A 113,521-nucleotide genomic window follows, 5' to 3' on the forward strand; every position below is an offset into this window, starting at 1 on the left:
CCGAACAGGACGGCATGCGGGTCCGGGTGTTCCGTACCGGGCTGCTGCTCGGCAGCGCCGCCTCCGGCGCCTGCGATCCCGACCACCCGCTGTGGCGGCTGCTCGCCGGCGCCTTGGCCGTCGGGGCGCATCCGAGGGACGAGCGTCCGCTGGCCGTGAGCCCGGTCGATCTCGCGGCCCGTGCCATCGCCGAACTCGCCCTCTCCCCGGTGTCGGAGGGCCGCGCCTACCACTTGGTCGGCGAGGACACCGTGACCGCACAGCGACTCTTCGAGCTGCTCGCGGCCGCGGACCGCCCGACGTCCACCGTCACCGAGCGCCAGTGGCAGCGCGACATCGCGCTGCGCGCCCTGGACCACGAGAACGAGACGCTCGACCCGCTCGCCCCGCGCGCCATGGGCCGGTTCGCCCTCGGCGCCACCCGGATCGAGGCCAAGGCCTGGCAGTCCTGGCTATGCCGCGGCGGCCACGACCCCCGGCCCACCGGCGAACTCCTGCTGCGCAGCCTCGATTTCGCCGCGCGGCGCCGCGGCGGCTACGCGGAGCTCCTCGGCCACGTGGCACTGCGCGAAGACGCCCCGCAAGGCACCCTCAGCACGCAAGGAACCCGATGAACGACCGCACGCTGTACGACTGGTTCGCGAGCTCCGTGGACCGTTACCCCGAGGAGCCCGCCCTGGAGGTGAAGGGCCAACCCCTCACCTACCGGCAGCTCGACGAGCGGGCCTGCGCGGTCGCCGCCGCACTCGTCGAGGCGCACGGCAAGCCCCCCGCCAGGGTCGCCCTGCTGGCCTCGCGCAGCCTCACCGCCTTCGCGGGCTATCTCGCCGCGCAGCGCCTCGGTGCCACGGTGACCCCGCTCAACCCGGGCTACCCGGCCCGCCGTAACCGTGCCGTGTGCGAGCTCGCCCGCGCCGACGTCCTCGTGGTGGACGACGCCGGCGCCGCCCAACTGGAGGCAGCTCAGGGGCAGTCGGGGCTCACCGTGGTCCGGCTCGACCACGACACGACGGCCGGGCTGCCGTACGCGCAGGGGATACTGCCGCCGCGTACCGCCACACCCGACGACATCGCGTACGTCCTGTTCACCTCCGGCTCCACGGGGCGGCCAAAGGGCGTACCGATCAAGCACCGCAATCTCGCGCCGTACATCGCCCACAACATCGAACGCTTCGAGGTCGGCCCCGGCTGCCGGGTCTCGCACACCTTTGACCTCACCTTCGACCCGTCGGTCTTCGACCTCTTCGTCACCTGGGGCGGCGGCGCCACCCTCGTCGTGCCGCAGCGCATCGAACTGCTCAAGCCGGTCGAGTACGTAGTCGAACGGTCCCTCACTCATTGGTTCTCGGTGCCTTCGGTGGTGTCCGTGACGGCGGGCCTCGGCAACCTGCCCGCGGGCGAGGCGACCCAGCTGCGCCACGGCATCTTCATCGGTGAGCAGCTGACCGACCGCCAGGCCCGGCTGTGGCGGGCGGCGGCACCCAAGGCGCGGATCGAGAACGTCTACGGCCCCACCGAACTCACCGTGGCCTGCACGGAGTTCAGACTCCCCGAGGACCCGGACGACTGGCCCGACTCGTCCAACGGGACCGTGCCCATCGGCCCCGTCTACGGCTTCCTCGACCATGTCGTCCTCGACGAGTCGGGCCGCCCCGCCGAGGAGGGCGAGCTGTGCATCCGCGGCTCGCAGCGCTTCGACGGCTATCTCGACCCGGCCGACGACGCGGGCCGCTTCCTTTCCTACGACCCGGCCGGCGACCACCCGGCCGAGGTCTACCGGGGCGAGGGCCCGCTCACCCCCGCGCACTACTACCGCACCGGCGACCGCGTCCGCCGGGAGAACGGCACCCTGACGCACCTCGGGCGCCTCGACAACCAGGTGAAGGTGCGCGGCTACCGCATCGAGCTCGGCGAGATCGAGTCCGCGCTGCGCCGCCACCCGGCGCTGGCAGATGCCGTGGTGGTGGCCGTACCGGGCCGCGACGAGACCGAGCTGGTCGGCTGCTACACGGGCGAGCCGGTGAAGCCCACCGACGTCATGCTCTGGCTGCGCAAGCAGGTGCCCGTGCACATGGTGCCGCGCCGCTTCGAGCAGCTGGCCGCCATGCCGCTCAACCCCAACGGGAAGATCGACCGCCCCGCGCTGCGGCAGCGGTTCTCCTAGCACCCGGACTGCGTCACACCCGGTCCGGTTCCGGCCCGGCCCGCAGCCGCCAACCATCCGGTCTCTACGAGAAGTTCAGGAAGTCCGATGTCGCTCCCGATCCCCACGATCCTCCGAGATCTCAAGCCCCCGCCCGGTGTGGTGCGCGTCCTCGCCGCGAGCAATCTGGCCCGGACGGTCGCCAACGGCTTCCTGCTCTCCGTCAGCGTGCTGTTCTTCATCCGCTCCGTGGGCATCCCGGCGGAGCGCGTGGGCCTCGGTCTCACCGTCGCCGCCGTCCTCGCGATGGTGGTGAGCATCCCGGCAGGGCAGCTGTCGGACCGGCTCGGCTCCCGCAACACCTCCGTGGTGTTCGGCGTCGTGCAGGGCGTGGTGGTCTGCGGCTACGCCTTCGTCGGCGGCTTCACCGGCTTCCTGGCCGTCGTCGCCCTTGCCTCGATGACGGACGCCGCGGGGGCGGCCGCCCGTGGCGCACTGATCGCGGAGGCCCTTCCGGCGGCCGAGCGGGTACGCGCCCGCGCTTATCTGCAGTCGGTCATCAACGTCGGGCTCTCGCTCGGCACCCTGCTCGGTGGCGCGGCGCTCGCCGCCCACTCCGCGGCGCTCTACACCGTGCTACTGCTCGGCAGCGGCGCCCTGTTCGTCGTCGCGGGCCTGATGTGCCTGCCGCTGCCGCCCACCAAGGCGGCGGCCGCGGCCAAGGACGGCGTGGACCGGCGGCATGTGCTGCGCGACGTCCCGTACCTGACCGTGGCGGCCCTCAACGCGGTCCTTGTGCTCGGCACCGACGCGCTGCTCACCGTGGCCCTGCCCATCTGGATCGCCCACCGCACCGACGCTCCGGCCTCGCTGTACGCCGGGATCATCTTCATCAACACCGCGATGTGCGTGCTGTTCCAGGTACGGATGAGCAAGGGTGCCGAGGACGTACACGGTGGAACACGCGCCCTCCGCAGATCCGGCATCCTGCTCGCCGTCGCCTGCGCCTGTTTCGCCCTGTCCGCCGGGCAGCCCGCCTGGGTCGCGGCCGTCTGCCTGATCGCCGGCGCCTTCGTCCACGTATGCGGAGAGATGCTGCACTCGGCGGGGTCCTGGGCGCTCTCCTACGACCTGGCTCCCGAAGACGCACACGGGCAGTACCAGGGGCTTTTCAATCTCGCGCAGCGGGTGGGCGCTGCCGTCACTCCGGCCCTCACCACCGCCGTGATCATCGGCTGGGGCTGGCCGGGCTGGCTGCTTTTCGGGGCGGTGGTGCTCGCCGGCGGTCTCGCCTTCCCCGCGGTCGGGGCCTGGGCGGCCCGCACTCGGGCACACCCGCAGCCGGAGCAACGAGCGGCCGAGCCCGCGGGGTCGACCCAGGCCTGACACCTGCTCCCAGGAACGACATCCACCCCGCCTCCCGTCCGCCAGATGGACCGTCAGAGAGACACACATGGACTTCAGCCTGTTCTACTTCGGCAACGACAGCACCGCGCCCGGCGACGGCGGCAGCCGCTACGACCTGGTCCTCGACGGAGCGCGCTTCGCCGATGAGCACGACTTCACCGCCGTATGGACGCCAGAGCGGCACTTCCACCCCTTCGGGGGGCTCTACCCCAACCCCGCGGTGACCGGCGCCGCCATCGCCGCGGCCACAAGACGGGTCGCGGTCCGCGCGGGCAGCGTCGTCGCACCGCTGCACCATCCGCTGCGGATCGCCGAGGAGTGGTCGGTCGTCGACAACATCTCCGGCGGCCGGGTCGGACTCGCCTTCGCCTCGGGCTGGCACGCGACGGACTTCGCGCTGCGCCCGGAGTCGTACGAGAACCGTCGTGAGGTCCTCCTCGACACCGTGCGGCAGGTCCGCGGGCTGTGGCGCGGCGAGGAGGCGGAGGTCGTCGACGGCACCGGCAAGACGCAGCGGGTGCGGTCCTATCCGCGTGCCGTGCAGCGCGAGCTGCCGGTGTGGATCACCAGCGCGGGTGGCATCGAGACCTTCCGCAACGCCGGCACGCTGGGCGCCGGCGTCCTGACGCATCTGCTCGGCCAGGACATCGACGAGCTTGCCACGAAGATCACCGCCTATCGCGAGGCCGTGGCCGCCCGCCCCGACGCCGACGGCTGGCGGGGCCACGTCGTGGTGATGGTCCACACCTATCTGCACGACGACGAGGACACCGCCCGGGACCTGGTCCAAGAGCCACTGCGGGACTACCTGCGCACCTCGGTGGGGCTGCTCCTCGGTTCGGGAGCCCACACCGGTGCGCGGCGCCTCGATCCCGCCAAGCTCCGCGAGAAGGACCTGGACTTCCTGGTGGACCGGGCCTTCGACCGCTATTACGACGACGGCGGGCTGCTCGGCACCGTGCCCAAGGCGGCCCGGGTCGTCGAGCGCCTCAAAGACCTCGGTGTCGACGAGATCGCCTGCCTCATCGACTTCGGGCTGCCCACGAAGGTCGTCCTCGACGGCCTTCCGCAGCTCGACGCGCTGAAGAAGCTGAGCGCATGAGCGGGGCGGGAGAGCTCCTGACCGGAGCGGACGAAATCCTCGACAGCACACAGCGGCCGGCCGCGCCCCCGGCCCTCACGGCAAGGGCCGCGGACCCGGACGCCGGAGCCGCGCGGCGGGCCTTCCGGCAGACGGCGGGCCGGTTCCCCACCGGTGTCACGGTGGTCAGCACCGTCGTCGACGGGCAGCCGCACGGCACTACCGTGAACTCCTTCACCACCGTGTCGATGGACCCGCTGCTGGTCCTCGTCTCGCTGGGCCGCAGCTCCCGGCTGCACGACCACGTCCTGAACGGCTGGCGGTTCGCGGTCACCGTGCTCTCCGACCGGCAGGAGGGCGACGCCCGTTGGTTCGCCGACCCGGCCCGCCCGGTGGGACGCGAGGCCTTCGGCGGACGGCCCTGGAGCGCGGCACCGTACTCCGGCGCACCCGTACTCCTCGATGGTGTCGCCTACTTCGACTGCGCGGTCGAGGACGCTCACCCCGCGGGCGACCACACCCTGCTGCTCGGCCGGGCCGAGTCCTTCGGTGTGCTCTCCGACCGGCCCGCGCTGCTCTTCTCCGACAGCCGATTCGCCCCGCGCAAGGAGCGCCCGTGACCCGTGTCTTCATGTTCCCCGGCCAGGGCGCACAGCACCTCGGCATGGGAAAGGACCTGTTCGACCGCTTCCCCGAGAAGACGGCGCAGGCCGATGACGTCCTCGGCTACTCGATCCGGGAGCTGTGCCTCGACGACCCGGAAGGCAGGCTGGCCCACACGGAGTTCACCCAGCCCGCCGTGTACGTCGTCAACTCCCTTGCATACGCGGCTGCCCTGACCGAAGAAAGCGCCCCGGACGTGGCCATCGGCCACAGCCTGGGCGAGTACAACGCCCTCGCGGCGGCCGGGGTCTTCGGCTTCGCGGACGGGCTGCGGCTTGTGACGGCCAGGGCCCGGGCCATGGCCGCGATCACCGACGGTGGCATGTCCGCCGTGAGCGGCATGGACGAGGCGGTGATCCGACTGCTGCTCCGCCGTGCCGGGCTCGAGTCGGTCGAGGTGGCCAATCTCAACACCGCCGACCAGTCGGTCATTGCCGGACCGCTGGCGAAACTGACGGCGGCGGCCACCCTGCTGCGCGGCTCGGGCGCCCACAGCGTCCGTGAGCTGAACGTGAGCGGCCCCTTCCACACCCGCCATATGACTCCGGCGGCGGCCGCCTTCGCCCCGGTGCTGCGCGCCACCGCCCTCGCCGCCCCGGCGTTCCCCGTCCTCGCCAACCGGACCGCGCGGCCGTACACCGCCGATTCCCTGATCGAGCTGATGCGGGACCAGATCGACCACCCGGTGCTCTGGCAGCGGACCGTCGAACAACTTGACGGCCCCGGCACGGAGTTCAAGGAGATCGGAGTCGGCACGGTCCTCACCCGCTTGCTGCGCGCCATCCGCGGCTCGGCCCACGGCGCGGCCGGGGCCCCCCGCCCCACTTCCCTGCACATCGCCACCGCACCCCGCTCCGCCACGGCCACCGCAGCCGCCGCGGCCACCGCAGACAAGGACAGGGCATGACCGAACTCGCCACCACAGCCGCCTCTGTGATCCGCCCACGCCCGGTCGACGACCCGGAGCTGCGGCTGTTCCTGCTGCACCACGCGGGCGGCTCGCATCTCGCCTACCGGGACTGGGCTCCGCGCTTCCCGGCCTCCTGGGACATCTGCCTTCTGGAGGCGCCCGGCCGCGGATCCCTGAGCCAGCTGCCCGCCCACGTCACCGCCCCGGGGCTGTCCGCCCATTTTCTGGATGCCGTGGCGCCGCGACTGGACGTGCCGTTCGCGCTCTTCGGACACAGCATGGGCGCCCTCATCGCGTACGAGATGACACAGCAGCTCGCCGAACGCTTCCTGCCGGAACCCGCATGGCTCGGCATCTCCTCCTGCGGGGCCCCCTTCGAGCCGGCCGCCGACGCCGGCCCACCCATGTACACCCTGCCGTCACCGCAGCTGCGGGACGCCCTCGCGGCCATGGGCGGACTGCCCCCGGCCATCGTCGAGGACGACGACATCTGGCAGCTGTACGAGCCGCGGCTGCGCGCCGACTTCCAGGTGGTCGGCGGGTGGCATCCCCGCCGGGCGGGCGCGGACCGCATCGCCGTCCCCTGCTCGCTCTTCGGCGGCGAGGACGACGCGGTGGTCACCCCCGGCCACTTGATGGAGTGGGCCGCGGGAGCGGACCAGCTCATCGGGCAGCACCTCTTCGCGGGCGCGCACTTCTACTTCGACGGCATGACCGACGCGGTCGTCGCCCAGATCGTGGAGGAAATCGACACGGCCCTGCCAGGAACGGCCAGTTGGTGAATCAGGGGCTGCCGTCCCGCCGCCCCGCCCCTGTCACTTCGTCAGAAGCCACCAGACCCGGTCGTAGGCGAGGACGTGATAGGCGACGAGAGCGACGAGGAACCAGAGGGCGACGCGGCGGATCTCCAGCTGGTGGAGGGCGGCGACCGCCCCGAAGAACACGGCGAGTTCGAGGAGCAGCCGGAGCGGGCCCGGTGTCTCGAAGTCGGTCTCGCCCGAGCGCGACTCGTCGCCCGACACGGCGAAGGCTCCCCAGGCCCAGCCGACGAAGACGGGCAGGGCGATCACGGTGAGCCGGCGCCATGGTGGTGGTGTCCTGCGCCATGCCCACAGACCGAGGCAGCCCAGCGCGAAGAGTTCGAAGAGGAAGCGGATCAACAGCATGGCCGGGTTGTAGGCCAGAGCGATGGTGGTCAACGTGCACCCCCAGGGTCGGTGACGTGAGGGGAGCATAATTACGCTACGGCCGTTGCGTAAAGGAGGTGGTCCGGTTAAATTCGTTCCCATGACCACCACTGCCCGGCGCGGCCGCCCCCGGGGGGAAGGCACCGACGCCCGCATCCTCGCGGCGGCGCACGAACTGCTCCTGGAGCGCGGGTACGAGGGCTACTCGATCGACGAGGTCGCCCAGCGGGCCAAGGTCGCCAAGACCACGCTCTACCGGCGCTGGCCCACCAAGGACCACCTCATCGTCGCCGTCGTCGCCAAGATCCAGGACGACGTCCCGGTGACGGACACCGGAGACATCCGGCACGACCTCGTCGCGTATCTCGAAGCCATCGCGGCGGGCCTGGACCGCATGCGCCGGGTCGGAGCGTCGGTGGACGGCCCGTCGGCCGGCCTGGTCGCGGAGCTCGTCGCAGCCGCCGCCCGCCATGCGGACGTGGGCCAGGCCGTACGGGCGGTCTTCGCCCGTCGCAACGCAGTGCCGCTCGCACTCCTGGAGACCGCGCGGGCACGCGGCGACCTGAACGCCGACGCCCAACCGGACCTGATCTTCGACGGCTTGGCGGGCGCGGTCTATTACCGCCTGCTGATCACCGGCGAGCCCTTCAGCGGCGACTACGCCTCCCGCCTCGTCGACCAGGCCCTGGCCGGAGCCCTAGCACCGGCCCCGCGCGCCGAACGAAGCTGATCGCTACCGGGGTTCGACTTCATGTCTCACTTCCGAGAGCACTTTCGAATCGTGCCTCACCCGAAGGGTCGGCCGCGCACGGCTGGACGGACGACCAGGTGTGGTCCGCCGCCCGGGTGCGCACGCTGATCGGGCAGAAGTTCCACCTCTTGCAGCGTCTCCGTAGTGATGTTCACGAGTTTGGGCAGTACCGGGCCTTCCTCGCGGGCCGTGAACTTCGCATCGCGATCACGGATGAGGTGTCTGAACTGGCCGGCGTCCTCGCCCAGGATCAGCAGGAGGTTCCTGGCCTGCTGGGTGACCCAGGCGCCGGTGGGGGAACTGGGGCCAAGTCTGCTCAGCGGCACGCCGGGGCGCGGGCGGGAGTCCGGCGGCACGCAGCAGCCGGCGGAACGTGGAGGCACCGACGCGATGACCGAGACGGCGCAGCTCGCCCTGAATTCTGGAGTGCGGTCCTTCGTTGCCTTACACCTCCTGCCGTGCTGACAGGTCTTGCTAGTGGCTCGATCGGAGCGCGCAGTAGACGGAACATTGCCGGGGTTGCCACCCAGAACATGCCGATGATGAGAGCCGTCAGGCAGTACACAGCCTGACCTGTTTCGGGTTTGCCTTCAGGCTTCGCGAGCCACCCCAGGGCCACAGCCTCAACTGAAACAAGCGCGAATACGACCACAAGCCAGGTGATCCCCAAGAAATAGGTACGCACCAACCTCTTGGTACGCCGTCGCGCCTCGGGTAGCAGGGCCTCGAACCGAGCACGCACCGCCTCCACTTGCTCTCATGTCGGCTCACGGGGAAGGGGCTCAAGGGCAAGGCGAAGTTCCTCGGAGTTCGCGGTGAGCGATTCGTTAAGGATCTTGCGGTGTTGGTCCACCTCCACCACGCCCACGAGCACAATCACGGGCGAGACTGCGGCAACCGTCGCAGCGAAGGACTCTGTCATCTGCATGACGTCAGGCTTCCCCCGCTGGACGGCGACGCACGCCAACAGAGGGGGTGGGCATGCCCAACCACTACAGCAACCCGGTCACCAAAGAGGACCGCGATGCTGTCCGCCGCGTCCACGCGCAAGGCCATGGCCGCAACGAGATCGCCCGCCGCGTAGGCCGCCCACAGCGCGCCATCGGCTTTACGAGCAGCTCTAGCAGCCTGCCACGATCTACAGATTCGGCGGCGCCTTCGCCCGTTGGGGTCGGCTGGTGAACCTTACGTGGGCATGGCGGACGTCGCGGTTCAGCCTGGTTCACGGGTACGGATCCCTTCCAGGAACTCATCACGCATCCCGCGGCCTCCTGTGACTGCAGGGGGCCGCATACAAGGCAGCGCTCCTCGACGGCCTCGCCTCACTCTTGCGGTAGTGGGCTCGGCATCTACAAGCCCGACGGCGTCTACACCGCGGCCGAGTAGGGGTCCAGTGGAGCCGTACTTCCGCGTATGACGTCGCACGGCTGCCAACAGGGGTTCAGAACTCCGAATCCAGGTCGTGCACTTGACTGGGGGTCAAGGGGTCGCAGGTTCAAATCCTGTCGTCCCGACGGAAACGTCGCAGGTAGGGGGTCACCTTCGGGTGGCCCCTACTTCGTGTTTGGGAGCGTCTTTGGGAGCGGGGAGCCGCTCTCTGTGCTCCCACGGAGAATCTCTGCCGCCCGGTCTGGTGTGTGAGACAAGGGGGCGCGCTGTGCGCCCCCTTGCCCTAATACTCGTCAAGTGGCCCTGCTAGCGCATCGCCTGCTCGGCTTCGGCCGCAGTGGTCACGCCGGAGAGACCGCCTCGGCGGAGTCCTGTACGGGTACCAAGATGCCGCTTGAACTGCACGGATTGGGAGTGTTCTGGTTGCTCAGTGGTCGGAATAGCTGAAGTCGCCCACGGTCCAGGCGTTGATGTCCTCGATCGCGACGCGGTACATCCCGCCGGTTTCCGGGATCCCCACCGTGACCTGCAGGATCCGGGCGACGTGGAAGTGCAGATGCGTCGGCGGCCCGTTCTTATCCGTGGCTGTATCGAAGATGACGGAGAACTCCCCCAGGTGGGTGGAGTCCGTCAGGACCTCCGCGACACGCTGGCGCCACACTGTTTCGGGAGCCAGCCGACCGGTGATGACAGCGCCACCGGTCACGACGGTCAGGGACATCTGATTGCTCTGCCCGGACTCCACCAGGGCGGCGATGGCAACGAGCAGCTCATCATGCTTCGACATGGGCGAATTGTATTCGCCGACGCTCCAGCTGCTTCAACGGTGGTGCTACCGGGCGAGACGCGCCCTCGCTGGCTTGCCGCCGGAGGCTAGGCGTCGGCGGCCGGGCGAGTGATCGCGGTGGTGCGGGCGAGGCGGTTGGCCATGGGCCAGCGAAGCCTCCGGTGCAGCCATACCGGTCGGGCGCGTCCGAGGAAATCTCGGGCGCTCTGGCGACGCTCATGCCCGGTCCCCGTCTGCTCTGGCCCTGTGGCCCGGCAGGCAGCCCGAGAACCAGGCGATGAACGCCTTGCTCCCACCCTCCGTCACCGTTCGAGGCCGATTGCCTCACTGGCGGGCATCCGGAAATCTATGTCGGCCGAGGTAGACATTGGGCGGTGGTGTGGTTATGGTTTCTCTCGTAACCCAGAGAGACAGCAGGGCCCGGCAGGGATGAACTGCCGGGCAGCAGTACCCGCAAGTGCAGTACTGGTAAGTGCAGTTCGCAGTACCCAGCAGTGAAGGTAAGTGAGCAACACCTCGGTGAAGGCGTCGGCTGCGGGCGCGCGCATCGGGAGGTTCGGCAGTGGGGTTCTAAGCCAGAGCAGATGCAGGAGAGGCGACGGGGCTGGCTGTCGAAGCGTGACGCTTACTCAGGTCGCCAGCAGTACGCACCACCCAGCAGTACGCAGTTCCCGTAGGTAAGTAAGTGGTTCAAGAGGGAAACGGAGGAGCGAGACGCCATCAGGATCGCCCGGACGGCATGACAGGTCCGGGTACCGCAGGACATCGATAGTGAGGTGGTCTCCGGTCAAGCAACCGCGATCCCCGCGATCCCGACGCCTTCCAGGTCGGGTCAGCGGAAACAGAAGGCCGGCGCAGTATCAGGGCCGGCAGATGATGGTGTAGCAGTTTCCTTCGGGGCCCGGGTGCCAGTACGGCACCCGGGCCCCTCCACGCGTTCACGCGTTCCATAGAGAGGTGCAGATGACAGCAGACGACTCGTTCAGCCGTCTCGATGACGACGACTACCCCGCCTACACCATGGGCCGGGCCGCCGAAATACTCGGCACCACCCAGGGCTTCCTGCGTGCCATCGACGACGCCCGCCTGATCACCCCGCTGCGCTCCGCGGGCGGACACCGCCGCTACTCCCGCTACCAACTGCGCATCGCCGCCCGCGCCCGGGAACTCGTCGACCAGGGCACCCCGATCGAGGCTGCCTGCCGCATCGTCATCCTGGAAGACCAGCTCGAGGAAGCCCAGCGGATCAATGCCGAATACCGCCGCACCGCAACCGCAGGCTGAGACCTGAAACTTCTTCAGGATCTTGCGCGACGGAACATCTCCGCTCGCGCGGGATGCGCAACTTCCGGTGCTTCCCAGTCGACTGTGCCTCCAGCCGACTATCAGTCGGCGTTTCCCGCCGAGGTCCGTGCGGCATCAGGGGTCGGGACGGCGCCCGTGTCCTCGGCGACTGCGGCCTTCGCCGGTACCCCGATTCCGAGCTTCTCGAGGATCTTCTTCTCGATCTCGTTGGCGAGGTCGGGGTTGTCCTTGAGGAAGTTACGGGCGTTCTCCTTGCCCTGGCCGAGCTGGTCGCCCTCGTACGTGTACCAGGCGCCTGCCTTGCGGACGAAGCCGTTCTCCACGCCCATGTCGATCAGGCCGCCCTCGCGGCTGATGCCCTGGCCGTAGAGGATGTCGAACTCGGCCTGCTTGAAAGGTGGGGCGACCTTGTTCTTGACGACCTTGACGCGGGTGCGGTTGCCGACCGCGTCAGCACCGTCCTTCAGGGTCTCGATGCGTCGGATGTCGAGCCGCACCGACGCGTAGAACTTCAGCGCACGGCCACCGGTCGTGGTCTCCGGCGAGCCGAACATCACGCCGATCTTCTCGCGCAGCTGGTTGATGAAGATGACCGTCGTCCTCGTCTGGCTGAGCGCGCTGGTGATCTTCCTGAGCGCCTGGCTCATCAGACGGGCCTGCAGACCCATGTGGGAGTCGCCCATCTCGCCCTCGATCTCCGCGCGCGGCACCAGGGCCGCGACGGAGTCGATGACGATCAAGTCGATCGCGCCGGAACGGATCAGGATGTCGGCGATCTCCAGGGCCTGTTCACCGTTGTCCGGCTGGGACAGGATGAGGTTGTCGGTGTCGATGCCGAGCTTCTTGGCGTACTCCGGGTCCAGAGCGTGCTCGGCGTCGATGAACGCCACCGAGCCGCCGGCCTTCTGCGCGTTCGCCACGGCGTGCAACGTCAGCGTCGTCTTACCGGAAGACTCCGGCCCGTATACCTCCACCACACGGCCGCGGGGCAGACCGCCCACACCGAGCGCCACGTCCAGCGCGGTCGATCCGGTGGGGATCACCTCGATGGGCTCATTGGGCCGCTCGCCGAGGCGCATGACCGCACCCCTGCCGAATTTCCGCTCGATCTGTGCGAGCGCGGTGTCCAGCGCCTTTTCGTGATCGGTTCCTGCCATGAGCTTTCACCCGGTCCGATTGTGTGGCACGCCGCACGTCGGAGGACGTGAGCGTCTACTGCCGACAACGGACGTCTCGGAGATCCCAAGAAACGAACATCCGATCGATTTGCGTGTCCAGTGAAAGGTACCAAACTGCGGGGGAGCGGGACGGGACGCGCACCGGACCGCTCCGGACGCAGACCGGCCCGCGGCCCGCGCCTCTGGGACGACGCTTCGGTCTGTGGCGGGTTCGAGTCTCACCCCCGCCACTCCATGAGGCCTCTGAGCTGCCGCGAAGTTCGGCAGGCTGGGGATCGGCCGATAGGAGGCCAGCGGCGCTGTACTTCCGCGTATGGCGTCGTACGGCCGTCAACGGGGATTCAGAACTGCGCATTAGAATCGTGCACTTGACTGGGTGGCAAGGGGACGCAGGTTCAAATTCTGTCGTCCCGACAGAAACGTCGCAGGTAGGGGGCGCCTTCGGGTGGCCCCTAATTCGTGGTTGGGAGCGATTTCTCTTTTTTTGGGTGGCGGGGAGCCGTTTCCGTTGTTCCCTGGGAGCGGGGTGGGCGGCGCGTACGGTGCTCAGATTTCGACCCGTGCCCGTCACAGGTCCAGCGTGAGCCGGCCCTCCTTCGCCCGTGACACGCACACCATGAGCGTGTCGTCGCAGGCCCGTTCCTGTGCGGTGAGCACACTGTCGCGGTGGTCGACCTTTCCGGACAGTACGTCCGTCTCGCAGGTGCCGCAGGTGCCTTCTGTGCAGGAGTAGAGAACCTCGACCCCGGCCCGCTGCAATGTGGCGAGGATTGACTCGTCGGCCGGGACCATCAACGTGCGGCCGGAGCGGGCGAGTTCGACCTCGAAAGGTGTGTTCCCGGCGGTGACGGCCTGTGTCGGGGTGAAGCGTTCGGTGCGTAGGGCCTCGGGGGGCACCAGAGCCTCGATGGAGGTGAGGAGCGACTCCGGGCCGCAGGCGTAGACGAGTTCACCTGGCCGCAGACCGGCCAGGAACTCCGGCAGGTCGAGCGGGCCCTCGCAGAGCCGGATCCTGTCGGCGGGATGGCTGGTCGCCAACTCCTCGGTGAACGCCATTGATTGGCGTGCGCGGCCACCGTAGTACAACGTCCATTCGCCCGCTGCGGCATGCAGCATCGGCAGGATCGGGGTGATGCCGATGCCGCCCGCCACGAACCTGTACGAGGGCGCCGGTTCGAGCCGGAAGTGGTTGCGCGGCCCCCGGGCGTACACCCGGCTGCCGGGCCCCAGCTCACCGTGCACATGGGCGGAACCGCCGCGGCTCTCCCGCTCCCGCAGCACGGCGATCCGCCAGGTGTGGGCGTCACCGCCGCACAGTGAGTACTGCCGCTCAAGGCCGTCGGACAGGACGAGGTCGACATGGGCGCCCGGCTCCCAGGCGGGCAGCGGCGCGCCGTCGGGGCGGCGCAGGAACAGGGACACGACGTCGGCCGCTTCCTGGCGGCGTTCGGTGACGACGAGGTCGACGAGCAACTCGCTCATGAGGTGCGGTCCTCCTCCGTGACAGCGGGGTGGCTGGAGTGGTCGGAGTGGCCGGAGTGGTGGTCGGGGTGGGCTAGCATCCACTCCCACATGGCGACCGGATCCTGGCACGTGTGGCGCGCGCCGCAGTGGCAGGAGCCGTCGAGGAGATCGGTGCCGGGGAGCCACTCGACGCGGAAGACGTCGCCGCTCATCCCGCGGCCAGCTTGGCGAGGATGCGGCGGGCGGCCAGACCGCCGGTGTCGATGTTGATGCTGAGCTCCTGGTAGCCGGCGGGCTCGGTGTCCAGGGAGCGCTGCAGCAGGTTGAGCGCGTCCACGTCCTGCATGACGACCGTGTGGTTGAAGTCCCGCAGGAATTCGGTCACTTCGTGGTCGTCGACGGCGAAGTTCCGGGAGACCGCCCAGAAGTCGTAGACCTTGCCGGGTGCCGACGGCGTGATGGCGTACGTGATCTCCGTGCGGAACTGCGGCGATTCGGCCCCGGACGGACCGGCCCCGGACGGGCTGATGCGGCTGTGCAGGAGGTACAGGCAGGGCGCGTGGTACTCGATGTCCTGCAACCGTTGGATGCGGCCCTCGATCCCGGTGGAGCGGGCATAGAAGGGCGGGCACTCGGCGTCGAGCATGTGCCGTGAGACCCGTACGATCCCGGCGGTCTCGTCGACCTCGGTGGTGATCGGCGTCTCGGCGACCTCCGGGGTGCCGATGTAGCCGCCGTGCAGATACGTCTCGTGGGAGAGGTCCATCAGGTTGTCGACCAGGAGGCCGTAGTCGGCGTCGATCGGCTCCATCCCTTGCACGGTCACCCAGCCGTCCTCGGCCAGGTGCGGGGCCCGCGGAATCCTGTCGGCGTCGGCGAGTTCCGGGTCACCGATCCACACCCACACCATGGCGTCGACCTCGGCGACGGGGTACGAACTCACCCGCGCCGTACGCGGAACGCGTTTCTGCCCCGGCACGTACACGCACGTCCCGATCGTGTCGTAGGTGAACCCGTGGTATCCGCACACGACCCGGTCACCGTCGAGACCGCTCGCCGAGAGCGGGTAGCGGCGGTGCACGCAGCGGTCGGCGAGGACGACCGGTTCCCCCGCCTGCGTGCGGTAGAGGGCGAGCGGTTCTCCGAGGACGGTACGGCCGAGGAGTTCGCGGCCGACCTCGGAGGACCAAGCGGCGACGTACCACTGGTCGCGGGCGAAAGCGGTGTGATCGGTCATGGCAGGCGTCCCTCCTGTTACTGCGCGCAGCGCCATCGCTCCGCGTCGTGGAACAGAGTCGTGACCTGGGGCACACCCTCACAACGCGACTTCCGTCAGGCGGAAGCCGGAGGCTCGGGCGAGACGGGTTGCCAGCCCAGGGCGCGCGAGATGCCGCGTCCGGCCAGCTGGACCGCCGGAATCAGCGCGGGTGTCCGCGCCCCCGTCACCGGTACGACGACCGAGACCGCGGCGACCACGTCCCCGCGTGGTCCGCGCACCGGCGCCGCCACCGACAGCGCGTCGTCGGTGATCTGGCGGTCGCTCACCGCGACCCCGCCGCGCCGCACATCGGCGAGTATGCGCCGCAGTTGGTTCGGATCGGTCACGGTGTACGGCGTGAAGGCGGCCAGGGTGTCGGTGGGGTACCGGGTCTGGAGGTCGAGGCCCCCGTGGGCGAGCAGGACGAGTCCGACTCCGGTGGCGTGCAGGGGCCAGCGCGCGCCGACCTGCGAGTGCACGCCCACCGCGGAACGTCCGGAAAGCCGCTCGATGTAGACGACCTCCAGGCCGTCGCGCACGGCGAGATGGACGTTCTCGTGCGTGGCCTCGTACAGGTCCTCCAGGAAGGGCAGCGCCGCTTGGCGCAGCCCGAGGCCGCGCGGGGCGAGCGCGGCGATCTCCCACAGGCGCAGTCCTACGTGATAGAGCCCGGCGTCGTCCCGTTCCAGGGCGCCCCACCGCGTCAGCGCCCCGACGAGCCGGTGCGCGGTGGCCAGCGGCAGGTCGGCGCGGTGCGCGAGTTGAGTGAGGGTCAGGGCGGGATGTGCCTGGTCGAAGGCGCCCAGGACGTCGAGGAGACGGTCGGTGGCGGAACGGTTCATCGGGCAGCCCTGCCGGAGCGGGGAGCGGCGGCCGCAGGTCGGTGGCCTGACCGGGCTGGACGCCGGTGGGTCGAGCCGCCCACCGTGCCCTCCGTCGTGCAGTCCGCCGTGCAGTTCACAGCGAGCCGGCCCGTCGGACGCCCCTCGTGCCGCAGGACGAGCGGCACCAGCGGGGCGAGCGGCCGGGCGAGTAGCGGGGCGAGCGGCGGGGCGAAGACCAGATGGAGTGGGCGCAGCGACATCCTGAGATCCTGCCCGATGGCGGCCTCCGCCACCGGGCCGACCCTCACGCTCAGCCGCGGCCGGCGGGTGCCTCGGCGCCCCCAAGTCGCCCACTCGCCGCAGGTATCGGCCTGACCGAGCACAGGGCTTGACCGGCGCACGGTCGACAGCATGTCCTACGGTTTCCGGAAGACATCCGGAGCCCTTTCGGATGGCGAGTCGACGGAGGTGAGGGACGTGGCCGGGGAAGGCGCTCAGCGCAAGGCGACCACGCGGAGCCCGGACGGGCCGGCCAAGGTGACGATCACCGAGATCGCGCGGGAGGCCGGGGTCTCGGTCCCGACCGTCTCGCGGGTCGTCAACGGACGGTCCGACGTGTCGCCGGCCACCCGCGCCCGGGTGGAGGATCTGCTGCACCGGCACGGCTACCAGCGCCGCCCGCCGGCGCCCGGCGACCGCGCGGCCCTGCTCGACCTGGTCTTCAACGACCTGGACAGCCCCTGGGCCGTGGAGATCATCCGCGGCGTCGAGGAGGTCGCGCACGAGGCCGAGGTGGGCACCGTGGTCTCCGCGATCCACGACCGGGCGGGCGCCGCACGGCAGTGGATGACCAATCTGCGGGCCCGCGCATCCGACGGCGTCATCCTGGTCACATCCGCCCTCGAACCCGGTCTCCACGACGAACTGCGGCGCCTGGGCGTGCCGTTGGTGGTGATCGACCCGGCGGGCTCGCCGGCGACCGAGGCGCCGACGGTCGGCGCCACCAACTGGGCGGGCGGGATGGCGGCGACCGAGCACCTGCTGGACCTCGGGCACCGGCGGATCGGGTTCATAGAGGGCCCGCCCCGGCTGCTGTGCTCGCGGGCCAGGCTCGACGGGTACCGGGCCGCGCTCGACGCGGCGGGCGTGCCGGTCGACGACGAGCTGATCGTGCCCGGCGACTTCTACCACGCGTCCGGGTTCACCGGCTGCAACCAGCTCCTTGACCTCGCCGACCCGCCCACCGCCGTCTTCGCGTCCAGCGACCAGATGGCGCTCGGCGCGATCGAGGCGCTGCGCCGGCGCGGTCTGCGGGTGCCCGAGGACATGAGCGTCGTCGGCTTCGACGACCTGCCGGAGGTGCGCTGGAGCGCGCCGCCGCTCACCACGGTCCGCCAACCCCTGTCCGACATGGGCAAGTTGGCGGCCCGCGCCGTACTCGACCTCGCGCGCTCCGTCGCACCCGCGTCGCCGCGCGTCGAGTTGGCCACGGAACTCGTGGTCAGGGCCAGTACGGCGGCTCCGCGCGACCTGTAGCGCGACGGGCACCCGGACGGGGGTGTCAACGACCCATTTTGTTAAGGGCGTTGACACCCCCGCCTTGTGTCCGTAACTTCCGTGGCCATCTACCGATAGTTTTCGGATCCCTTCCGGAAGGTGTGCCATGTCAGCCTCCGATCTCTCCCGCCGACGCCTCCTCGGCGCCGCCTCCGCCGCCGGTCTCGGGGCTGCCGCACTCACCGCGTGCGGTGGTTCCGACTCCGGTGGCGGGAAGGACAGTTCCGGCCGGACCGTCGTCGAATGGTGGAACATCCAGACCACGGAGCCGTCGAAGACCGTCTGGCCGGAGCGGGCGAAGGCGTTCGAGGCCAAGAACCCCGATGTACGCATCAAGCTCGTCACGCTGGAGAACGACGCCTACAAGTCGAAGATGACGGCACTGACCAGCTCCGGAAAACTTCCGGACATCTACCACACCTGGGGTGGCGGTGTTCTGCGGCAGCAGATCGATGCGGGCCTCGTCGAGGACCTCACCGCGTCCATCGAGCCTCTGACCGCCACGCTCGTGCCCGCGTCGGTCAAGGCCTACCAGTTCGACAGCAAGACGTACGCGGTGCCGTTCGACATCGGTGCCGTGGGCTTCTGGTACAACAAGGCGCTCTTCAAGAAGGCCGGTATCGACGCCCTGCCCACCACCTGGGACGACTATCTCGACACCGTCCAGAAGCTGAAGAGCGCCGGCATTACGCCCATTGCCCTCGCGGGCAAGGAGAAGTGGCCCGGCATGTACTTCTGGGCGTATCTGTCGATGCGCATCGCCGGGGTCGACGGCATGCAGAAGGCCGCCGACGCCAAGGACTTCACCGGCGACGACTTCGTCAAGGCGGGCGAGCACCTCAAGGAGCTGGTCGCGCTGAAGCCGTTCCAGAAGGGCTTTCTCGGCGCCGCCTACTCCACCCCCAACGGCGAGGCCGCCACCATGGGCAACGGCAAGGCCGCCATGGAACTGATGGGGCAGTGGGCGCCCGTCGTGCAGGCCGACGCGGGCAAGGGCATCGGCAAGGACCTCGGCTTCTTCGGCTTCCCCTCGGTGGCCGGCGGCAAGGGGGCCCGCACGGACGTGTTCGGCGGAGGCGGCGGCTACGCCGTCCGCAAGGGCGCGCCGAAGGCGGCCGTCGACTTCCTGAAGTTCTTCATGACCGCCGAGTCCGACCGCATCCTCGTCTCCAAGGCCGACACGATCCCGGTCGTCAAGGACGCCACCAGCGCCCTGACCGACCCCAATCTCAAGGCTGTCTCCGGCATGCTCGGCAAGTCCACCGGGTTCCAGCTCTACCTCGACCAGGCCTACCCGCCGGCCGTCGGCCAGGAGGTCAACGACTCCGTCGCCGCGCTCATCGCCGGATCCAAGTCGCCCGAGCAGGTGGCCCGTTCGGTGACCCAGGTCGCCAAGAGCCAGTAAGAGACCATGACGTCGACCTACGTAAAGGACGCGCGGCCCGCCGTCGCCAAGGAGCAGCAGCCCGGCCCCGGCAACCGGCGGCCGCGCGCCCGCCGCGTCACGGACTGGCTGACCGCCGTCTCCTTCACCCTGCCCGCCCTGATCCTGTTCGGCGCGCTCGTGCTCGCCCCGATCATGTACGCGCTGTACGTGAGCCTCTTCAACTGGGGTGGCTTCGGTGCCCCTTCGGACTACACCGGATTCGACAACTACAGCCGCCTCGCCAAGGACCCGGTCTTCCTCGGCGACCTGTGGCGCGGCCTGCTCCTCGTCGGCTTCTCGGTCCTCGTCCAGCTGCCGTTCGCGGTCGCCATGGCGGTCCTGCTCAATCAGAAGCTGCGCGGCCGGGCCGTGTACCGGATGCTGTTCTTCGCCCCGTACGTCCTGTCCGAGGTGATCACCGGCGTCCTGTTCTCCATGATCTTCGCGCCGGACGCCGGGCTCGCCGACAAGGTGCTCGGCGCGGTCGGCCTCGACGGACTCGGCGGGCTGTGGTTCGCCGACCAGTCGACGGTCATGCCGACCCTGTTCCTCGTGATGACGTGGAAGTACTTCGGGTTCCACATGATGCTCTACCTGGCAGGCCTTCAGGGCATCCCGGCCGAACTGCACGAGGCCGCCCGCATCGACGGGGCGAGCTCCTGGCAGCGCTTCCGCCACATCACCCTGCCACTGCTCGGACCGACCCTCCGGATCAGCGCGTTCCTGTCGGTCATCGGCGCCATCCAGCTGTTCGACCTGGTGTGGGTGATCTCCCAGGGCGGGCCCGACCACGCCTCGGAGACGATGGCCATCACGCTGTTCCAGTTCGGGTTCAAGCGCTACCAGATCGGCTACGCCAGCGCGATCAGCATCGCGCTCTTCCTCATCAGCCTCGTCTTCGCCCTCGCCTACCAGCGTTTCGTGCTGCGCCGCGACACCGAAGGAGCCCTCACGAACATGCGAGCCACCCGATGACCGCGCCCGACGCGGCGGGCCGCCGTCGCTTCGGCAAGGTGCCCCTGTACGTGATCGTGTGGGTGGTCGGCATCGTCATGGTGACGCCGCTGCTCTACGCCCTCGTGTCCGGCTTCAAATCCACCGACCAGCTGTCCAGCAACCCCTTCGGTCTGCCCTCGCCCTGGGTGACGTCCAACTACACGGACATCCTCGCCTCCGGCTCCTTCTGGCGGATGCTCGGCTCGTCCACCCTGATCGCGATCGGGACGACCGTCCTGACGGTGGGGGCCGCCGCCCTCGCGGCGTTCTCCCTGGCCCGATTCGCGTACCGCGGGCGGGAGTTGCTGTTCACGCTCTTCACGATGGGGCTGATGTTCCCGTTCGCGGTGGCGATCCTGCCGCTGTTCATCCTGTTGCGTACCTTCGGGCTCCTCGACAACCCGTGGGGCGTGATCCTGCCGCAGGCCGCGTTCGGACTGCCCCTCACCATCGTCATCCTGCGCGGCTTCTTCCGCGAGATCCCCGGCGAACTGGAGGAGGCGGCCACACTCGACGGCTGCTCCCCGTTCGGCTTCTTCTGGCGGATCCTGCTGCCGATGGCACGCCCGGCGCTCGGCACCGTATCCGTCCTCGCCGTGGTGACCAGCTGGAACAACTTCCTGCTGCCGCTGCTGGTGTTCAGCAACGAGACCTGGTGGACGATCCCCGTCGGCGTCCAGCAGTTCCAAGGGCAGTACGCCGCCGACATCGCCCGCGTCTTCGCCTACCTCGTCCTCGCCATGGTGCCCGCCCTCGCCTTCTACGCGGTGGCCGAACGGCAGCTGATCGGCGGCATCACGATGGGCGCCACGAAGGGCTGAGCCCGCTCCCCTCCCAAACTGCTTCGTTGACCCCGCACTTGAGGAGTTCCATGGTCAAGCCATGGCAGGACACCACCCTGCCCGCCCACGTCAGGGCGGCGGACCTGCTCGCCCGGATGACCGCCGAGGAGAAGGCCGCCCAACTGTCCAGCGTGTGGATGGGGGCCGACACCGACAGCCCCGAGGTCGCGCCGGGGCAGCACGCGTACGCGGCCGAAAGCCCCGCCCTCGACGCACTCCTGCCGCACGGCCTCGGCCAGCTGACCCGCCCCTTCGGCACTGTCCCGGTCGAGCCGGCGACGGGCGCCGCCAGGCTCGCGGCACTGCAGCGACGGATCCGCGCCGCAAACCGCTTCGGGCTGCCCGCGCTGGCCCACGAGGAGTGCCTGACGGGATTCACCGCCTGGCAGGCGACCATCTTCCCGACACCGCTCGCGTGGGGCGCCACCTTCGATCCGGCCCTGGTCACCGAGATGGCACAGGCGATCGGTACGTCGATGCGCGCGGCCGGCATCCACCAGGGTCTTGCGCCCGTCCTAGACGTCGTACGAGACCCGCGCTGGGGCCGCACCGAGGAGTCCATCGGTGAGGACCCGTACCTGGTGGGCACCATCGGCACCGCGTACGTACGAGGCCTGGAGGCGGCCGGGATCGTCGCCACGCTCAAGCACTTCGCCGGGTACTCGGCCTCCCGCGCGGCCCGCAACCACGCCCCGGCCTCGCTCGGGCCGCGCGAACTCGCCGACGTGATCCTGCCGCCGTTCGAGATGGCGGTACGGGACGGCGGCGCCCGCTCGGTGATGCCCGCCTACAACGACATCGACGGCCTGCCCGCGCACGCCCACACCGGTCTCCTCACCCAACTCCTGCGTGACACATGGGGGTTCACGGGGACTGTGGTCTCCGACTACTTCGGCGTCTCGCTCCTGGAGTCCGCGCAGAGGGTCGCGGACTCCACCGAAGCAGCCGCCGGTCTGGCGCTCGCGGCCGGTGTCGACGTCGAACTGCCCTCCGCCCGCTGCTTCACCGAAGCCGGCCGCCTCCCCGTCGAACTGCTCGACCGGGCCGCGCTGCGGGTCCTGGAGCAGAAGTGCGAACTGGGGCTGCTCGACCCCGACTGGGAACCGGTGACCGCGGAGACCCCCGTCGATCTGAATCCCCCTCATATGCGCGACCTGGCAAGGAGGATGGCGCAGGAGTCGGTCGTCCTGCTCGCCAACGACGCCGGTCTGCTGCCCCTTGCGCGCGGGCTGCGCATCGCCGTTGTCGGACCGCTCGCCGACGAGCAGGCCGCCATGCTCGGCTGCTACACGTTCCCCCGCCATGTGGGAGTCCATCACCCCGAGCTCCCTGCGGGCGTCGAAGTCCCCACTTTCGCCGAGGCCCTGCGCACGGAGCTGACCGGCGCCACCTTCGTCGATGATCCGGCGCGGGCGGATATCTGTCTGGCCGTGGTGGGAGACCGCTCCGGTCTGTTCGGGCGCGGCTCCTCCGGGGAGGGCTGCGACGCGGCGGACCTGGAACTGCCGTACGGACAGGGCGCGTTGCTCGACGATGTGCTCGACTCCGGGACGCCGGTCGTCATCGTCGTGCTCAGCGGCCGCCCCTACGCGCTCGGCCGCTGGGCCGACCGGGCAGCGGCCGTCGTCCAGGCCTTCTTCCCCGGACAGGAGGGCGGCGGCGCGGTCGCCGGCGTGCTGACCGGGCGTGTCGAGCCGTCGGGCCGCCTGCCGGTCGGCGTGCCGTGGACCGCCGGCGGGCAGCCCGCCCCGTATCTCGCACCGCCGCTCGGCCGCCGCAGCGGCGCCAGCAATGTGGACCCCACCGCGCTCTACCCGTTCGGGCACGGCCTGTCCTATACGACGTTCAGCTGGGACGCCCCGCAGTGCGACGCCCCCGAGCTGCCCACCGACGGCGAGACGACCCTGCGCCTCACCGTCCGCAACACCGGCGAACGCCCCGGCACGGAGGTCGTCCAGCTCTATCTCCACGACCCGGTAGGCACCGTAGCCCGCCCCGAGGTCCGGCTCGTCGGCTACGCCCGCGTCCCCCTCGATGCCGGGGCGTCCGCCGAGGTCCATGCCACGTTTCCGGCGGACCTCGCCGCGTACACCGGCGCCGACGGCCGCCGTGTCGTCGAACCCGGTGCGCTCGAACTGCGCGTGGCCGCGTCCAGCGAACGCGTCCACCACACCGTCTCCCTCACCCTGACGGGGCCGGAGCGGGAGGTCGGGCACGGGCGGCGGATGTGGTGCGAGACGCGCGTCGCCCCTTTCGATGCGGGCACCGAAAGGTTCTTGTCGTCTCAAGAAAGGTCGTCTCAAGAAAGCCAGCGGGGCTTCTTGGCGTCTCGCTCGGTGGGCACCGTGTCCTAGGCCGAGGAAGCGGTGCGGAACATCCGGCGCCTCAGCGTTCGGGGGCCAGCAGGGTGCCCGCGACGGCGCCGTTCAGGACCTGGTGGGCCACGTCGGAGAGCTTGAGCCGGCGGTTGCGGGCGTACGTCCGCATGCGGATGAGGGCCTGTTCCGTGCTGCATCCGCGGGAGCTGGAGAGGTATCCCTTGGCCTGCTCGATGACGATCCGCGATTCCAGGGAGCTCTGGAGGTGTGTGATCTGCGCCTGCTGGCGGTGCATCAGCTGCTGGCGGATCACGCAGATGGTGGCGGTGTCCGCCAGCGCCTGGGCCAGTCGCAGCTGGGTGTCGTCCAGGGGGCGTGGCAGGTCGTGGAGGAGGCTCAGGGCGCCGACCACCGTGTCGGTGTCCTGGTAGCGCAGCGGGACCGTCGCGACCGAGGTGAAGCCGAGCAGCAGGGCGCGCGGCGTGAAGCGGGGCCACCGTACGCAGGTGGCTTCGGCGTCCAGCCGGAGTTCGGGGACGTGGGACTGGGAGCGGCAGAGGTCCCGGGACGGACCCTCGTCGCATTCGAGGCCGAACAGCTCCAGTGCGTGGGTGTACTCGTCGGAGGCCACCACCTCCACGACCTGGCCGTGCGGAACGTTCAGCAGGACCCCGGCCGCCGAGACGTCCAGCAGGTCCACGCAGTGTTCGGTCAGTGTGCGCAGGACATCGGTCACGCTCACTTCCCCCGCCAAGGGGGCAGCGAGATCCACGAACGCGGACGCGAGCCGTTCCTCGCGCCGCTTCTCGGACATGGCGGTCATGCCGCCTCTCCCTTCCGTGGGCACCCTCCACGGCATCCTCGTCAACAGTCGCCCCATGTCGGCAACTGGACTGTGTTCATGCTCCGGTTGAGGAATTCACGGAATCCCTTCCACGCTACCGCCAACGGTCGGCGCGCAGGAGACACGCGTTCATCCGATGTGCCGGGGAAACTGGTCGGCGATCGCGGGAGGGAGCTCGGCGAGGCCCAGTAGCCCGGCCACCGTCCTGCCCGTCAGGTCGTGCCATGCGGTGGCACGTCTCAGCATGGCGTGGTCACCGCCGTGCATCAGCACGGTGGCCGCATCGGCGCCCGCGGCGCCGGCCCGAGCCGCGAAGTCCAGGGAGGACCTCGGGTCGGTCGTACGGTCCTGGTCGCCGTGCAGCAGCACCACGCGACGGCCGCGCAGGTGCGCCACCGGCTCCCCGGTGGGGCACCAGGGGGCGAGGCCGACCACTCCCCGCACCAGCGGATCCCCGGCGGCGCTCAGTGCGGCGCGGGCCCCCATCGAATGCCCCACCAGGACGGTCGGTACGTCACCGGTGAGCAGCTCAAGATCACGCAAGGCCCGGCGGGCGTCCCGCGCCGCGTCCTGCCGCTCACCGTTCCAGCCCCGGACGCGATAGCGCACCCGTCCCATCAGCACCGCGCCTTCCGATGTCGACCGACGGATCGCGCCCTCGAAGAGACGCAGGCGCGCGCCCGGCAGATTCCACGGCGGGGGCGACGTGGTCCCGTGTTCCCGGCCGCCGTGCAGCAGAAGCACGGCGGCACGTGGCTTCGCGACCGGTCTGCTCAGCTCGAGCGCCGGGCGGTTGCCATCGCGGAAGGGCACAGGGACTCCTCGGTATGTCAGCGGGCGCTCACAATACGAGGAGGAGGTGGCGGCGGCAGCGTCCGGGCGGAGGAGGCTCACGCCTCGACGTTCCACCGGGATCACCCACCCCCGCCGCCACCTCTGTGCGTCCGGGATCCCTCACAAACCCGTTCGGACACGAGGTATTCGTCGGTGGGCTCGTGCTGGATTGGTGGACGCCGAGAATGCAAGAGCGCCCCCTCGCACGCCCCCCGATCGCGCCCTGAATCACACCCCCAGATGTTCAAGGAACGCGCTCGCCGTGCAGGTCAGAACGCGCTTTCCGCGTCAAGGCGTCGCGAGCTGGGTCTCGCTCACTTGGCTGATTTGGTGCTGTTCGGCGCGACCTCGATTCCGGTGCCCTCCGTGCGCGCCGAGAACCGGCGTGTGTATCCAGCACCTATCAGCGGCCCGGGGATCCACGGCCCCTCTGAGCGGCCAAGGCGTCCTGGAACGCCCGACTCCGGCAGGTCATCTCTTGTCCCGTGTCGCTCATTTCGTACCGCTAAGCGTTCGCCATCTTTTTTCCGCCAGGTTTCACAGAATCCGCACAGACCCCACAGGTGGGCCGCACTATGTGACGCGTCAGAGCGAGACGGACACACACTGCGATGTGTGACCGTGTCGTTGGGGGGCGGGCCGTGGGGTGGAGACATCCCCTCGGCCCGACCGTGGAGGGGACCACGCACCGCATGAATCACACCGCGCGAGCGGCGGCACTCGGCGCCGGCGCTCTGCTTCTCGCGCTCTCGCTGCCCGGCACTCCGGCCGCGGCGGCCGAGCTGCCACGCATCGACCTACGTGTCCTGGTGGTGACCGACGGAGGCCCCGCCACCGCCGCGCTCACCGCCGAACTCGACGGCCAGGGCACGCCGTACACGACCGTCGACCTGCGGCAGAGCGGACGGCCGGTGATCGACGCCGCGTTCCTCGCGGACACCGTCGACGGCAGGGCGCGCGCCAAGTTCCAGGCGGTCGTGCTGCCCAACGACAATCCGTTCGGGGCCGGTTCGGCCGAGATGACCGCCCTGGCCTCCTACGAGCAGACCTATTCCATCCCGCAGGTCGACGCCTACACCTACGCCAGGCCCGAAGCAGGCCTGAAGGCGCCCGAGTTCAGCGGTTCACTCGACGGGGTCCGGGCCCAGGTGACCGCATCGGGCAAGAGCGGCCCCTTCGGATATCTCGCCGGACAGGTGCCCTTCGAAGACAACGCGCCTACCACGAGCGAGAGTTACGGCTTCCTGGCCGAGCCCGCACCCGGCGCCAACTTCACGAGTTACGTGGAGGCGCCGATCCCCGGCGCGTCGGGCCGCGGATCGCTCGTGGGCGAGTACCGCCATGACGGGCGGCGCGAGCTGGTGGTGACCTTCGTCTACAACCAGCACCAGCAGCAGTTCCGGCTCCTCGCCCGCGGCATCGTCGACTGGATGACCCAGGGCGTCCAACTCGGCTCGTCCCGCAACTACTTCGCCGTGCACGTCGACGACGTCTTCGGAGCCGACGACCGCTGGGACAGCGAACTCAACTGCACCCCGGGCGACGTGGACTGCCCGCCGGGCCAGGGCACACCCGACCCGATCCGCATGACCGCGGACGACGCGGCCTACGCGGCCCAGTGGTCCAAGGGCCGCAAGTTCCCCCTCGACATGGCCTACAACGGCGGCGGCAGCGAGCTCTACCGCGAGGAGAACGGCGGCGCGGACCCCCTGGCGGACCGGCTGATCGCCGACCGAGGCGAGCACCGCTGGATCAACCACACGTACAACCACCCCTTCCTCGGCTGCGTCCAGGACGTCAGCACCGTGCCGTGGACCTGCGCGAAGAACGCCGACGGCAGCACGCGCTACGTCTCCCGCACCGAGATCTCCCAGCAGATCTCCGACAACCGCAACTGGGGACAGCGCGCCGGACTCCCGCTCCAGAGCGGCGAGTTGGTGACCGGCGAGCACTCGGGGCTCAAGGTCCTTCCGCAGCAGCCCGACGACAACCCGAACCTCGGCCCGGCCCTGCGGGACAACGGCGTGACCTGGCTCGGCTCGGACAACTCCCGGGACCGGGGACAGCGCCCGGTGGGCCCGGCGCTCACCGTGCCGCGCTTCCCGATGAACGTCTTCTACAACGCGGGCCGCACCAGCGAGCAGATCGACGAGTACAACTGGATCTACACCCGCAAGGCGGACGGCGGCAGCGGCGTCTGTGAGAACTCCTCCGTCGCCACCTGCCTGGAGAGCCCCCTCGACTCCACCACCGGCTACCAGGACCACATCGTGCCGGTGGAGTCGACGATCGCGATGGGCCACGTCCTGGCGAACGACCCCCGGCCGCACTTCATCCACCAGTCGAACCTCGCCGAGGACCGCATCGCCTACCCCGTGCTCGGCTCCATCCTTGACGCGTACGGCGCGCTGTTCGCGGACAACGCCCCCGTGGTCAACCTGCGGATGGCCGACATCGGCGGCGAGCTGCGCTCCCGCGCGGCCTGGGACACGGCCGTCAAGGCGGGCAAGGTCACGGCCTACCGGATCGGCGCCAAGGTGACCGTCCAGGCCCCGTCCGGCGTGGCCGCCCGCGCCACCATGCCCACCGGTACCGCCCAGCAACTCCTCCTGGGCACCGACCCGTTCGGTTCGGCGTACGCGGGGCGAACCTCCGGTTGGGTTTCTCCCGCGCTCCTCCAGAGCCGCGTCACGCTCAACCTGCCGTCCGCCCCCGGAGCGGGCGCTACGGCGGCCGAGCAGCCCGGCGTCACGAAGGCGGCCGGGAAACTGCCCGTCCCACCCGGCGCCACCGCGTACGTGAAGCCCGGCACCGACGGCCACACGCCACGCGCGCTGCCCACCCGGCGCTGACCCACCGGCACCACCCGGTGGCAGGCCGGCCCCTCCCGGCCTGCCACCGGACCCACGACGGGCGCCGCCCACGCCCAACGCCCCGCAAGTCCGCCGCCCACGCCCAACGCCCCGCAGTCCAGGGGGCATCGCACCACCATCCCCCCGCGCCCGTACGTCCCGCACCCCGCCGTTCACGGAACTCGCCCTACCCCGGTCCACCGGGGCGGGCGCCGCCGTCGGCTCCCTCGCGTTCGTATCTCACCCGCGGAGCCCCACCATGCCCGACTCACCCTCGCCCGTGCCGATACCGGCACCCTTCCCCGCACCGTCGTTCCACCCCCCACGGACCCGCGTCACCCTGCTGACCGAAGGCACCTACCCGCACAGCCACGGCGGCGTCAGCGTCTGGTGCGACCAACTCGTCCGCGGCATGCCCGACATCGACTTCGGCGTGCTCGCCGTCACCGGCACCGGCCGCGAGAGCCTCGCCTGGGAGCTGCCGCCGCACGTCGACGAGCCCGTCTGCCTGCCCATGTGGGGCCCGGCCCCCGCCGGACACGCCCCGCGCGGCCGACGCCGGCGCCAACTCCTCGGCTCCTACGAACAGTTCCTCACCGCCCTGCTCGACCCGGCCGCCGAGGACGGCTTCGCCCCCGCGCTCCACGACCTCGCCCGGCATGCCCGGGACGGCGCCCTGGCGCCCATGCTGCGCACCGACCGCGCGGTACACGTCCTGACCTCCGTGTGGAACGCCCCCGGGCGCGCGACCGCCGAGGCGCGGCCGACGCTCCACGACGCGGTCACCGCCACCGGCCTGCTCGAACACGCGCTGCGCCCGCTCGCCGCACGCCCTCCCGAGCGCGGCGTCGCACACGCGGTCAGCGGCGGCATCGCCGCCCTGCCCGGCCTCGTGGGGCGTCAACTCCACGGCGTACCCCTGCTGTTGACCGAGCACGGCGTGTACCTGCGTGAGCGCTACCTCGGCTACCGCACAGGCCCCTACAGCTGGCCAGTGAAGGCCGTGCTGCTCGGATTCTTCCGGTTGCTCGCCGAAGAAACGTACCGCCAGGCCGCCCTGATCACCCCGGGCAACCGCTACAACCGCCTCTGGGAGGAGCGCGGCGGCGCCGAGCCCGCTCTCATCCGCACCGTCTACAACGGCGTGGACCCCGAGGCCTTCCCGCCCGCGGGCCCCGAACCGCTGATCCCCACCCTGAGCTGGGCGGGCCGGGTCGACCCGATCAAGGACCTGGAGACCCTGATCCGCTGCTTCGCCCTGGTCAGGCAGGAGATCCCGGACGCCAGGCTGCGCCTCTTCGGCGGCACCCCACGGGGCGGCGAGGCCTACCGCGAGCGCTGCGAAGCCCTTGCCGCTCAGCTCGGCCACGGCGACGCGGTGGTCTTCGAGGGCCGCGTCGAGCACATCAAGGACGCCTACTCGGCGGGCAATGTGGTGATGCTCTCCAGCATCAGCGAGGGTTTCCCCTTCACCCTGATCGAAGCCATGTCCTGCGGGCGCGCCACGGTCTCCACGGACGTCGGCGGGGTGCGGGAGGCCGTGGGCCCCACCGGCCTCGTGGTGCCGCCGCGCGCACCGGAGGCCATGGCGCGGGCCGTCGTCGAACTGCTCCGCGACCCCGCGCGCCGCGCCGCGATGGGCGAGGCGGCCCGGCTGCGGGTGATCGAGCAGTTCACGCTCCGGCAGACGGTCGACGCTTTCCGGTCCATCTACGAGGAGTTGGCCACGCCCGGCCAACAGGCCTTCGTGCAGGCCGAGTTCGCGATCCAGCACGTCTCGGACGAGGTGGCGGGATGAGCGGACCGCTCCCTCTCAGGCCGCGCGGCGGACATGCCCGCCGCGCGCACCACGGCGACGCCCCCGGCGCGGACGACACCCTCGCCCTGCGCCTTGCGCGCCCGCCCCGGCCCCGCAGCCGCCCCGGCGTCGACCTGCGCGCCGCCCGGGCCGACGACCCCGTTGACCGGCTCGCCGCCGAACTCGGCGACGAGGCGGGCGCGGCCGTGCACCCCTACGAAGTCGCGGCGCTCCTGGAGTCGCAGGGTCTGACCGGCGACAGGATCCAGGAGACCTATGGGCACCCCGATCTGTTCTCGCTGGCCGACGCCGTCTTCCGGCGGGTGCCGCGCAGCCATCCGAAGCCGCCTGTGCCGCCCGACCCCTGGCGGCCCGACCACTTTCGCTGCGCCCTGCGCGGGCTGCTCTTCGCGCTTCCCGGCACGGCATACGTACTGGCGCAGGGCGCGTGGGGGTCGGCCTCCGGGCTGTACGGGCTGATCGCCGCGGCCCTGGTGTCCTGGGCCTGGTCCCAGGCGCTGAGCCACCGTGCGTACAGCAGGCTCGCGACCGGGCGGCACGAGGCCGGGCGCACCCTGCTGGCCGGCGCGCCGCTGGGCGTCGTGGCCGCTTCCGTGACCGGACTGCTGGTCGCGGGCCCCGGGGCCGCCGCGCTGTTCGCCGTCGGGCAGTCCTGCTATCTCGCGGCGGCCGGGCTGCTGCTCGTGCTCGGCCACGAGAAGATCCTCGCGGCGGCGCTCCTTCCGGTCGTGGTGGCCGCGGCGGCTCAGCCGTGGTGGCAGCCACCGGAGCTCCTGCGCACCGGACTGCCGCTGCTCACCGTGCTGCTCGCGACGGCCGCCGCGGGGCACGCACTGCGCTCGGCGCTCAGGGCGACCCCGGTGCCGGGCCCCGCACCACGCCTGGTGCGCTCGCTCCCGTACGGCCTGTTCGGCCTCGCGGCGGGTGCGCTGACCGCGGTGGCGGGACATCAGGAGCCGTACGCCGTCATCGTGCTGACCCTGAGCATGGGCCCCGCCGAGTGGCTCCTCTACCGCTACCGCGGGCTCGCCGTGGCCGCCCTGCACGCCTCGACCACCCCCAGAGGCTTCAGGCTGCGCGCCGCGCGTGCGCTCGCCGTGTGCGGCGTGGCCTATCTGGTGCCGCTCGCCCTGGGCGCCGTACTCGTCGGCGCGAGCGCGACCCGGCTCCTTCTGCTCGGCGCCGTGCTGTGGACCGCCCTGCTCCTCCAGGCGTTCGGCGCGGCCTGGCCGTCCGCCGCGCCCTGCCTGGCCGCCGCGGTCCTCGTGACGGCACTTCCGCTCACCGGCACCGTCTCGACGCCCACCGCTCAACTCATCGGCCCTGCCGCCGCCGCGCTCGCGCTGCTCGCGGTCGCCGTCCACCGCTTGGGCAGGCCCACGGCGCACGCCTGAGCCGCCCCGCGCCGTCCGGCGCCACGTCCACCGGGCCCGGCCCCCGCCCACCGCACCACCTCGTCAACGTCCCAGCATCAGGAGAGCTCATGGCACCCGCACCACTCGTCGCCGTCACCGGAGCCGAAGGCTTCATCGGTTCGCACCTCACCGAGGCCCTCGTCGCGTCGGGCCACCGGGTCCGCGCGATGGCGCAGTACAACTCCTTCTCCTCCTACGGCTGGCTGGAGACCCTGGCGCCCGAGGTGCTCGCCGAGGTCGAGATCGTCCTCGGCGACGTACGCGACCCGGGCTCGGTCCGCGGCCTGGTCACCGGCGCCGAGACCGTCTACCACCTGGCCGCCCTCATCGCGATCCCGTACTCCTACCAGGCCCCGCACAGCTACGTGGACACGAACGTGACCGGCACGCTCAACGTCCTCGAAGCCGTACGCCACCTGGAGATCCCGCGCCTGGTGCACACCTCCACCAGCGAGACGTACGGCACCGCGCAGACCGTGCCGATCACCGAGGACCACCCCATCAACACCCAGTCCCCGTACGCCGCTTCGAAGGCGGGCGGCGACCGGCTCGCCGACAGCTACCACGCCAGCTTCGAGACGCCCGTGGTCACCCTGCGGCCCTTCAACACCTTCGGGCCGCGCCAGTCGATGCGGGCCGTCATCCCGACCGTCATCGGCCAAGTCGCCGCCGGATCACGGGAGATCACCCTCGGCGACCTACGCCCGACCCGTGACTTCACCTTCGTCGCGGACACCGCGCAGGCCTTCATCGCCGTCGGAACCGCTCCCGCCGAAGCGGTCGTGGGCCGCACCTTCAACGCGGGCACCGGCGGCGAGATCTCCGTCGGTGACCTGGTGCGGCTCATCGGCAAGGTGATGGAAGCCGACCTCGACGTGCGCGAGGACGAGCAGCGCATCCGCCCCACGGCCTCCGAGGTGATGCGCCTGGTCGCCGACGCGAGCCGGCTGCGCGCGGCCACCGGCTGGGCGCCCGGCCACGACCTGGAGCAGGGCCTGGCCCGCACCGTCGAGTTCTTCCGCGACCCGGCCAACCTGGCCCGCTACAAGACGGACGTCTACAACATCTGAGCCGTTCCCAACCGTCCCTGACCGACCGTCAACAGATCTGCGCATCTGGCCACTTGACCACTTCTGGTCACGCACAGGGGAGACAACCATGCACGCAGTCATACTCGCCGGAGGCAAGGGCGTCCGGCTCCGGCCGTACACCACCGCGCTGCCCAAGCCGCTGGTCCCGATCGGCGACCAGCACGCGATCCTGGAGATCGTCCTTCGCCAGTTGGCGAGCGCCGGCTTCACCAGCTGCACCATCGCCATCGGCCACCTGGGCCACATCATCCGCGCGTACGTCGGCAACGGCGCACGCTGGGGACTGCGCGTCGGCTACTCCACGGAGGACAGCCCGCTCGGCACCATGGGGCCGCTCCTGACGATGATGGACCGGCTGCCCGAGCACTTCCTCGTGATGAACGGCGACATCCTCACCGACCTCGACTACGCGGACGTCCTGAACAGCCACAGCACGTCCGGGGCGCCGCTGACGATCGCGACGTACGCGCGTCAGGTGCGCATCGACTTCGGCGTGCTGACCACCGAATCGGAGCGCGTGGTCGCCTTCACCGAGAAGCCGAGCATGGACTACCGCGTCTCCATGGGGGTGTACGGACTCACGCGAGACACGCTCGCCTCCTACACGCCCGGCCTGCCCCTCGGCTTCGACGAGCTGGTCCTCGACCTCCTGAAGTCCGAAACCCCGCCGCACGCCTACGACTTCGACGGCTACTGGCTCGACATCGGTCGCCCGGACGACTACGACCGCGCGAACGCGGAGTTCACCACGCACCGCTCCCTTCTCCTCAAGGGAGCGTGAGCGGGCCGTGCGCGTTCTCGTCCTCGGCTCCACCGGCTACCTGGGCGGGCACATCGCCGAGCGGCTGAACGCCCTGCCGGGCGTGCGGCTGCTCCGCGGGGGCCGCGCCCCCTCGGACGACCTCCGGGTCGACCTCGCCCATATGACGCCCGCCGCACTGGCCGAGCAGCTGACCCGGGCCGAGCCCGACGCCGTGGTCAACTGCGTGGGCGCGGTCGGCGGCAGCGCGCTGACCCTCGCCGAGGTCAACTCCCGTGGCCCCGCGGCCCTGTGCGAGGCCATGCGGGCGGCGGCGCCCGGCGCGCGCCTGGTGCATCTGGGCTCGGCGGCCGAGTACGGGCCGACCTGTATCGGCGAGCGGACGGAGGAAGGGGCCGCGGCCCGCCCGGTCGCCCCGTACGGAGCCACCAAGCTGGCCGGCACCCTGGCCGTCGTCGACACGGAGCTCGACGCCCTCGTGCTGCGGGTCACGAACCCGGTGGGCCCCCGGGCCCCCCGCGCCGGACTGCCGGGGCGGCTCACCGCCGAGCTCGGCCGTGCGGTGGCCAGGACTCCGCACGCCACCGTCCAGGTCGGCGATCTGTCCGCGTACCGGGACTTCGTCGACGTACGCGATGTGGCGCACGCCGTCGCGCTCGCGGTGACCCTGCCGGGGCCGTTGCCGCGCCTGCTCAACATCGGCAGCGGCCGTGCCGTGCAGGTGCGTGACCTGGTGCACGGCCTGGTCGGCGCGGCGGGCTTCACCGGGCGCGTGGAGGAGTCGCTCGGCAAGGTGGGCCGCTCGGTGGCCGTGCCCTGGCAGTGCGCCGACATCGGCGCCGCGGAACGGGAGTTGGGCTGGACGCCGACGTACTCCCTACGGGATTCCGTGACCGCGCTGTGGGCCGCCGACGGAGCGCCACGGACGCGGCCGGAAGGCGCTGACGACGGCGCGCCGCGTCTCGCGCCCGCAGGCGGGGATCCGCGATGACCCTGCTGGTGCCGCTGTACGTCCACCCGGCCGCGGACCCCGCGGCCTGGCAGGCGCTCGTGGCGGCCGCGCCCCAGCTGTACGGCATCGTCCTGAACGCCGCCGACGGCCCGGGCACGGCACCCGACCCCGCCTTCACCGCCGCCTCGCGGACACTGCGCGAGGCGGGGGTGCGGGTGCTCGGGTACGTCGACACGGCGTACGGCGAACGGCCGCTCGACGCCGTCGCCGACGACCTGGACCGGCACCGCGCCTGGTACGGCGTGGACGGCTGCTTCTTCGACCGGGTCGCGCCCGGCCGCCGCGAGCTGCGGCACTGCCGGCGCATGGTCCGCTCGGCGCGGGGGCGGGGCGCGGACACGGTGGTCCTCAACCCGGGCGTGCATCCGGCGCCCGGTTACGCCCGCGCCGCCGATCTGCTCGTCACGTTCGAGGGGCACTGGACGACGTATCTGCGCTCGTTCGATGCCCCTTCCTGGACGGCCAAGCACCCCCCTGAGCACTTCTGCCACCTCGTCTACGGAGTGCCGCCCGCGCTGGCCCGTCTCGCCGGGCGCACCGCCGTGCAACGGGGCGCGGGGGTGCACTGCGCGGTGCCCGGCGCGGGGCCCAACCCCTGGACGCAGCCGCCGCCCCCGCCGTCGGCCGGAGGCGCGTCGTGAGGCACCGCGCCATCTGGCTCGGCCCGCTCCTCGCCACCGTCCTGCTGCTCGCCGGCTGCTCGTCGGCGGACCGGGACGGCGGCGCCCCGGACCGCTGGCGGCCCCGGCCCGGCACCACGTGGCAGTGGCAGCTCGACGGCCGCGTCGACCCGCGCGTGGACGTGCCCGTCTACGACATCGACGGGTTCGAGAACCGCGCGTCCGACGTGGCCCGGCTGCACCGCGACGGACGCCGCGTCATCTGCTACATCAACGCCGGTGCCTGGGAGTCCTTCCGCCCCGACAGCGACGACTACCCCGCATCCGTCCTCGGCCGCGCCAACGGCTGGAAGGGCGAGCGCTGGCTCGACATCCGGCGCCTGGACGTACTGCGTCCGCTCCTCGCCGAGCGCTTCGACATGTGCCGCCGCAAGGGCTTCGACGCGATCGAGCCCGACCTGCTCGACAGCTACCTCAACCGCACCGGATTCCCCCTGACCGCGCGCCACCAGCTGGCCTTCAACCGCATGGTCGCCCGCCTCGCCCACGACCGTGGCCTCTCCGTCGGCCTGAAGAACGACCTCCCGCAGATCCCTCAGCTCGTGCGGGACTTCGACTTCGCCGTCAACGAGGAGTGCGCCCAGTACGACGAGTGCGCCTCTCTCACGCCCTTCGTGAAGGCGGGCAAGGCGGTGCTGCACGTCGAGTACGCCGTGCCCAACGAGAAGTTCTGCGCCCAGTCGCGTCGCCTCGGCCTGTCCTCCATGCGCAAGAAACTGAACCTGGGGGAGTGGCGCAGGCCCTGCTGATTCCCTGCTGAGGCGGGAGGGGGAAGCCGCGTAACTGATGATCTTGCCCTCGCGTTGGACGGCCGGAGCCCGGCACGCAGGCCGGGCCATGACGAAGGCTTGAGGGTCACTCATCATGCATGACATCACCAGGAAGATCGTCGCGGGGACCGCCACCATGGCCGCCGCGCTCGGCTGTGTCATCGTCACCGGGCCGTCGGCGGTGGCCGACGGCGAGTGGTGCAACCACTCGGTCTGCATCAGGACCTACGACAGCGGCACCTACCTCGGCCGGGTCGAGGTGTCGGTCACCAACACCAACCAGCCGAACCGGATCAGCGCGCGCGTATGGACCACGAACGGCTGGAGCGCCAACACCAAGGTGGAGGACGTCGCCAAGTTCCGCACCTACCGGGACCAGGCCTACCCACAGCGCCACTTCCCCGCGGGCACCAGGCTCTGCGCGGAAGGCTTCCGGGGCGGCAGCAGCGTCGGCCTTCCCTGCGTCACCCTCACGGACTGACCCCGCCACGGTCCGGCCGTACCCCGCGGCAGCGGCCGGGGCGTCCCGTCTGACGTGGCGAGATGCCCTGGCCACCCCGAGAATGACCGGCACGACCCTCCATCGGAACGGAGCCGCTGTCGCTGCCCGCCGGTACCGGGCGAAGCTGGGCCTGCCCGCCGGGCTCAGTTACGGCATCGCGTTCGGGCTCGCCATGGTCGTCGTGGTGTTCCTGCTCTGCGAGGTCACCCCGCGCGACGAACTCACCTCGGTGCACAACCGCCAGCAACTCACCCACCTCGTCGAGGAGTCGTGGCGGCTCGGCCTCACAGCGATGCCGACTCCGGCCTCATCACGTCCTCGCTCACCGTGCCGCTGACCGCGGTCGGCGGCGAACCCGGCTCCTCGTCCGGGACGGCGCCACCGTCCTCGGCTCGGTGCACGCACGTGACGCCCTGGTGGCCCGCGCCCGGAGCCGTGCCCTGACCGGACGCGAGCTGGCGCGCCCCGTCCCGGAGCTCGCCGCTGACGACACCCTCGCCCACGCCGTCGAGGAACTGCGCGGCCGCCGTGCCTCGCTCGCCGTGCTCTGCGACGAATCGGGCCGCCTCACCGGCCTGGTCAGCCTGGACGACCTGCTCGCCCGCCTCATGGAACCGCGAAGGACGGTCTGACGGCCGCCCGGTTCTCCACGCCCCGGCCCGCTCCGATGCGCCCCTCCTGGCATGAAAAACCATCCGGTACGGGGATATGCGGGGGTCGTTCCCTGTGGCTACTGTGCTCGCAATGTCCCGCCCCGGCGAAGCCATCCCTCGCCACCCGGCAGTCCGCGTGAGCGCGGCACCGCGGTGAAGTTCCGAAGGCGGCCCCCTCCCTGCCCGCAGGCGGTCACCTACCGATGCGCCCCGGCGACGGGGGCCGCCTGCTGCCAGGTCATCACGCTCCTCGACGGCGACGGCCGGAACATCGGGCACCTCGCCTTCCGCATGTGCCATCCGTGCGGCACCGCCCACGTCGACACCATCGCGATCGCGGGCCCCTGGCAGCGCATGGGCCTGGGACGCGAGGCACTCCACCGTGCCACCGACCCCTGGCCCGGCTACGCGTGGACCACTTCCCGGCAGTCCTCCGACGGCCGGAAGTTCTTCGCCGCGATGACGGAGGAGACAGGCATGGATTTCGTGCCGGGAGCCGCGGGATGCCCTCATATCACCGCTCCACCACGGGGGTTCGGGCCCGGCGGCGGCGCGCTGCTCTGAGCCGCCTGCCGCCAGCCGCCTGCCGCCCGGCGACCCGCACGCGATAGCGTCACCGCCGTGACGATCAACGCGCGTGGGACCACCCCTGACTCCGCCGGACACGCGGAGGTGTTCGGCGGGCAAGGACGAACGGGACGGCGCGTCGCCGACCTCGTCGTACTCCTGACACCACCCCTCCTGCTGGTGGTGCCCGCGCTGCTGATCCGGGCCCGGTTGATCGACGACGGATACCTCTTCCTCAACCTTGCCTCGCTCGGCATCAGCGGTCTGGTGGCGGCCTACGCCCAGATGGGCTGGCACGCCCGCCCGCACGACGGTGACCTGCTCTCCGCCCGCACCCTGAGCGGGCGGCGCACCGTCGATCTCGCCCGGCTCACCAAGGTCGGCCGCCTGGAGGTGCCGGGCCAGACCCGCACCGACGACCGGCTCATCCTCACCGACGCGCACGGCGTGCGGCTCGTCCTCGACAAGCTCGCGGGCGGCGACGAGACGGTCGACGCCCTGGTGCGCAAGGCTCTCCTCAGCAGGCCCCCGGGCGCGGGAGTGGTCGTCTCGGACCGGGCCGCCGAACGCCTCGACCTGCGTACGGAGGTGCGCCGCCCGCACGGCCGCCTCAAGGCCGGCCGCACCGTACGCGAGGGACTCATCGGATGGATTCCCTTGCTGTCGGTCCTGGTGTTCGCGCCGGTGAGCTTCGGACTGCTGGTGGCCGGCTTCCTGCTCGCCGACCTCAGCTGACGCCGGGGGCACCCGGGCCGTCAGGCATGCAGGGCTCTGACCGGGGCACTCGGGGACGGGGCGCGTACGGCGCGCCCACGTTTCTGGGGAGGACATGATGACGCTGTCTCGATTGCACACACGCGGCTGGACCAAGAAGGCCGCGGTCCGCCGCTCGGCGGAGAAGGAATCGCTGACAGCGGCAGGCCGTGCGGGCTTCGTCGCACGAGGTGTCGTCTACTCCCTCATCGGCGTGCTGGCTCTGCAGATCGCCCTCGGCAGCGGCGGTGAACAGGCTGACAGGGAGGGCGCGTTGGCCCAGGTCGCCGAGCAGCCCTTCGGCGAGGTGATGCTGTGGGCGCTGGTCGTCGGGTTCGGTTGCATGGCGCTGTGGCGGGGCGCTCGCGCCGTGGGGAGGCACGGGCCGCGCCGGAAGGCGGCGTCGCGGGCACTCGACGGCGGAAGGGCTGTCTTCTACGCCGTCGTCTGCTGGGCGACGGCCATGTACGCGGCCGGGGGGCGCCAGGGTTCGAGCGGCGACGCCAAGTCGCAGGACTGGACGAAGTCAGCGCTCGAACTCCCCTACGGCCGCATCCTGGTGGGCGCCGCGGGCTGCGTGCTGATCGGCGTCGGGGTCGTGCTCGCCGTACGGGCGATGATGCGCCGCTTCCTGCGGCAACTGGACCTCAGCTCCCTCAAGGGCCGCTCGCGGCAGGTCGTCACGGTCCTGGGCGTGACCGGCGGCACCGCACGTGGCGCGGTGTTCGCCGCCGCGGGCATCTTCATCGTGACGGCGGCCGTCCAGTTCGACCCCGACGAGGCCAAGGGCGTGGACGCGACGCTCCGCAGCTTCGCGCACACCCCCGCGGGCCCCTGGCTCCTGGCCGCCGTCGCGGCCGGACTCATCCTCTTCGGCGTCTTCTCCTTCGCCTCCGCGCGCTGGCGGAGGCTGTGAGAGACCGCGTGCGGCCGGCCTAGACGGGCGCCGTCTCGTCGGCCTTGAACGCGCCACCGTGACCCGGCACGATCACATCGGCGGCGGCGAGGACCCGCAGCCGTGATGCCCGCAGCGTCGTGAGGTCGGGGGACACGGGGTCCTCGACCGGTCCGTTCGGCCGCCACCACAGGTCGCCCACGAACGCGATCGTGCCCTCGGCCGTGCCCGCGAGCAGGGTGATGTCCTCGCGGCTGTGGCCCGGCGTGCGGATCAGCCGCAGGGACGGGGCGAGTTCGTACCCCTCGGCGTCGCGGTCGGTCCACTGGTCGTTCTCGTAGATCGCCTTGTGGTCGTGGACCCGGGCCCGGCCGAACAGGCCCACGTTCATGGTGTTGTCGGGGTGGTGGTGGCTGAGCACGACGTCGGTGATGTCGTCCGGGCCGAGGCCCAACTCCGCGAGCGGGCCCAGGATCCGGTCCCGGCTCGCCACCATGCCGGGGTCGACGATCACATGGCGGTCGGCGTCGCGGACGTAGGAGACGGTGGCGGCGACTCCGGGACCGGTCGAGCCCGTGTAGCCGGTGGTCAGGATCGTGTACACGGCGCTGCGGGCGAGCGGGGCGTCCGCCGGTGCGGATGTCTGTGCGGCTGTCTGTGCGTCCGCCTGTGTGTTCGTCATGCCGATGAGTCTTCCTGTCGCGCGGCCCGGCAACGAGTGGCCCTTCTGCCACTGATCGCAGGAAACGTGCCACATACGTGCCACACTTCCGTATGCCGCCTTTCGTGACCATCGCCGCCTACGCCCCGAAGGGCGTCGGCATCCTCGGCGCCGGCATCGTCTCCGAGGTGTTCGACGAGCGGGGCCCCGGCCTGCCCCGCTTCGACTTCGCCCTGTGCACCGACCGGCCGGGGCAGGTCCGCACCGACGCGGGGGTGCCGATCACCGTGGAGCACGGCCTGGAGCGGCTCGCCGCCGCCGACCTCGTGATCGCCCTGCCCTGGGCCGACTTCCGTACGCCGCCCGCGCCTGCCGTCCTCGACGCGCTCACCGCAGCGCACGAGCGGGGCGGGCTCGTCGCGGGGCACTGCGTCGGGGCGTTCGCCCTGGCCGCGGCGGGGCTGCTCGACGGGCGGCGCGCCACCACCCACTGGCGTTTCGCGGAGCTCCTTGCCCGGCGGTACCCGGACGTCACCGTCGAGGCCGAGGCGCTCTACATCGACGAAGGGCAGGTCGTCACGGGCGCGGGAGCCGCCGCGGGCTTCGACCTCAGCCTGCATCTGCTCAGACGCGAGTACGGCGCGGCGACGGCCAACACCATCGCCAGGGACCTGGTCCTGCCCTCCCACCGCGACGGCGGACAGGCCCAGTACCTCGCCGCCCCCGTCCCCGAGGACTGCCAGGACGACCGTCTCGCCGAGGTGCTCGCCTGGGCCCGCGCGCATCTGCACGAGCCGCTGCCCGTCGCGGAGCTGGCCCGCCGAGCCCTGATGAGCAGGCGTTCCTTCGCCCGCCGCTTCACCGCGGCGACCGGCACCACCCCGCACGCCTGGCTGGTCAACCTGCGGCTGAGCAGCGCCGAGGAACTCCTGGAGACCACCGACCTGCCGGTGGAGGAGATCGCCCACCGGGTCGGATACGGCAGCGCGGCCGTCCTGCGCGAGCAGTTCGTACGCCGCCGGGGCGTGCCGCCGCGGTCCTACCGGCGCGCGTTCACGCGGGCGCCCTAGGAGAACGCGGGCCCCAGGAGACAGCGGGCCCTAGGAGAACGAGGGCATCTCGCCCTCGGTGGCCGTCAGGTCGATGATGCTGAAAACGGCGCCCTGCTGGTCGGCGACCGTGGCGAAGCGGCCGAAGGGGCTGTCCATCGGACCGAAGAACAACTGGCCGCCGAGCTTGGTGACGGTGGCGATCGCGGCGTCACAGTTGTCCACGGCGAAGTGCACGTTGACGAACGGCGGCACGTCCGGCGGGAAGTCCTCGGTCATCTTGAGGCGGCCGAGCACCGGCTGGCCGCCGGCCTCGAAGACGCTGAAGTCGACATCGTCGACGTCCATCCTCTTCGTCTCGAACGGGAAGACGGCGGGCAGGAACGCGTCCGTCGCGGCCGGGTCCCGCGTGGTGAGCTCCGCCCAGCAGTACGCGCCGGCCTCGCCGGTCTTCTCGAAGCCCTGGTGGGTGTCCGGCTGCCAGACGCTGAAGTACGCGCCGCTCGGCTCCTGGGCCGTCACCATGGTGCCGAACTCGCCGACCCGCATCGGCTCCACGGCGATGGTCCCGCCGTTGTCACGGATCTTGTCGGCCGTCGCGGCGGCGTCGGGCGACGCGAAGTAGAGGTTCCAGGCGGCGGGGCCGTCCATGCCCTGCATCTGCGGCATGACCGCCGCCACGGCCTTGCCGTCCGAGCGCGCCTGCGTGTAGCCGCCGAACTCTTCCGAACCGGCGTCGAACGTCCAGCCGAGCAGCTCGCCGTAGAAGTTCTTGGCGGCCTCCACGTCGGGAAAAATCGCGTCCGCCCAGCAGGGCGTACCTTCCGGGTGCGCAGCCATCGCGAGGGCCTCCAGTTCCGGCGGTTTCCTGAGGATTTCACGCTATTCGAACGAAGGCGCCCGCGCCCGTCGAACCCCGATCCCTCCGGCCCCCGTGAGCCACGGTCACCGCGCGCCGAAGTTCTGCGTCCACCAAGGGCCGCCGCTGCCCTGCCGGTAGCCGATTCCGATCTCCTTGAAGGAGCAGTTGAGGATGTTGGCGCGGTGGCCGGAGCTGTTCATCCAGGAGTCCATCACGGCAGAGGGGGTGCGCTGGCCGGCCGCGATGTTCTCGCCGTAGGTGCTCCACTTGTAGCCCGCCGCCGTGACCCGGTCGCCGGGGTCCTCGCCGTCCGGGTTCGTGTGGTCGAAGAAGTCGCGCTCGGCCATGTCGTTGGAGTGGCCCTGTGCCGCGTCGCCCAGCTTGCTGTTGAGGGTCAGCGGCCCGCAGCCGCTCTTGGCGCGCTCGGCGTTGGCGAGCCGGGTGACCTCTTCGCTGTACGAGTTGCCCGCCGGGGCCTCCGGGGCCTGGGGCGCGCTGCTGGTGCGGGTGGGCTTCGGCGTGGTCGCCTTCGGCTTCGGCGTCTTGGTCTTCGACGGCGTGGGCTTGGGGGACGGCTTCCGCGTCTTGCTGGGGGAGGGGGAGGGGGACTTGCTCGGCTTGGATGCCGTGGTGGAGGGCGCCGCCGGGGAGGGCGGCTGCGAGGCGGTGAGCGACTGTGCTTCCGTCTGCTCGTCGTCCGAGGGGCGCGTGGCCGAGTAGATGACCCCGGTCGCGACGACGAGCACGGCGACCCCCGCGGCCACGGTCCGGCCCTTGCGCGGCATCCGATGGCGCTTGGCCGCGTGTCTCGCCGGGGCGCTCCGGGAGCCGGATATCTCGTACGGGTCGACCGCTGTGGGGTGTGCGTCGGCCGATATGTGCGGGGAGCCGGCTGCTAGGTGGTGCGCGTCGGCCGCGCTCACCGCGCGTATCGCACCGGGGGCGGCCAGCGCGGCGGACAGCGGCACCAGGGCGAGGCCCACCAGGAGACGCTCGGCGAGCACCAGGCCCGCGCCGTGGCCCGAGCACATCGCGCAGTCACGGACGTGCCGGGCCAGGCGCTTGCGCCACAGGGCGGAAGGCGTGCCGTCCCAGGGGGCCACGACTTCGCTCAGGTACGGGCACCGAGGCGCCGCGGCCAGCGCGCGGACCACGATCCGGGCCGTCTCCAGCTGTGTCTTCATCCGCTGTACGCGGACCGTGGCGTGCTGCGTCGGCAGCTCCATGGCGGCGGCGACCTCCGACCGGGTGAGCTCGCCCGAGACCTCGAGCCACCACAGCGAAAGGAGCGCGCGGTCGTCGGTGTCCAGCCATCGCGTGGCCTCGGCCACCTCCCGGCGCTGCCCCACAAGGCCGAGCCGGATGATGGTCAGGTCGACGAAGTCGGCGCCGGGGTCAGCGACGTCGTGCGCCTCGTGGAGCGGGCTCGGGCTCTTCTGGCCGGACGCACGCTGCTGCCAGTGCCTGCGGATCTCGTTCATGGCGATGGCCACGAGCCAGGACCGGAAGCTCGCCGGGTCGCGGAGCGACGCCAGTCCTGCCAGCGCCCGCAGCATCGTTTCCTGCACGACGTCGTCGACGTCGGCGTGACCGTCGAGCGCCCGCCCGACGATGTTGTAGACCAGCGGCAGGTATCCGGCCACCAGCTCGTCCTGCGCCTGCTGGTCCCCGGTCTGCGCCGCCGTCACCAGAGGATCGTGTTCACCGATCATGGACTGCCTCACTCGCTTTCATCGTCGGCACGTTCTGGCCTTACACCTGGGAGATCGCGTGAGCGTACGGAGATAACAGAAAACCGCGAACGGAAATCCGCGACCAGAAATCCGGACCGAGTCGGAGAGCATACGCACCCGGTCATCACCGGCAGCGGATTCAGTAATGTAGATTACTAAAATAATCGGGATTACTGGATTGTCGGATCACGGGAGAGTCGTCGTTATGGCTGAGAGTGGTACGCACGGCCTTCTGTCCGGCCTACCGGATATCAGCCGTTTCTGCACCCTTGACGGCTCTACGGACAGCAGCCTCACGGAGAACGGCCCCACAGGAGGCACCGCATGAAACGAGCCGAGGCCCGGCAGCGCAACACCACCGCGCTCCTCGACGCGGCCCTCACGGAAATGGCGGCGCACGGCTACGCCGCGGCGCGCCTGGAGGACATCGCCGCCCGGGCGGGCCTGACGACGGGCGCCGTGTACTCCCTCTTCGGCAGCAAACGCCGCCTGCTCGCCGCGGCGGTCGAGCACCTGGCGCACCGCCTGCGGACCGGCCTCGAAGACCTCGCGGCCCGGGAGGACCTCACCCTGCGCGAGGTGCTCCGCGGCCTCGCCACCGTGATGCATCGCGTCGCCGCGGGCGAACCGGCAGCCCAGTGGTACGCCTTCGAAGTGGAGGCGGCGTCCCTGGCGTTGCGTGATCCGGATCTCGCGGAGACCCTCGCCCGGCACACGGCCGAGATCACGGACCTGGTCCGCCGAATCCTGACCGGCAGGGTCATCGACCCCACCGCACCGGCCGCCGCCCGCACCACTCCCGAACAGGCCGCACACCTGGCCCCCGCGGTCCGCGCACTGACCGCGGGCCTTGCCCAGCAGGCGGTCCACGCCCCCGGATCCCTCACCGGCCGGTACGCGGCCGACGCGGCAGCCGCGCTGGCCCACTTGCTCGACCACGGCCCGGCGGAGAGCCCGGGCCCCTGACGAGGCCGGTGGTTCACGCCCCCGGCAAGCACTCCTTGACCGCCGCGACGAGCCGCGCGGACCGCGCGTCGCCATGGCCGATCATCCGGTTCGCGGTGTAGGCGAAGCCCACGCCGAACTCATCGTCCCCGAAGGCGAATTGACCGCCCGCGCCGTCGTTGCCGAAGCTCCGCGCCCCCAGCATCGGCCGGAACCGCGGGGCGTCGAGCAGGAAGCCCGAACCCCAGCGGGCACCGAGGTCGGGGAAGCCCGACCAGGAGGGGCCCGCGGTGAGTTCGCGCAGCGCGTCGGTCACGGTGTCCCGGGTGAGCAGCCGCGCCGAGCCGTGGACTCCCGTCGCCGCGGCCGCGTACAGCGTCGCCAGTGAGCGTGCCGACGAGACCGCGCCCGCGCCGGGGATCTCGGCGCGCAGCAGCGCCGGGTCGTTCCAGCCGTGCGGTGCGTCCAGGCCGGGGAAGGCGAAGGCGCCGTTCATCGTCACGATCCGCATGACCAGGGACTCGGGGTCGGGGTTCCCCGGCCTGCCCTCCGCCTCGGCGAGCCGGGCCAGTTGGGCGACCTCCTTCTCGGGCAGGCCGATCCAGGTCCGCAGGCCGAGCCGGTCGCCGATGGCCTCACGGAAGTACGCGCCCGGGGTGAGGCCGGTGACGCGGCGGATCAGTTCCCCGAGGACGAAGCCGAAGGTGTGCCCGTGGTACTCGTGGGCGGCACCCGGCTCCCAGAGCGGCTTCTGCTCCTCGATCGCGCGGACCACCGGCGTCCACTCGGTGATCTCGTCGAAGCTCAGGGTGCGGTCGAGGGCGGGGAGTCCGGCGCGGTGCGCGAGGATCATGCGCGGCGTGATGGCGTCCTTGCCGCCGTGTGCGAACTCCGGCCAGTGCAGGGCCACGGGAGCGTCGAGATCCAGGCGGCCCTCCTGGGCGAGGAGATGGACGCAGACGCTGACGACGCCCTTGGCGCAGGAGAAGACCGGGACGACTGTGTGCTCGTCCCACGGGCGCCCGGTCCGCTCGTCCGCGACGCCGCCCCACAGATCGACGACCTGGCGTCCGTCGACGAACACCGCGACGGACGCGCCGAGTTCACCGAACTCGTCGAAGTTACGCGAGAAGACGTCCGCGACCGCCCCGTACCGCTCGTCGGCCCATCCGCTGTACTCCATTGCGCTTCTCCTCCAGTGCGTTGATCGACCGAAGGACGCTATGCGGCAAGACCGGAGGGGTCCAACGCATTTACGCGGCGGGGAGCGGACGGGAGAGGCAGGGCCTCGGAGCGACCTCAGCGGCCGATGAGGTCCCGCAGCGCCTCGGCGACCTCGGCGGGCGCCTCCTCGGCCATGAAATGGCCGCAGGTGACGGGGGTGTGCCGCAGGTCCGGCGCCCAGGCGCCCCACAGGGCTGCCGCGTCGAAGCCGAGCGCGGCGCCCCAGTCCTGTTGCAGCACGGCCACCGGCATCCGCAGCGTGCTGCCGCTGTCCCGGTCGGCCCGGTCGTGGTCGACGTCGACACCGGCGGAGGCACGGTAGTCGGCCACGATCGAGGGCACCGCGGTGCGACAGGCGTCCAGATAGGCGGCGCGTATGTCGGCGGGAATCGCCTTCGGGTCGTTCGTCCAGATGTCGAGGAAGTGGCCGAAGAACGCGTCCGGAGCGGCGGCGATCAACTGCTCGGGCAGGCCTGGGGGTTGGGCCATCAGATACAGGTGGAAGCCGACCGCGGCGGTGACGCCGTGCATCACGTCCCACATGTCCAGCGTGGGCAGCACGTCCAGGCAGGCCAGATGCGTGATCGTGCCGGAGTGGTCGAGTCCGGCGCGGAAGGCGACCAGGGCGCCGCGGTCGTGCCCGGCCAGCGCGAAACGGTCGTGGCCGAGCGCGTGCGCCACGGCGACGACGTCGGCGGCCATCGTGCGCTTGGAGTACGTGGTGCCGTCGGTCTCCGCGGGTTTGTCGCTCGCCCCGTAGCCGCGCAGGTCGGGGCAGATCACCGTGTGGTCCGCGGCGAGGTCGGCGGCGACGTGCCGCCACATCAGATGGGTCTGCGGGAAGCCGTGAAGCAGCACGACCGGCGGGCCAGAGCCGCCGACGGCCACGTTCAGCGAGACGCCCTCGGAAACGTCCTCGGAGACGGGCACACGCCGGTAGCTGAAGTTCTCGATGACAGGGGTGGCAGGGGGCATGGTCGCGTCCTTCGCGGTGGCGGATCAGGTGCTTCCGAGCCTGCCGGGCGCCGATGAGCATCCGATGAGCGCGCTACCGTGACCAGGGGCGATGCCCGATGAACGGGCGGAGAGGGTGGTCAAGCGTGCAGGTCGCGTTCGGGGTGCTCGGGCCGGTGGCGGCCTGGGACGGTGCCGGGGACGCCGTCGCGCTGAAGGGACCGCGGCACCGCGCGGTGCTCGCCCGGCTGATCGTCGCCCGCCGCCGCGTCGTCCCGGTCGCCCGCCTGGTCGACGACCTGTGGGTGGACCCGCCCCAGGACGCGGTCGGGGCCGTACGCACCTTCGTGGCCGCGCTGCGCCGCGCCTTGGAGCCGGAGCGCCCACCCCGCACACCCGCCCGGCTGCTGGTGACCGAGGGCCCGGGGTACGCCCTGCGCGCCGAGCAAGGCGCGGTGGACGCCTGGCGCTTCGAGCAGGCCGTGACCGACGCCGCGAACCTGCCGCCGCGGGAGGCCCTCGACCGCCTGGAGGAGGCGTTCGGGTGGTGGCGTGGCCCCGCCTACGCCGAGTTCACCGAGGAGACCTGGGCCCGTGCCGAGCGCTCCCGCCTGGGCGAGCTGCGCCTGCACGCCGTCGAGCGCCGGGCCGAGGCGCGCCTCGACCTGGGGCGTGCCGCCGACGCGGTGCCGGATCTCGACGCGCACGTGGCCGAGCACCCCTGGCGCGAGGACGCCTGGCGGCTCCTTGCCCTCGCTCTCTACCGCACCGGCCGCCAGGGCGACGCGCTCGCGGTCCTGCGCCGGGCCCGCGCGCTCCTGGTCGAGCAGCTCGGCGTGGACCCCGGCCCGGGCCTTCGCCGCCTGGAGGCGGACATCCTCGGCCATGCCCGCCACCTCGACCCCGTGCCGTCACGGACCGGGGACGCGGCGGAACGGGTGTGGGCCCGGGCCACCACCGCATACGACCGGACCGTGGCCTCCAGCGCCCGCGCCAGGCTGGACTCGACGGTGGGCCTGCTGCGCAACCTGGCGGTGACCGGAGGCGGCGGCCTCGAAGCGGCGCGTGAGCACCGCGTGGCGGCCATCGAGGCGGCGGAGGAACTGGGCGACGCGGAACTCACCGCCCGAGTGATCGGCGCGTACGACGTCCCGGCGATCTGGACCCGCGTCGACGACCCACGCCAGGCCGCACAGGTCGTGGCGGCGGCCGAACGCACCCTGGCCGCACTCCGTCCCGACGCGCACCCGGCGGCGCGGGCCCGCCTCCTTGCCACGATCGCCCTGGAGTCACGCGGCACCCGGTCGGCGCGCGGACCCCAGGCCGCCCGGCAGGCTGAGGAAGTCGCCCGCCGCGTCGACGACCCCGGACTCCTCGCGTTCGCCCTCAACGGCCTGTTCATGCAGACCTTCCACCGCACGGGTCTCGCCACTCAGCGGGACGCGATCGGCGCCGAACTCGTCGCCCTGTCCACCCGGCACGGGCTCGCCACCTACGAGGTCCTCGGCCACCTCATCCGCCTCCAGGCGCGCAGTGCGCTCGCGGACTTCCCTGGCGCCGACGGCCACGCGGCGGCCGCCGATCTCCTGGCGGAGCGTCACGAACTGCCGCTGGTGGGCGTGTTCACCCACTGGTACGCGGCGCTGCGGCTCGCCGCGACCGGTCGGACCCCGGCAGCCGAGACCACCTACCGGGAAGCCGCGGCGCGACTGGACGGCGCGGGCATGCCCGGCCTGGAGCGCGGACTGCTGCCGCTGGCCCTGCTGTCCTTGGACTACAGGCATCAGGCCTCTACCGACGTACGCATCGGTAGAGGCCTGGACGAGACCACGGACTGGGGGCCCTACGAACCCTGGGCCCGCCCCCTCGTGCTGCTGTCCCAAGACCGCCGCGGCGAGGCTTCGGAGGCGCTGCGCCAACTCCCGGACCCGCCCCGTGACCTGATGCTCGAAGCCCTGTGGTGTCTGGCGGGGCGTGCGGCGATCGCCGTGGACGACCGGGAGACGATGGAGCGCGCCCACACCGAACTGGCGTCGGCGTCCGGGGAATTGGCGGGAGCGGGCAGCGGCGTGCTCACCCTGGGCCCGGTCGCCCGCCACCTCGACGACCTGGCCTCAGCCCTGCACCGGTAACGATGACCTCCGAACTGGCTCAGCCCTTGCGGGTGTTGACTTCGTCGGTGAGGGCGGGGACGACGTCGAAGAGGTCGCCGACCACGCCGTAGTCGACCAGGTCGAAGATCGGGGCCTCGGCGTCCTTGTTGATCGCCACGATCGTCTTCGAGGTCTGCATGCCCGCCCGGTGCTGGATCGCGCCCGAGATACCGGAGGCGATGTACAGCTGCGGCGAGACACTCTTGCCGGTCTGGCCGACCTGGTTGGAGTGCGGGTACCAGCCCGCGTCCACCGCCGCGCGCGAGGCACCGACAGCGGCACCGAGGCTGTCGGCCAGGGACTCGATGAGGTGGAAGTTGTCCGCGCCGTTCACCCCGCGCCCGCCGGAGACCACGATCGCGGCCTCGGTCAGCTCCGGGCGGCCGGTCGACTCACGCGGGGTGCGCCCGGTGACCTTGGTGCCGGTGGCCTGCTCCGAGAAGGAGACGGTGAGGGCCTCGACGGCGCCCGCCGCCGGGGCGGCCTCCACGGCGGCACTGTTGGGCTTGACCGTGATGACCGGGGTGCCCGTGGAGATACGCGACTTGGTCGTGTAGGACGCGGCGAACGCGGACTGCGTGGCGACCGGGCCCTCGTCGGAGGCCTCCAGGTCGACGGCGTCGGTGATGATGCCGGACTTGATGCGCACCGCCAGGCGGGCGGCGATCTCCTTGCCCTCCGCGGACGACGGCACCAGCACCGCGGCCGGGGAGACGGCGTCGTAGGCGGCCTGCAGCGCGTCCACCTTCGGCACGACCAGGTAGTCGGCGAACTCCGGGGCGTCGGCGGTCAGGACCTTCACCGCGCCGTGCTCGGCGAGTACCCCGGCCGTCTCGGCGGCACCGGCACCAAGCGCCAGCGCGACGGGCTCGCCGATGCGGCGGGCCAGCGTCAAAAGCTCCAGGGTGGGCTTGCGGACAGAGCCGTCCACGTGGTCGACAAAGACGAGAACTTCAGCCATGACTCTTCCAATTTCCGTGACGGGTCAGCGAACCGGGGGACTAGATGAACTTCTGGCCCGCGAGGAACTCGGCGAGCTGCTTGCCGCCCTCGCCCTCGTCCTTGACGATCGTGCCCGCGGTGCGCGCGGGACGCTCGGTGGCCGATTCGACCTTCGTCCAGGCACCCTCCAGGCCCACTTCCTCGGCCTCCAGGTCGAGGTCGGAGAGGTCCCAGGCCTCCACCGGCTTCTTCTTCGCCGCCATGATCCCCTTGAACGAGGGGTAGCGGGCCTCGCCCGACTGGTCGGTCACCGACACCACTGCCGGAAGGGAGGCCTCCAGCTGCTCGCTGGCCGCGTCGCCGTCGCGGCGGCCCTTGACGACACCGTCCTCGACGGAGACCTCGGAGAGCAGCGTGACCTGCGGGACGCCGAGGCGCTCGGCGAGGAGCGCGGGGATCACACCGGCGGTGCCGTCGGTGGACGCCATGCCGGAGATCACCAGGTCGTAGCCGGCCTTCTCGATCGCCTTGGCAAGGACGAGCGAGGTGCCGATGATGTCGGTGCCGTGCAGGTCGTCGTCCTCGACGTGGATGGCCTTGTCGGCGCCCATGGAAAGGGCCTTGCGCAGCGCGTCCTTGGCGTCCTCGGGGCCCACCGTCAGCACGGTGATCTCCGCGTCGTCCGCCTCGTCGGCGATCTGCAGGGCCTGCTCGACCGCGTACTCGTCGAGCTCCGACAGCAGGCCGTCCACGTCGTCACGGTCGACGGTCAGGTCATCGGCGAAGTGCCGGTCGCCGGTGGCGTCAGGCACGTACTTCACGGTGACAACGATCCTCAAGCTCACGCCGGCTCTCCTACCTGGTGTGGTTCGTTATGACGACGGTATGGCACTCAGTACCCCCTGTAAAGGTACGTAGTGCCAGACTGGCCTCCTCGATGCTACGTTCCCCGCATGACTGAGGCGCGCGGACCAGCGAAGAAGGCCCCCATGCGGGAGGTGCTCGCCAAGGCGGCGTTCCAGCTGTTCCTGGAGCGTGGCTTCGAGCAGACCACGGTGGACGACATCGTGGCGCGGGCCGGGGTCGGGCGCCGCTCCTTCTTCCGGTACTTCCCGTCCAAAGAGGACGCGGTCTTCCCCGACCACGAGCGCTGCCTCGCCGACATGACGGCCTTCCTCGAAGCGGCCGACGGCGTCGATCCGGTGGACGCCGTGTGCGACGCGGCCCGGATCGTGCTACGCATGTACGCCACGAACCCCGAGTTCTCCGTGCAGCGCTACCGCCTCACGCAGGAGGTCCCCGGCCTCCGTACGTACGAACTCTCCGTGGTGCGCCGCTACGAACGCACCATGGCCGGCTACCTCCGTGGCCGTTACGACGGGGCCGAGGACGGCTCCCTGCGTGCCGAGGTGATCGCCGCCGCCGTGGTCGCCGCACACAACAACGCCCTGCGCTCCTGGCTGCGTTCGGGCGGCGAAGGCGACGCCGAGGCGGCGGTGGACCACGCGCTCGGGCTCGTGCGGGAAGGGTGGGGGAGCGGCGCCACCAGCGGAGACGCGGCCGACGACGCCCATGAAGAGGTCGTCGTCATGGTGGTCTCGAAGCGCGCGCCCATGTGGCGCGTGGTGCAGCGCGTCGAGTCCGCCCTCGGCCAGGAATCCGACTGAGTAGCACTCAGTACCTTTACCTCCTGGCACTCAGTGCCATATGGTGCGGATGCGTCGACGCCGAGCGCGGCGCATCCGAGCCGAGTGCAGATCGAATGCAGGGGGTCGAGTCGTGTCCCAGCAGGAATTGAGCATCGCGCCGACAGAGCACGAGCGAACCGGCATGATCTACCAGCGCTGCCGATGGTGCGGCACCGCGTCCTTCCGGCGCATGCTGTGTCCGGTGTGCGCGTCCAGTGATCTGGCCCCCGAGCACAGCGACGGCGAAGGCGTCGTCGTCCAGTCCAGCGTGGTCAACCGCTACACGGGCACCGCACGCAACGAATCCCTCGTCCGCTTCCCCGAAGGGTTCGTGTTCCGCTGCCGTGTCGTGGGTGCCTCACCGCACCTCGTGTGGGTCGGCGCGCGCGTGCGGCCCGTGGCCGGGTCCGATCCGGAGACCGGTGAGGCCGTCTTCGAGCTCTGCGAGACGCACACGAGCGCCGACTGGTAGTGCCTTCCTGGCCCGCTCAGTTGACGCCGCGCTCGCGGCCCTCCCAGTAAGGCCCGCGCAGCTTGTACTTCTGGAGTTTTCCGGTGGCCGTGCGGGCCAGTTCGTCGCGGAACTCCACCGAGGTCGGCGCCTTGAAGCCGGCGAGGTTGTCCTTGCAGTGCCGGATGAGCTCCTCCTCCGTGGCGTGTGCGCCGGAGGCGAGGACGACCAGCGCCTTGATGGTCTCGCCCCACTTCTCGTCCGGCACCCCGATGACCGCGACCTCGGCGACCGCGTCATGGCTGAACAGCACGTCCTCCACCTCGATCGATGACACGTTCTCACCGCCGGTGATGATGACGTCCTTCTTGCGGTCACTGATCGTCAGATGGCCGTCCGCGCCGATCGACCCGCCGTCGCCCGTGTGGAACCAGCCGCCCTCCAGCGCCTGAGCCGTCTCCTCCGGCTGCTCCCAGTACCCCTCCAGGATCACGTTCGAGCGGGCGAGCACCTCGCCCTCGTCCGACGTGCGCAGTGTGACGCCCAGGGCGGGCGCCCCGGCCTGGACCAGCTTCTCCGCGCGCTGCTGCGGGGCGAGACCGTCCCACTCGGCGCGGGTGCGGTTGATGGTGAGCAGGGGAGAGGTCTCGGTGAGCCCGTAGATCTGGATGAACTCCCAGCCCAGTTCGGACTCGACCTGTTCGACCGTCTTGGTGGGCGGCGGAGCTCCCGCGACGATGATGCGCACCCGGTCCCGGCCCGGGATCTCGCCCTCCCACGTCCGCGCGGCGGCAAGAACCGCGTTGACCACGGCGGGCGCGGCGCACATCACCGTGACCCCGTGCTCGGCCACCCGGCGCAGGATCTCCGCGCCGTCCACCTTGCGCAGCACGATCTGCCGCGCGCCCATGCCGGACATCGCGAAGGGCATGCCCCAGCCGTTCGCGTGGAACATCGGCAGGGTGTGCAGATAGACGTCCCGGTCCGTGACCCCGGCGTGCAGCGCGAACGTCAGGGCGTTCACCCAGATGTTGCGGTGGGTGATCTGAACGCCCTTGGGGCGGGCGGTCGTTCCGCTGGTGAAGTTGATGGTCGCGGTGGCGTTCTCGTCGTGCTGCCAGGGCTCGGGCTCGGTGTCGAACCGGTACAGCTCCGCGTCGGCCCGTGCCCCGAGCGTGAAGCGGTGTTTGCAGGTCACCTCCGAGAGGCGGTCCTCCAGTTCGGGGTCGACCAGCAGGACGCTCGCCCCCGACTGCGCGACGATGTAGCTCACTTCGTCGGCCGAGAGGCGGAAGTTGACCGGCACGAGCACCCGGCCGTGGCCGCTGACGCCGAAGAACGACGTCAGCAGCCGCGCGCTGTTGTGCGAGACCACCGCGACCCGTGCGCCGTGCGGCACCCCGAGCGCGTCGAGACCGGCGGCCTGGGCCCGCGCCAGCTCACCCACGCGCCGGTAGGTGAGCCCTTCCCAGGGCTCGGCCGGCTGATCGGGCTCGTCGACGATGCCGACCCGGTCCCCGTACACGGCCGTGGCGCGGTCCAGAAAATCAAGGGCCCCGAACGGGACGAACATCCTGGCCTCCCGAAGCTCAGTCGATGTACGCCTATCCGACCATGCCCCACGGGAAACGGGACCCCCGACGCCTTCTCGTCCGTCAGCCGTCACCCGGCCGTCTTCGGCGCATCCTGAAGCCGTCGCAGGGACGCCACCAGCTGATCCACCTCCTCCGACGTGTTGTAGAGGGCGAGTGAGGCGCGGGCTGCCGACTCCAGGCCGTAGTGGGCGAGCGCGGGCTGGGCGCAGTGGTGGCCCGCGCGGATGGCGATGCCGTCGCGGTCGAGCCAGTCCGCGATGCCCGCCGGATCATGGCCCGCGAGGGTGAACGTGAGGACCGCGATCCGCTCGGGCGCCGAACCGAGGACCTCCAGGCCGGGCACCGTGGACAGGGCCTGTTGCGCGTACGTCATGAGCGAGGTCTCGTACGCGGCGACGGAGTTCCGGTCGAAGGACGTGAACCAGTTCAGCGCGGCAAGGAGGCCGACCACGCCCGAGATGTGGCCCGTGCCGGCTTCCAGGAGGTGCGGGACCGGCGCGAACGTGGTCCGCGCGAAGTCGACGGACTCGATCATGTTGCCGCCGCCCTGCCACGGCCGCATGGACTCCAGGATCTCCGGCTTCGCGTAGAGCGCGCCGATGCCGGTCGGGGCGAAGAGCTTGTGCCCCGAGAAGGCGTAGAAGTCGGCGTCCAGATCCTGTACGTCGACCGGGAAGTGCGCGACCGCCTGCGCCCCGTCCACCAGGACCTTCGCGCCGTACCGGTGCGCGAGGGCGGTCATCTCCTTCACGGGCGGGACGGTGCCGAGCACGTTCGACGCGTGGCTGACGGCGACGAGTTGCGTGCGGGACGAGAGGAGATCGGCGTACGCGTCCTGGTCGATGGCGCCCTCGGGGGTGAGGGGGATCGGCACGACCCGGGCGCGGGTCTCCTTCGCGATCAGCTGCCACGGCACGATGTCCGAGTGGTGTTCGAGGGTGGCCACCAGAATGTCGTCCCCGGGGCCGAGGTTGGCCCGCCCCCAGCTCTGGGCGACGAGGTTGATGGCCTCGGTCGTGCCGCGTACGAAGACGATGTCGTCCGGCGACCCCGCCCCGAGGAACTCGGCGACGGCTGCCCGCCCCGCCTCGTACATCTGGGTCGCCTCGCGCGCCATGGTGTGCGCGCCCCGGTGGATGTTGGAGTTCGCGGAGCCGTAGAAGGCGCCGAGTGCCTCGATGACCTGGCGCGGCTTCTGCGTGGTGGCGCCGTTGTCGAGCCACACGAGGGGGTGGCCGTTGACGGTGCGGTGCAGGATCGGGATGTCCTGGCGGGCCGACTCGGGGGAGAACCCCGGGGGTTGGAGCTGCGGGAGCGAGCCCGCGCCCGGGACGCCCGTCGGCAGCTCCGGGACGCTCGCCGGCAGCTCCGTGCCGCTCGTCGGCAGCCCCGGAGCACTCACCGGCAGCCCCGGGGTGCCGCCCAGCAGCCCCGGTGCGACGCCCGCCCCTCGCGCCGTAAGGTCAGGAATAGTCATGGTAGTTGGACACCTCGACGTTCTGCAGGACGGCGATGGCGTCCTCGACCAGTACCGCGGTGTTGAAGTACGCCGTCATCAGGTACGACGTGATGCCCTTCTGGTCGACGCCCATGTTCCGCATGGACAGGCCCGGCTCGACCTCGTCCGCGACGCCCGCGGGACGCAGGCCGACCACGCCCTGCTCGGCCTCGCCCGTCCGCATCAGCAGAATCTCGGTCGTGCCGAGTCCGGCACCCATGCCGCCCGAGAACCGCACCTTGTCCGACGGAAGCAGCGGAACACCGCGCCAGGTCAGGAGCGGGCTGCCGAAACGGGTGTCCGTCACCGGGGGAACGCCACGCCGCGTACATTCCCGGCCGAAGGCGGCGATCGCCCTGGGGTGCGCCAGGAAGAAGCCGGGCTGCTTCCAGACCCGCGTCAGGAGCTCGTCCAGGTCGTCGGGGGTGGGGGCGCCGGTGCGCGACTGGACCCGCTGCCCGGCGGAGACGTTGTGGAACAGGCCGTGCTCCGGGTGGTTGAGGAGCGAGGACTCCTGCCGTTCCCGCAGCGCCGCGATGGTGAGGTTGGACTGTGCGCGGGTCTGGTCGATGGGCCCGTTGTAGAGGTCGGCGACCCGTGTGTGCACGCGGAGCACCGTCTGCGCGAGCGTCATGTGGTACTCGCGCGGCGCGTCCTCGTAGTCGACGAACGTCCCCGGCAGATCCGGCTCCCCGACATGCCCCGCGGTCAGATCCACCGGCACCTCGGTGCCGGGCGCCATGGTGTCCCCCTCGCAGTACGCGGTGATCGCACCCCCCAGCGCCTCGTCCCGGTCGGCTATCCCCGCGAGCGCGCTGCGGTCCGCGCAGAGCGCCACACCCGGGGTGAGCGCCTTGACGCGGTAGGGCATCTCCTCGGTGCGGGTCCACGCGCCGAGGTCGAAGAACTGGCCGTCGCCGATGACTTCGAGCAGCGCGTCCTCGCCGTACCGCCCGGTCACCCGCTTCTCGGCCCTGCCCCGCACGATCACCCACAGCCGGTCGGCGGTGTCGCCCTCCTGGGCGAGGACCTGCCCGGCATCGAAGGTGACCTCGGTGAAGGCGCCGGCCAGCTCCGCGAGCGCCGCGTCGTCGGCGTCACGGAGGTAGGAGATCTCGCGTAGGTCGCCGGGCACGACGCGCTGCGAGCCGCTCTCCTCATACGTGGTGATGCGGTCGTCTCCGAGCACGAACGTCCTGCGGCGGTTCACCCGGTAGGTGCCCGACTCGACGTCCACCCAGGGCAGGGCGCGCAGCAGATAGCGCGGGGTGATGCCGCGCATCTGCGGGGTGGTCTTGGTCGTTGTCGCCAGTTGCCGTGCGGCATCCGGGCCGAGTGCGAGCCGGTCGTTCACTGGAACCTCCTGGAAGAACGGTTTTTCCTGGCAGCCGTGACGGCATCCGGCGCCGATCGTCTTCGCGTTGTTCCGTGGCCGCAAGTGGTCGTTTTTCAGGGATAGTTGAGAAAAGGCCGGAAATGAACGAACAGTTGGCCTCGCACCCGCGTACCACCCTTCCAGTGCTCGGCCGGGAAATCCGTCCACAGCAGATATCAGGCTCAAATCATCCCAATACCGGAGCCAAGTGCCCCTGAAAGGAGCGCTTATGGCTCGGGTGACGGGGCGGGGAGTCGGGCAGGATGGTTCCGGTGCGGCCGGTGAGAGCGGCCGCCGGACGAAGGGTGCAGCGATGACGGATTCGGACCCTGGGCGGCTCACCATCTCGCGGGCGACGCTCGACGACTGGCAGGTCGTCAGCGGATGGGCGGCGGACGAGGGCTGGAATCCAGGTCTGCGGGACGCCCCGTCCTTCTTCGCGCAGGACCCCGACGGATTCTTCATCGGCCGCGTCGACGGTGAGCCGGTCTCCGCGATCTCGGTCGTGAACTACGACGACGTGTACGCCTTCCTGGGCTTCTACCTCGTCCGCCCCGACGTGCGCGGCCTCGGCTACGGACTCGCCACCTGGCGGAAGGCTCTCGCCCACGCGGGAAAGCGCACCGTCGGCCTCGACGGCGTGGTCGCCCAGCAGGACAACTACCGCCGCTCGGGCTTCGAGCTCGCCCACCGCACCATCCGGTACGTCGGCCCCGTGCCCGGAGGTGTCCCAGGAGCCGCACGGGTCCTGCCGGTGGAGGCCGCGGGCCTGCGGGCGATCACCGCGTACGACGCCGCGAGCTATCCGGCCGACCGCCCGCGCTTCCTTGAGTCCTGGCTGACCGCTCCGGGGCACCGCGCACTCGCCCGGATCGTCGACGGCACGATCACTGGCTACGGTGTGCTCCGCCCGGCCCACGGCGCCCTGCGCATCGGGCCCCTGTTCGCGGACTCGCGCGCCGACGCGGAGGAGCTCTTCGACGCGCTGACGGCGGAAGCGGACGGCGCGACCGTCGTCATCGATGTCCCCGAGACCCAGCCCCATGCCGTGGCCCTGGCAGAGGCGCGCGGCATGAAGCCCACGTTCCCGACCGCCCGGATGTATACCGGCCCGGTGCGGGAGATGGCCCAGGAGCGGGTCTTCGGCGTGACCACGCTCGAACTCGGCTGACCCGCGAGGGCCGGGCCCACCCGGACCCGGCCCTCGCGCCACGCGCGCCTCCCCCTAGGGGCCCTACGTGATCGTCAGCCTCTTCTTCGCCTCGGCCTCGGAGCTGTTGCCGACGTAGAGGTCCACCGCCCCCTCCTCGACACGGAATTCGCCGCTCTCCGCGTTCGTCCAGAACCCGAAGTCGTCGGCGCCGAGCTGGAAGCGGACGGTCTTCGACTTGCCGGCCTTCAGCGTCACCCTGCGGAATCCGCGCAGCTTGCGCACCGGCTGCGTGATGCTCGCCGCGATGTCGTGGACGTACAGCTGGACGACCTCATCCCCCGTGCGGTCGCCCGTGTTGCGGACGGTGACCGAGACCTCCAGGGTGTCGCCCTCGCGCAGGGCCCGCGCCGGCACGCGGTCGCGGCTCAGCTTCGGCTCGCCGATCTCGAAGGACGTGTAGGAGAGCCCGTGGCCGAAGGCGAACTGCGGGTCAGGGGGCAGGTCGAGGTACTTGGACGTGTACTTGTTGTCCGCGTTGTAGGGGCGGCCCGTCGACTCGTGGTTGTAGTGGACGGGGATCTGGCCGACAGTCCGCGGGAACGAGACGGGCAGCTTGCCGCCCGGATTGACCTCGCCGAACAGCACGTCGGCGATCGCGTTGCCTGCTTCGAGCCCCGGGTGCCAGGCCTCGAGGACGGCGGGCGCGGACTTCAGCCAGTCGCCGACGGTCAGCGGGCGCCCGTTGACCAGGACCACCACGAACGGTTTGCCCGTCGCGGCGATCGCCTCGATCAGCTTCTCCTGCCCGCCCGGCAGGCTGATGTCGCCGCGCGCGGCAGCCTCGCCGCTCATCGCCGGGGGCTCGCCGACCACGACGACGGTGACGTCCGCGCCCTTGGCCGCGGAGACCGCCGCCGGGATGCCGCTGGTGTCCTTGCCCTCGGGGTCGACGCCCTTCGCGTACGTCACCTTCGCCCGCGGGGCCGCGGCCTTCACCGCGGCGAGGACCTTGCCCGAGGGGAAGTTCTTCGCCGCGCCGGGGAACGTCCACGTGCCGAGCAGGTCGTCGGAGTCGCCGAACGGCCCGACGACCGCGATCGACCCGGTGGACTTCTTGAGCGGGAGCGCCTTGCCGTCGTTCTTCAGGAGCACCATCGAGCGGGCGGCGGTCTCGCGGGCCGCTTCGCGGGCCTCGGCGGACGGCTTGTCGATGGCGGCGCCCTCGTCGACGTACGGATGGTCGAAGAGCCCGAGCGTGAACTTCAGGCGCAGGATGCGCGAGACCGCCTCGTCGAGGCGCTGCTCGCTGATCCTGCCGCCGCGCAGCAGCTTCTTGCCGTGCTTGGCCAGGTCCGTGCTCGCCATCTCCATGTCGACGCCGGCGTTCAGTGCGAGACGGGCCGCGTCGGCGCCGTCCTCGGCGAAGCCGTGCGCGACGAGTTCGTCGACGCCGTTCCAGTCGCTGACGACGAAGCCCTCGAAGCCCCACTCCCTGCTCAGTACGTCGGTGAGCATGTGGGAGTTGCCGTGGGCCGGGACGCCGCTGATGGTGTTGAAGGAGGCCATCACCGTGGCCACGCCCGCGTCCAACGCGGCCTTGAACGGCGGCAGATAGTGATTGCGCAGGCGCGACTCCGACACGTCGACCGTGTTGTAGTCCCGGCCGCCCTCGGCCCCGCCGTACGCGACGAAGTGCTTGGCGCAGGCGGCGATCCGGTCCTTGGCGCCGAGCCCCGAACCCTTCTCGCCCTGGTAGCCCTCCACCTTGGCCACCGCGAACGCCGTCGTGAGGTACGGATCCTCGCCGCAGCCCTCGGCGATCCGGCCCCAGCGCGGCTCGTGCGTGACGTCCATCATCGGCGAGAACGTCCAGTGCACGCCGTTCGAGCGGGACTCCTTCGCCGACACCTCGGCGTCCCGCCTGCCGACCTCCGGGTCGAAGCTCGACGCCTGGGCGAGGGGGATCGGGAACGTGGTCCACAGGCCATGGATGACGTCGAGGCCGAAGAGCAGCGGAATGCCGAGCCGGGACTCCTCCACCGCGATGCGCTGCAGGGCGTTGCTGCTCTTGGCACCGAAGATGTTCAGGACCGATCCGAGCCGTCCGGCGCGCGCCGCGTCCTCGACGTCCTTCGTCTCGCTGCCGCCGGGGCCGGTGCTTACGGCCCAGGGGAGTTGCTGAAGCTGACCGAGCTTCTCTTCGACAGTCATACGGTCGAGCAGCTGCTGGATCTTCGGATGGAGGGGGCTCGTGGGGCTCGGGCGTTGCGGCGCGGCCTGGGCGGTCCCGGTGCCCGCGGCGGTGAGGCCGCCTCCGGCGACGGCTGTGCCGCCGATCGCGGACAGCAGAGTACGCCTTCGTAGCTCTCGCATGTGTTCGCCTTCTCGCATCAGGAAGTCGACAATCTCTGTGTTGGCCACAAGAGTTGAAGCGAAAGTACGTTCCTGTTACATGCGGGTCAAGGGATGGGACAGGGACGCGCGGGAGACTCGTTTCGGTGATGTGACCCCAGGGGCTTGACCTCAAGGAAGCTTGAGGTTCTACGTTCCTCTCATGAGCATGGAAACGACAGCCTGGACCCAGCTGCACAGCGTGATGAACGCCGAGCAGGACCGCCGTCCCTTCGCCCGCGCCACCTTGCGCCGCATCGGGACCTTCGCCCGCCCGCACAAACGCCGCATCGTCTACTTCGTTCTCCTGAGCATCATCACCGCACTTCTCGCGGTGGCGACCCCTGTCCTGGCCGGCAGCGTCGTGGACGTGATCGTCTCGGACGGCGACTCCTCGCTCGTCGTCCGGTACGCCCTGCTCATCGCCGTCATCGCCGTCGCCGAGGCCGCCTTCGGCCTCCTGGGCCGCTGGCTCTCGGCGAACCTGGGGGAGGGGCTCATCCTCGACCTGCGGACGGCCGTCTTCGACCACGTACAGCGCATGCCCGTCGCCTTCTTCACCCGTACCCGCACCGGCGCGCTCGTCAGCCGCCTCAACAACGACGTGATCGGCGCCCAGCGCGCGTTCAGCAACACGCTCTCCGGCGTCGTCGGCAACGTGGTCACGCTGCTCCTGACCCTGGCCGTGATGCTCAAGCTCTCCTGGCAGATCACGCTCCTCGCGCTGATCCTGCTTCCCGTCTTCATCATCCCCGCCCGCCGCATGGGCTCCCGCATGGCGAAGCTCCAGCGCGAGGCCGCACACCACAACGCGGCCATGGGCACACGCATGACCGAGCGCTTCTCCGCTCCGGGCGCAACCCTCATCAAGCTCTTCGGGCGTCCCGGCGCCGAGTCCGAGGAGTTCGCCACGCGGGCCCGGCGGGTGCGGGACATCGGTGTCCGCACGGCCATGGCACAGTCCACGTTCATCACCGCGCTCACGCTGGTCTCGGCCCTCGCGCTGGCCCTCGTCTACGGCCTCGGCGGCTACTTCGCCCTGAACGGCAGCCTGGAAGCGGGCGCCATCGTGTCCCTCGCCCTGCTCCTGACCCGCCTCTACGCACCGCTGACCTCCCTGGCCGGAGCACGTGTCGAGGTCATGAGCGCGCTCGTCAGCTTCGAGCGGGTCTTCGAGGTCCTCGACCTGAAGCCGCTGATCGACGAGAAGCCGGACGCACGTGAGGTGCCCTCAGGACCGGTGGCGGTGGAGTTCGACGACGTCCGCTTCGGCTACCCGTCCGCCGACAAGGTCTCCCTTGCCTCACTCGAAGAGGTCGCGTCCCTCGACACCCGGGGCGGCGAAGAAGTCCTGCACGGCCTCTCCTTCCGCGCCGAGCCGGGCCAGACCGTCGCGCTCGTCGGATCGTCGGGCGCGGGCAAGTCGACGATCGCGCAACTGCTTCCCCGGCTGTACGACGCGGACGGCGGGGCCGTGCGCATCGGCGGGGTCGACGTCCGCGACCTCTCCGCGGCGTCCATGCGCAAGACCCTCGGCATGGTCACCCAGGACGGCCACCTCTTCCACGAGTCGGTCCGCGCCAACCTGCTGCTCGCCCGCCCCGAAGCCACCGAGGACGACCTGTGGGACGTCCTGCGCAGGGCCCGCCTCGAAGCCCTCGTACGCTCCCTGCCCGACGGCCTCGACACCGTGGTCGGCGAGCGCGGCTACCGCCTCTCCGGCGGCGAGCGCCAGCGGATGACCATCGCCCGGCTGCTGCTCGCCCAGCAGCGGGTGGTCATCCTCGACGAGGCCACGGCGCACCTCGACAACACCTCGGAGGCGGCGGTCCAGGAAGCGCTCGCCGAGGCGCTGGAGGGCCGCACCGCGATCGTCATCGCGCACCGGCTCTCCACGGTGCGGACCGCCGACCAGATCCTCGTCGTCGAGGCCGGGCGGATCGTGGAGCGCGGGACGCACGAGGAACTGCTCGTGGTGGGGGGCCGGTACGCGGAGCTGTACCGCACCCAGTTCGCGGGGAAGGCGGAGGAGGAGGCGCTGGCGGCGTAGGAGCGTGGCTCATCTCCGGCTTCTCCGGTCCCGTTCCGTCGGTCCACGACGGGACGGGACCCCTTCTTGTTCCCCGCCCACGAGCCGCAGCATTCCGCCCGAAGCCGGAGCGCGGCCGTGCCGCATCGCCGCCGCCACCATGAGTCCCGCGAACGCGACCGCCGCGGCGAGACCGAACGCGAGCGCGTAGCCGGTCTCCGCGTACAGGATCCGGTCCTCGTCCGAGTCGTCCACCACGTGCCGGGCGAGAATCGCTCCGAGGAGCGTCACGCCCGTCGCCTGGCCCAGGTTGTTGGCCACGCCCATCAGGCCCGCGCCCACCGCCGTGCGCTCGGGCGGCACCGCCTCCACGACCAGGTTCGAGACGCCGACGAAGAAGCAGCCGAATCCCATGCCCATGAACAGCGCGGCGAGGAGGAGTTGCCACAGCGCGGTGTGCAGCAGCGCCAGGGTGAGGGTCGCGCCGGTCAGTCCGGCGAGGGCGACCAGGAGCGTGTGGCGGGGGCCGCGGCGCCGGGCGAGGAGCCCGCCGAGCGGCCCGCAGGCCGCGCCGATGAGGCCCTGCGGCACCAGGAACACCGCAGCGCCGACGATGCTCATCCCGAAGCCGTAGCCGAGCGACGACGGTGTCTGGACCAGCATCGGCATCGCGAATGCCGTCCCGCCGATCGCGAAGGCTCCCGCGAACGCCGCCGTCAGCGTCCAGCGCAGCGCGGGCCCCGTCAGGAGCCGCAGGTCGATCAGCGGGTCCGGGGTGCGCAGTTCACGTCGTACGAAGCCTGCGAGCAGGAGCGATGAGCAGCCCAGGGTGGCCAGCGTGGGCGCCGAGGCCCAGCCCCAGCCGCCGCCCTGGCCGATGAACAGCAGCAGCCCGCCCGCGCCCGTGCCGAGGAGCAGGCCGCCCGCCGCGTCGACACCGCGCCGGTCGGCGGCAGTTCGGCGGACCGGCGACTCGGGCAGGGCGCGCGCGAACCAGGGCGTGAGGACGACGACGTAGGCGAGGGCGAACCAGAACACCGCGCGGTAGCCGAAGGCCTGGCCAAGCGCGCCGCCGGTCAGCGGGCCGATGATCGCGCTCAGGCCGATGCCCGTGGTGACCGCGCCGAGCGCCACCGGGACCACCCGCGCCGGGAAGATGTCACGGATCAGGCCGTACGCCGCCGGTGCCATCACCAGACAGGTGCCCTGCACGGCCCGGCCGGCGAGCAGCACGGCGTACGACGACGCGAGCGCGCAGATCAGCGAACCGGCGGCGAAGCACCCGGCCGCGTACAGGATCATCCGCTTCTTGCCGATGGCGTCGGCGACCCGCCCGAGCAGCGGCTGCGCCACCACGCCCGTCAGGCTCACCACGGTCAGTGTCCAGCCGATGGATGGCGTGTCGAACGCGTCGGACATCAGCGGCAACACCGGGTAGATCAGGGTGAGTTCGAGGGCGGTGACCTCCGTGAGCAGGACGAGCGGGACGAGCAGGAGGGCGTACGAGGCCGGGGAGAGGTCGTCGGGCAGCGGGGCGCCGCGGGGTGAGGGGGAGGGAGGGGGAGAGGGCATGGCTCGGGTCGCACCACCGCTCGTCGGCTCAACCAGCCTGCTCACACTGGGAGTTCAGGTTCTAACGCACTTGCGTTGAAGGGGCAAGGCCCACACACTGGCCGACGTGACCGATCCCCACAAGGGCCCCGGCTCCACCCGGGTCCGGCTCATCGAGACCGCGGAGCGGCTGTTCGCCGAACGCGGCATCCACGCGGTGTCACTGCGCGAGATCGCCGCGGCGGCCGGACAGCGCAACACCTCGGCCGTCGCCTACCACTTCGGGGACAAGCGCGGCCTGGTCACCGCCGTGTACGCCCACCGGCTCGGGCCGACGAACGAAGGGCAGCTGCGCCGCTTGGCCGCGCTCGACGCGGAAGGCCGCGGCAAGGAACTGCGCGGCCTCGTCGAGGTGTTCGTACGCCCCATGGCCGACCGGTTGACCCGGGCCGCGCCCGGGCGAAGCACACCGCCCGCACCGCCCAGCTACTTCCTCCGCTTCGTCGCGCAGGCCCTGTACGTCGAGGACATCGCCCCCTACGACCTGGCGGCCGAGACCTGGACCCGTGCGCTCCACGACCTGTACTCCCGCATCGACACGTGCCTCGCCGAGCTCCCCGGCCCGGTCCGCGCCGACCGGTGGCGCGTCTTCGTCGGGCTCACCCTGCACACGCTCGCCGACCACGAACGCGCCCTCCAGTACGGCGCGGCCCGCCCGGGACCCCGCACGGACCTGCTCGTCGCGAACCTCGTCGACGCCGCCGTCGCCGTCCTCACGGCGCCCATCAGCCCCGCGACAAGCGCCGTGCTGGGGCGCCCCTGGCCACCCACCCCCGCGTGAATCGGAGGGACCGATGCCCGACCCCATCCACCCGGCCGATCCACGCCCCGCCCCGGGCGCCCCGGACGTCGTCGTCATCGTCCTCGACGACCTGGGATTCGCCCAACTCGGCTGCTACGGCTCGGACATGGCCACACCCCACATGGACCGCCTCGCCGCCGACGGGGTGCGCTTCAACCGCTTCCACGTCACCGCGATGTGCTCCCCGACCCGCGCCAGTGTGCTGACGGGCCGCAATCACCACGCCGTCGGCATGGGCTTCCTCGTCGACCTGCCGATCGCACACCCCGGCTACACCGCGCGGCTGCCGAAGTCCGCCGCCCCATTGCCCCGCGTGCTGCGCGACGCGGGCTACTCCACGCTCGCCGTCGGCAAGTGGCACCTGACCCCCCGCTGGGAGCGCACCGCGTCGGGGCCGTTCGACCGCTGGCCGCTCGGCTACGGCTTCGAGCGCTTCTACGGATTCCTGCAAGGCGACACCAACCACTACGCCCCGCACCTCGTACGCGACAACCACTACACCGAGCCCCCGGCGGGCCCCGACGACGGCTACCACCTCAGCGAGGACCTGGCCGACTCGGCGATCCGCATGATCCTCGACCAGAAACAGGCCACCCCCGACAAGCCGTACTTCCTCTACTTCCCGCTCGGCGCGACGCACGCCCCGCACCACGTGCCCCGCGCCTGGAGCGACCGCTACCGGGGCCGGTACGACCAGGGCTGGGAGCGTTGGCGCGAGGAGACGTTCGCCCGGCAGACCGCCATCGGTGTCGTGCCGGAGGGCACGGAGCTCTCGCCCCGCCCGCCCTGGATCCAGGACTGGCGGGAGCTGCACGGGGACGAGCGACGGACCTTCGCTCGCATGCAGGAGGTGTTCGCGGGGTTCCTCACCCACACCGACGCCCAGATAGGCCGCCTCACTGACTTCCTGCGCCGCATCGGACGCCTCGACAACACCCTCGTCCTGATCCTCTCCGACAACGGGGCAAGCGCGGAGGGCGGCAGCCTCGGCACCCTCAACGAACACCGGTTCACGGCCCGTTCGGGCGACAGCGCCGCCCGCAACCTCGCCGCGCTCGACGACTGGGGAGGCCCCGCGACCTATCCGCACTACGCCTGGGGCTGGGCGTGGGCGGGCAACACTCCGCTGCGGCTGTGGAAGCGCTACACCTGGCTGGGCGGCACCCGCGCCCCGCTCATCGCCCACTGGCCGCGCCGCGTCCGGGACGCGGGCGCCATCCGCTCCGGGTTCGCGCACGCGGTCGATCTCATGCCGACGATCCTCGACGCGTGTGGGGTCCGGGCGCCCACGGAGGTCGACGGTGTGCCCCAGCAGCCCGTAGACGGCCGCAGCCTGCTGCCGGTCCTGGACGACCCACGCCATCAACTTCCCACCCCCACCCAGTACTTCGAGATGCTGGGCTCCCGCTCGCTCGTGCACGGCGAGTGGAAGGCGACCACCGACCACGTCTCCTCCGGGGTCGCGGACGAGGAACGCCTCCTGCCCGGCAGCCGCGACTTCGCGGCGGACCGCTGGTCACTCTTCCGCCTGGCGGACGACTTCGCGGAGGCGCGCGATGTGGCGGATCAGCACCCCGACGTCGTACGGAAGCTGGCCGCGCTGTGGGACGAGGAGGCCGCACGCAACCACGTGCTGCCCCTGGACGACCGCATGCAGGAACGCCTCACCGCGATGATCCCGCCCGCCTGGCCGCCGCCCGCCCGCGCGGTCTACGTGCCGGGCGGCGCCCCTGTCCACGACGAGGCGCTGCCCCTGCTCTTCGGCGGGTTCACCCTGACGGTCGACGCAGAGGTCCCGGACGGCACGGTGGCCTCCGGGGTGCTGTGCGGGCTCGGCGACCTCAACGGCGGATTCGTCCTCTACGCCCGGGACGGCCGCCTCACCTTCGCCTGCTCCCGTGCCGGGGACCTGGACCGACTGGCGGCGACCGAGCGGCTCACCGCGGGCCGGCACCGGGTGGGTGTGCGGTTCGACGCGGGGCACCAGAAAGCGGGCCACGGGAGATTCAGCCTCCGCGTGGACGGCGAGGACGTGGCGACCGCCGCGCTCGGGGGCCCCTTCCCGTACACCTTCCAGCACGGGGGCGCGGGGCTGCGCATCGGCCACGACCGGGGGCTTTCGGTCGACGCGGAGTGCTACCGCCCCCCGTTCCCCTGGCGGGGAACCGTGCACGAGGTGGTCATCGACACCACGTCCGCGCGGCAGGAGGGGAGAGCGGTGAGGAGGTCCGCGGACGACGAGCTACGGGCGGCGCTGCACAGCGACTGACCGAGGTGACCGACTGCCTGGGGCGGAACCTCACACCGCCGGCTCCCACACGAACCCGTCCGGGTCGGTGAAGGTCCCGGCGTCGCCGCCGATCGTGAGCCGGTGCGACCCGCTGCCCTCCGGCGGGACACCCGCCACCTTGGCAAGGCCGCGACGCCCGTACAGCGACAGCTTGACGGCACCCCCCGAACCGTCGAACTCGACGTACTTGCTGCCGAAGCTCTTCGCGACCGTGAGGCCGCGGTCGACGTAGAACCGCTTCGTCGCGGCCATGTCGGAGACGCCGAGCAGCAGGACGATCTCGTCGATCTGCCGGCTGTCCGGGCCGGTGTCCTTCTTCGACGAGCTCGCGAGCTGCCAGATCGTCCCGTCAGGGGCCTGTACGACGCCGCCGTAGCCCCACATGGACTTCTTGGCGGGCTTGAGCTCGGTGGCCCCGGCCTTCAGCGCGGCGCCGGCCAGACCGTCGACGATCGATGGCTGCGAGACCACGAGCGACACCGTGAACCCCCGGAAACCGGAGCTCTCCGCCTCCGAGGCCCGCAGGCGTACCTGCTTGTCCAGCCCGAAGGCGTCCGAGTAGAAGCGTTCGGCGGCCGAGGGGTCGGCCACCTCAAGGGTGATGCATTCGATGGAAGTAGTGGAAGTCGTGGAAGTCATGGAACTCACGCTAGGCGCGGGCCGGTGACCGGCGCTTCTTGAATCCTGACCGGTCTCGAGCAACCGGTCTCACAAAATTCCCCGGCCACTGCCCCTGGGCCGGACGCGGAAACATTTGTAGGCTGCGAGGACAGCCCTTGACCTGCAATAACGCGGGCAGGGAGCCTACCTCCCGGAGTGCCTCATGCTGCGCACCATGTTCAAGTCCAAGATCCACCGCGCCACGGTGACCCAGGCGAACCTGCACTACGTAGGCTCCGTCACCATCGACGCCGACCTTCTCGACGCCGCCGACCTGCTGCCCGGTGAGCTCGTGCACATCGTCGACATCAGCAACGGCGCCCGACTGGAGACGTACACCATCGAGGGCGAACGCGGCAGCGGCGTCATCGGCATCAACGGAGCGGCCGCGCACCTCGTGCACCCCGGCGATAAGGTGATCATCATCAGCTACGCCCAGGTCGACGACGCCGAGGCACGCACCCTGCGGCCCAAGGTCGTGCACGTCGACGACGTCGACGGCGCGGTCAACCGCATCGTGGCCCTCGGTGACGACGCGGCGGCGCCGGTGCCTGGCGCCGACGACATGGCGCGCAGCCCGCATGCGGTGCAAGCCCTTCAGGAGAGCCGATGAGCAGTGGGATCGAGATCCGCGACGACCGGGCGCGCGGCGCCCTCGAAGCGCGCGCGGACGGCGAAGTCGTCGGCCAGATCGTCTACTTCACGCTGGACGCACCCGAGTCCGCCCTGGTGCCGGTGCACACCGAAGTGGTGCCCGCCCACGAGGGCGAGGGCATCGCGGGATCCCTTGCCAGGGAGCTGTACGCGATGGCGGCGCGGGAAGGCGTCGCCGTCGCGCCCCTGTGCCCGTACGTCGTGAAGTGGGCCGAGCGGCACCCCGAGGAGGCGCCCGTAGCCTCCGGGGAGCTGGTCAGCGCCGCCCTGGACAAGGTGAAGTCGGACCCGGCCGCATGGTGAACGCGACGCTCGCCCTGCTGCACACCTCTCCCGTGCACGTCCCCGTCTTCGAAGGGCTGCGGGATGAGGATCATCCGGGGTTCGAGCTGCGTCATCTCGTCCACGAGGACCTGCTCGCGCGGGCCCGTGCCGAGGGTCCCGACGCGGTGGCCGACGACGTCCAGGAGCTCCTGGTGCGGGCCGTCGCCGAGGGGGCGGGCGTCGTGCTCTGCACCTGCTCGACCATCGGCGCTGTCACCGAAGCCCGCGCCGCCGCCGTCGGCGTCCCCCTCGTGCGGGTCGACCGGCCCATGGCGGCCGCCGCCGTCGCCGCTGGGCGGTCCGTCGCCGTCGTCGCCACGCTGGAGAGCACCCTGGCGCCGACCCGCGCGCTGGTCGAGGAGGAGGCCGCCCGCGCCGGGCGGTCCGTCGACGTCACGACGGTCCTGGTGGAAGGCGCCTGGGAGCGATTCGAGGCGGGTGACAGGGAAGGCCACGTACGCCTGATCGCGGATGCCGTCGATGCCCTGCAAGGCGTGGATTCCGTCGTCCTCGCCCAGGCGTCCATGGCGGACGCGGCGGACCGCGCCGCCCTCCCCGTACCGGTCATCTCCAGCCCGCGCCCCGGCCTTCGCGCGGCTGTTCTCCGGTGCGGTGGCGGCAGCAAGTCGTAGGGTGACAGCGGGAGTTGAGTGGCCGCTCGACTCCCGCGTACCCCTTCGACCGCACACCTCACAGGAGCGGACATGGCGCAGCAGGACGAAGAAGCCGTGATCAGTCCCACCGGCTGGGTGGCCGCGCAGGCCCGCCTCTACGAGGAGTCGGGCGGCACGAAGGGCGCCGGGGTGCAGGGGGTTCCCTGCCTGCTGCTCGACTACCGCGGACGCCGAACGGGGCAGCTGCGCCGCACCGTACTGATCTACGGCCGCGACGGCGACGACTACCTCGTCGTGGCCTCGAACGGCGGCGCCGACGAGCACCCCCTGTGGTACCGCAACCTCGTCGACGAGCCCGACGTACAGCTCCGCGTAGGCACCGAGGAGCGGTTCGCCGCCCGCGCCGAGACCCTGTCGGCGGAGGACAAGGCCAGGGTCTGGCCGAGCCTCGTCGAGCTGTTCCCCCTCTATGCGGACTACCAGGCCAAGACGGATCGCGACATCCCCGTCATGCGGCTCAGGCGCACCCGGAACTGAGGTCGGACGGCACGAGGACGCGTGGACTCGGCAGGCGTGGGCACGCGAGGCGGGAGAGAGTGGACACGACCGATCTCCGACCCGATGGAGGAGACATGACCGTCCCGTACCCCGACCCCACGCCACCCAGCCCGATCCCCGACCCGGGCGGACCCAACCCGATGCCTGACCCCGAGCGCCCCACACCCGGCCCGGGTCCCGGCCCCGTGCCGCGCCCCACGCCGGACCCGCCGCCGACCCCGCTCCCGCCGCCGGGACCGGAGCCCGAGACCGAGCCGAAGCCGGTCTGACGGCAGGGGAGGCCGACAGGCCCTAAGGCCTGTCGGCGGATCAGGGTGTCGGCGGATCAGGGTCGGACAGGCCCTAGGCCCGCACTTCCGAGCGGTCCCCGCCCCACAGCGTGTGGAACGAGCCCTCGCGGTCCGTACGCCGATAGGTGTGCGCCCCGAAGTAGTCCCGCTGCCCCTGCGTCAGCGCGGCCGGAAGCCGGTCCGCGCGCAGCGCGTCGTAGTAGGCGAGGGCCGCCGAGAAGCCCGGCGTGGGGACACCCTGCCGGGTGGCCGCGACCAGGACCGCGCGCCAGTCGTCCTGGGCCGCACCGATCTCCTGCGCGAACGTCTTGTCCGAGAGCAGGCTCGGCAGATCCGCGCGCGCGTCGTACGCCGCGCGGATGCGGTCCAGGAAGGCGGCGCGGATGATGCAGCCGCCGCGCCAGATGGCGGCGACCGCGCCCAGGTCGATGTCCCAGCCGTACTCCTCGCTGCCCGCGGCGACCTCGTGGAAGCCCTGCGTGTACGACACGATCTTCGACGCGTACAGCGCCTGCTCCACCTGGTCGGCGAAGGCCGCCGCCTCGGCCTCGCCCAGCGGACGCGCCGTCGGGCCCGCCAACTCCTTTGACGCGTCCCGCAGTTCGGAGTGGCCCGAGAGGGAGCGGGCGAACACCGCCTCCGCGATACCCGACACCGGAACGCCCAGGTCGAGGGCGATCTGCACGGTCCAGCGGCCGGTGCCCTTCTGCTCGGCCCGGTCCTGGACGACGTCCACGAACGGCTCGCCCGTCGCGGCGTCCACGTGCTTCAGGACCTCCGCCGTGATCTCGATCAGGTAGGAGTCGAGGCGGCCGGTGTTCCAGGTGCGGAAGATGTCCGCGATCTGCGCGGGGGAGTAGCCCGCCACATCGCGCAGGAGCTGATACGCCTCGGCGATCAGCTGCATGTCCGCGTACTCGATGCCGTTGTGCACCATCTTCACGAAGTGCCCCGCGCCGTCAGGGCCGACGTGCGTGACGCACGGCGAGCCGTCCTCGGCCTTCGCGGAGATCTTCTCCAGCATCGGGCCGAGAGAGGCGTACGACTCCTCGGAGCCGCCCGGCATGATGCTCGGGCCGAGCAGCGCGCCCTCCTCGCCGCCCGAGACACCCGTGCCGACGAAGTGGATGTCCTGCTCGCGCAGTTCACGCTCGCGGCGCCGGGTGTCCGCGAAGTGCGCGTTGCCGCCATCGATGATCATGTCGCCCGGCTCCATGAGCGGCGCGAACTCCTTGATGACGGCGTCGGTGGGCTCGCCCGCCTTCACCATGATGACGAGGCGGCGCGGGCGCTCAAGGGCCGCGACGAACTCCTTGGCGGTCTCGGTGGCGATGAACTCGCCCTCGTGGCCGAACTCCGCGACCAGTGAATGGGTCTTGGCCGCCGTGCGGTTGTGCAGGGCGACGGTGTAGCCGTTGCGTGCGAAGTTACGTGCCAGATTGCGCCCCATGACCGCGAGGCCCGTGACACCGATCTGGGCTGACGTGCTGCTCATGCCGTGGCTCCTGGAAGTGGAAGTGCCGGTGGTGTTCGCCAGTATCGCCCCGCGGCGTAGCGTGACATTGACGACACTGTGTCCGACGGAGGAGCCGCCCGTGCCCCATTTCGACATGCCGCTCGACGAACTGCGCCGCTACCGGCCCGAAGCGAACGAGCCCGAGGATTTCGACGCGTTCTGGGAGAAGACCCTTTCGGCCGCACGCGAGCACGACCTGGACGCCCGCTTCGTTCCCGTCGACGCGCACCTGAGCACGGTCGACGTCTTCGACGTGACGTTCGCGGGGTTCGGCGGGCACCCGGTCAAGGGCTGGCTGATTCTGCCCGCCGGGACGACCGAGCCGCTTCCCGCCGTCGTCGAGTACATCGGATACGGCGGCGGGCGCGGCCTCCCGCACGAGCGTCTGCTGTGGTCGGCGGCCGGCTTCGCGCACTTCGTGATGGACACCCGGGGGCAGGGCAGCGGCGGTTCGGCGGGCGACACCCCCGACCCGGTCGGCAGCGGGCCCGCCTACCCCGGCTATATGACGCGCGGCATCGAGGATCCTCACGAGTACTACTACCGGCGCGTCTTCACCGACGGCGTACGGGCCGTCGAGGCGGCCCGCGCGCATCCGCTGGTCGACTCCTCGCTCGTCGCGGCGGTCGGCGGCAGCCAGGGCGGCGGTATCACGCTCGCCGTCGGCGGACTCGTCCACGACCTGGCGGCGATCGCGGCCGACGTGCCGTTCCTGTGCGACTTCCCGCGGGCCACGACCCTCACCGACCGGCCGCCGTACCGGGAGATCGCGCTCTACATGAAGGCGAGGCGCGGCGTCGAGGAGCGCGTCTTCCGTACGCTCTCCTACTTCGACGGCGTGCACTTCGCGGCGCGGGGCACGGCGCCCGCACTCTTCTCGGCGGCTCTCGAGGACATGACGTGCCCGCCGTCCACCGTGTTCGCCGCCTGCAACTCCTATGCGGGGGCGGAGCGTTCGATGGAGGTGTACTCCTTCAACGATCACGAGGGCGGCGGCCCCTACCAGCAGAGTGTCCAACTCCAGTGGATCCCGGCGCACTTGAAGGGCTGACCGGTCGGGCGTTCCCTCGGTCGCACACCCTTGTCACGGCTCGGTCGGACCGGCTAACTTGCCGCCTTGTCGTGTGTCCGACGTGACTGTGATGTGTGTGACTGAGGGAGCTCTCATGGCCTTACGCGGTCGGCACCGCCGGTATCAGCCGAACCGGATCAACCGTGCGTCGCTGACCGTCACGGCGGGAGGCGCCGGAATGGCGCTTCCGCTGATGGGCACGGGCACGGCGGAGGCGGCAGACGTCGACACCTGGAACAAGGTCGCCGCCTGCGAGTCCACCAACAACTGGAGCATCAACACCGGCAATGGTTACTACGGCGGCCTCCAGTTCAAGCAGTCCACCTGGGAGGCGTACGGCGGCACGGTCTACGCCCCGCGTGCCGACCGCGCCACCAAGGACCAGCAGATAGCCGTCGCCGAGAAGGTCCTCAAGGCACAGGGCCCGCAGGCCTGGCCGGTCTGCTCGGAGCGGGCGGGCCTGACGCGGGGCGGTGACGCGCCCGACATCACGCCGATGAGCGCGCCCAAGAAGGCGGCGCCCAAGGCCCCCCAGCGCGAGGTCAAGGACGTCAAGCCGGAGGTGACTCCGCAGTCCACCGCGGGCCGCGGCCAGATGTACACGGTCGTACGCGGCGACACGCTCTCCGGGATCGCCGACGAGCGCCGGGTGAGCGGCGGCTGGCGGCAGCTGTACGAGGCCAACCGCTCGACCATCGGCGGCGACCCCGACCTGATCACGCCGGGCCAGCGGCTCGCGCTGCAGGCCGCGCAGAAGAGGGCCGGGAAGCCGGAGGCCACGCCGAAGCCGCGCACGGAGCCGAAGCAGCGGACCGAGCCCAAGCAGCGTGCGGAGCCGAAGCCGAAGCCCAAGGCCGAGCCGAACAAGGCGAAGCCCGCGCAGGCCGGGCAGGGCTTCTCCGCACCCGTGGCCGCATCGCCGAGCACCCCCTACCGCGCCGCGGGCAGCTCCTGGTCGAAGGGCTACCACACGGGAGTCGACTTCGCCGTGGCCACCGGCACTTCCGTGAAGGCCGTCGCCGCGGGCACGGTCGTGTCCTCCGGCTGGGGCGGCTCGTACGGCTACGAAGTGGTGATCCGGCACACCGACGGCAAGTACTCCCAGTACGGCCATCTCTCGGCGCTCACCGTGAAGGCCGGGCAGAAGGTGGGCGCGGGGCAGCGCATCGCGCGCTCGGGGTCCACGGGCAACAGCACCGGCCCGCATCTGCACTTCGAGATCCGGACAGGACCCGGCTTCGGCTCGGACGTAGACCCGCTCGCGTATCTGCGGGCCGGGGGCGTCCGGATCTGACGCGGCCGCTCCGCGTGAACGACGGAAGCCCCCGGGAATCCCCAGGGGCTTCAGGCTTCAGGACGCCCTGCGATCTTTCAGCTTCCAGCTGTCAGAAGCCGATGCGTTCGCGGCCGTGGCCATGGCGGAACAACACCCGCCGGTGCGGCCCGGCGGCGGGCTGGGAGGGCAGCGCGGGCAGCTCGCGCGCCCGCACCTCGGGGGCCACGGTGTCCGCCGCCACGGGGCCGCCCTTGGCCACCGGCACCGTCGGCGCCGGAACGCCCTGCGCCGCGCCGATGCGCTCCGTGGTCAGCAGGATCAGACCGCCGGCCGCGACGACTCCGAAGCCGAGGGCGAGGGCCGTGCCCGCGGAGCCGTAGCGGAACGATTCGCCGAAGAGCGTGAGGCCCACCGCGGCCGCCACGACAGGGTTCACGACCGTCACCGTCGACAGCGGCGCCGCCAGGCCCGCGCCGCGGTACGAGGCCTGCGAGATCAGCACACCGGCCGACGCCAGGACCGCGATCACGCCGAGGCTCGGCAGCTGATGCGTCAGGGGTTCGTTCGCCTCCCAGTCCACCGCCACCGTCTTGGTGAACACCGAGGCGATACCGAAGGCGACGCCCGCCGCACTGGCGAGCAGGACGCTGCGCACCACCGGATGACGGTGCACCGCGTGCGCCACGACCATGAGCGTCACCACGGCGCCCGCCGACACCAGCGCGACCATGATCCGCTCGGCGTCGTCCAAGGACTGCGCGTCGGCCGACTGCGTCAGCGAGAGCAGCCCGGCGAGACCCACGGTCGCCATGATGGCGCCGCGCCACGCGGTGGCCCCGGCCTTGCGGCGCACGAAGAGGGCGGCCATCGGCAGGGCGAAGACTATGGTCAGGGCGCCGAGCGGCTGCACCAGGCTCAGCGGCCCGTACGCCAGCGCCACCACGTGAAGCAGCGCGCCGAGGCCGTTCAGCGCGATGGCGACCCACCAGACGCCGCGGCGCAGCGGGGCGTACTGCCGCTCCGGCATGCTGGCGGCGACGCGCTCCTGCAGAATGGCCCCGCCGGCATAGGCGACGGCCGAGACGAGGGAGAGCAGCACGGCGACCGTGAGGGCACTCATGAGGTGCTCCACGGCTTGCGTTGCGCCCCCTGGTGGGCCCGGGGCGTCCGGCGCGGCGAACGGTCGGCTTCCATACTCACTACGATCTCGCGAATTTCGCTCCACGTCGTCGTACCTCAGCAGGCATTGAGTCCTACTGCCGATGGAGTACGACCCCGAAGATGTCCTCCCTCGGGTGGGTTACGCAGCGGTTCGGTGGATCATCCAGAATCTCGAAAATTCTTGCGTGATCGCCCCGCTGAGGACCGGCGTCCAGGCCGCACGGCGGGCTGGGGCGTATCGGTCGATCTAGCCTCTGACCTGGTATTTCACGACGCCTGGCCATATTCTTGACCCTTGGGGAAAGGGGTCCGGATGCACCGGAACATACGCAGTGTCGACGACGTCCTGAAGCTCATGGACGGCTTGTTCGCGCCAGAAGCCGACCGCTGGACCGCCGACGCGGCGCACTGGTGGGACGGTTTCTACACCGACCGCTCACGGCCAGTGCCCTTCTTCGTGGCGAAACCGGACGAGAACCTGGCCTCGTACGTCGACCGGGGCCTGCTCACGCCGGGCCGAGCCCTCGACCTGGGCTGCGGGCCCGGCCGCAACTCCCTGTACCTGGCCTCCCTGGGGTTCCAGGTGGACGCAGTCGACCTCTCACCGGCGGCCGTCGCCTGGGCCGAGGAGCGGGCCCGCGAGGCCGGGGCGGACATCCGTTTCCACCGCGGTGACGCCTTCGCCCTAACGGAGGCCGAACTGGATGGCCCCTACGACCTGATCCACGACTCGGGCTGCTTCCACCACCTGCCGCCGCACCGCCGCGTCAGCTACCTCTCCCTGCTCGACCGCACCCTCGCCCCCGGCGGCCACCTCGCCCTCACCAGCTTCGCCGCCGGAGAGGCGGGTGCCGGGTCCGAGCTGCCCGACGCGGACTTCTACCGCGCGTCCGGGCTCCAGGGCGGCCTCGCCTACACGCCCGAGTCCCTGCGCTGGATCTTCTCCGACCTCACGGAGATCGAACTGCGCCGCATGCGCGACGAACCGGACGACTCCGTGTACTTCGGCGAACCCTTCCTCTGGACGGCACTGTTCCGCAAGGACGCCTAGGTCCGGCAAGGACGCCTAGGCTCTGCTCTCGTGGAAACCCCTCTCGACCTGACAGAAGTCGGCTCCGTCGGCGGATTCTTCGCCCTGCGCACAGGGGCGCCGCCCGACGGTGCCCAAGTGACGTCCCTGGCAAGGGTGTACGCGGGAGAGAGCGGGCCCCTCGCGTTCCGCGTCGACAAGGTCGCCGCTCGGCTCGGAGCGCCCGACGCGCGCATCGCGGTGTCCGTGGCGCAGCTGGGGCTCGCGGCGCGGCTGTGGTCCGTGGCGCTCGGCTCCGCCGCGCTGCACGGCGAAGTGCCGGACCTCGACCCGGCGCTCCTGCACTGGGACGCCGACGGCAGCTCGCCCGACGACCTGTGGCTGACGGACGTGCGGACGCGGCCCGGCGACGCCGCGAGCATCCGGGACATCGTGCAGCACGGTCATCTGGCCCCCCTGGCCGACGCCTTGCGCACGCGCCACCGGATCTCCGCACCGCTTCTATGGGGCAACGCGGGCTCCGCGCTCGCCGGAGCCGCACGCGAACTGGACACCTGGGCCCGCCGCAACGGACGTACCGACGTGGGGGAACGCGCACGGGCGCTCGCCGTCGAACTCTTCGACCACCCCGACCTGCGCGGCACCGGAACCCTGACCGGCTCCGCGTTCCGCCGCCGAAGCTGCTGCCTCTACTACCGCTGCCCGGGCGGCGGCCTGTGCGGCGACTGCTGCTTCGACCGGCCGCCCCAGAGGCCGGTGCGGGCCTCTTCCCCACCGGGCGCTTCTGGGTGACCATGAGGGGACGGGCGACCGACGGCTGGGGCGGACGGACGGGGGGTTCTGCGTGCGAGTGGGACTGCTCACCCGTGAGTATCCGCCGGACGTCTACGGCGGCGCCGGAGTCCATGTCGAGTTCCTGGCAAGGGAGTTAGAGGCCCTCGTCGATGTCGACGTGCACTGCTGGGGGAACGGAGATTCCGCCCGCGGACCCGTACGCCACCAGGCGTGGGACTCCCTCGACGGCGCCAACGACGCCCTGCGGACCTTCTCCGTGGACCTGTCCATGGCGGCCGCTCTCACGGGATGCGACCTCGTCCACTCCCACACCTGGTACGCCAACCTCGCGGGCCACTTCGGCAAGCTCCTGCACGGCATCCCGCACGTCATGACCTCGCACTCCCTGGAGCCCCTGCGCCCCTGGAAGGCCGAGCAACTGGGCGGCGGATACGCCCTGTCCAGCTGGGCCGAGCGCACCGCCGCCGAGGCCGCGGACGGGGTCATCGCCGTCTCGCACGGCATGCGGGCCGACATCCTCAGCTGCTACCCCGCCATCGACCCGGCGAAGGTGCACGTCGTCCACAACGGCATCGACACCGGCCTCTACCGCCCCGACCACGACACGGACGTCCTCGAACACCTGGGCATCGACCCCGAGCGGCCCTACGTCCTGTTCGTCGGCCGCATCACCCGGCAGAAGGGCGTCCCCCATCTGCTGCGTGCCGCCAAGGAGTTGGACCCCGCCGCCCAGCTCGTGCTCTGCGCCGGAGCCCCAGACACCCCGCAGATCGACGCCGAGTTCCGCACCCTCTTCGAGGAGTTGAGCCGCGCCCGCGGGGGAGTCCACTGGATCCCGGAGATGCTGCCGCGCCCCCAGGTCATCCAACTCCTCACCCACGCCCGGGCGTTCGTCTGCCCTTCCGTGTACGAGCCGCTCGGCATCGTGAACCTCGAGGCGATGGCCTGCGGCACGCCGGTCGTGGCGTCGGACGTCGGCGGCATCCCCGAGGTCGTCGCCGACGGAAGCACAGGGCTCCTCGTCCCGTACGAGGAGCAGGAGCCGGCAGCCTTCGAGGCGCGGCTCGCGCAGACCCTGAACGAACTGGTCGCCGATCCGCGCACCGCGAGCCGCATGGGCGCTGCCGGACGCGACCGGGCCGTCAGGGAGTTCGGCTGGGACGCGGTCGCGCGACGCACGGCCGGCGTGTACGCGGAGTTACTCGAGTCCAAGTGATCCCAGTTAAGGGGGCGGCGCGATGCGCGGTGGACCTTCGGTGCTCGGAATCGTCCTGGCGGGCGGTGAGGGAAAACGCCTGCAACCCCTCACGGCCGACCGGGCCAAACCAGCGGTCACGTTCGGCGGCACGTACCGCCTCGTCGACTTCGTGCTCTCCAATCTCGTCAACGGCGACATCCTGCGGATCTGCGTACTGACCCAGTACAAGTCGCACTCCCTGGACCGGCACGTCACCACCACCTGGCGGATGTCCAGCCTCCTCGGCAACTACGTCACTCCGGTCCCGGCACAGCAACGCCTCGGCCCGCGCTGGTACTTGGGCAGCGCGGACGCGATCCTCCAGTCCCTCAACCTCGTCCACGACGAACAGCCCGACTACATCGCGGTGTTCGGCGCCGACCACGTCTACCGCATGGACCCGCGGCAGATGCTCAACCAGCACTTCGAGAGCGGCGCGGGGGTGACGGTCGCCGGGATCCGCGTGCCGCGCTCGGAGGCGTCGTCCTTCGGCATCATCACGCCCGCCCGGGACGGCCTGCGCGTCGACCGCTTCCTGGAGAAGCCCACCGACCCGCCCGGCCTGCCCGGATCGCCGAACGAGGTCTTCGCCTCCATGGGCAACTACGTCTTCACGACGAAGACCCTCGTCGACGCCATCCAGCAGGACGCCGAGGACGACAACTCCAAGCACGACATGGGCGGTTCGATCCTGCCCATGCTCACCGAGCGCGGTATTGCCCAGGTGTACGACTTCGACGACAACCACGTACCGGGGGAGACCGCGCGCGACCACGGCTACTGGCGTGACGTCGGCACGCTCGACGCGTACTACGAAGCGCACATGGACCTGATCTCCGACCAGCCGGTCTTCAACCTGGACAACCGGCGCTGGCCCATCTACACCCACCCGGGCGGCCTGCCACCCGCCAAGTTCTGCGCGGCGGGCATCGCCAGCGAGTCCATCGTCAGCGCCGGTTGCGTCATCCGGGGGCAGGTCACGCGCTCCGTACTCTCACCCGGCGTGACGATCGAGGACGGGGCGGTGGTGCAGGGGTCGGTGCTGCACGACAACGTCCGCGTGGGCAGGGGAGCGGTGGTGCGGGGCGCCGTCCTCGACAAGAACGTGGACGTCCCGCCCGGGGCGACGATCGGGGTCAATCCCGAGCGGGACGAACAGCTCTACACGGTGTCGAAGGGCGGTGTGATCGCGCTGGGGAAGGGGCAGGTTGTTCCCATGTAGCCCGGACCGCCCCGTCCGCCCCGTCCGCCCTGTCCGCCCGTGCGAAGTCGTGTCCTCTACAACACCCTTCGTCTGCGCCCCAGCCACGTCTGTGCGATCACCACGAGCGCCAAGAAGGCGCCGCTGACCACCTGTTGGTAGGCCGAGTCGAGCGAGCCGATCTGGTTGATGACGTTCTGGATGACCTTCAGGAGCAGTACGCCGACGAGTGAGCCGCTGATGAAGCCGAATCCGCCGGTCAGCAGCGTGCCGCCGATGACGACCGCGGAGATCGCCTCAAGTTCCATGCCCGAGCCGAGGATGGTGACGCCCGAGACCAGCCAGGCCGCGTTGAGCGCTCCCGCGAGGCCCGCGCAGAGGCCGGAGAGTGTGTAGACGGTGACCTTGGTGCGGGCCACGGGGGCGCCCATGAGAGCCGCCGCGTCCTCGTTGCCGCCCACCGCGTACACGTACTGCCCGAAGCGGCTGCGGCGCAGCACGACGGCGCCGGCGACGAAGAGGGCGAGGGTGATCCAGACCGGGGCTCCTACGCCGAGGACCTTTCCCTGGCCGAGCGTCGCGAAGAAGGTGTTTTTGTCGACAAGGTAGGTCTTCGAACCCTCGTCCGTGATGGACAGGAGGATGCCGCGTGCGCCGAGCATCGCGGCCAGCGTCACGATGAAGGGGGCGAGGCGGGAGCGGGCGATGAGGAGGCCGTTGACCAGGCCGATGAGTCCGCAGACGGCGAGGGGGAGGAGGAGTGCCACCGCCGTTCCGTACTGGGAACCCCAGGCCGCGAGGACGCCGCCGAGAGCGAAGAGCGAGCCGACCGAGAGGTCGATGCCGCCCGTGATGATCACGAACGTCATGCCGAGCGCCACGACCGCGAGGAACGCGGAGGACACCGCCATGTTCTCCAGGTTGTCGCCGGTCAGGAACGTGTCGAAGCTGAGCGACGCGGCTGTGACGGCCACGAGCAACGTGACCAGGGCGCCGTGTTGCTGGGCCAGGGCACTGATGCGCTCGGAGCGGGTCGGGCCTGTTGGTTCGTCCTCTGGCTTCTTCATGGGCTTGTTGGCCTCGGATAGGACGGTGCCGGTCACCGCTTGCCCCTCTCCCGTGCCGCGTAGACGGCGAGAATGATCACTACGGCCTGGGCGATCTGGGTCCAGGAGGGCGGCAGATCATGCTTGATGAGCGTGGCGGTGAGCAGCTGGATCAGCACGGCGCCCGCGACGGTGCCGCCGATCCGTACCCGCCCGCCGCTGAGCGGGGTGCCGCCGACCACGACCGCGGTGATCGCGGACAGTTCCATCAGGTTGCCGAGCGAGGTCGGATCGCTTGCGGTGAGCCGGGCTGTCGCGAGGACGCCCGCAATGGCGGCGAGTGCTCCGGAGCAGACGTAGACCAGGATCAGGACACGGCGTACGGGGAGCCCCGCGAGGCGGGCCGCGGGGCGGCTGTCGCCGATGGCGAGGAGCTGGCGGCCGAAGGTGGTTCGGCGGACGACGAAGGCTACGAGGAGGGCGAGTGCTGCGGCTATCAGGACGAGGTAGGGGATGCCGAGGATCGCTCCGGATCCGAGCGATGCCATGGTCGGGTCGCGTACGTCCTTGAGCTGGGGGAGGAGTACGAGGGCGAGGCCCCGGCCCGCGACCATCAACGCCAGTGTGGCGACGATGGGTTGGACGCCGATGAAGGCGATGAGGGAGCCGTTCGCGATGCCTATGGCTGCGCCGCCTATGACCGCGACTATGAGGGCGATCCATGTCCCGTAGCCGAGGTAGAGGGAGAGGAGGGACGTGGACAGTGCCATGACGGAGCCGACGGAGAGGTCTACGCCCTCGCTGCCTATGGCTAGCGCCATGCCTAGGGCGACGATGAGGACGGGGGCTACCTGGACTGCCTGGGTGCGGAAGTTCTCGGCGGAGAGGAAGTGGGGGGTCAGGGCGATGTTCAGGATCAGGAGTACGGCTACGCCTGCGTATACGCCGTAGTTCTGGAGGAGGCGGAGGGTGCGCTCGCGGTCGGTGGGTGCGTTGCCTTCTAGGGCGAGGTCAGCCATGGGTGCTCCCGGTGCTCCCGGTGCTCCCGGTGCTCCCGGTGCTCCCGGTGCTCCCGGTGCTCCCGGTGCTCCCGGTGCTCCCGGTGCTCCCGGTGCTCCGGGTGCCCCGGGTGCGCCTTTGCTCTTCTGTGGGGCGGGGCCGCGCCGGTATGTCCGTCCTCGCTATCGTCCGGTGGCCGCATGGGTCCTTCGGCACCGGAGCGCCGCGAACCGTGCTCCGGGCAGACATACCGGCACGTCCCCTCAGGTCGGCTCGCCGGCCGCGGGCCGTCGTCGGGTGTCGGTCACTCATCGGGGACCCCAGTGGTTGCTATCGCTCGCATGAGGGCGTCCTCTGTGACCTGGGCGCCGGTGAGTTCTTCGATCGCCGTGCCGTCCTTGAGGACTATGACTCGGTCGGAGCCCTCTATGAGTTCCTCCATGTCGGAGGAGATGAGGAGCACCGCAAGGCCGTCGTTCGCCAACTCGTCTATGAGCTTTTGGACTTCGGCCTTCGCGCCTATGTCTATGCCTCTGGTGGGTTCGTCCAGGAGGAGGACCTTGGGGTTCATCGCCAGCCAGCGGGCCAGGAGGACCTTTTGCTGGTTGCCGCCCGACAGTTCGCCGACTTTCTGGTGGGGGCCCGACGCCTTGATGTGCAGGCGCTTCATGAACGTGTCGACGATCCCGTCGATGCGGCTCTCGTCCACCAGGCCGAAGCGTGAGAGCCGAGGGAGTGCGGCGAGTGCGATGTTCTCGCGGACCGAGAGGCCCGGGACTATCCCCTCTGCCTTGCGGTCCTCGGGGAGGAGGCTGATCCCGGCTCGGATTGCGGCGGGAGGTGAGCCGGTGCGGATCGCCTCACCTGCTATCGCCACACGTCCGGAGTCCGGCGGCAGTGCACCCGCGATCGCCTTCGCCGTCTCGCTGCGGCCCGAGCCGAGCAGGCCCCCCAGCCCTACGACCTCGCCTGGGCGGATCTCGACGGATACGCCGTGGAGGTGGTGGCGCATCGTCAGGTCAGTTGCTTGGAGGACTGGTTGGGTGTCGGGGGCGTGGTCCCCCGAGAACTTGGTTACGCCCTCTTCGCGGACCTCGCCGACCTCGCGGCCCAGCATGAGGGAGACCATGCGGAGTCGGTCGAGCTCCGCGATCGGTCCCGTGTGTACCAGCTTGCCGTCGCGGAGGACGGTGACCGTGTCGCACACCTCGTAGAGTTCCTCAAGGCGGTGGCTGACGTAGATCACCGCTATCCCGCAGTCCCGCAGCATGCGGATGACGCCGAACAGGGTCTGGACCTCGCGGGGTTCGAGGGATGAGGTCGGCTCGTCCATGATGACGACCTGTGCGTCGACCGAGACCGCTCGGGCCAGGGCCACCATCTGCTGGGTGCCGACGCCGAGTTCGCGAAGGGGGCGGCGTACGTCGACGCTTATGCCGAGCCGTTTGAGGGCCTCGTCCGCCTCGCGATGCATGCGGCGGAAGTCGATGAGGCCCAGTCGGCCCCGTGGCTCGCGGCCTAGGAAGAGGTTGCGGGCCACGCTCATCAGGGGGACGAGGTTGACCTCCTGGTAGATCGTGGAGATGCCCGCGTGCTGGGCCTCAAGTGGGGTGGCGAAGGTGACTTGGTGGTTGTTGTAGGTGAGCTTGCCTGTGTCCGGTGCGTATACGCCTGTGAGGACTTTGATCAGGGTTGACTTGCCCGCGCCGTTCTCGCCTATCAAGGCGTGCACCTCACCTGCGCGCGCGGTGAAGTCGACCCCGTCGAGAGCTCGTACGCCGGGGAAATTCTTGGTGAGGTGGGTTACCGAGAGGACGTCCGCCATCTCAGTACGCCTTGCCGAGGTCCGCCTTGGCGTTGGTCTTCGTGTACGCGCTGTCCTTGATGACGATGTCCTGCGAGACCTTCGTGCCCTTGGTGAAGGTGTCGAGGGTCTGGAAGGCGAGCGGGCCGAAGCGCGGGTTCGATTCGATTACGCCGTCGATCCAGCCGTCGACGATGCCCTGTACGGCGTTGCGCGTACCGTCGACCGTCACGATCTTCACGTCGCCGGGCTTCTTGCCCGCGCCCTTGAGGGCGTTGACGGCGCCGAGGCCCATCTCGTCGTTCTCGGCGTAGATCCCGGTGATGTCCGGCTTGGACTGGATGAGCTGCTCGGTGACCTGCTGGCCCTTCTCGCGGGCGAACTCGCCCGTCTGCTTGAAGACGACCTTCAGGTCGGGGGCCTTCTCCTTGATGCGGTCCTCGAAGCCCTTGGTGCGCTCCGTGGTGACGTTGTTGCCTGCGGCGCCGAGCAGGATCGCGACCTTGCCCTTTCCGCCCGTCGACTTGATCATCTGGTCCGCCGCGCGCTTGCCCTGCTCGACGAAGTCGGAGCCGATGAAGCTCACGTAGTCCTTGCACGCCTTGGCGTTGATCTTGCGGTCGATGGTGATGATCGGGATGTGCTTGGCGGACGCCGAGCGCAGCACGGGCTCCCAGCCGTCGGAGTTCAGCGGTGCGATGACGAGGAGGTCGGCGCCCTTGGCGATGAGGTCCTGGACGTCGCTGATCTGCTTGGAGAACTGCGACTGGGCGTTCGCGGTGAGCAGCTTGACGCCGCGCTTCTTCGCCTCGGCCTTGATGGACGCCGTCTCCGCGATGCGGAAGGGGTTGGCCTCCTTCTCCGACTGCGAGAAGCCGACAGTGGCGGAGTTAAGGTCGAGCTTCTTGCCGCCGTAGGTGTCTATCGCGCAGGTCGGGCCGCTGCCCGCGCTCGGCTCCGAGACGACCTGGCCCGCGTCGCCCGGGTCCTGTGACGCGGAGCTCTTGTCGCCGTCGTCCTCGGACTTGGCGCACCCGGTGGCGAGCGCGAGGCTCGCGGCGATGCCGGCGGCGAGGAGGGTCCTGGCTGAGGTACGGCTAAGGCGTGTGGTCGGCTTCATGGAGTCCCCAAAACGGCACGGCCCCGGCGCTGAGAGCGCTCACGGGAGAATCGGCACTTGCGGTCAACTCAGCGGTACGGGGAGCTTTTTACATCGTTGGAAGGGGGCTGTAAACCCTCCGCGCAAGGGGAGCGGGTCGACGGATCAGCGTCGGCCCAGTGTGCTCTCGCGCTCCACCAGGCGGAATTCCGCGGTGAGTTCACGGCCTTCGGGCTCTCCGGAGCCCTCCAGGCTCCGCAGCAGCGAGGCCACCGCGAGACGCGCGATGGCCTGCTTGTCCGGCGAGACCGTGGTGAGGGTGACCGCGCCGAACTGGCCCTCGGCGATGTCGTCGAAGCCGACCACCGCCACGTCCCACGGCACGCGCAGCCCGCGCTCGTGAAGAACCCGCATCGCGCCGATCGCCACCAGGTCGTTGTACGCGAACACCGCGTCGGGCCGCACCCCGGAGTCCAGCATCCGCGCCATCGCCTTCGCGCCGTCCCAGCGGTTCCAGCCGCCGACCGGGCCCACCAGGTTGTCCGGCGCTGCTATCCCCGCCTGCGTCAACTCCTCGCGCCAGCCCTGGAGTCGGAGGTTCGCTGGCTGGTTCGCGGAGTCCGTGCGGGCGCCGAGATACGCGATACGGGAGCGGCCGCGGCCGATGAGGTGGCGCACCGCCGTGCGGGCCGCGGCGACGTTGTCGATGGCGATGTGGTCGTAGGGCAGGTCGTACTGGCGCTCGCCGAGCAGCACCAGCGGTACGTCGTCCTCGCGGCCGAGCAGGTCGGCCGATTCGAGCTCCAGCGGGCTCAGGATCAGGCCGTCGATGACCCGGGCCCGGAAGCCCTGGCTGACCAGGACCTCCTGCTCGCGTTCGCCACGGGTGTGGTCGAGCAGGACGGTGAAGTCGTGCTCCGCCGCCGCGTCGATGACGGCGCCCGCCAGCTCGGCGAAGTACGGGTTGCCGAGCTCGGGAACGGCCAGCGCGATGATTCCTGTACGGCCCTTGCGCAGGTGACGTGCCGTCAAGTTCGGGCGGTAGCCCAGCTCGTCGATGGCCTCCTGCACGCGCGCCCGCATCGCCGGGGTGACGTGCTGATACTTGTTCACCACGTTCGAGACGGTCTTGATGGAGACGCCCGCGCGCTCCGCGACGTCCTTGAGGCTAACCCGCACGTGCAGCTCCCTGCGTCGGTGTGCACCCCTGTCCTGGGGTGTTTGTCATGGCCCTGGACAGCGCGCCAAACGGCGTGCTGTCATGCCAACTGCCGTTCCTTCCAACGTTGTACAGACTCGTTGTACCGACTGGAGCGGCGAGCCGCCACCCTTCCTCAGCCTTCGAGCACCGCTTCAAAGCAAAGGAGGATCCGTGCGCCCCATCCGTCACAGACGACTCCGCAGGCAACTGATACTGCTGCTCACCGTCGCCCTCGCCTTCGCCGGACTCACCGCCGTGCCGGCCGCGTCAGCCGCCGACGAACCCCCCGAAGTCCACGGCCTGAAGGGCGAGTACTACACCCAGTCCGCCCCCGGAGCCTTCGACTTCCACGAGCTCAAGGCCACCGGCTTCGACCAGAAGATCGACTTCGACAACCTCGACCCGCGCCTGACCTTCGCCACCGGAAAGGGCGACGACGCCACCGTCCGCTGGACCGGCAAGGTCGTCCCGGAGAAGACCGGCTCCCACACCTTCTCCATGATCGGCGACAACGGCTTCCGGCTCTGGGTCGACGGCAAGCTCGCCATCGACCACTGGGTCGACGACTGGGACAAGGAACAGACCGCGCAGCCGGTCGAGTTGACGGCAGGCAAGGCCTACGACATCAAGGTCGAGTACTTCGAGCACTACGGCGGCTGCAACCTCCACCTGCGCTGGACCGAGCCCGGCGGCAGCAAGGAAGCCGTCCCGCAGTCGGCCTTCCGCCTCCCCGACGGCTTCGAGTACGACGGAGCCACCGCCGCCACGGTCCTCAAGGACGGCCGCACCCTGAAGCTCGACTTCGCGCAGAAGCTGGCCGCGCCCCCGAAGGATCTCGCCACCCACATCGAGGCGGTCATCGGCGGTGCCAAGTGGCCCATCGGCACCATCAAGGCCGACCCCGAGGACCCGCGAGCGCTCCTGGTCGGCCTCAAGGAGCCGGTGGTCGGCAACAAGACGGGCACGGCCAAGGGCACGGCCGACATCCGCTACGACGGCAAGGGCGGCCTGACGGGCGACGACGGCAAGGAGGTCGCCGCCTTCTGGAGCAGCGGGCCCAACCACTCCGAACACCAGCTGCGCACCAAGTTCGCCGATGACGTGAACCCGGGCCACGCGCTGCCCGAGTACCCGCGCCCCCAGCTGACCCGCGACGCCTGGCGCAACCTCAACGGCTCCTGGCAGTTCGCCTCGGCGAAGGCAGGCGAGAAGCCCCCGTTCGGCAAGCAGCTCGGCGAGAAGATCCTCGTCCCCTACCCCGTGGAGTCCCAGCTCTCCGGCCTGGAGCGGCATGAGGACCGCATGTGGTACCGCAGGACCTTCACCGTCCCCCAGGGCTGGAAGGTCGGCGACGGCAAGCGCCTCAAGCTCAACTTCGGCGCGGTCGACTGGCAGTCCGAGGTCTTTGTGAACGGCAAGAAGGTCACCGAACACAAGGGCGGCTACGACAAGTTCAGCGCCGACATCACGGACGCCCTGAAGCCGGGCAAGACGCAGGAGCTGATCGTCGGCGTCTATGACCCGACCGACTCCAAGGACGGCGAGAACCCGCCCGTCGGCAAGCAGCGCCTCGACCCCAGCGGCATCTGGTACACCCCGTCGTCCGGCATCTGGCAGACGGTGTGGATGGAGCCGGTGGCGGCCGACCACGCCGACTCGCTCAAGATCACGCCCGATGTCGCCACCAAGCAGGTCACCGTCGAGCCCAAGGGCGTACGCGACGGAGTGCCGGTCAAGGCGGTCGCGTACGAAGGGAAGAAGAAGGTCGCCGAGGCGAGCGGGCGCACGGGCACACCGCTCAAGCTGAAGATCGCCGATCCGCGCCTCTGGTCGCCCGACGATCCCTTCCTCTACGACCTGAAGGTCACGGTCGGCCGCGACAGCGTCAAGAGCTACTTCGGGATGCGCACCGTCGCGGTGGAGAAGGTGAACGGCACCCCGCGCACGATGCTCAACGGCAAGCCCACCTTCCTGATGGCCACCCTCGACCAGGGCTTCTGGCCGGACGGCCTGCACACGGCGCCGACCGACGAGGCGCTCGCGTACGACCTGAAGATGCACAAGGAGATGGGCTTCAACTCGGTCCGCAAGCACATCAAGGTGGAGCCTGACCGCTGGTTCTACTGGGCGGACAAGCTGGGCCTGATGGTCTGGCAGGACATGCCCTCGATGCGGTCCGACCGCAACCCGTCCACGGCGGCCCGTGCGCAGTACGAGCACGAGATGAAGCAGTTGATCGACGAGCACGCGAACCACCCGTCGATCGTCATGTGGGTCACCTTCAACGAGGGCTGGGGCCAGTACGACCAGGGCCGCATCGCCACCCAGGCCAAGTCCTGGGACCCGACCCGCCTGGTCAACGGCATGTCGGGCCTCAACCTCGGGGCCGACGGCGGAACCGGCGACATCATGGACGAACACGGCTACCCGAGCCCGGCACTGCCGCCCAGGCCCGACGGCCAACGCGCGCTGATCAACGGCGAGTACGGCGGCCTCGGACTCGCGGTTCCCGGCCACGCCTGGTCCGTCCAGCAGAGTTACGTCGACGTGGACCCGGCGACGTACACGGACGACTACCTCACCAAGCTCGACGAGGTGCACAAACTCGCCTGCAAGGGCGGCAACGGCGCCGTCTACACCCAGATCTCGGATGTGGAGGGCGAGTTGAACGGCCTGCTCACGTACGACCGCAGGGTCGTCAAGCCCGACGTGAAGCGGCTCAAGGCAGCACATGAGGCCTTGATCAGCGACGCGTCGCGGCCGGACCCGGCGGGGTGCTCGGGCTCCTGACCGGAGCTTCCTGACCTGAGCTTCCTGGCCCGGAGCGCTAAACCCGTGGACGCGGCCCCTCCCGCTTGGCACGATCACCTCGTGATCATCGAGACCAAGTGGGCAGGGGCCGCGGCCCGCAACAACGCCGAGTGGTGCGACGCGGTCTGCCGCGCGCACGGCCTGGCGGGGGAGTTCGGGGCCGGGGCGTGGAGCAGCGCGCGGCGGACGCCGCCGCTGTATCCGGACGCCGTCTCGCTCACCCCCGAGGTGTCGGCGGCCGACCTGGTGGCGCGCGTCGACACGGCGTCACCGGGCTGCTCCGTCAAGGACAGCTTCGCCTGCCTGGACCTGGAACCGCTGGGCTTCGAGGTGCTGTTCGAGGCTCAGTGGATCCACCGGGAAGCGGGTACGCCCGCTCCCGCGCACCTTGGCTGGGAGCCGCTCAGGAACGCCGAGTCCCTGCCCGCGTGGGAGACCGCGTGGAACGACGGCGAGGAGAGCACGGGCCTGTTCCGCCCGGGGTTGCTGTCCGACGACACGACGTTCCTGGCTGCCTACGCCGAGGGGCGGATCGTGGCGGGCGCCGTCGCGAGCCGCGGCGCGTCGGTGGTCGGTGTCTCCAACCTGTTCACCTCGGCCGACGAGGAGTCCGCGTGGGCCGGCTGTCTGACGGAGATCGCCCGGCTCTGGCCCGGCCTGCCCGTCGTCGGCTACGAGAGCGGCGAGAGCCTGCACGCGGCGATCAGTCAGGGGTTCAAGCCGATCGGACCGCTGCGGGTGTGGCTGCACACCGGCTGACGCGAGGGCTCAGGCCGCGGACCGCCCCGCGAGGAGCTGAGCGGTCACCCCGGCCACCCGGCCGCCGAGATGACGGCAGGTGAGCACGTCGGACTTGTGCACGTGCTCCGCCGACACGTCGGTGTCGGTCTGCGCGCCGGCCCCGAGGAAGAACCCGAGGCGGTTCAGGTCCTGCTCACTGCTGGTGGTGCTGTTCCAGCCCGGGAACAGGCCCAGGTTGACCCAGTGCATGTGGTGCTGGGCGGCGAGCACGGCGAGGGACATCAGCGCCTGCAGCTTGTCGCCGCTCTTGGAGCCGGAGTTGGTGAAGCCCGCCGCGACCTTGTCCCGCCAGGCACCGGTCATGCAGCGCCGTGAGGTGAGCTCGGCGAAGGTCTGGAAGCCCGCCGAGACGTTGCCCATGTACGTGGGGCTGCCGAAGATTATGGCGTCCGCCTCGTCGAGGACGGTCCACTGTTCCTCGGTGATGTGGTCGACGGCGAGCGTGGTGGCGGTGGCACCGGCCAGGCGCGCGCCCTCGGCCACCGCCTCGGCGAGGGCCGCGGTGTGTCCCCATCCCGAGTGATGGGCGACGACGACGGCGGGCCGACTGATGTGATCGGACATGCTGTGACTCCTCGTGTCTCCGGCCCTGCCCGAGCCGGGCAGGTCGTATCGGACCGGGCAGGTCGTATCGGACCGATGAGGTCTTCTCGGTTCGGGTCAGGCGGGGTAGTTGGGGGCGACTTCCTCGTAGCGCCTGCTCCATCCCGGGAGGCGCGTCCCCGCCAGGTGAGCGGCGAGCCGGTCCAGGAAGGCGTGCGTGCCGGGCCCGTACTCCTTGGCGTTGGGCACACTCAGGCCGCGGTGGGTGAAGGTGAGCACCGTGCCGTCGCCGTCGGGCGCCAGCTCGTAACGGACCACGCCGTCCTCGACGAGGGCCTGCTTCCACTCGTGCTCCAGCACACGCGGTGGATCCCAGACGAGGATCCGGCCGGTCATCCGCTTGTCCTGGACGGGGTTGGCCGGACCTGTGGGCACCATGTCGATGACACCGCCCGCGCGGCCCTCGATGAGTGTCTTGCCGAACCAGGCGGCCCGCTGCTCCGGGTCTGCGATGGCGGACCAGACGGCCTCGACCGGAAACGGCAGGTGCCGCACGAAGGTGATGACGGCCTGCTCCCCGTCGAGTGTCAGTTCCCCATGGCGATCGCTCACGACGATCCCTCCGAATGCTCGTGCGTGCGTGCCAAGTGCTCTTCCAGGGCGCCGAGATGGTCCGCCCAGTAGCGGCGGTAGCGGCCGATCCACTCGTCGACCGCGGCGAGGCCGCCGGGGCGCAGCGCGTAGATCCTGCGCTGCGCGTCCGCGCGCACCTCGACCAGGCCAACCTCCCGCAGCACCCGCAGATGCCGCGAGACCGCGGGCTGCGTCAGCTCCGGGAGCGTGGCGACCAGCTCGCCCGCGGACCGCTCGCCCTCCGCGAGCGCGTCGAGCAGGGCTCTGCGGCTGGGCTCGGCCACAGCTTCGAACACGTCCATGGTCCGAGTATCACGTACGGCGTATATAAGAGCAAGCTGATATTAAAGCTCGCCCGGTGCTGCCCGGCCTGGCCCGCGGCGCCCGACCCCGCCCACGACGACCGCCTCCCACCCCTTGACGCACGCGACACGACCCCCGAAGAATGATCGCGTTCCGCGCTTTGACAACGTTGTCCAAGGAGGCGTTCCCACCCATGAGATGGACCCAACGGCTACGCGGTACGGGGGTGGCGCTGGCCGCGGCCACGCTCCTCGGGGGAGCCCTCGCCATACCGGCGGCACAGGCCGCTCCGGCGGAAGCAGCGGACGGTCAACTGACCGACCTGGTCAACCCGTTCATCGGCACCGAGAACGAGGGCAACACCTACCCCGGCGCGGCCGTGCCCTTCGGCATGGTCCAGTTCTCGCCCGACACAGGGCACAACACCGGCTACGACCACTCCGACACCCACATCCGCGGCTTCTCGAGCGTTCATCTCTCGGGCGTGGGCTGCGGGTTGGGCGGCGATCTGCCGGTGCTTCCCACCACGGGCGACGTCAAGGAGACGGACTACGCGAAGTACGCGGCGGAGTTCAGTCACGACGACGAGAAGGCGAGCCCCGGCGCGTACAAGGTGGGTCTCAAGTCCGGCATCGACGCCGAGCTGACCGCCACCGAGCGCACCGGCGTGCAGCGCTACACCTTCCCCGCCACCGACAAGGCGAACGTCCTGCTCAACGCGGGGCAGTCGCTGCACAAGACGGGCAGCACCAAGGTCGAGATCCTCGACAGCCGCACCGTCCGCACGGCGATCACCGGCAGCGGCTTCTGCCAGGACACCAAGCCGTACACGGTCTACACGATCACCCGCTTCGACCGGCCCTTCACCACGTCGGGCACCTGGAAGGGCGACACCGTCACCGCCGGCTCCAAGAAGTCGTCGGCGGGCGACGAGCGCAACGGCGCGTACGTCCGGTTCGACACCTCCAAGGACCGCACCGTCGAGGCGACCACCGCTCTTTCGTACGTCGATGCCAAGGGCGCCGCGCTCAATCTCCGCGCGGAGGGCGGGCGTTCGTACGACCGTGTGGCGAAGGCGGCCCAGCGGGCCTGGGAGGACCGGCTCGACGACGTGCGGGCGCAGGGCGGCAGCGAGACCGTGCGCCGCACCTTCTACTCGTCCCTCTACCGTTCGTTCCTCGCGCCGAACATCGGCAGCGACGTCGACGGCCGGTACACGGGCTGGGACCAGAAGATCCACCGTACTGCTGATGACGGGGGCTTTACGTACTACCAGAACTGGTCCCTCTGGGATACCTACCGCACCCAGGCCCAGCTTCTCTCGCTGCTCGCGCCGCACGAGTCCCGCGACATGGCGCTCTCCGTCCTGAAGATCGACGAGGAGAGCGGCTGGTTGCCCAAGTGGGGCTACGGCACGGTCGAGACGAACATCATGACCGGCGACCCGGTCACCCCCTTCCTCACCAACGCCTACCAGCAGGGTCTGCTCAAGGGGCATGAGGAGGAGGCGTACCGCGCGCTGAAGAAGAACGCGGACGGTGTGCCGCCCGCCGACTCCGCGCCCGTGGGCCGCGAGGCCAACAAGGAGTACCTGAGCGAGGGCTTCGCGCCGTACATCAAGGGCCGCCCGCACGCGAAGCCCGGTGACTCGGACTACGACCACGGTGCTTCCGCAACGCTTGAGTACGCACTCTCGGACGCGATGCTGGGTCAGATGGCCGGCGACCTGGGGCACGAGGACGACGCCGAGCGGTACGCGGACCGTGCGCAGAACTACCGGAAGATCTTTGACAGTTCGACCGGGTTCTTCCGTGCGCGGGACGCCGCGGGCGCCTTCACCGGACCCGCCGACCCGGCCAAGAGCGAGGGCTTCCACGAGGGCACGTCCTGGCAGTACCAGTGGCTCGTCCCGCAGGACCTGCCCGGCATGGTGGACCTCATCGGCGGCAAGCAGGCCACCAACGACCGCCTCGACTCCTTCTTCGCCTACGAGCAGCTCCTGAAGGACCCGGCGAAGACCGCGCGCGAGGTGTGGGTCAACGGCCCGTACGACTACTACAACGCGGACAAGTACAACCCGCAGAACGAGCCCGACCTCATCGCCCCGTACACGTATCTGTCGACGGGCCAGCCGTGGAAGACCACCGACGTGGTGCACGCCGCGCTCACCCTCTTCACGGACACCCCGACCGGCATGACCGGGAACGACGACCTCGGCACCATGTCCGCCTGGAACGTGCTGTCCTCGATCGGCATCTTCCCGGTCCAGCCCGGCACGGACACGTGGGGTCTGTCGACGCCCGTCTTCGAGCGCGTCGACTTCGACCTCGACCGCCGCTACTACCCGAAGGGCCGCCTCACGGTGAAGGCGCCGGGCACCTCGGACACCGACCGGTACATCCAGTCGGCGCGCACGGACGGCGCCGACTACGGCAAGACGTATCTGACGACCGACGACATCCGTGACACCCGCGAACTCTCCTTCACGGTCGGCGACAAGCCCTCGGAGTGGGGCACCTCGGAGGATGCCGCGCCGCCCGCGCTGAAGTGACGCAGCCATCCGTACCGAAGTGACGTAACCGATACGCCACTTGCGCACCATCAGGCCCGCCTCTCTCAGAGAGGCGGGCCTTAATCTGTTGTTAACTGTGCGTAGCTTGATCGTACTTGACCGTAGTCGTGCAACGGCGATTGACTGCACGCTCATGCCATCCCCCGCATCGTCCTCGACGCGAGAGCAGCCCGGTGAACCCGTTGAAAGCGCAGACTGCTGAGCCCTCAGACCTGCTCGCCCCTCTCGACCTCGCCTTCTGGAACATCGAGTCCGCCGAGCACCCCATGCACCTGGGGGCCCTCGGTGTCTTCGACGCCGACTCGCCGGGCGCGGCCGAGCGCGCCGCCCAGCTGCTCGCCTCACGCGCGGCCGCCGTGCCGGGACTGCGGCTGCGGATCCGTTCCGTCTGGCTGCCGGTCGGCGGGGCCGTCCGCGCCGCCGCGCCCGCCTTCGACCCGCTGGACCACGTCCGCCTCGCCGAGCCCGCGCGCGACTTCCACGCGGCGGCCGGTGTGCTCATGCAGCGCCCCCTGGAGCGCGGCAGGCCGCCGTGGGAGGCGCATGTGCTGCCGGGGGACGACGGCACCTCCTTCGCCGTCCTTTTCAAGTTCCACCACGCCCTCGCCGACGGGCTGCGTGCCCTGATGCTCGCCGCCGCGGTGATGGACCCCACCGATCTGCCCGCCGTGCGTCCGGCGCCCGCCGGGCCCGAGACCTCCCGGTGGTCCTGGCTGCCGGACCCGCGCAAGCTGCCGGGACTGGTCCGCGACACCGTCAGCGACGTGGGGCAGGCCCTGGACATCGGTTCGTCCGTCGCCCGTGCCACCTGGGGCGTACGGTCATCGGCCGCCCTGACGTCACAGGCCACCGGCACGCGGCGCACCGCGGGGGTGCTGCTCGACCTGGACGACGTGCACCGCGTGCGCAAGACCGTGGGCGGCACCGTCAACGACGTACTGATCGCCGTGGTCGCCGGAGCGCTGCGCCGCTGGCTCGACGAGCGGGGCGACGGCAGCGAGGGGGTGGAGCCGCGCGCCCTGGTCCCCGTCTCCCGGCGCAGGCCGCGCACGGCGCAGCCTGCGGGCAACCGGCTCTCCGGGTATCTGGTCCGGCTTCCCGTGGGTGATCCGGACCCGGTCGCGCGGCTGCGGGCGGTGCGGGCCGCCATGGACCGCAACAAGCACGCGGGGCCCGGCCGCGGCGCGGGTGCGGTCGCCCTGCTCGCCGATCATGTGCCGCCGCTCGGCCACCGCATCGGCGGTCCCGTCGTCGCGCAGGCCGCCCGGCTGCTCTTCGACATCCTGGTGACCAGCGTCCCGCTGCCCAGCCTCGGCCTGAAACTCGGGGGCTGCCCGCTCACCGCCGTGTACCCCTTCGCGCCGCTCGCCCAGGGGCAGGCGCTGGCCGTCGCGGTGTCGACGTACCGGGGCCGGGTGCACTTCGGTCTGGTCGCGGACGCGGCCGCCGTGCCCGACCTGGACGTTCTCGCGCGGAGTGTGCGGGAGGAGCTCGCGGGGCTCGTCGAAGCGTGCGTAAACCGTCCGCGTTTGGTAGAGGGGTCCTTCGCTACGTAAAGTTCTCTTCTTTGGAGCTTCCGCGGTCACCCAGACGAGCCGCGGCATGAGTGACGCGAGGACAGCGGCGATGACGGTGACAGAGGACAGCCTGGAGGCTGCCGGTTCGGCCGAGCCCCAGGAGGCCGAGTTTGCTGACTCCGCCGAGACGCGGGCGTCCGCGGACTCGTTCGGCCCCGGCATCGACCCCGACCGGCTCGCCGTCTGCCTCAGCGTGCTCGACGAGCTGGACAAGCTCGACGTCGACCACCCCGACGCGATCGCGGTGCGCCGCGCCACGGCCGGGATCTACCGCACCGTGAAGCAGCGCCGCCGTCAGGAGCGCCGGGCCGCCAAGACCGCGCACGACAAGGCCGTCACCGAGGCCACCGCCACCGGCTCCGCCGAGCGGATCGACGACGAGACCGAGGGTCTGCTGCCCTCCTCGCAGACCGAGGAGGGCAGGCTCGCGGGGATACTCCAGCGCCCGCGCTCCTGCTACACCTGCAAGACCCGGTACGTGGAAGTCGACTACTTCTACCACCAGCTCTGTCCGGACTGCGCCCGCCTGAACCGGTCCAAGCGCGACGCCCGCACCGACCTCACCGGCAAGCGCGCCCTGCTCACCGGCGGCCGCGCCAAGATCGGCATGTACATCGCGCTGCGCCTCCTTCGCGACGGCGCCCACACCACCATCACGACGCGGTTCCCCAAGGACGCCATCCGCCGCTTCAAGGCGATGGACGACTCGGCGGACTGGCTGCACCGCCTGGAGATCGTCGGCATCGACCTGCGCGACCCGGCCCAGTCCGTCGCGCTCGCCGAGCGGCTCGCCGCGGCGGGCCCCCTCGACATCCTGATCAACAACGCGACGCAGACGGTGCGCCGCCTGCCCTCCGCGTACGCCGCCCTGGTCGACGGCGAGGGGGCGCCGCTGCCCGCGGGCGAGCTGCCCGCCCACTCCGTCATCGGCGCCTTCAACTCCGGCGCGGTCGACGGCCTCGCCGCCCTGCCCGTCGGCACCAGCGGCCTGGACGCCCAGCAGGTCGCCGACCTCGCCCTCGTCGCGGGCAACGCCAGCGTCGCCCGGCACCTCGACGGCACCGCCATCGACGCGGGCGGCCTCGTCCCGGACGTCGTCGACAGCAACACCTGGGTGCAGACCATCGAGCAGATCTCCCCTGTGGAGCTCCTCGAGACCCAGCTGTGCAACTACACCTCGCCGTTCATCCTGATCAGCGCGTTGCGCGGGGCGATGGCCGACGCCGCGAAGAAGGCGTCGAGCGGCCGCTCCTACGTGGTCAACGTCTCGGCGATGGAGGGCGTCTTCGGCCGCGGCTACAAGGGCGCGGGCCACCCGAACACGAACGCCGCGAAGGCCGCCATGAACATGGTGACGCGGACCAGCGCCCAGGAGATGTTCCAGACCGACGGCATCCTCATGACCTCGATCGACACCGGCTGGATCACCGACGAGCGCCCGCACTACGACAAGCTGCGCCTGGCCGACGAGGGCTTCCACGCCCCGCTCGACCTGATCGACGGCGCGGCCCGGGTCTACGACCCGGTCGTGCGCGGCGAGGCGGGCGAGGACCTGTACGGCGTCTTCCTCAAGGACTACGCGCCCGGCAAGTGGTAGCGGGGCGGGCGGTGGGCGGGCCTGCCCGTCAGGCCTCGCCCGTCGTCGCCGCCCTCAGCCGCTCGTGCACGGCGTACGGGGAGGTCGTCCCGGCGGCGGCCCGCACCCGCGTACCACCGTCGACGAGCACATCCGCGCCCGTCACCCATTCGGCCGCATCCGACACCAGCCATGCCACGGCCCGCGCGACGTCCTCCGGTTCGCCGATGCGGCCGAGCGGCAGGCTCGCGGCGAGCTGATCCTCGGCGCCGTCCCACACGAAGCGGGCCATCTCGGTGCGGATGAGGCCGGGGGACACGGAGTTGACCCGCACCAAGGGCGCCAGTTCGCCCGCGAGTTGGGCGGTCAGGTGCAGGAGCGCCGCCTTGCTGGTGCCGTACGCGCCCACGTTCGGCCCCACATGGGACGCGCCCTCGGTGCAGATGTTCACCACCGCGCCGCCGTGCTCGCTCATCCAGGCCCGCCAGGCGAGCTGCGTCAGGCGCAGCGCGGCCTCGACGTTCACGGTGAACGCGGCGCGCCACCGGGTGAGGTCGACGTCCATCAGCGGGCCGTAAGGGGCGTTCGTCGCGGCGTTGTTCACCAGGACGTCGAGCCGCCCGAACTCCCGGACCGCGAGAGCCACGGACGCCTCCGCCCGACCGGAATCAGCCACGCCGCCCGCACACCCGACGGCCTCCGCGCCGTCCGCACGCAGTCCGGCCACCGCCTCCTCCAGCGCGTCCGGGTCGCGGCCGGTCACCACAAGGCGATGTCCGGACTCGGCGAGGGCCCGCGCGGCGGCGAGCCCGATCCCTCGCGAGGCTCCGGTCACCAGAGCCACCGCGCCCTCCCGTGCCTGCGCAGAAGTCATCTCCGTACGGTCCCATGGAGGCCTGGAAAGACCCATGGCGCCGACTCGTTGGAAAGATTCCGGCCCGTCGGTCACCCGCACACCGTAACGAACTGTCTGAAATCCACCCCTTCGGTCGAACCCATAGAGCGCGGGCCCGCTCATTTGGTTAATGTGAGGCGAACGGACGGCCTCTAGGGATCCACAAGTACCCCTGTGCCGCCCCGGGACAGGCTTGTAACCCTGGCCGCGATCCCGCCCGAACGACGGCGCCACCGCGACCCGAACAGTCCTTGTCCTTCCGTTACGCGACACAAAGGAGTGCGCGGTGACACCAGATCTGACGAAGCAGGAAAAGCGACCGGCGGAACACAGCAGCGAGCGGGTCGGCAGACCACGCAAGCTCAGCAACCTGGACTCGTGGGCGAAAGCGGCCCCGATCCGTCTCGCCGGCTACGAGGACGACCTCGCGGAGCCGCACATCCTCCCCGGTATCGACTGATCCCTCCGCTTCGCCGCGCGCCCCCTGCCGACCCCGGCCGGGGGCGCGCGGCGTTTCGGGCCCGCCGCGCATGGCCCGGCGGTTGCGGGTTACTCCGGGGAGCATGGACGGAACATCGGATGCCGGGCGCGGCGAGGACCGCGCGCCGGATGAACCGACACAACTGCCGAAGCGGTCCTGGCGGGCAGTGCTCACCGGCGTGGTCCGGGAGTTCCAGGACGACGAGCTGACGGACCGGGCGGCGGCGCTGACCTACTACGGAGTGCTTTCGCTGTTTCCGACGATCCTGGTGCTTGTCTCTCTGCTCGGCGTGGTCGGGAAGTCGGCGATCGACTGGCTCCTCGAGAACCTCGAGGAGCTCGCGCCCGGCTCGGCGCGGGACATCATCGGCGACGCCGTGCGGCAGCTGGAGGGCCGGGGCGGTGTCGGCTCCCTGATGGCGGTGGTCGGCATCGTGCTCGCGGTGTGGGCGTCGTCCGGGTACGTGGGGGCGTTCATCCGCACCGCCAACGCCGTCTACGACATGCCCGAGGGGCGGCCCATATGGAAGGTGCTGCCGGTCCGGGTGGGCGTGACGGTGGTGCTGCTCCTGCTCGCGGTCATCAGCGCGGTCATCGTGGTGTTCACCGGCGGTCTCGCGCGCACCGTGGGTTCGGCCCTGGGGTTCGGCGACGCGGCCCTGACGGTGTGGGCGATCGCGAAGTGGCCAGTCCTGGTCGTCCTGGTGACCTTCATGATCGCGCTGCTGTTCTGGGCGACGCCGAACGTGAAGGGCCGCGGCTTCCGGTGGATCACCCCCGGCAGCGTGCTCGCCCTGGTGATCTGGCTGATCGCCTCCGCCGGATTCGCCTTCTACGTAAGCAACTTCAGTTCCTACAACAAGACCTACGGCGCCCTGGCCGGAGTGATCATTTTCCTGGTGTGGCTGTGGATCAGCAACATCGCGATCCTGCTCGGCCTGGAGTTTGACGCGGAGCTCTCCCGTCAGCGTGCGATCGCCGGTGGGCTTCCCCCGGAGGAGGAGCCCTACGTACCGCCCCGCGACACCCGCGCCTGGGACGAGCAGGACCGTCGCCGCATGGACGAATGACACCGCCCGCCGCGACCGCGGGCTTTGACCATGTGCCGATGCCGGAGATCGGGGTACTCGGCCGCCGAACAGACAGGAGGTTGATGACGATGGCCCAGACAGGCCCGCCCACCACCGGCCGTGACAGCGCCGGCCAGAGCGCCCACCACGACGAGCCGGTGGGCGAGTTGGTGCAGCGCGCCTCACAGCAGCTGACGGAGCTGGTGCGCGGCGAAATGCGTCTGGCGCAGGCGGAGATGAAGGAGAAGACCAGGCGCTACGGCAAGGGCAGCGGGTTGTTCGGCGGAGCCGGACTCGTCGGCTTCCTCACCTTGCAGGCCCTCGTCGCCACCGCGATCGCGGCGCTCGCGGTGCCGCTTCCGGTGTGGGCCGCGGGGCTGATCGTCACCGCCGTCCTCGGTCTGATCGCCGCGGTACTGGCATTGACCGGCAAGAAGGAAGTCGGCCGGGCCGCCCCGCCGATCCCCGAACAGGCCATCGGCGGCGTGAAGGCCGATGTCGCAGAGATCAAGGAGAGTGCACAGCGATGAACCAGCCCCACGACAAGCACACCGCCGGCGCCGGGGAACTGCGTGCGAAGGTCGAGCAGACCCGCCAAGACCTGGGCGAGACGGTCGAGGCGCTGGCGGCCAAGACGGACGTCAAGGCCCGCGCGCAGGAGAAGGCCGTCGCCATCAAGGGCCAGACGGCCACGAAGGCCGCGGAGCTGAGCGGGCAGGCCAGGGCTAAGGCCACCGAGGCCGCCCATGTGCTGCAGGACAAGGTCCCCGACCAGGTCAAGGACAAGGCAGTCGCCGCCACCGGTCAGGTGAAGGCCGCCGCAGGACAGGCCACGGAGGTGTGGCAGGACAAGGCGCCGGAGCAGGTTCGCAGCCGCCGCGCCGGATACCTCGCGGGTGGCGCGGCGCTGGTGGTCGCGTACGTACTGGTGCGGCGCAAGAGGAAGCACGGGAGCGCGGTGTGAAGGCATCGAAGATCGCGTACAAGCCGGTCGGGATGGCGCTCGGCGCGCTCGCCGGTATGGCCGCGGGCGGGCTGTTCAAACAGGCGTGGAAGATGGCGGGACACGACGAGGACGCGCCCGACGCCACCGACGAGGACCGCGGCTGGGGCGAGATCCTGCTGGCGGCCACGTTGCAGGGCGCGATCTTCGCCGTGGTCAAGGCGGCCGTCGACCGCGGTGGCGCTGTCGCGACGCGTCGGCTGACGGGTATCTGGCCGGGCTGACCATTAGGGCTCGCCTGGCCCGAATTCATCCGATGGGTCGGTGTGGGGTTGCGTAAATGTCCAAGTCCCCGCTGAGGGCAATGCATTGACACTCTCAGAGGGCGCTTGAATCATCGGATGTCATGACTGACATGCGCATGATGCGCCGCGCGCCCCGCGCGCCCCGTGTGCGGCTACGCCGGATGAGAGGCGCCGCGGTGGCTCTGCTGCTGCTCGCGGCGCCCGTCCCGGCGGCCCAGGCCGTCGGGAGCCCTCAGGCCGCTGGGGGCCCGCGGGCGGCTGGGAGCCCGCAAGCCGCTGGGGGCCAGCTCGCCGCGGACCCGCCCCGCACCGTCCCCGCCCTGGCCGACTGGACGCCGGGGAAGGGGAGTTACGCCTACGGGCCGGACACGCGGCTCGTGGCGCACGGGCAGGCGGCGCGCGAAGTCGCCCGCACCCTCGCCGACGATCTGCGCGCCGCCGGCGAGGGGCGCGTGCCGGTCACCGGCGGTACCCCGCGCGACGGCGACATCGTGATCGGCATCGCCCCCGCGCGAAAGCCGCTCGGCGCCGAAGGGTACGAACTCCGCGCGGGCAAACGCCTGGAGATCACCGGCGCGACCGAGGCCGGAGCCTTCTACGGCACCCGTACGCTCCTCCAGCTCCTCGCGCAGAGCGACCGCGTCCCGGCAGGGCGCACGGTCGACATCCCCCAGTACAAGGAGCGTGGGGTGGGCGTCTGCGCCTGCTACATCCACATCTCGACGCCCTGGCTCGAGAACCTCGTACGCGACATGGCGTACAACAAGCAGAACCAGCTGCTCCTCGAACTCAAGGTGAAGAGCGAGAAGCACCCCGAGGCCAACAGCTGGGGCTACTACACCAAGAGCGAGATACGCCGCCTCGTCGCCCTCGGCGAGAAGTACCACGTCACGATCATCCCCGAGATCAACTCACCCGGCCACATGGACCCTTGGCTGGAGAAGCGTACCGATCTCCAGCTCACCGACTCCGACGGGAAGCCGCAGCCCTCGCGCCTCGACATCACCAAGGACGAGGCCTTCGCGTACTACACGAGCCTCATCGACGAGTACGCCGAGGTGTTCCCCGCGAAGTCCTGGCACATGGGCGCGGACGAGTACATGCTCGGCTCCGACTTCGCCAAGTACCCCCACATCCTCGAATACGCGAGGAAGAAGTACGGCGAGAAGGCGACCCCGCAGGACGCCTTCGTCGACTTCGTGAACCGGGTGCACGCGTACGCGACAGGCAAGGGCAAGCAGCTGCGCATCTGGAACGACGGCCTGACCGGCGCGAACACGGTGCCGGTAGCGGCGGGGACAACCGTGGAGCACTGGCTCGACGTGAAGACGAAACCCAGCCAACTCATCGCCCAGGGCTACCCGTTGCAGAACGCCGCCTACTCCCTCTACCTCGTGCGTGGCGGCTTCCACACCGACACCAAGGCGCTGTACGACAAGGCGTGGGACCCGCGCAGCTTCGAGGGCGAGAAGCTCGCGTCGAGTGACGGCATCACCGGGGCGAAGATCAGCCTGTGGCCGGACAACGGCCGGGGTGAGACCGAGAACGAGGTCGCGGCCTCCATGGCGATGCCGCTCAGCCATGTCGCCCAGGTCACCTGGGGCTCCGCACACCCGGACCCGACGTACGCCGACTTCACCGCGCGCGCCAAGTCCGTGGGACACGCGCCCGGTTGGCGGGACCTGACGAAGACGCCGGTGGCGGACGGTACATACACCCTGCGGGACACCAAGGGGCACGCGGAGCCCGCCGCCTACGAGATCAAGCGCACCGCCGACGGCTACATCACGTTGAAGTCCACGTCGGACAGCACCTGCCTGGAGACCCGCAGCGGAAGGCTCACGCTCAACGTGCCGCTGGAGCCCGGCAGTTCGGTCACGCGGGAGACATGCGACGCGGCGAACACCTTGCAGCGCTGGCAGCTGACGAAGACGGCGGACGGCTACTACCGGCTGACGAACGCGATCACGCAGATGTCCGTGTACGTGGCCGAGAACGGGCGGCTCCAGCAGTACCCGGCGGACCAACAGGTTCCGACCACCTGGACCTTGACCGCCCGCTGATTCCAGTACCTCGTCATCCGACAGGGAGACCGCACCCCCATGACTGTCAGCAGACGTCTCTTCGTGACCGCCGCCGTCACCACGGCGGTCGCCGCGTCGAGCACATCCCTCGCCCTCGCGGCACCCGGCCCCACCGGCGCCCCCGCCGCTCCTGAACCGCCCTACCGCATCCCGATCAGCCCCAAGGACTCCCCGGACGAAGTCGTCGCCAAAGCCTCCCAAGTCCGGCCCACGGAACGGCAGATCGCCTGGCAGCGGCTTGAACAGACCGCGTTCCTGCACTTCGGGGTCAACACCTTCACCGGCCTCGAATGGGGCACGGGCGACGAGGACCCCGACGTCTTCCAGCCGTCAGGCCTGGACACCGACCAGTGGGCGCGGGCCCTGCGCGACGGCGGATTCAAGCTCGCCATCCTCACGGTCAAGCATCACGACGGCTTCGTGCTGTACCCCTCCCGCTACACCAAACACAGTGTGGTCAGCAGCAGTTGGCGGGACGGGAAGGGCGACGTGCTGCGCTCGTTCGCCGACTCGCTGCGCCGGTACGGCATCAAGGTGGGCGTCTACATCTCACCCGCCGACGAGAACCAGTACCTGCACGGCGTCTACGCCAACGGCAGCGCCCGCTCGCGGCGCACCATTCCCACGCCGGTCGATGGCGACGCCAGGGCGGACGCCGCAGCCGCACGGTCGTTCACGCTGGACGCGACCGACTACGGCGCGCACATGCTCAACCAGCTGTACGAGGTGCTCACCGAGTACGGGCCCATCGACGAGGTGTGGTTCGACGGAGCGCAGGGACGCATCCCGCCGGAGAAGGTCGAGACGTACGACTGGGACAGCTGGTACGCCGTCATCCGTGCCCTGGCGCCGAACGCGACGGTCGCCGTGCGCGGCCCCGACGTCCGGTGGGTCGGCAACGAGGGCGGCCTCGCGCGCGAGAACGAGTGGAGCGTCGTGCCCGTCAAGGACTCGGGGAACGGCAGCATCGACTACGCCCTGAAGTACGACGCGCCCGACCAGGGGAGCAGGGAGGCGCTCGCCGAGGCGCGGTCGGTTGCCCAGTACGTGCAGTGGTGGCCGGCGGAGTGCGACGTATCGATCAGGCCTGGCTGGTTCTATCACGAGGACGGACAGCCCAAGTCCGTCGAGCAGTTGACCGGCATCTGGTTCCGTTCGGTGGGTCGGAACTCCGTGCTGCTCCTCAACATCCCGCCGGACAAGCGCGGCCTGCTCCCGGAGGCGGACGTGGCACGGCTGCGGGAGTTCCACGAGCGGATCGGCCGCGAACTGCCGGAGGACTTCGCGCGGGGCGCGCGGGCCCGCGGTGACGGCCGCCGCCCGTCGTACGCGGTAGACGGCGACCCGGGCACGGCATGGGCGTGCCCCGCGCCTTCCCGGGGGACGCTCACGCTCGACCTGGGCAAGGCGCGCGAGGTCGACCGGATCCGGCTCGGGGAGGACATCCGGCGGGGTCAGCAGCTGGAGAAGGCGGTGATCGAGGCACGGGTGTCCGGCGAGGCCGGATGGACTCTGGTGACCGAGGTGGCCACGGTGGGAGCCAGCCGGGTCCTGACGCTGGCCACGCCGGTACGGGCGCGGGAGTGGCGGCTTCGGGTGACGGGGTCGCGTGGGGCGGTGTGGCTCGCGGAGTTCGGGCTGTATCGGTCGCGGGTGTAGAGGGCTTCTCCGGGAGCGGCGCGGGTGGAAGCTCCGGCTTCCCCGCCCTCCGTCCGTGCGGCTCCCGGCCCGCGAAGTGCGCTGCCCCGCCCCGGTGTTACCGTCGCGGCCATGTCCAAGATAGAGATCGACGCGCTGACCGCCGAGTTCTTCGGTGCCTTCGACAACGTGGGCGGCAAGCCTGCCGACGTGGCCCGCATCCGCCGACTGGTCATCCCGGGTGGCGTGATCGTCGTGACCGGCCCCGACTTCAGGGCTTACACGGTGGAAGAGTTCATCGAGCCCCGCGAACGACTGCTGAACGAAGGCCGGTTGGTGGAGTTCTCCGAGTGGGAGACCTCCGAACGGACCGAGATCGAGGGCGACATCGCCTCACGGTTCGGCACGTACAGCAAGTCCGGGATATTGGACGGCACCCCCTTCGAGGGAGACGGGACCAAGACCATCCAGTTCGTCCGCACACCGGAGGGCTGGCGGATCGCGGCGTTCTCCTGGTACGACAAGCCCTGACCGCCGCTCACGCGGGCCACTCGACCCCGTCGTCCCGCACGGCCAGGGGAAGGGTCTTGTCCTCCTCGTAGAACCTGATCCCTCCGACGCGGACAGATCCGTCGAACCGCTCATGGTGATCACATGCCTTGGCCGCCAGCCAGGTGAGCAGTTCGCCGACGCGATCGAAGTCGTCGGGGTGGATCTCCTGCCGGGACGTCAGCGCCCAGCCGCCCTTCTCGCGCCGCAGCAGCACGGAGGTGAGAGCACCGCCCGCCTTCCAGGCATCGCCTCGGGACGCCAGGAGCGGCACAGGGACGTCTTCCGTGACGAGTACACCCTCGTCGTCCTCCACCACGACCGGGAACTCTCGCACCACCGTCAGCGTCACCGGTCGGGGGCCGAGGCCGAGATGCCACCGCAGCTCGGCGACCTCCTCCTCGGAGAGGTCGTCACGCAGGTCCATCGCTATCGATAGTTCGTAGATGTCCGCCATGCCGGCACCGTACTCGCGGGGTACGACAGTCCTGCGCCACAGGGCAGCGGGCGGTTCAGCCCCCGGACACCGGCCCCGTGCTCTCCCGTTCGATGAGCGTGGGCAGCGGTACCTGGACCGTGGCCGCGGGGCCGTTGTCCAGGAGGGACAGGAGCTCGCGCGCCGCCGTCCGGCCGAAGGACACCGTGTCGCGTGACAGTGCCGTCAGCCACGGGTGCACCATCCGGCACAGCGCCGAGTCCTCCCACGCGATCACCGATACGTCCCCCGGCACGGCGAAGCCGAGGGAGGCCGCCGCGGCGACCCCGGCGACGGCCATCACGTCGTTGTCGTACACCAGAGCCGTCGGCGGTGACGCGGCACGAAGCACCCGGCGTGTCACCGCGGCGCCCTCCGCGTCCGAGTAGTCCGTGGTCACCGAGCGGACCTCGGACAGGTCCCGCCGCTCCGCCTCGGCCCGCAACGTCCTGATCCGCCGCTCCGTGTGGGCGAGGCCCGGCAGCCCCGCGATGTGCACGATGCGGCGGTGGCCGAGGGCGTGCAGGTGGTCCACCACCGACGCCATCGCGCCCGCGTCGTCCGCCCAGACGGTGGAGAGGCCGGGATGGTGCGCCTCCGGGTCCGGCACGCCGCCCGTCACCACCGCGGGCAGTCCGAGATCGTCGAGGAGCGCCGGGCGTGGATCGTCCGTGCGCGGGTCCACGACGATGACGCCGTCCACGCGGTGCTCGGCCCACCACCGCTGGTAGACCGCGCACTCGGCGCTCACGTCCTCCACCACCTGGAAGAGCAGGCCCAGTTGACGCTCCGCCAGGACCTCCTGGATGCCCGAGATCAGCTGCAGGAAGAACGAGTCGACGCCCAGCGTCCCGGCGGGCCGCGCCACCACGAGACCCACCGTCGCCGAGCCCTCACCGGACAGTGCGCGTGCCGCCGTGCTCGGGTGCCAGCCCAGCTGCTCGGCGACCCTGCGGACCCGGTCGCGGGTGACCTCGGAGACTCCGGGCCGGTCGTTGAGCGCGAAGGACACGGCGCTCTCGGAGACTCCGGCGCGGCGCGCGATGTCCTTCATGGTCGGCCGGCGTGCCGGGGACCGCTTGCCTTGCACCGGTGTTGCCCCTTTCCTGTGGAGCTTTCCTGTTGAGCGCATACTAATGCGCTTGAGCCAGCCCACTCTAAAGCGCATTAGTCGATCCCCGCAAGAAGTTCAACACACCCTGCTGACCTGCGTAGTTGATGAGACGTCCGGGATTGTTCAACGAATCCATTGACTTTTTACCGGAGTTCCATGCAAGGTCTGCCTCACGCTGGGCCGAGCAAAGGAGCCGTTTCACCGTGCGCATCTCCCACCACCCCCGCATCCCCAGAAGGGCAGCCGCGGCTGCCGCCGCCATCGCCGTGCTCCTGCCGCTGAGCGCGTGCGGCGACGGAGGCGGCGGCGGATCGACCGACGCGTCCGGCAAGATCGAGGGCGAGATCACCTTCCAGACCTGGAACCTGAAGGCCAACTTCAAGTCGTACTTCGAGGGCGTCGTCGACGGCTTCGAGAAGAAGTACCCCGGCACGAAGGTGAACTGGGTCGACCAGCCCGGCGAGGGCTACGCCGACAAGATCAGCGCCGACGCCGCGGCAGGCACCCTCCCCGACGTCGTCAACGTCTCACCCGACCTGGTGGCCCCGCTCGCCAAGGCCGGACTCGCGCTCGACCTCGACAAGGCCGCGGGGAAGTACGAGAAGGAGTACCTGCCGGGCGCGTGGAAGAGCCACCAGATACCGGGCACGGAGGGGACGTACGCCTTCCCCTGGTACCTGAACACCGGGCCGCTCTTCTACAACAAGCGGATCTTCAAGGACGCGGGCCTCGACGCCGACAAGCCCCCGAAGACGTACGACCAACTCTTCGACAGCGCCCTCCAGTTGGCGAAGAAGAGCAAGGGCAGGACCGCCACGCTCGCCAACATCCCCACCATCGAGGACTTCGGGCGGTACGGCGTCCCGCTGATGGACAAGGACGGGACCAAGTTCACCTTCAACGGCCCCAAGGGCGTCGAACTCCTCACCGAGTACAAGAAGTTGTACGACGCGAAGGCCCTGGACGGGCAGGCGCTCAACGCCACGCCCGAATCGACCGGGAAGAAGTTCCTCACCGAGGCCGTCGCCATGAACCCCGGAAGCGCCCTGGACCTCGGCAAGTTCAAGAAGGAGGCGCCCGGCCTCTACAAGAACATCGGGATCACCCCGCAGCTCACCAACACCGGCAAGGACAACATGTATGTGATGGGCGTGATGGTGAACACCCGCACCAAGCAGACGCCCGCGGCCGTGGCCTTCGCCCACTACGTGACGGACGCGCAGCGCCAGATGTCCTTCGCGAAGAAGGTGGCGATCTTCCCCAGTACGGAAGGCTCGCTCGACGACCCGTACTTCACCAAGCAGGACGGCACCGATGACACGCGCGTGCGGGTCGCCGCCGCCAAGTCCATCAAGACCGCGGTGAATTACACGCCCGTGCTGTTCAGCGAGCAGATGAAGATCGAGCTGCGCAACGCCGTCGCCCGTGCGCTGCAAGGCAAGGAGAGCCCCAAGGAAGCGCTTGACAACGCTGTCAAGAACTGCGACCGGCTGCTGAAGCAGAGCTGAGAAGACGACACGGGACCACCACCATGAAGAGCTCCACCGCCGCCACCGTTCCCCGTGCCGCCGCCGACCGCGGTCCGCGCAGCCGCATCAGACGCCAACTACCCTCCAGCCCATGGCTGTTCGCCGCCCCAGGGCTGCTGATCGTCGGCATCTTCATCCTCTATCCGTTCGTCAGCACGCTCATCAACTCCTTCACCGACAAGCGCACCCTGATCCCGGGGGAGTACATCGGCCTGGACAACTTCCGGGAGCTGCTGCACGACGACATGTTCTGGATCGGGCTCCGCAACTCGACGCTCTACATCGTGGGGGTCGTCCCCGCGCTCGTCCTGTTGCCCCTGCTGCTCGCGATGCTCGTCCAGAAGCACATCCCCGGCATGACCTTCTTCCGGTCCGCCTTCTACACGCCGGTGGTCGCGTCCATCGTCGTGGTGGGCCTGATCTGGGTGTGGATGCTGGATGAACGGGGCCTGGTCAACGCGGTGTTGGAGGCGGTGGGCGTCGGCTCGGTCGGCTTCCTCAGCGACCAGTGGCTGCTCCTCCTGAGCGCCATGGCCGTCACGGTCTGGAAGGGCCTCGGCTACTACATGATCATTTACCTGGCCGCGCTCGCCAACGTGCCCCGTGAACTCCACGAGGCCGCATCGGTGGACGGCGCGGGCGCGGTGCGCCGCTTCTTCACGGTCACCGTGCCCGCCGTGCGCTCCACGATGGTCCTGGTCGCCGCGCTGTCCTCGGTCGCCGCCTTCAAGGTGTTCAGCGAGGTCTACCTGATGGCCGGGCCCAACGGCGGCCCCGCGGGCGAGGACACCACGCTCGTGATGCTGGTGCAGCGCGTCGGTACCGGCCTGACCGGCCGCGTCGGATACGCGTCGGCCATCTCGGTCGTCGTCTTCGTCGTCACCGTCGCGCTGATGCTGCTGGTGCTGCGCGCGGACCGGAAGGAGGACTGACTCGTGAGCATCGCGACGACGGACACGGATACGGACACGCGCAAGTCCGGGCAGGCGGCGAGGAAGACGGCGGGGAAGGCACGGAAGGAGGGCTCCCGCGGGCGGGGCCGGATCACCGACGAGAACGGCCGCAGGATGCCCGTGTGGGAGATCGTCCTGCGCTACGTACTCCTGCTCGCCGTACTGGCGTTGATGATCGGGCCCTTCCTGTGGCAGCTGTCCACATCCCTGAAGGGCCCGCACGAGAACATCTTCAGCTCCCCGCCCGAATTCCTGCCGAACAGCCCGACCTTCCACAACTACGAACGGGTCGCCGACACCATCCCCGTCTGGGACTACGCCTTCAACTCCCTGAAGGTGGCCGCCGCCAACGTGGTGACCAACTGCGTGGGCGCCACGCTCGCCGGCTACGCCCTCGCCCGCCTGCGCTACCGGGGCCGCAGGGCGGCCACGCTGGTCTTCATCCTCGCCATGCTGGTGCCCGTGGAGGGCATCATCATCGCCCAGTTCACGACCATGCGGGAGCTGGGCCTGAACAACACCCTCATCGGGGTGCTGCTGCCCGGCTGCGTCTCCGCGCTCAACGTCCTGCTGATGCGCAACGCCTTCCTGAACCTGCCCTACGAGATCGAGGAAGCCGCGTACGTCGACGGCGCGAACGTCTGGCAACGCTTCCTGCGGATCGCGTTGCCCGCGGTCAAGGGCACGCTCGCCGTGGTGGCGATCTTCGCCTTCATGGGCGCCTGGGACGACTTCCTGTGGCCGCTGATCGTACTGAGCGACCCGAGCAGGTTCACCCTGACCATCGGCCTGAACTACCTCCACGGCACCTTCGCCAACGACGAACGGCTCGTCGCCGCGGGCACGGTCATCGCCGTGCTGCCGCTGATCGTGCTCTTCGCCTGTCTCCAGCGGTACTTCTTCCGCGGGGTGGGCGAGGGAGCGGTGAAGGGCTGAGCCGCCGCACTCCGCACCTCCGCACCTCCGCACCTCTGTGCCCCGGGCTTCGCTCCCGGGACCCCCCGCACCCCCGAGAACCAGGACTCGTATGTCTCGCACGCCTCGCTCGCCTCGCACGCCTGCTGATGTGCCGCGCTTCGGCGCGAACTACACCCCCAGCCAGGGGTGGTTCCACCACTGGCTCGACTTCGACATCGACGCCGTGCGCGCCGACCTCGACGCGATCGCCGGACTCGGCCTCGACCACATCCGGGTCTTCCCGATCTGGCCGTACTTCCAGCCCAACCGCACCCTGATCAGGCCGCGTGCCGTGGAGCAGCTCGTCGCCCTCGCGGACGCCGCGGCCGAGCGCGGGCTCGACGTCAACGTCGACGGACTGCAAGGGCACCTGTCGAGCTTCGACTTCCTTCCCGCCTGGACGCAGACGTGGCACCGGCGGAACATCTTCACCGACCCCGACGTGGTGGAGGGGGAGGTCGCGTACCTGCGTACGCTCGCCGCCGCGCTCGCCGACCGGCCGAACTTCATCGGCATGACCATCGGCAACGAGGTGAACCAGTTCTCGGCGGGCCCGCATCCCGATCCGGACCGGATCACACAGGAGCAGGCGGAGGAGTGGCTGCGGCGGGTGCTCGCCGCGTGCGAGGAGGGCGCTCCGGGCAAGCTGCATCTGCACGCGGAGTACGACGCGGCCTGGTACCAGGACGACCAGCCCTTCACCCCGGCCCAGGCCGCGCGCCTGGGCGGGGCGACCGCCGTGCACTCCTGGGTGTTCAACGGCACGGCCCAGCGGCACGGGCGCGAAGGACTCGCCACCGCGCAGCACGCGGCGTACATGATCGAGCTGTCCAAGGCGTGGGCGGACGATCCGCACCGCCCGGTATGGCTCCAGGAGGTGGGCGCGCCCGCTCCCCTCGTCCCCGCGGAGCACGCGGCGTCGTTCACCGAGGCGACGGTGGAGGCGGCGCTCGACTGTGCGGATGTGTGGGGGGTGACGTGGTGGTGTTCGCACGATGTGTCGCGGGGGCTTTCTGATTTCCCCGAACTTGAGTACAGCCTGGGCCTGTTGACGAATGAGAGCCGGGTCAAGCCGGGGGGTGAGGTGTTGGCGCGGCTGGCGAAGGAGTGGCGGGGGCGGGAGTATGCGCCTGCCGTCCGGACGACCGCGGTGGTCGTGGACGACTCCACCGCGGCGCGGTCCGCGTGTGCTCCTGGGGGAGCGGTGTTCGAGGCGTTCATGCGGCTGGTGGGGGATGGGGTACGGCCCACGGCGGTGCTGGCCAGCAGGGCTGGTGAGTCGGCGCACTTGGCTGCGCGGGGCATCACGCAGGTTGTGCGGCCGGGGGAGGTTGGCTAGGAACAAGATCTGTCCCCAACCCCGCCCCTTCCCGAAAACCCGCTCTGGCGCGGGGGCCTTGCGTGCCGTTGATCACCGGCTTCGCCGAGTTCGTCCTCAAACGCCGGACGGGCTGGAAATCCAGCCCCTCCGGCGTTTGAGGAGCGGGGGTCTGGGGGCGGAGCCCCCAGGTAGGCCCCCGCGCCGAGCGGGTTTTCGGGAAGGGGCGGGGTTGGGAAAAAATCCCGCCCACCCCACCCGCACCCACACACAAACGGAGACCCCACATGCACGACGACCGCACCCTCATAGAAGCCCGCCTCAAGCGCGTCCTCGACGAGCGCATCCGCCCCGCCGTCTACCCCGAGTCCGTCCCCCTGGACGTCGCCGTATGGACGGCTCCGGGCGAGCCCGTCCCCGTGGCGGAAGGCCTCGCAGCCACCCCCGAGCCGACGGCGGTAGGCGCCCCCTGGGGCGCCCCCTGGGCCACCAGCTGGTTCCAAGTGACCGGCACCGTGCCCACGGAATGGGCGGGAAAGACCGTCGAGGCCATCCTCGACCTCGGCTTCGACGAGAACATGCCCGGCTTCCAGTGCGAGGGCCTCGTCTACCGCCCCGACGGCACCCCGGTGAAGGGCCTCAACCCCCGCAACCAGTGGGTACGGATCGCCGCCCCCGCGACCGGCGGCGAAGACGTCCACCTGCACATCGAGGCCGCCTCCAACCCCGTCATCCTCGACTACCACCCCTTCCTGCCCACCCAGCTCGGCGACAAGGAGACGGCAGGCAGCGAGCCCCAGTACAAGCTCGCCCGCATGGACCTCGCCGTCTTCGACGAGACCGTGTGGCAGCTCGTCATCGACCTCGAAGTGCTCGGCGAGCTCATGCAGGAGCTTCCCGAGGACTCCGGGCGCCGTTACGCCGTCGTGCGCGCGATCGGCCGCGCCCTGGACGCCGTCGACCTCCAGGACGTCAACGGCAGCGCACCCGCCGCCCGCGCCGAGCTCGAAGGCGTCCTCGCCACCCCCGCCGAGCCCTCCGCCCACCGCATCAGCGCCGTCGGCCACGCGCACATCGACTCCGCGTGGCTGTGGCCGCTGCGCGAGACGGTGCGCAAGGTCGCGCGTACGACGTCGAACATGACCGCGCTGATCGAGGACGAGCCGGACTTCGTCTTCGCCATGTCGCAGGCGCAGCAGTGGGCGTGGGTCAAGGAGCACCGGCCCGAGGTGTGGGCGAAGGTCAAGAAGGCGGTTGCCGACGGGAGGTTCGTGCCCGCGGGCGGCATGTGGGTCGAGTCGGACACGAACATGCCGGGTTCGGAGGCGATGGCCCGTCAGTTCGTGCACGGCAAGCGGTTCTTCCTCGATGAGTTCGGCATCGAGAACGATGAGGCCTGGCTGCCCGACACCTTCGGCTTCGCCGCCGGTCTGCCGCAGATCATCAAGGCTGCGGGGTCCAAGTGGCTGCTCACCCAGAAGATCTCCTGGTCGCAGACGAACCGTTTCCCGCACCACACCTTCAACTGGGAAGGCATCGACGGCACGCGCATCTTCACGCACTTCCCGCCCGTCGACACCTACAACTGCTCGATGAAGGGCAGCGAGATCGCCCACGCGGCGAAGAACTTCAAGGACAAGGGTGTCGCCCGGCACTCCCTCGCGCCGACCGGCTGGGGCGACGGGGGCGGCGGCACCACCCGCGAGATGATTGCGAAGGCCGGACGCCTCCGCGACCTGGAGGGCTCGGCGACCGTCGAGTGGGAGACCCCCGCCGCCTTCTTCGAGAAGGCCGAGGCGGAGTACCCGAACGCCCCCGTCTGGGTCGGCGAGCTGTACCTCGAACTGCACCGCGCCACCCTCACCAGCCAGGCGGGCACCAAGCAGGGCAACCGCCGCAGCGAGCACCTGCTCAGGGAAGCGGAGCTCTGGGCCGCCACGGCAGCCGTCCGCTCGCCTGAATTCTCGTACCCCTACGAGGAGTTGGACCGCCTCTGGAAGACGGTGCTGCTCCACCAGTTCCACGACATCCTGCCCGGTTCGTCCATCGCCTGGGTGCACAGGGAGGCGCGCGCGACGTACGCCAAGGTCGCCGAGGAGCTGAACGGCATCATCGACGCGGCCCAGCGTGCGCTGGCGGGCGACGCGGGTGGCACGGGCACCCTCGTCTTCAACTCCACCCCGCACACCCGCGACGGCGTCCCGGCGGGTGGCGCCCGCCCCGCCGCGATCGACGGTCAGTCGGCGATCGCCTCGCGCGCCGACGGTGGCTATGTCCTCGACAACGGTCTGCTGCGGGTCGAGATCGACGCACGCGGGCTTGTCGTCTCGGCGTACGACATCGTGGCCGACCGGGAGACCGTCGCACCCGGCCAGGCGGCCAACCTGCCGCAGATCCACGCCGACTTCCCGAACATGTGGGACGCGTGGGACGTCGACGAGTTCTACCGCAACACGGTCACCGACCTGACCGAGGCGGACACGGTCGAGCCCGTCGAGGACGGCGCCTCGGTCCGTGTCGTACGCACCTTCGGCGCGTCGCGGCTCACGCAGGTGCTGTCGCTGGCGCCGGGCTCCATGCGTCTCGACATCGACACGGAGGTCGACTGGCACGAGACGGAGAAGTTCCTGAAGCTGGCGTTCCCGCTGGACATCCACGCGGAGCGGTACGCGTCGGAGACGCAGTTCGGCCACTTCTACCGGGCCACGCACACCAACACGAGCTGGGAGGCCGCCAAGTTCGAGGCGTGCAACCACCGCTTCGTGCACGTGGAGGAGCCGGGCTGGGGTGTCGCCCTGGTCACCGACTCGACGTACGGCCATGACGTGACGCGCACGGTGCGCACGTCGGACTCCGGTACGACCACGACGGTCCGCGCCTCACTCCTGCGCGCCCCGCGCTTCCCCGACCCCGAGACGGACCAGGGAGTCCACCGCTTCCGGCACGCGCTGGTGCCGGGGGCCGGGATCGGCGACGCGGTGCGGGAGGGGTACCGGATCAACCTGCCCGAGCGGCAGGTCCCGGGCGGCGGCGCCGAGGTGGCCCCGCTGGTGACGATCGACAACGACGCCGTCGTCATCACGGCGGTCAAGCTCGCCGACGACGGCAGCGGTGACGTGGTCGTCCGCTTCCACGAGTCACGGGGCGGACGCGCGAAGGCGACGCTGGCCGCGGGCTTCCAGGTCGGTTCCGTCGAGGCGACGGACCTGCTGGAACGCCCCCTCACGGAAGCCGCGACCCCGGAGCGCGCGGGCGACGGTGTCACGCTGAGGCTGCGGCCGTTCGAACTGGTGACGCTGCGACTGACGCGGGCGTGACGGTGATGCCCCGCTGAGCGGGTGGCGTGCGCCTCGGTGAAGCGACGCCTGGTTCGGGTGAGTTGGAGGTTGACGGGGTCGGCTTACCTGGCCAGGTGTCGCATGCTGTGGCGCGGAGCTGGCGGGGCTCGGTGTGGGCCGGGACTCGGCGGGGGCGGGCTCGGTGTGGGCCGGGGTGACGCGCCCGCTCGGGCGAGCTGAT

The 113,521-nt window shown here is 70.5% G+C and carries 101 protein-coding genes and 2 pseudogenes (1 of these 103 cut by a window edge); 65 read left to right on the plus strand and 38 right to left on the minus strand.

The features are described from left to right. The 7 genes from ACWGI2_RS05785 to ACWGI2_RS05815 all read left to right on the plus strand — a co-directional run. Positions 1-614, plus strand: partial view of a beta-ketoacyl synthase N-terminal-like domain-containing protein gene (locus ACWGI2_RS05785; RefSeq protein ID WP_453694217.1) — the end only. It extends 3,058 nt beyond the left edge of the window; only the last 614 of its 3,672 coding nucleotides appear in the window; the start codon falls outside the window, past its left edge; the stop codon is at positions 612-614. Continuing rightward, positions 611-2,164 (plus strand): amino acid adenylation domain-containing protein, encoded by a 1,554-nt coding sequence (locus tag ACWGI2_RS05790; RefSeq protein ID WP_453694219.1) that lies wholly within the window; start codon positions 611-613, stop codon positions 2,162-2,164. Before ACWGI2_RS05785 ends, ACWGI2_RS05790 begins: the two co-directional genes overlap by 4 nt. 87 nt (positions 2,165-2,251) lie before the next feature. Further along, entirely contained in the window at positions 2,252-3,529 is a 1,278-nt protein-coding gene (locus ACWGI2_RS05795; protein WP_453694221.1) for an MFS transporter, read from the plus strand. Positions 3,530-3,596: 67 nt separating this feature from the next. After that, a complete protein-coding gene (locus ACWGI2_RS05800) occupies positions 3,597-4,652 on the plus strand; it encodes a MupA/Atu3671 family FMN-dependent luciferase-like monooxygenase (protein WP_453694223.1) in 1,056 nt (351 codons plus the stop codon). After that, positions 4,649-5,251: a flavin reductase family protein gene (locus ACWGI2_RS05805; protein ID WP_453694225.1), complete on the plus strand. Its 603-nt coding sequence runs from the start codon at positions 4,649-4,651 to the stop codon at positions 5,249-5,251. The genes ACWGI2_RS05800 and ACWGI2_RS05805 overlap by 4 nt, the downstream gene beginning before the upstream one ends. Then, positions 5,248-6,201 carry an ACP S-malonyltransferase gene (gene fabD, locus ACWGI2_RS05810; protein WP_453694227.1) on the plus strand — a complete coding sequence of 318 codons (954 nt, stop codon included), beginning with the start codon at positions 5,248-5,250 and terminating at the stop codon, positions 6,199-6,201. The genes ACWGI2_RS05805 and fabD overlap by 4 nt, the downstream gene beginning before the upstream one ends. Next, entirely contained in the window at positions 6,198-6,986 is a 789-nt protein-coding gene (locus ACWGI2_RS05815; protein ID WP_453694229.1) for a thioesterase II family protein, read from the plus strand. Before fabD ends, ACWGI2_RS05815 begins: the two co-directional genes overlap by 4 nt. Positions 6,987-7,019: 33 nt before the next feature. Here the strand turns inward: ACWGI2_RS05815 and ACWGI2_RS05820 are convergent, their stop codons facing one another. Beyond that, positions 7,020-7,403 (minus strand): YrdB family protein, encoded by a 384-nt coding sequence (locus ACWGI2_RS05820; protein ID WP_453694230.1) that lies wholly within the window; start codon positions 7,401-7,403, stop codon positions 7,020-7,022. An 88-nt stretch (positions 7,404-7,491) separates the two neighbouring features. Here ACWGI2_RS05820 and ACWGI2_RS05825 point away from each other — a divergent pair, with 88 nt between their 5' ends. Beyond that, entirely contained in the window at positions 7,492-8,121 is a 630-nt protein-coding gene (locus ACWGI2_RS05825) for a TetR/AcrR family transcriptional regulator (RefSeq protein ID WP_453694231.1), read from the plus strand. Positions 8,122-8,327: 206 nt separating this feature from the next. Here the strand turns inward: ACWGI2_RS05825 and ACWGI2_RS05830 are convergent. From ACWGI2_RS05830 to ACWGI2_RS05840, 3 genes and pseudogenes are all read right to left on the minus strand, one after another. Beyond that, positions 8,328-8,565 (minus strand): annotated as a pseudogene (locus ACWGI2_RS05830) (integrase); the annotation flags it as partial. 334 nt (positions 8,566-8,899) lie between these two features. Then, a complete protein-coding gene (locus ACWGI2_RS05835; RefSeq protein ID WP_453694232.1) occupies positions 8,900-9,070 on the minus strand; it encodes a hypothetical protein in 171 nt (56 codons plus the stop codon). An 888-nt stretch (positions 9,071-9,958) separates the two neighbouring features. After that, on the minus strand, positions 9,959-10,318 hold the full coding sequence (locus ACWGI2_RS05840) for a hypothetical protein (protein WP_453694233.1): 360 nt from the start codon (positions 10,316-10,318) through the stop codon (positions 9,959-9,961). Positions 10,319-11,281: 963 nt separating this feature from the next. Here ACWGI2_RS05840 and ACWGI2_RS05845 point away from each other — a divergent pair. Continuing rightward, complete coding sequence (locus ACWGI2_RS05845; RefSeq protein WP_453694234.1) at positions 11,282-11,602, plus strand: MerR family transcriptional regulator; 321 nt, start codon at positions 11,282-11,284, stop codon at positions 11,600-11,602. Positions 11,603-11,703: 101 nt separating this feature from the next. Here the strand turns inward: ACWGI2_RS05845 and recA are convergent, their stop codons facing one another. From recA to ACWGI2_RS05875, 6 genes are all read right to left on the minus strand, one after another. Further along, positions 11,704-12,780 (minus strand): recombinase RecA, encoded by a 1,077-nt coding sequence (gene recA / locus ACWGI2_RS05850; protein ID WP_453694235.1) that lies wholly within the window; start codon positions 12,778-12,780, stop codon positions 11,704-11,706. 588 nt (positions 12,781-13,368) lie between these two features. Next, the gene (locus ACWGI2_RS05855; RefSeq protein ID WP_453694236.1) at positions 13,369-14,283 is read right to left on the minus strand and encodes a PDR/VanB family oxidoreductase; all 915 of its coding nucleotides are present in this window, start codon (positions 14,281-14,283) and stop codon (positions 13,369-13,371) included. Next, positions 14,280-14,477 carry a hypothetical protein gene (locus tag ACWGI2_RS05860; RefSeq protein ID WP_453694237.1) on the minus strand — a complete coding sequence of 66 codons (198 nt, stop codon included), beginning with the start codon at positions 14,475-14,477 and terminating at the stop codon, positions 14,280-14,282. Before ACWGI2_RS05860 ends, ACWGI2_RS05855 begins: the two co-directional genes overlap by 4 nt. After that, positions 14,474-15,502 (minus strand): aromatic ring-hydroxylating dioxygenase subunit alpha, encoded by a 1,029-nt coding sequence (locus tag ACWGI2_RS05865; RefSeq protein WP_453694238.1) that lies wholly within the window; start codon positions 15,500-15,502, stop codon positions 14,474-14,476. Before ACWGI2_RS05865 ends, ACWGI2_RS05860 begins: the two co-directional genes overlap by 4 nt. A gap of 95 nt (positions 15,503-15,597) precedes the next feature. After that, positions 15,598-16,365 carry an IclR family transcriptional regulator gene (locus ACWGI2_RS05870; protein ID WP_453394800.1) on the minus strand — a complete coding sequence of 256 codons (768 nt, stop codon included), beginning with the start codon at positions 16,363-16,365 and terminating at the stop codon, positions 15,598-15,600. After that, on the minus strand, positions 16,362-16,607 hold the full coding sequence (locus ACWGI2_RS05875) for a hypothetical protein (protein WP_453694239.1): 246 nt from the start codon (positions 16,605-16,607) through the stop codon (positions 16,362-16,364). The genes ACWGI2_RS05870 and ACWGI2_RS05875 overlap by 4 nt, the downstream gene beginning before the upstream one ends. Before the next feature lie 151 nt (positions 16,608-16,758). Here ACWGI2_RS05875 and ACWGI2_RS05880 point away from each other — a divergent pair, with 151 nt between their 5' ends. The 5 genes from ACWGI2_RS05880 (at position 16,759) to ACWGI2_RS05900 (ending at position 23,522) form a co-directional block, all read left to right on the plus strand. Next, positions 16,759-17,883: a LacI family DNA-binding transcriptional regulator gene (locus ACWGI2_RS05880; protein ID WP_453694240.1), complete on the plus strand. Its 1,125-nt coding sequence runs from the start codon at positions 16,759-16,761 to the stop codon at positions 17,881-17,883. 127 nt (positions 17,884-18,010) lie between these two features. Beyond that, the gene (locus tag ACWGI2_RS05885) at positions 18,011-19,309 is read left to right on the plus strand and encodes an extracellular solute-binding protein (protein ID WP_453694241.1); all 1,299 of its coding nucleotides are present in this window, start codon (positions 18,011-18,013) and stop codon (positions 19,307-19,309) included. Positions 19,310-19,315: 6 nt separating this feature from the next. Then, positions 19,316-20,305, plus strand: coding sequence for a carbohydrate ABC transporter permease (locus tag ACWGI2_RS05890; RefSeq protein WP_453394804.1), 990 nt, complete (start codon positions 19,316-19,318; stop codon positions 20,303-20,305). Then, complete coding sequence (locus ACWGI2_RS05895) at positions 20,302-21,147, plus strand: carbohydrate ABC transporter permease (RefSeq protein ID WP_453694242.1); 846 nt, start codon at positions 20,302-20,304, stop codon at positions 21,145-21,147. Before ACWGI2_RS05890 ends, ACWGI2_RS05895 begins: the two co-directional genes overlap by 4 nt. A gap of 50 nt (positions 21,148-21,197) precedes the next feature. After that, positions 21,198-23,522: a beta-xylosidase/alpha-l-arabinosidase gene (locus ACWGI2_RS05900; RefSeq protein ID WP_453694243.1), complete on the plus strand. Its 2,325-nt coding sequence runs from the start codon at positions 21,198-21,200 to the stop codon at positions 23,520-23,522. A 31-nt stretch (positions 23,523-23,553) separates the two neighbouring features. On the opposite strand, the gene ACWGI2_RS05905 is transcribed toward ACWGI2_RS05900, so the two are convergent. Continuing rightward, positions 23,554-24,309 (minus strand): ANTAR domain-containing protein, encoded by a 756-nt coding sequence (locus ACWGI2_RS05905; protein WP_453694244.1) that lies wholly within the window; start codon positions 24,307-24,309, stop codon positions 23,554-23,556. Between the two features lie 150 nt (positions 24,310-24,459). Then, positions 24,460-25,143, minus strand: coding sequence for an alpha/beta hydrolase (locus tag ACWGI2_RS05910; protein ID WP_453694245.1), 684 nt, complete (start codon positions 25,141-25,143; stop codon positions 24,460-24,462). A gap of 713 nt (positions 25,144-25,856) precedes the next feature. On the opposite strand from ACWGI2_RS05910, the gene ACWGI2_RS05915 reads away from it, so the two are divergent. The 13 genes and pseudogenes from ACWGI2_RS05915 to ACWGI2_RS05975 all read left to right on the plus strand — a co-directional run bounded on the left by ACWGI2_RS05915 (position 25,857) and on the right by ACWGI2_RS05975 (position 38,954). Further along, positions 25,857-28,016, plus strand: a complete 2,160-nt coding sequence (locus ACWGI2_RS05915; RefSeq protein WP_453694246.1) for a hypothetical protein — start codon at positions 25,857-25,859, stop codon at positions 28,014-28,016. 259 nt (positions 28,017-28,275) lie between these two features. Continuing rightward, on the plus strand, positions 28,276-29,814 hold the full coding sequence (gene pelF / locus ACWGI2_RS05920; RefSeq protein WP_453694247.1) for a GT4 family glycosyltransferase PelF: 1,539 nt from the start codon (positions 28,276-28,278) through the stop codon (positions 29,812-29,814). Then, the gene (locus ACWGI2_RS05925) at positions 29,811-31,229 is read left to right on the plus strand and encodes a hypothetical protein (protein WP_453694248.1); all 1,419 of its coding nucleotides are present in this window, start codon (positions 29,811-29,813) and stop codon (positions 31,227-31,229) included. Before pelF ends, ACWGI2_RS05925 begins: the two co-directional genes overlap by 4 nt. A gap of 89 nt (positions 31,230-31,318) precedes the next feature. Then, entirely contained in the window at positions 31,319-32,320 is a 1,002-nt protein-coding gene (locus tag ACWGI2_RS05930; protein WP_453694249.1) for a GDP-mannose 4,6-dehydratase, read from the plus strand. A gap of 88 nt (positions 32,321-32,408) precedes the next feature. Further along, a complete protein-coding gene (locus tag ACWGI2_RS05935; protein ID WP_453394813.1) occupies positions 32,409-33,122 on the plus strand; it encodes a nucleotidyltransferase family protein in 714 nt (237 codons plus the stop codon). 7 nt (positions 33,123-33,129) lie between these two features. Next, positions 33,130-34,092, plus strand: coding sequence for an NAD-dependent epimerase/dehydratase family protein (locus ACWGI2_RS05940; protein WP_453694250.1), 963 nt, complete (start codon positions 33,130-33,132; stop codon positions 34,090-34,092). Next, on the plus strand, positions 34,089-34,754 hold the full coding sequence (locus ACWGI2_RS05945) for a spherulation-specific family 4 protein (RefSeq protein ID WP_453694251.1): 666 nt from the start codon (positions 34,089-34,091) through the stop codon (positions 34,752-34,754). The genes ACWGI2_RS05940 and ACWGI2_RS05945 overlap by 4 nt, the downstream gene beginning before the upstream one ends. Then, positions 34,751-35,542 carry an endo alpha-1,4 polygalactosaminidase gene (locus ACWGI2_RS05950; RefSeq protein ID WP_453694252.1) on the plus strand — a complete coding sequence of 264 codons (792 nt, stop codon included), beginning with the start codon at positions 34,751-34,753 and terminating at the stop codon, positions 35,540-35,542. The genes ACWGI2_RS05945 and ACWGI2_RS05950 overlap by 4 nt, the downstream gene beginning before the upstream one ends. Before the next feature lie 115 nt (positions 35,543-35,657). Then, the gene (locus ACWGI2_RS05955) at positions 35,658-36,044 is read left to right on the plus strand and encodes a hypothetical protein (RefSeq protein ID WP_453394817.1); all 387 of its coding nucleotides are present in this window, start codon (positions 35,658-35,660) and stop codon (positions 36,042-36,044) included. Positions 36,045-36,186: 142 nt separating this feature from the next. Continuing rightward, positions 36,187-36,697: pseudogene (locus ACWGI2_RS05960) on the plus strand (CBS domain-containing protein); the annotation flags it as partial. 174 nt (positions 36,698-36,871) lie between these two features. Then, positions 36,872-37,282, plus strand: coding sequence for a GNAT family N-acetyltransferase (locus tag ACWGI2_RS05965; RefSeq protein ID WP_453694253.1), 411 nt, complete (start codon positions 36,872-36,874; stop codon positions 37,280-37,282). A 57-nt stretch (positions 37,283-37,339) separates the two neighbouring features. Beyond that, on the plus strand, positions 37,340-38,020 hold the full coding sequence (locus ACWGI2_RS05970; RefSeq protein ID WP_453694254.1) for a hypothetical protein: 681 nt from the start codon (positions 37,340-37,342) through the stop codon (positions 38,018-38,020). Between the two features lie 97 nt (positions 38,021-38,117). Then, positions 38,118-38,954 carry a DUF1206 domain-containing protein gene (locus ACWGI2_RS05975; RefSeq protein ID WP_453694670.1) on the plus strand — a complete coding sequence of 279 codons (837 nt, stop codon included), beginning with the start codon at positions 38,118-38,120 and terminating at the stop codon, positions 38,952-38,954. Between the two features lie 19 nt (positions 38,955-38,973). Here ACWGI2_RS05975 and ACWGI2_RS05980 read toward each other — a convergent pair whose 3' ends face one another. Then, positions 38,974-39,615: an MBL fold metallo-hydrolase gene (locus tag ACWGI2_RS05980; RefSeq protein ID WP_453694255.1), complete on the minus strand. Its 642-nt coding sequence runs from the start codon at positions 39,613-39,615 to the stop codon at positions 38,974-38,976. A gap of 92 nt (positions 39,616-39,707) precedes the next feature. On the opposite strand from ACWGI2_RS05980, the gene ACWGI2_RS05985 reads away from it, so the two are divergent. Further along, complete coding sequence (locus ACWGI2_RS05985) at positions 39,708-40,664, plus strand: GlxA family transcriptional regulator (RefSeq protein ID WP_453694256.1); 957 nt, start codon at positions 39,708-39,710, stop codon at positions 40,662-40,664. Positions 40,665-40,694: 30 nt separating this feature from the next. On the opposite strand, the gene ACWGI2_RS05990 is transcribed toward ACWGI2_RS05985, so the two are convergent. Together ACWGI2_RS05990 and ACWGI2_RS05995 are read right to left on the minus strand one after the other, a co-directional pair. Then, a complete protein-coding gene (locus tag ACWGI2_RS05990) occupies positions 40,695-41,483 on the minus strand; it encodes a VOC family protein (RefSeq protein ID WP_453694257.1) in 789 nt (262 codons plus the stop codon). A gap of 105 nt (positions 41,484-41,588) precedes the next feature. After that, positions 41,589-43,217 (minus strand): sigma-70 family RNA polymerase sigma factor, encoded by a 1,629-nt coding sequence (locus tag ACWGI2_RS05995; protein WP_453694258.1) that lies wholly within the window; start codon positions 43,215-43,217, stop codon positions 41,589-41,591. 345 nt (positions 43,218-43,562) lie between these two features. Here ACWGI2_RS05995 and ACWGI2_RS06000 point away from each other — a divergent pair, with 345 nt between their 5' ends. Beyond that, a complete protein-coding gene (locus ACWGI2_RS06000) occupies positions 43,563-44,204 on the plus strand; it encodes a TetR/AcrR family transcriptional regulator (protein WP_453694259.1) in 642 nt (213 codons plus the stop codon). A gap of 13 nt (positions 44,205-44,217) precedes the next feature. On the opposite strand, the gene ACWGI2_RS06005 is transcribed toward ACWGI2_RS06000, so the two are convergent. Both ACWGI2_RS06005 and ACWGI2_RS06010 read right to left on the minus strand, forming a co-directional pair. Next, complete coding sequence (locus ACWGI2_RS06005; RefSeq protein ID WP_453694260.1) at positions 44,218-45,366, minus strand: serine hydrolase domain-containing protein; 1,149 nt, start codon at positions 45,364-45,366, stop codon at positions 44,218-44,220. A 116-nt stretch (positions 45,367-45,482) separates the two neighbouring features. Then, the gene (locus ACWGI2_RS06010) at positions 45,483-46,382 is read right to left on the minus strand and encodes an alpha/beta fold hydrolase (protein WP_453694261.1); all 900 of its coding nucleotides are present in this window, start codon (positions 46,380-46,382) and stop codon (positions 45,483-45,485) included. 125 nt (positions 46,383-46,507) lie between these two features. Between ACWGI2_RS06010 and ACWGI2_RS06015 the strand changes: the two genes are divergently transcribed. Next, entirely contained in the window at positions 46,508-48,493 is a 1,986-nt protein-coding gene (locus ACWGI2_RS06015) for a BTAD domain-containing putative transcriptional regulator (RefSeq protein WP_453694262.1), read from the plus strand. 19 nt (positions 48,494-48,512) lie between these two features. Here the strand turns inward: ACWGI2_RS06015 and ACWGI2_RS06020 are convergent, their stop codons facing one another. After that, entirely contained in the window at positions 48,513-49,475 is a 963-nt protein-coding gene (locus ACWGI2_RS06020; protein WP_453394829.1) for an electron transfer flavoprotein subunit alpha/FixB family protein, read from the minus strand. A gap of 40 nt (positions 49,476-49,515) precedes the next feature. Next, entirely contained in the window at positions 49,516-50,301 is a 786-nt protein-coding gene (locus ACWGI2_RS06025) for an electron transfer flavoprotein subunit beta/FixA family protein (RefSeq protein WP_453399772.1), read from the minus strand. Between the two features lie 108 nt (positions 50,302-50,409). Between ACWGI2_RS06025 and ACWGI2_RS06030 the strand changes: the two genes are divergently transcribed. Further along, complete coding sequence (locus ACWGI2_RS06030) at positions 50,410-51,123, plus strand: TetR family transcriptional regulator (RefSeq protein ID WP_453694263.1); 714 nt, start codon at positions 50,410-50,412, stop codon at positions 51,121-51,123. 163 nt (positions 51,124-51,286) lie between these two features. Beyond that, the gene (locus tag ACWGI2_RS06035; protein ID WP_237330912.1) at positions 51,287-51,616 is read left to right on the plus strand and encodes a Zn-ribbon domain-containing OB-fold protein; all 330 of its coding nucleotides are present in this window, start codon (positions 51,287-51,289) and stop codon (positions 51,614-51,616) included. Between the two features lie 16 nt (positions 51,617-51,632). On the opposite strand, the gene ACWGI2_RS06040 is transcribed toward ACWGI2_RS06035, so the two are convergent. The 3 genes from ACWGI2_RS06040 to ACWGI2_RS06050 all read right to left on the minus strand — a co-directional run bounded on the left by ACWGI2_RS06040 (position 51,633) and on the right by ACWGI2_RS06050 (position 56,042). After that, positions 51,633-53,168 (minus strand): AMP-binding protein, encoded by a 1,536-nt coding sequence (locus ACWGI2_RS06040; RefSeq protein ID WP_453694264.1) that lies wholly within the window; start codon positions 53,166-53,168, stop codon positions 51,633-51,635. A gap of 89 nt (positions 53,169-53,257) precedes the next feature. Further along, entirely contained in the window at positions 53,258-54,667 is a 1,410-nt protein-coding gene (locus tag ACWGI2_RS06045; RefSeq protein ID WP_453694265.1) for a SufS family cysteine desulfurase, read from the minus strand. Further along, positions 54,654-56,042 (minus strand): family 2B encapsulin nanocompartment shell protein, encoded by a 1,389-nt coding sequence (locus ACWGI2_RS06050; protein WP_453694266.1) that lies wholly within the window; start codon positions 56,040-56,042, stop codon positions 54,654-54,656. Before ACWGI2_RS06050 ends, ACWGI2_RS06045 begins: the two co-directional genes overlap by 14 nt. Before the next feature lie 334 nt (positions 56,043-56,376). Between ACWGI2_RS06050 and ACWGI2_RS06055 the strand changes: the two genes are divergently transcribed. After that, positions 56,377-57,234 carry a GNAT family N-acetyltransferase gene (locus ACWGI2_RS06055; protein ID WP_453694267.1) on the plus strand — a complete coding sequence of 286 codons (858 nt, stop codon included), beginning with the start codon at positions 56,377-56,379 and terminating at the stop codon, positions 57,232-57,234. A gap of 63 nt (positions 57,235-57,297) precedes the next feature. On the opposite strand, the gene ACWGI2_RS06060 is transcribed toward ACWGI2_RS06055, so the two are convergent. Next, positions 57,298-59,427, minus strand: a complete 2,130-nt coding sequence (locus tag ACWGI2_RS06060) for a glycoside hydrolase family 3 N-terminal domain-containing protein (protein WP_453694671.1) — start codon at positions 59,425-59,427, stop codon at positions 57,298-57,300. A 343-nt stretch (positions 59,428-59,770) separates the two neighbouring features. Here ACWGI2_RS06060 and ACWGI2_RS06065 point away from each other — a divergent pair, with 343 nt between their 5' ends. Then, complete coding sequence (locus ACWGI2_RS06065) at positions 59,771-61,657, plus strand: ABC transporter ATP-binding protein (RefSeq protein WP_453694268.1); 1,887 nt, start codon at positions 59,771-59,773, stop codon at positions 61,655-61,657. Between the two features lie 9 nt (positions 61,658-61,666). On the opposite strand, the gene ACWGI2_RS06070 is transcribed toward ACWGI2_RS06065, so the two are convergent. After that, on the minus strand, positions 61,667-63,208 hold the full coding sequence (locus ACWGI2_RS06070; protein WP_453694269.1) for an MFS transporter: 1,542 nt from the start codon (positions 63,206-63,208) through the stop codon (positions 61,667-61,669). A 106-nt stretch (positions 63,209-63,314) separates the two neighbouring features. Between ACWGI2_RS06070 and ACWGI2_RS06075 the strand changes: the two genes are divergently transcribed. Together ACWGI2_RS06075 and ACWGI2_RS06080 are read left to right on the plus strand one after the other, a co-directional pair. Further along, a complete protein-coding gene (locus tag ACWGI2_RS06075; protein ID WP_453694270.1) occupies positions 63,315-64,028 on the plus strand; it encodes a TetR/AcrR family transcriptional regulator in 714 nt (237 codons plus the stop codon). 13 nt (positions 64,029-64,041) lie between these two features. Then, positions 64,042-66,318 carry a sulfatase-like hydrolase/transferase gene (locus ACWGI2_RS06080; RefSeq protein WP_453694271.1) on the plus strand — a complete coding sequence of 759 codons (2,277 nt, stop codon included), beginning with the start codon at positions 64,042-64,044 and terminating at the stop codon, positions 66,316-66,318. A gap of 30 nt (positions 66,319-66,348) precedes the next feature. Here the strand turns inward: ACWGI2_RS06080 and ACWGI2_RS06085 are convergent, their stop codons facing one another. Beyond that, positions 66,349-66,978, minus strand: coding sequence for a glyoxalase (locus ACWGI2_RS06085; RefSeq protein ID WP_453694272.1), 630 nt, complete (start codon positions 66,976-66,978; stop codon positions 66,349-66,351). 184 nt (positions 66,979-67,162) lie between these two features. Here ACWGI2_RS06085 and panD point away from each other — a divergent pair, with 184 nt between their 5' ends. The 5 genes from panD to ACWGI2_RS06110 all read left to right on the plus strand — a co-directional run bounded on the left by panD (position 67,163) and on the right by ACWGI2_RS06110 (position 69,418). Further along, the gene (panD, locus tag ACWGI2_RS06090; RefSeq protein WP_453694273.1) at positions 67,163-67,612 is read left to right on the plus strand and encodes an aspartate 1-decarboxylase; all 450 of its coding nucleotides are present in this window, start codon (positions 67,163-67,165) and stop codon (positions 67,610-67,612) included. Further along, positions 67,609-67,956 carry a GNAT family N-acetyltransferase gene (locus tag ACWGI2_RS06095; RefSeq protein WP_453694274.1) on the plus strand — a complete coding sequence of 116 codons (348 nt, stop codon included), beginning with the start codon at positions 67,609-67,611 and terminating at the stop codon, positions 67,954-67,956. Before panD ends, ACWGI2_RS06095 begins: the two co-directional genes overlap by 4 nt. Continuing rightward, a complete protein-coding gene (locus ACWGI2_RS06100) occupies positions 67,950-68,609 on the plus strand; it encodes an aspartate/glutamate racemase family protein (protein ID WP_453694275.1) in 660 nt (219 codons plus the stop codon). The genes ACWGI2_RS06095 and ACWGI2_RS06100 overlap by 7 nt, the downstream gene beginning before the upstream one ends. Positions 68,610-68,681: 72 nt before the next feature. Next, positions 68,682-69,128 (plus strand): nitroreductase family deazaflavin-dependent oxidoreductase, encoded by a 447-nt coding sequence (locus ACWGI2_RS06105; protein ID WP_453394843.1) that lies wholly within the window; start codon positions 68,682-68,684, stop codon positions 69,126-69,128. Between the two features lie 95 nt (positions 69,129-69,223). Further along, on the plus strand, positions 69,224-69,418 hold the full coding sequence (locus ACWGI2_RS06110) for a hypothetical protein (RefSeq protein WP_399393755.1): 195 nt from the start codon (positions 69,224-69,226) through the stop codon (positions 69,416-69,418). A gap of 73 nt (positions 69,419-69,491) precedes the next feature. On the opposite strand, the gene gndA is transcribed toward ACWGI2_RS06110, so the two are convergent. Continuing rightward, entirely contained in the window at positions 69,492-70,934 is a 1,443-nt protein-coding gene (gndA, locus tag ACWGI2_RS06115; protein ID WP_453694276.1) for an NADP-dependent phosphogluconate dehydrogenase, read from the minus strand. Positions 70,935-71,034: 100 nt separating this feature from the next. Between gndA and ACWGI2_RS06120 the strand changes: the two genes are divergently transcribed. Further along, on the plus strand, positions 71,035-72,006 hold the full coding sequence (locus tag ACWGI2_RS06120; protein ID WP_453694277.1) for an acetylxylan esterase: 972 nt from the start codon (positions 71,035-71,037) through the stop codon (positions 72,004-72,006). Between the two features lie 115 nt (positions 72,007-72,121). After that, entirely contained in the window at positions 72,122-73,321 is a 1,200-nt protein-coding gene (locus ACWGI2_RS06125; RefSeq protein WP_453694278.1) for a transglycosylase family protein, read from the plus strand. 91 nt (positions 73,322-73,412) lie between these two features. Here ACWGI2_RS06125 and ACWGI2_RS06130 read toward each other — a convergent pair whose 3' ends face one another. Beyond that, positions 73,413-74,423, minus strand: coding sequence for a DMT family transporter (locus ACWGI2_RS06130; RefSeq protein ID WP_453394847.1), 1,011 nt, complete (start codon positions 74,421-74,423; stop codon positions 73,413-73,415). A gap of 354 nt (positions 74,424-74,777) precedes the next feature. Between ACWGI2_RS06130 and ACWGI2_RS06135 the strand changes: the two genes are divergently transcribed. The 4 genes from ACWGI2_RS06135 to glgC are packed head-to-tail and all read left to right on the plus strand — an operon-like array spanning position 74,778 to position 78,748. After that, positions 74,778-75,515 (plus strand): class I SAM-dependent methyltransferase, encoded by a 738-nt coding sequence (locus ACWGI2_RS06135; RefSeq protein ID WP_453694279.1) that lies wholly within the window; start codon positions 74,778-74,780, stop codon positions 75,513-75,515. Positions 75,516-75,545: 30 nt separating this feature from the next. Next, on the plus strand, positions 75,546-76,286 hold the full coding sequence (locus ACWGI2_RS06140) for a (2Fe-2S)-binding protein (RefSeq protein WP_453694280.1): 741 nt from the start codon (positions 75,546-75,548) through the stop codon (positions 76,284-76,286). Positions 76,287-76,338: 52 nt separating this feature from the next. Next, positions 76,339-77,505: a glycogen synthase gene (glgA, locus tag ACWGI2_RS06145; RefSeq protein WP_453694281.1), complete on the plus strand. Its 1,167-nt coding sequence runs from the start codon at positions 76,339-76,341 to the stop codon at positions 77,503-77,505. Positions 77,506-77,527: 22 nt separating this feature from the next. After that, positions 77,528-78,748 (plus strand): glucose-1-phosphate adenylyltransferase, encoded by a 1,221-nt coding sequence (glgC, locus tag ACWGI2_RS06150; RefSeq protein ID WP_453694282.1) that lies wholly within the window; start codon positions 77,528-77,530, stop codon positions 78,746-78,748. A gap of 56 nt (positions 78,749-78,804) precedes the next feature. Here glgC and ACWGI2_RS06155 read toward each other — a convergent pair whose 3' ends face one another. The 5 genes from ACWGI2_RS06155 to ACWGI2_RS06175 all read right to left on the minus strand — a co-directional run bounded on the left by ACWGI2_RS06155 (position 78,805) and on the right by ACWGI2_RS06175 (position 84,854). Beyond that, positions 78,805-79,794 (minus strand): ABC transporter permease, encoded by a 990-nt coding sequence (locus ACWGI2_RS06155; protein WP_453394941.1) that lies wholly within the window; start codon positions 79,792-79,794, stop codon positions 78,805-78,807. Positions 79,795-79,826: 32 nt separating this feature from the next. Further along, positions 79,827-80,792 (minus strand): ABC transporter permease, encoded by a 966-nt coding sequence (locus tag ACWGI2_RS06160; RefSeq protein ID WP_453694283.1) that lies wholly within the window; start codon positions 80,790-80,792, stop codon positions 79,827-79,829. 284 nt (positions 80,793-81,076) lie between these two features. Next, a complete protein-coding gene (locus tag ACWGI2_RS06165) occupies positions 81,077-82,597 on the minus strand; it encodes a sugar ABC transporter ATP-binding protein (RefSeq protein WP_453694284.1) in 1,521 nt (506 codons plus the stop codon). Between the two features lies 1 nt (position 82,598). Further along, positions 82,599-83,696 (minus strand): ABC transporter substrate-binding protein, encoded by a 1,098-nt coding sequence (locus ACWGI2_RS06170; RefSeq protein ID WP_453694285.1) that lies wholly within the window; start codon positions 83,694-83,696, stop codon positions 82,599-82,601. 144 nt (positions 83,697-83,840) lie between these two features. Beyond that, a complete protein-coding gene (locus tag ACWGI2_RS06175) occupies positions 83,841-84,854 on the minus strand; it encodes a LacI family DNA-binding transcriptional regulator (protein WP_453694286.1) in 1,014 nt (337 codons plus the stop codon). Between the two features lie 202 nt (positions 84,855-85,056). On the opposite strand from ACWGI2_RS06175, the gene ACWGI2_RS06180 reads away from it, so the two are divergent. Then, entirely contained in the window at positions 85,057-87,666 is a 2,610-nt protein-coding gene (locus ACWGI2_RS06180; protein ID WP_453694672.1) for a PA14 domain-containing protein, read from the plus strand. A gap of 81 nt (positions 87,667-87,747) precedes the next feature. Continuing rightward, complete coding sequence (locus ACWGI2_RS06185; RefSeq protein WP_453694287.1) at positions 87,748-88,446, plus strand: hypothetical protein; 699 nt, start codon at positions 87,748-87,750, stop codon at positions 88,444-88,446. Positions 88,447-88,455: 9 nt separating this feature from the next. Here ACWGI2_RS06185 and ACWGI2_RS06190 read toward each other — a convergent pair whose 3' ends face one another. The 3 genes from ACWGI2_RS06190 to ACWGI2_RS06200 all read right to left on the minus strand — a co-directional run bounded on the left by ACWGI2_RS06190 (position 88,456) and on the right by ACWGI2_RS06200 (position 89,966). Continuing rightward, complete coding sequence (locus tag ACWGI2_RS06190) at positions 88,456-89,052, minus strand: flavodoxin family protein (protein WP_453694288.1); 597 nt, start codon at positions 89,050-89,052, stop codon at positions 88,456-88,458. Between the two features lie 96 nt (positions 89,053-89,148). Then, the gene (locus ACWGI2_RS06195; RefSeq protein ID WP_453694289.1) at positions 89,149-89,643 is read right to left on the minus strand and encodes an SRPBCC family protein; all 495 of its coding nucleotides are present in this window, start codon (positions 89,641-89,643) and stop codon (positions 89,149-89,151) included. Then, entirely contained in the window at positions 89,640-89,966 is a 327-nt protein-coding gene (locus ACWGI2_RS06200; RefSeq protein ID WP_453394859.1) for an ArsR/SmtB family transcription factor, read from the minus strand. The genes ACWGI2_RS06195 and ACWGI2_RS06200 overlap by 4 nt, the downstream gene beginning before the upstream one ends. 194 nt (positions 89,967-90,160) lie before the next feature. On the opposite strand from ACWGI2_RS06200, the gene ACWGI2_RS06205 reads away from it, so the two are divergent. The 3 genes from ACWGI2_RS06205 to ACWGI2_RS06215 all read left to right on the plus strand — a co-directional run bounded on the left by ACWGI2_RS06205 (position 90,161) and on the right by ACWGI2_RS06215 (position 95,713). Then, positions 90,161-92,518, plus strand: a complete 2,358-nt coding sequence (locus ACWGI2_RS06205) for a GH92 family glycosyl hydrolase (RefSeq protein WP_453694290.1) — start codon at positions 90,161-90,163, stop codon at positions 92,516-92,518. A gap of 194 nt (positions 92,519-92,712) precedes the next feature. After that, positions 92,713-94,095, plus strand: coding sequence for a wax ester/triacylglycerol synthase family O-acyltransferase (locus ACWGI2_RS06210; protein ID WP_453694291.1), 1,383 nt, complete (start codon positions 92,713-92,715; stop codon positions 94,093-94,095). Between the two features lie 70 nt (positions 94,096-94,165). Further along, the gene (locus ACWGI2_RS06215) at positions 94,166-95,713 is read left to right on the plus strand and encodes an SDR family NAD(P)-dependent oxidoreductase (RefSeq protein ID WP_453694292.1); all 1,548 of its coding nucleotides are present in this window, start codon (positions 94,166-94,168) and stop codon (positions 95,711-95,713) included. A gap of 28 nt (positions 95,714-95,741) precedes the next feature. Here ACWGI2_RS06215 and ACWGI2_RS06220 read toward each other — a convergent pair whose 3' ends face one another. Further along, on the minus strand, positions 95,742-96,566 hold the full coding sequence (locus ACWGI2_RS06220) for an SDR family oxidoreductase (protein ID WP_453694293.1): 825 nt from the start codon (positions 96,564-96,566) through the stop codon (positions 95,742-95,744). Between the two features lie 307 nt (positions 96,567-96,873). Here ACWGI2_RS06220 and ACWGI2_RS06225 point away from each other — a divergent pair, with 307 nt between their 5' ends. From ACWGI2_RS06225 to ACWGI2_RS06260, 8 genes are all read left to right on the plus strand, one after another. Further along, positions 96,874-97,047: a hypothetical protein gene (locus ACWGI2_RS06225; RefSeq protein WP_453394864.1), complete on the plus strand. Its 174-nt coding sequence runs from the start codon at positions 96,874-96,876 to the stop codon at positions 97,045-97,047. A gap of 103 nt (positions 97,048-97,150) precedes the next feature. Then, the gene (locus tag ACWGI2_RS06230; RefSeq protein ID WP_453694294.1) at positions 97,151-98,137 is read left to right on the plus strand and encodes a YihY/virulence factor BrkB family protein; all 987 of its coding nucleotides are present in this window, start codon (positions 97,151-97,153) and stop codon (positions 98,135-98,137) included. An 89-nt stretch (positions 98,138-98,226) separates the two neighbouring features. Continuing rightward, the gene (locus ACWGI2_RS06235) at positions 98,227-98,667 is read left to right on the plus strand and encodes a phage holin family protein (protein WP_453694295.1); all 441 of its coding nucleotides are present in this window, start codon (positions 98,227-98,229) and stop codon (positions 98,665-98,667) included. Continuing rightward, positions 98,664-99,101 carry a DUF3618 domain-containing protein gene (locus ACWGI2_RS06240; RefSeq protein WP_453694296.1) on the plus strand — a complete coding sequence of 146 codons (438 nt, stop codon included), beginning with the start codon at positions 98,664-98,666 and terminating at the stop codon, positions 99,099-99,101. Before ACWGI2_RS06235 ends, ACWGI2_RS06240 begins: the two co-directional genes overlap by 4 nt. After that, the gene (locus ACWGI2_RS06245; protein ID WP_453394867.1) at positions 99,098-99,364 is read left to right on the plus strand and encodes a DUF4235 domain-containing protein; all 267 of its coding nucleotides are present in this window, start codon (positions 99,098-99,100) and stop codon (positions 99,362-99,364) included. The genes ACWGI2_RS06240 and ACWGI2_RS06245 overlap by 4 nt, the downstream gene beginning before the upstream one ends. 131 nt (positions 99,365-99,495) lie before the next feature. Beyond that, positions 99,496-101,448, plus strand: coding sequence for a family 20 glycosylhydrolase (locus tag ACWGI2_RS06250; protein ID WP_453694673.1), 1,953 nt, complete (start codon positions 99,496-99,498; stop codon positions 101,446-101,448). A 39-nt stretch (positions 101,449-101,487) separates the two neighbouring features. After that, positions 101,488-103,128, plus strand: a complete 1,641-nt coding sequence (locus ACWGI2_RS06255) for an alpha-L-fucosidase (protein WP_453694297.1) — start codon at positions 101,488-101,490, stop codon at positions 103,126-103,128. 111 nt (positions 103,129-103,239) lie between these two features. After that, positions 103,240-103,638: a DUF4440 domain-containing protein gene (locus ACWGI2_RS06260; RefSeq protein WP_453694298.1), complete on the plus strand. Its 399-nt coding sequence runs from the start codon at positions 103,240-103,242 to the stop codon at positions 103,636-103,638. 7 nt (positions 103,639-103,645) lie between these two features. Here the strand turns inward: ACWGI2_RS06260 and ACWGI2_RS06265 are convergent, their stop codons facing one another. Together ACWGI2_RS06265 and ACWGI2_RS06270 are read right to left on the minus strand one after the other, a co-directional pair. Next, the gene (locus ACWGI2_RS06265; RefSeq protein ID WP_453694299.1) at positions 103,646-104,113 is read right to left on the minus strand and encodes a hypothetical protein; all 468 of its coding nucleotides are present in this window, start codon (positions 104,111-104,113) and stop codon (positions 103,646-103,648) included. Between the two features lie 55 nt (positions 104,114-104,168). Further along, positions 104,169-105,185: a LacI family DNA-binding transcriptional regulator gene (locus tag ACWGI2_RS06270; RefSeq protein ID WP_453694300.1), complete on the minus strand. Its 1,017-nt coding sequence runs from the start codon at positions 105,183-105,185 to the stop codon at positions 104,169-104,171. Positions 105,186-105,448: 263 nt separating this feature from the next. On the opposite strand from ACWGI2_RS06270, the gene ACWGI2_RS06275 reads away from it, so the two are divergent. From ACWGI2_RS06275 to ACWGI2_RS06295, 5 genes are all read left to right on the plus strand, one after another. Next, entirely contained in the window at positions 105,449-106,753 is a 1,305-nt protein-coding gene (locus tag ACWGI2_RS06275) for an extracellular solute-binding protein (RefSeq protein WP_453694301.1), read from the plus strand. 23 nt (positions 106,754-106,776) lie between these two features. Next, positions 106,777-107,706, plus strand: coding sequence for a carbohydrate ABC transporter permease (locus ACWGI2_RS06280; RefSeq protein ID WP_453694302.1), 930 nt, complete (start codon positions 106,777-106,779; stop codon positions 107,704-107,706). Between the two features lie 111 nt (positions 107,707-107,817). Then, complete coding sequence (locus tag ACWGI2_RS06285; protein ID WP_453694674.1) at positions 107,818-108,663, plus strand: carbohydrate ABC transporter permease; 846 nt, start codon at positions 107,818-107,820, stop codon at positions 108,661-108,663. Positions 108,664-108,754: 91 nt separating this feature from the next. After that, complete coding sequence (locus ACWGI2_RS06290; protein WP_453694303.1) at positions 108,755-110,023, plus strand: glycoside hydrolase 5 family protein; 1,269 nt, start codon at positions 108,755-108,757, stop codon at positions 110,021-110,023. Positions 110,024-110,289: 266 nt separating this feature from the next. Beyond that, complete coding sequence (locus ACWGI2_RS06295) at positions 110,290-113,319, plus strand: alpha-mannosidase (RefSeq protein WP_453694304.1); 3,030 nt, start codon at positions 110,290-110,292, stop codon at positions 113,317-113,319. The last annotated feature ends 202 nt before the right edge of the window (positions 113,320-113,521 follow it).

It is taken from the genome of Streptomyces sp. NPDC054866, assembly GCF_053610745.1.

What these genes read in the sequence shown, in the direction of transcription:
- ACWGI2_RS05790 (WP_453694219.1), top strand. Translation starts at nt 611, where the DNA reads ATGAACGACCGCACGCTGTACGACTGGTTCGCGAGCTCCGTGGACCGT.
- ACWGI2_RS05795 (WP_453694221.1), top strand. Translation starts at nt 2,252, where the DNA reads ATGTCGCTCCCGATCCCCACGATCCTCCGAGATCTCAAGCCCCCGCCC.
- ACWGI2_RS05800 (WP_453694223.1), top strand. Translation starts at nt 3,597, where the DNA reads ATGGACTTCAGCCTGTTCTACTTCGGCAACGACAGCACCGCGCCCGGC.
- ACWGI2_RS05805 (WP_453694225.1), top strand. Translation starts at nt 4,649, where the DNA reads ATGAGCGGGGCGGGAGAGCTCCTGACCGGAGCGGACGAAATCCTCGAC.
- ACWGI2_RS05815 (WP_453694229.1), top strand. Translation starts at nt 6,198, where the DNA reads ATGACCGAACTCGCCACCACAGCCGCCTCTGTGATCCGCCCACGCCCG.
- ACWGI2_RS05825 (WP_453694231.1), top strand. Translation starts at nt 7,492, where the DNA reads ATGACCACCACTGCCCGGCGCGGCCGCCCCCGGGGGGAAGGCACCGAC.
- ACWGI2_RS05835 (WP_453694232.1), bottom strand. Translation starts at nt 9,070, where the DNA reads ATGCAGATGACAGAGTCCTTCGCTGCGACGGTTGCCGCAGTCTCGCCC.
- ACWGI2_RS05840 (WP_453694233.1), bottom strand. Translation starts at nt 10,318, where the DNA reads ATGTCGAAGCATGATGAGCTGCTCGTTGCCATCGCCGCCCTGGTGGAG.
- ACWGI2_RS05845 (WP_453694234.1), top strand. Translation starts at nt 11,282, where the DNA reads ATGACAGCAGACGACTCGTTCAGCCGTCTCGATGACGACGACTACCCC.
- recA (WP_453694235.1), bottom strand. Translation starts at nt 12,780, where the DNA reads ATGGCAGGAACCGATCACGAAAAGGCGCTGGACACCGCGCTCGCACAG.
- ACWGI2_RS05855 (WP_453694236.1), bottom strand. Translation starts at nt 14,283, where the DNA reads ATGAGCGAGTTGCTCGTCGACCTCGTCGTCACCGAACGCCGCCAGGAA.
- ACWGI2_RS05860 (WP_453694237.1), bottom strand. Translation starts at nt 14,477, where the DNA reads ATGAGCGGCGACGTCTTCCGCGTCGAGTGGCTCCCCGGCACCGATCTC.
- ACWGI2_RS05865 (WP_453694238.1), bottom strand. Translation starts at nt 15,502, where the DNA reads ATGACCGATCACACCGCTTTCGCCCGCGACCAGTGGTACGTCGCCGCT.
- ACWGI2_RS05870 (WP_453394800.1), bottom strand. Translation starts at nt 16,365, where the DNA reads ATGAACCGTTCCGCCACCGACCGTCTCCTCGACGTCCTGGGCGCCTTC.
- ACWGI2_RS05875 (WP_453694239.1), bottom strand. Translation starts at nt 16,607, where the DNA reads ATGTCGCTGCGCCCACTCCATCTGGTCTTCGCCCCGCCGCTCGCCCCG.
- ACWGI2_RS05880 (WP_453694240.1), top strand. Translation starts at nt 16,759, where the DNA reads ATGTCCTACGGTTTCCGGAAGACATCCGGAGCCCTTTCGGATGGCGAG.
- ACWGI2_RS05885 (WP_453694241.1), top strand. Translation starts at nt 18,011, where the DNA reads ATGTCAGCCTCCGATCTCTCCCGCCGACGCCTCCTCGGCGCCGCCTCC.
- ACWGI2_RS05890 (WP_453394804.1), top strand. Translation starts at nt 19,316, where the DNA reads ATGACGTCGACCTACGTAAAGGACGCGCGGCCCGCCGTCGCCAAGGAG.
- ACWGI2_RS05895 (WP_453694242.1), top strand. Translation starts at nt 20,302, where the DNA reads ATGACCGCGCCCGACGCGGCGGGCCGCCGTCGCTTCGGCAAGGTGCCC.
- ACWGI2_RS05900 (WP_453694243.1), top strand. Translation starts at nt 21,198, where the DNA reads ATGGTCAAGCCATGGCAGGACACCACCCTGCCCGCCCACGTCAGGGCG.
- ACWGI2_RS05905 (WP_453694244.1), bottom strand. Translation starts at nt 24,309, where the DNA reads ATGACCGCCATGTCCGAGAAGCGGCGCGAGGAACGGCTCGCGTCCGCG.
- ACWGI2_RS05915 (WP_453694246.1), top strand. Translation starts at nt 25,857, where the DNA reads ATGAATCACACCGCGCGAGCGGCGGCACTCGGCGCCGGCGCTCTGCTT.
- pelF (WP_453694247.1), top strand. Translation starts at nt 28,276, where the DNA reads ATGCCCGACTCACCCTCGCCCGTGCCGATACCGGCACCCTTCCCCGCA.
- ACWGI2_RS05925 (WP_453694248.1), top strand. Translation starts at nt 29,811, where the DNA reads ATGAGCGGACCGCTCCCTCTCAGGCCGCGCGGCGGACATGCCCGCCGC.
- ACWGI2_RS05930 (WP_453694249.1), top strand. Translation starts at nt 31,319, where the DNA reads ATGGCACCCGCACCACTCGTCGCCGTCACCGGAGCCGAAGGCTTCATC.
- ACWGI2_RS05935 (WP_453394813.1), top strand. Translation starts at nt 32,409, where the DNA reads ATGCACGCAGTCATACTCGCCGGAGGCAAGGGCGTCCGGCTCCGGCCG.
- ACWGI2_RS05945 (WP_453694251.1), top strand. Translation starts at nt 34,089, where the DNA reads ATGACCCTGCTGGTGCCGCTGTACGTCCACCCGGCCGCGGACCCCGCG.
- ACWGI2_RS05955 (WP_453394817.1), top strand. Translation starts at nt 35,658, where the DNA reads ATGCATGACATCACCAGGAAGATCGTCGCGGGGACCGCCACCATGGCC.
- ACWGI2_RS05975 (WP_453694670.1), top strand. Translation starts at nt 38,118, where the DNA reads ATGACGCTGTCTCGATTGCACACACGCGGCTGGACCAAGAAGGCCGCG.
- ACWGI2_RS05980 (WP_453694255.1), bottom strand. Translation starts at nt 39,615, where the DNA reads ATGACGAACACACAGGCGGACGCACAGACAGCCGCACAGACATCCGCA.
- ACWGI2_RS05985 (WP_453694256.1), top strand. Translation starts at nt 39,708, where the DNA reads ATGCCGCCTTTCGTGACCATCGCCGCCTACGCCCCGAAGGGCGTCGGC.
- ACWGI2_RS05990 (WP_453694257.1), bottom strand. Translation starts at nt 41,483, where the DNA reads ATGGCTGCGCACCCGGAAGGTACGCCCTGCTGGGCGGACGCGATTTTT.
- ACWGI2_RS05995 (WP_453694258.1), bottom strand. Translation starts at nt 43,217, where the DNA reads ATGATCGGTGAACACGATCCTCTGGTGACGGCGGCGCAGACCGGGGAC.
- ACWGI2_RS06000 (WP_453694259.1), top strand. Translation starts at nt 43,563, where the DNA reads ATGAAACGAGCCGAGGCCCGGCAGCGCAACACCACCGCGCTCCTCGAC.
- ACWGI2_RS06005 (WP_453694260.1), bottom strand. Translation starts at nt 45,366, where the DNA reads ATGGAGTACAGCGGATGGGCCGACGAGCGGTACGGGGCGGTCGCGGAC.
- ACWGI2_RS06010 (WP_453694261.1), bottom strand. Translation starts at nt 46,382, where the DNA reads ATGCCCCCTGCCACCCCTGTCATCGAGAACTTCAGCTACCGGCGTGTG.
- ACWGI2_RS06020 (WP_453394829.1), bottom strand. Translation starts at nt 49,475, where the DNA reads ATGGCTGAAGTTCTCGTCTTTGTCGACCACGTGGACGGCTCTGTCCGC.
- ACWGI2_RS06030 (WP_453694263.1), top strand. Translation starts at nt 50,410, where the DNA reads ATGACTGAGGCGCGCGGACCAGCGAAGAAGGCCCCCATGCGGGAGGTG.
- ACWGI2_RS06035 (WP_237330912.1), top strand. Translation starts at nt 51,287, where the DNA reads ATGATCTACCAGCGCTGCCGATGGTGCGGCACCGCGTCCTTCCGGCGC.
- ACWGI2_RS06040 (WP_453694264.1), bottom strand. Translation starts at nt 53,168, where the DNA reads ATGTTCGTCCCGTTCGGGGCCCTTGATTTTCTGGACCGCGCCACGGCC.
- ACWGI2_RS06045 (WP_453694265.1), bottom strand. Translation starts at nt 54,667, where the DNA reads ATGACTATTCCTGACCTTACGGCGCGAGGGGCGGGCGTCGCACCGGGG.
- ACWGI2_RS06055 (WP_453694267.1), top strand. Translation starts at nt 56,377, where the DNA reads ATGACGGATTCGGACCCTGGGCGGCTCACCATCTCGCGGGCGACGCTC.
- ACWGI2_RS06060 (WP_453694671.1), bottom strand. Translation starts at nt 59,427, where the DNA reads ATGACTGTCGAAGAGAAGCTCGGTCAGCTTCAGCAACTCCCCTGGGCC.
- ACWGI2_RS06065 (WP_453694268.1), top strand. Translation starts at nt 59,771, where the DNA reads ATGAGCATGGAAACGACAGCCTGGACCCAGCTGCACAGCGTGATGAAC.
- ACWGI2_RS06070 (WP_453694269.1), bottom strand. Translation starts at nt 63,208, where the DNA reads ATGCCCTCTCCCCCTCCCTCCCCCTCACCCCGCGGCGCCCCGCTGCCC.
- ACWGI2_RS06080 (WP_453694271.1), top strand. Translation starts at nt 64,042, where the DNA reads ATGCCCGACCCCATCCACCCGGCCGATCCACGCCCCGCCCCGGGCGCC.
- ACWGI2_RS06085 (WP_453694272.1), bottom strand. Translation starts at nt 66,978, where the DNA reads ATGACTTCCACGACTTCCACTACTTCCATCGAATGCATCACCCTTGAG.
- panD (WP_453694273.1), top strand. Translation starts at nt 67,163, where the DNA reads ATGCTGCGCACCATGTTCAAGTCCAAGATCCACCGCGCCACGGTGACC.
- ACWGI2_RS06095 (WP_453694274.1), top strand. Translation starts at nt 67,609, where the DNA reads ATGAGCAGTGGGATCGAGATCCGCGACGACCGGGCGCGCGGCGCCCTC.
- ACWGI2_RS06100 (WP_453694275.1), top strand. Translation starts at nt 67,950, where the DNA reads ATGGTGAACGCGACGCTCGCCCTGCTGCACACCTCTCCCGTGCACGTC.
- ACWGI2_RS06105 (WP_453394843.1), top strand. Translation starts at nt 68,682, where the DNA reads ATGGCGCAGCAGGACGAAGAAGCCGTGATCAGTCCCACCGGCTGGGTG.
- ACWGI2_RS06110 (WP_399393755.1), top strand. Translation starts at nt 69,224, where the DNA reads ATGACCGTCCCGTACCCCGACCCCACGCCACCCAGCCCGATCCCCGAC.
- gndA (WP_453694276.1), bottom strand. Translation starts at nt 70,934, where the DNA reads ATGAGCAGCACGTCAGCCCAGATCGGTGTCACGGGCCTCGCGGTCATG.
- ACWGI2_RS06125 (WP_453694278.1), top strand. Translation starts at nt 72,122, where the DNA reads ATGGCCTTACGCGGTCGGCACCGCCGGTATCAGCCGAACCGGATCAAC.
- ACWGI2_RS06130 (WP_453394847.1), bottom strand. Translation starts at nt 74,423, where the DNA reads ATGAGTGCCCTCACGGTCGCCGTGCTGCTCTCCCTCGTCTCGGCCGTC.
- ACWGI2_RS06135 (WP_453694279.1), top strand. Translation starts at nt 74,778, where the DNA reads ATGCACCGGAACATACGCAGTGTCGACGACGTCCTGAAGCTCATGGAC.
- glgC (WP_453694282.1), top strand. Translation starts at nt 77,528, where the DNA reads ATGCGCGGTGGACCTTCGGTGCTCGGAATCGTCCTGGCGGGCGGTGAG.
- ACWGI2_RS06155 (WP_453394941.1), bottom strand. Translation starts at nt 79,794, where the DNA reads ATGAAGAAGCCAGAGGACGAACCAACAGGCCCGACCCGCTCCGAGCGC.
- ACWGI2_RS06160 (WP_453694283.1), bottom strand. Translation starts at nt 80,792, where the DNA reads ATGGCTGACCTCGCCCTAGAAGGCAACGCACCCACCGACCGCGAGCGC.
- ACWGI2_RS06165 (WP_453694284.1), bottom strand. Translation starts at nt 82,597, where the DNA reads ATGGCGGACGTCCTCTCGGTAACCCACCTCACCAAGAATTTCCCCGGC.
- ACWGI2_RS06170 (WP_453694285.1), bottom strand. Translation starts at nt 83,696, where the DNA reads ATGAAGCCGACCACACGCCTTAGCCGTACCTCAGCCAGGACCCTCCTC.
- ACWGI2_RS06190 (WP_453694288.1), bottom strand. Translation starts at nt 89,052, where the DNA reads ATGTCCGATCACATCAGTCGGCCCGCCGTCGTCGTCGCCCATCACTCG.
- ACWGI2_RS06200 (WP_453394859.1), bottom strand. Translation starts at nt 89,966, where the DNA reads ATGGACGTGTTCGAAGCTGTGGCCGAGCCCAGCCGCAGAGCCCTGCTC.
- ACWGI2_RS06205 (WP_453694290.1), top strand. Translation starts at nt 90,161, where the DNA reads ATGAGATGGACCCAACGGCTACGCGGTACGGGGGTGGCGCTGGCCGCG.
- ACWGI2_RS06215 (WP_453694292.1), top strand. Translation starts at nt 94,166, where the DNA reads ATGACGGTGACAGAGGACAGCCTGGAGGCTGCCGGTTCGGCCGAGCCC.
- ACWGI2_RS06220 (WP_453694293.1), bottom strand. Translation starts at nt 96,566, where the DNA reads ATGACTTCTGCGCAGGCACGGGAGGGCGCGGTGGCTCTGGTGACCGGA.
- ACWGI2_RS06230 (WP_453694294.1), top strand. Translation starts at nt 97,151, where the DNA reads ATGGACGGAACATCGGATGCCGGGCGCGGCGAGGACCGCGCGCCGGAT.
- ACWGI2_RS06235 (WP_453694295.1), top strand. Translation starts at nt 98,227, where the DNA reads ATGGCCCAGACAGGCCCGCCCACCACCGGCCGTGACAGCGCCGGCCAG.
- ACWGI2_RS06240 (WP_453694296.1), top strand. Translation starts at nt 98,664, where the DNA reads ATGAACCAGCCCCACGACAAGCACACCGCCGGCGCCGGGGAACTGCGT.
- ACWGI2_RS06250 (WP_453694673.1), top strand. Translation starts at nt 99,496, where the DNA reads ATGCGCATGATGCGCCGCGCGCCCCGCGCGCCCCGTGTGCGGCTACGC.
- ACWGI2_RS06255 (WP_453694297.1), top strand. Translation starts at nt 101,488, where the DNA reads ATGACTGTCAGCAGACGTCTCTTCGTGACCGCCGCCGTCACCACGGCG.
- ACWGI2_RS06260 (WP_453694298.1), top strand. Translation starts at nt 103,240, where the DNA reads ATGTCCAAGATAGAGATCGACGCGCTGACCGCCGAGTTCTTCGGTGCC.
- ACWGI2_RS06265 (WP_453694299.1), bottom strand. Translation starts at nt 104,113, where the DNA reads ATGGCGGACATCTACGAACTATCGATAGCGATGGACCTGCGTGACGAC.
- ACWGI2_RS06270 (WP_453694300.1), bottom strand. Translation starts at nt 105,185, where the DNA reads ATGAAGGACATCGCGCGCCGCGCCGGAGTCTCCGAGAGCGCCGTGTCC.
- ACWGI2_RS06280 (WP_453694302.1), top strand. Translation starts at nt 106,777, where the DNA reads ATGAAGAGCTCCACCGCCGCCACCGTTCCCCGTGCCGCCGCCGACCGC.
- ACWGI2_RS06290 (WP_453694303.1), top strand. Translation starts at nt 108,755, where the DNA reads ATGTCTCGCACGCCTCGCTCGCCTCGCACGCCTGCTGATGTGCCGCGC.
- ACWGI2_RS06295 (WP_453694304.1), top strand. Translation starts at nt 110,290, where the DNA reads ATGCACGACGACCGCACCCTCATAGAAGCCCGCCTCAAGCGCGTCCTC.